This is a genomic window from Bacillus sp. IT-79MI2 (assembly GCF_949768135.1).
GTDB classification, from domain to species: Bacteria; Bacillota; Bacilli; order Bacillales; family Bacillaceae_G; genus Bacillus_A; species Bacillus_A pseudomycoides.
In genome coordinates this window covers 1-115,343 of sequence record NZ_CATKPV010000022.1, presented here as the reverse complement: position 1 = coordinate 115,343, position 115,343 = coordinate 1, and the positions used below count along the sequence as shown (strand labels likewise).

The 115,343-nt window shown below is 34.9% G+C and carries 100 protein-coding genes and 25 pseudogenes (1 of these 125 running past the window's edge); 43 read left to right on the top strand and 82 right to left on the bottom strand.

The genetic code is table 11. The annotated features are described in order from the left end of the window. The 6 genes and pseudogenes from ACM6HU_RS01690 to ACM6HU_RS01665 form a co-directional block, all read right to left on the bottom strand. Positions 1–205: the start of a GNAT family N-acetyltransferase gene (locus ACM6HU_RS01690; protein WP_016115499.1), read on the bottom strand. The gene continues 563 nt to the left of window position 1, outside the view; 205 of the gene's 768 nt are visible here — the first part of the coding sequence; the start codon lies at positions 203–205; the stop codon falls past the left edge of the window. A gap of 30 nt (positions 206–235) precedes the next feature. Then, positions 236–874: an SDR family NAD(P)-dependent oxidoreductase gene (locus ACM6HU_RS01685; RefSeq protein WP_255851587.1), complete on the bottom strand. Its 639-nt coding sequence runs from the start codon at positions 872–874 to the stop codon at positions 236–238. A 479-nt stretch (positions 875–1,353) separates the two neighbouring features. Then, positions 1,354–1,986 (bottom strand): annotated as a pseudogene (locus ACM6HU_RS01680) (class I adenylate-forming enzyme family protein); the annotation flags it as partial. A gap of 523 nt (positions 1,987–2,509) precedes the next feature. Next, the gene (locus ACM6HU_RS01675) at positions 2,510–2,668 is read right to left on the bottom strand and encodes a hypothetical protein (protein ID WP_154214637.1); all 159 of its coding nucleotides are present in this window, start codon (positions 2,666–2,668) and stop codon (positions 2,510–2,512) included. 131 nt (positions 2,669–2,799) lie between these two features. After that, complete coding sequence (locus ACM6HU_RS01670; protein ID WP_016115502.1) at positions 2,800–3,798, bottom strand: DUF3994 domain-containing protein; 999 nt, start codon at positions 3,796–3,798, stop codon at positions 2,800–2,802. A 350-nt stretch (positions 3,799–4,148) separates the two neighbouring features. After that, complete coding sequence (locus ACM6HU_RS01665) at positions 4,149–4,319, bottom strand: hypothetical protein (RefSeq protein WP_154214521.1); 171 nt, start codon at positions 4,317–4,319, stop codon at positions 4,149–4,151. Between the two features lie 615 nt (positions 4,320–4,934). Between ACM6HU_RS01665 and ACM6HU_RS01660 the strand changes: the two genes are divergently transcribed. Beyond that, complete coding sequence (locus ACM6HU_RS01660) at positions 4,935–5,354, top strand: VOC family protein (RefSeq protein WP_016115504.1); 420 nt, start codon at positions 4,935–4,937, stop codon at positions 5,352–5,354. A 426-nt stretch (positions 5,355–5,780) separates the two neighbouring features. Here the strand turns inward: ACM6HU_RS01660 and ACM6HU_RS01655 are convergent, their stop codons facing one another. Next, positions 5,781–6,311, bottom strand: a complete 531-nt coding sequence (locus ACM6HU_RS01655; RefSeq protein ID WP_016115505.1) for an NAD(P)H-dependent oxidoreductase — start codon at positions 6,309–6,311, stop codon at positions 5,781–5,783. A gap of 130 nt (positions 6,312–6,441) precedes the next feature. Here ACM6HU_RS01655 and ACM6HU_RS01650 point away from each other — a divergent pair, with 130 nt between their 5' ends. The 6 genes from ACM6HU_RS01650 (at position 6,442) to ACM6HU_RS01625 (ending at position 12,994) form a co-directional block, all read left to right on the top strand. Next, positions 6,442–6,765 carry a winged helix-turn-helix transcriptional regulator gene (locus ACM6HU_RS01650; protein WP_016115506.1) on the top strand — a complete coding sequence of 108 codons (324 nt, stop codon included), beginning with the start codon at positions 6,442–6,444 and terminating at the stop codon, positions 6,763–6,765. A gap of 288 nt (positions 6,766–7,053) precedes the next feature. Then, positions 7,054–8,232: a tyrosine-type recombinase/integrase gene (locus ACM6HU_RS01645; RefSeq protein WP_113710320.1), complete on the top strand. Its 1,179-nt coding sequence runs from the start codon at positions 7,054–7,056 to the stop codon at positions 8,230–8,232. Positions 8,233–8,261: 29 nt separating this feature from the next. Further along, positions 8,262–10,397 carry a tyrosine-type recombinase/integrase gene (locus tag ACM6HU_RS01640; RefSeq protein ID WP_264540612.1) on the top strand — a complete coding sequence of 712 codons (2,136 nt, stop codon included), beginning with the start codon at positions 8,262–8,264 and terminating at the stop codon, positions 10,395–10,397. Beyond that, entirely contained in the window at positions 10,390–10,785 is a 396-nt protein-coding gene (locus ACM6HU_RS01635) for a DUF6262 family protein (protein WP_113710322.1), read from the top strand. Before ACM6HU_RS01640 ends, ACM6HU_RS01635 begins: the two co-directional genes overlap by 8 nt. A gap of 358 nt (positions 10,786–11,143) precedes the next feature. Continuing rightward, positions 11,144–11,944 (top strand): CPBP family intramembrane glutamic endopeptidase, encoded by an 801-nt coding sequence (locus tag ACM6HU_RS01630; protein WP_113710323.1) that lies wholly within the window; start codon positions 11,144–11,146, stop codon positions 11,942–11,944. Between the two features lie 462 nt (positions 11,945–12,406). Then, positions 12,407–12,994, top strand: coding sequence for a hypothetical protein (locus ACM6HU_RS01625; RefSeq protein ID WP_414847966.1), 588 nt, complete (start codon positions 12,407–12,409; stop codon positions 12,992–12,994). A gap of 371 nt (positions 12,995–13,365) precedes the next feature. On the opposite strand, the pseudogene ACM6HU_RS01620 reads toward ACM6HU_RS01625, so the two are convergent. Together ACM6HU_RS01620 and ACM6HU_RS01615 are read right to left on the bottom strand one after the other, a co-directional pair. After that, positions 13,366–13,569: pseudogene (locus ACM6HU_RS01620) on the bottom strand (TetR/AcrR family transcriptional regulator); the annotation flags it as partial. A 26-nt stretch (positions 13,570–13,595) separates the two neighbouring features. Beyond that, on the bottom strand, positions 13,596–13,727 hold the full coding sequence (locus tag ACM6HU_RS01615; RefSeq protein ID WP_016115508.1) for a hypothetical protein: 132 nt from the start codon (positions 13,725–13,727) through the stop codon (positions 13,596–13,598). Between the two features lie 220 nt (positions 13,728–13,947). On the opposite strand from ACM6HU_RS01615, the gene ACM6HU_RS01610 reads away from it, so the two are divergent. Next, on the top strand, positions 13,948–15,327 hold the full coding sequence (locus tag ACM6HU_RS01610; protein ID WP_016115509.1) for an aldehyde dehydrogenase: 1,380 nt from the start codon (positions 13,948–13,950) through the stop codon (positions 15,325–15,327). 82 nt (positions 15,328–15,409) lie between these two features. Here the strand turns inward: ACM6HU_RS01610 and ACM6HU_RS01605 are convergent, their stop codons facing one another. From ACM6HU_RS01605 to ACM6HU_RS01585, 5 genes and pseudogenes are all read right to left on the bottom strand, one after another. Further along, positions 15,410–15,919 (bottom strand): transposase domain-containing protein, encoded by a 510-nt coding sequence (locus ACM6HU_RS01605; protein WP_016115510.1) that lies wholly within the window; start codon positions 15,917–15,919, stop codon positions 15,410–15,412. 82 nt (positions 15,920–16,001) lie between these two features. Continuing rightward, positions 16,002–16,145 (bottom strand): annotated as a pseudogene (locus ACM6HU_RS01600) (TetR/AcrR family transcriptional regulator); the annotation flags it as partial. A 185-nt stretch (positions 16,146–16,330) separates the two neighbouring features. Beyond that, positions 16,331–16,807: a GyrI-like domain-containing protein gene (locus ACM6HU_RS01595; protein ID WP_016115512.1), complete on the bottom strand. Its 477-nt coding sequence runs from the start codon at positions 16,805–16,807 to the stop codon at positions 16,331–16,333. 31 nt (positions 16,808–16,838) lie between these two features. After that, a complete protein-coding gene (locus ACM6HU_RS01590; RefSeq protein ID WP_033671330.1) occupies positions 16,839–17,087 on the bottom strand; it encodes a MazG nucleotide pyrophosphohydrolase domain-containing protein in 249 nt (82 codons plus the stop codon). Then, positions 17,062–17,850, bottom strand: a pseudogene (locus ACM6HU_RS01585) (MFS transporter); the annotation flags it as partial. The pseudogene ACM6HU_RS01585 and the gene ACM6HU_RS01590, both read right to left, overlap by 26 nt. Between ACM6HU_RS01585 and ACM6HU_RS01580 the strand changes: the two are divergent. From ACM6HU_RS01580 to ACM6HU_RS01565, 4 genes and pseudogenes are all read left to right on the top strand, one after another. After that, positions 17,831–18,397, top strand: a pseudogene (locus ACM6HU_RS01580) (LysR family transcriptional regulator substrate-binding protein); the annotation flags it as partial. The pseudogenes ACM6HU_RS01585 and ACM6HU_RS01580 sit on opposite strands and share 20 nt — an antisense overlap. 22 nt (positions 18,398–18,419) lie before the next feature. Further along, entirely contained in the window at positions 18,420–18,710 is a 291-nt protein-coding gene (locus ACM6HU_RS01575; RefSeq protein WP_016115516.1) for a DUF3784 domain-containing protein, read from the top strand. Positions 18,711–18,742: 32 nt separating this feature from the next. Further along, a pseudogene (locus ACM6HU_RS01570) lies at positions 18,743–18,889 on the top strand (IS1595 family transposase); the annotation flags it as partial. A gap of 143 nt (positions 18,890–19,032) precedes the next feature. After that, positions 19,033–19,410, top strand: coding sequence for a hotdog domain-containing protein (locus ACM6HU_RS01565; protein ID WP_016115517.1), 378 nt, complete (start codon positions 19,033–19,035; stop codon positions 19,408–19,410). Between the two features lie 159 nt (positions 19,411–19,569). Here ACM6HU_RS01565 and ACM6HU_RS01560 read toward each other — a convergent pair whose 3' ends face one another. The 3 genes from ACM6HU_RS01560 to ACM6HU_RS01550 form a co-directional block, all read right to left on the bottom strand. Then, positions 19,570–19,851, bottom strand: coding sequence for a hypothetical protein (locus tag ACM6HU_RS01560; protein WP_016115518.1), 282 nt, complete (start codon positions 19,849–19,851; stop codon positions 19,570–19,572). Between the two features lie 23 nt (positions 19,852–19,874). Continuing rightward, positions 19,875–20,363, bottom strand: a complete 489-nt coding sequence (locus ACM6HU_RS01555; RefSeq protein WP_414847965.1) for a DUF1648 domain-containing protein — start codon at positions 20,361–20,363, stop codon at positions 19,875–19,877. Between the two features lie 394 nt (positions 20,364–20,757). Beyond that, entirely contained in the window at positions 20,758–20,958 is a 201-nt protein-coding gene (locus tag ACM6HU_RS01550; protein WP_016115520.1) for a VOC family protein, read from the bottom strand. A gap of 142 nt (positions 20,959–21,100) precedes the next feature. Here ACM6HU_RS01550 and ACM6HU_RS01545 point away from each other — a divergent pair, with 142 nt between their 5' ends. Then, positions 21,101–22,081, top strand: a complete 981-nt coding sequence (locus ACM6HU_RS01545; protein WP_414847964.1) for a ketoacyl-ACP synthase III — start codon at positions 21,101–21,103, stop codon at positions 22,079–22,081. Between the two features lie 301 nt (positions 22,082–22,382). Here the strand turns inward: ACM6HU_RS01545 and ACM6HU_RS01540 are convergent, their stop codons facing one another. Together ACM6HU_RS01540 and ACM6HU_RS01535 are read right to left on the bottom strand one after the other, a co-directional pair. Further along, the gene (locus tag ACM6HU_RS01540; RefSeq protein ID WP_016115522.1) at positions 22,383–23,381 is read right to left on the bottom strand and encodes an HAAS signaling domain-containing protein; all 999 of its coding nucleotides are present in this window, start codon (positions 23,379–23,381) and stop codon (positions 22,383–22,385) included. Continuing rightward, positions 23,368–23,715: a PadR family transcriptional regulator gene (locus ACM6HU_RS01535; RefSeq protein WP_016115523.1), complete on the bottom strand. Its 348-nt coding sequence runs from the start codon at positions 23,713–23,715 to the stop codon at positions 23,368–23,370. The genes ACM6HU_RS01540 and ACM6HU_RS01535 overlap by 14 nt, the downstream gene beginning before the upstream one ends. 280 nt (positions 23,716–23,995) lie before the next feature. Here ACM6HU_RS01535 and ACM6HU_RS01530 point away from each other — a divergent pair, with 280 nt between their 5' ends. Continuing rightward, complete coding sequence (locus tag ACM6HU_RS01530; RefSeq protein WP_016115524.1) at positions 23,996–25,033, top strand: serine hydrolase domain-containing protein; 1,038 nt, start codon at positions 23,996–23,998, stop codon at positions 25,031–25,033. 523 nt (positions 25,034–25,556) lie between these two features. Beyond that, positions 25,557–25,847, top strand: a pseudogene (locus tag ACM6HU_RS01525) (helix-turn-helix domain-containing protein); the annotation flags it as partial. 223 nt (positions 25,848–26,070) lie between these two features. Here the strand turns inward: ACM6HU_RS01525 and ACM6HU_RS01520 are convergent. The 6 genes and pseudogenes from ACM6HU_RS01520 to ACM6HU_RS01495 all read right to left on the bottom strand — a co-directional run. Beyond that, a pseudogene (locus tag ACM6HU_RS01520) lies at positions 26,071–26,366 on the bottom strand (DUF4180 domain-containing protein); the annotation flags it as partial. A gap of 55 nt (positions 26,367–26,421) precedes the next feature. Then, positions 26,422–26,670: a hypothetical protein gene (locus tag ACM6HU_RS01515; protein WP_016115528.1), complete on the bottom strand. Its 249-nt coding sequence runs from the start codon at positions 26,668–26,670 to the stop codon at positions 26,422–26,424. Positions 26,671–26,996: 326 nt separating this feature from the next. Further along, a complete protein-coding gene (locus tag ACM6HU_RS01510) occupies positions 26,997–28,064 on the bottom strand; it encodes a flavin-containing monooxygenase (protein WP_016115529.1) in 1,068 nt (355 codons plus the stop codon). 309 nt (positions 28,065–28,373) lie between these two features. Then, positions 28,374–29,111: a metallophosphoesterase family protein gene (locus ACM6HU_RS01505; protein WP_016115530.1), complete on the bottom strand. Its 738-nt coding sequence runs from the start codon at positions 29,109–29,111 to the stop codon at positions 28,374–28,376. 73 nt (positions 29,112–29,184) lie between these two features. Continuing rightward, the gene (gene yeiL, locus ACM6HU_RS01500; RefSeq protein WP_016115531.1) at positions 29,185–29,877 is read right to left on the bottom strand and encodes a transcriptional regulator YeiL; all 693 of its coding nucleotides are present in this window, start codon (positions 29,875–29,877) and stop codon (positions 29,185–29,187) included. A 146-nt stretch (positions 29,878–30,023) separates the two neighbouring features. Then, on the bottom strand, positions 30,024–30,539 hold the full coding sequence (locus ACM6HU_RS01495; protein WP_033671331.1) for a hypothetical protein: 516 nt from the start codon (positions 30,537–30,539) through the stop codon (positions 30,024–30,026). Positions 30,540–30,915: 376 nt separating this feature from the next. On the opposite strand from ACM6HU_RS01495, the gene ACM6HU_RS01490 reads away from it, so the two are divergent. Together ACM6HU_RS01490 and ACM6HU_RS01485 are read left to right on the top strand one after the other, a co-directional pair. Then, positions 30,916–31,338: a DMT family transporter gene (locus ACM6HU_RS01490; protein ID WP_016115533.1), complete on the top strand. Its 423-nt coding sequence runs from the start codon at positions 30,916–30,918 to the stop codon at positions 31,336–31,338. Positions 31,339–31,352: 14 nt separating this feature from the next. After that, entirely contained in the window at positions 31,353–31,817 is a 465-nt protein-coding gene (locus ACM6HU_RS01485) for a DMT family transporter (RefSeq protein WP_016115534.1), read from the top strand. A gap of 81 nt (positions 31,818–31,898) precedes the next feature. Here ACM6HU_RS01485 and ACM6HU_RS01480 read toward each other — a convergent pair whose 3' ends face one another. After that, on the bottom strand, positions 31,899–33,131 hold the full coding sequence (locus tag ACM6HU_RS01480; protein ID WP_016115535.1) for an MFS transporter: 1,233 nt from the start codon (positions 33,129–33,131) through the stop codon (positions 31,899–31,901). Positions 33,132–33,168: 37 nt separating this feature from the next. Then, positions 33,169–33,648 (bottom strand): GNAT family N-acetyltransferase, encoded by a 480-nt coding sequence (locus tag ACM6HU_RS01475; RefSeq protein ID WP_016115536.1) that lies wholly within the window; start codon positions 33,646–33,648, stop codon positions 33,169–33,171. Between the two features lie 125 nt (positions 33,649–33,773). Between ACM6HU_RS01475 and ACM6HU_RS01470 the strand changes: the two genes are divergently transcribed. Beyond that, positions 33,774–34,925, top strand: a complete 1,152-nt coding sequence (locus ACM6HU_RS01470) for an ArsR/SmtB family transcription factor (RefSeq protein WP_016115537.1) — start codon at positions 33,774–33,776, stop codon at positions 34,923–34,925. Positions 34,926–34,989: 64 nt separating this feature from the next. Here the strand turns inward: ACM6HU_RS01470 and ACM6HU_RS01465 are convergent, their stop codons facing one another. From ACM6HU_RS01465 to ACM6HU_RS01455, 3 genes are all read right to left on the bottom strand, one after another. Continuing rightward, positions 34,990–35,397 (bottom strand): NUDIX hydrolase, encoded by a 408-nt coding sequence (locus ACM6HU_RS01465; protein ID WP_016115538.1) that lies wholly within the window; start codon positions 35,395–35,397, stop codon positions 34,990–34,992. Positions 35,398–35,784: 387 nt separating this feature from the next. Further along, on the bottom strand, positions 35,785–36,699 hold the full coding sequence (locus ACM6HU_RS01460; RefSeq protein ID WP_414847963.1) for a D-alanine--D-alanine ligase: 915 nt from the start codon (positions 36,697–36,699) through the stop codon (positions 35,785–35,787). Between the two features lie 11 nt (positions 36,700–36,710). Continuing rightward, positions 36,711–38,153: a PLP-dependent aminotransferase family protein gene (locus ACM6HU_RS01455; protein WP_016115540.1), complete on the bottom strand. Its 1,443-nt coding sequence runs from the start codon at positions 38,151–38,153 to the stop codon at positions 36,711–36,713. Positions 38,154–38,500: 347 nt separating this feature from the next. Between ACM6HU_RS01455 and ACM6HU_RS01450 the strand changes: the two genes are divergently transcribed. Further along, positions 38,501–38,659, top strand: a complete 159-nt coding sequence (locus tag ACM6HU_RS01450; RefSeq protein ID WP_016115541.1) for a hypothetical protein — start codon at positions 38,501–38,503, stop codon at positions 38,657–38,659. A gap of 425 nt (positions 38,660–39,084) precedes the next feature. Here ACM6HU_RS01450 and aiiA read toward each other — a convergent pair whose 3' ends face one another. From aiiA to ACM6HU_RS01425, 5 genes and pseudogenes are all read right to left on the bottom strand, one after another. Next, a complete protein-coding gene (aiiA, locus tag ACM6HU_RS01445; protein WP_016115542.1) occupies positions 39,085–39,837 on the bottom strand; it encodes a quorum-quenching N-acyl homoserine lactonase AiiA in 753 nt (250 codons plus the stop codon). Positions 39,838–39,927: 90 nt separating this feature from the next. Continuing rightward, entirely contained in the window at positions 39,928–40,680 is a 753-nt protein-coding gene (locus tag ACM6HU_RS01440) for a hypothetical protein (protein ID WP_016115543.1), read from the bottom strand. Positions 40,681–40,691: 11 nt separating this feature from the next. Further along, positions 40,692–41,789: a DUF58 domain-containing protein gene (locus ACM6HU_RS01435; RefSeq protein ID WP_016115544.1), complete on the bottom strand. Its 1,098-nt coding sequence runs from the start codon at positions 41,787–41,789 to the stop codon at positions 40,692–40,694. After that, positions 41,786–42,715, bottom strand: a complete 930-nt coding sequence (locus ACM6HU_RS01430; RefSeq protein WP_016115545.1) for an AAA family ATPase — start codon at positions 42,713–42,715, stop codon at positions 41,786–41,788. The genes ACM6HU_RS01435 and ACM6HU_RS01430 overlap by 4 nt, the downstream gene beginning before the upstream one ends. A 297-nt stretch (positions 42,716–43,012) precedes the next feature. Then, a pseudogene (locus ACM6HU_RS01425) lies at positions 43,013–43,550 on the bottom strand (hypothetical protein). A gap of 385 nt (positions 43,551–43,935) precedes the next feature. On the opposite strand from ACM6HU_RS01425, the gene ACM6HU_RS01420 reads away from it, so the two are divergent. Beyond that, positions 43,936–44,334 (top strand): DUF2871 family protein, encoded by a 399-nt coding sequence (locus ACM6HU_RS01420; RefSeq protein ID WP_016115547.1) that lies wholly within the window; start codon positions 43,936–43,938, stop codon positions 44,332–44,334. Positions 44,335–44,562: 228 nt separating this feature from the next. Here the strand turns inward: ACM6HU_RS01420 and ACM6HU_RS01415 are convergent, their stop codons facing one another. From ACM6HU_RS01415 to ACM6HU_RS01405, 3 genes are all read right to left on the bottom strand, one after another. Then, positions 44,563–44,823 carry a YuzF family protein gene (locus ACM6HU_RS01415; protein WP_016115548.1) on the bottom strand — a complete coding sequence of 87 codons (261 nt, stop codon included), beginning with the start codon at positions 44,821–44,823 and terminating at the stop codon, positions 44,563–44,565. 135 nt (positions 44,824–44,958) lie between these two features. Then, complete coding sequence (gene bshB2 / locus ACM6HU_RS01410; protein WP_016115549.1) at positions 44,959–45,621, bottom strand: bacillithiol biosynthesis deacetylase BshB2; 663 nt, start codon at positions 45,619–45,621, stop codon at positions 44,959–44,961. Between the two features lie 15 nt (positions 45,622–45,636). Beyond that, positions 45,637–45,987 (bottom strand): YojF family protein, encoded by a 351-nt coding sequence (locus ACM6HU_RS01405; RefSeq protein WP_016115550.1) that lies wholly within the window; start codon positions 45,985–45,987, stop codon positions 45,637–45,639. Positions 45,988–46,236: 249 nt separating this feature from the next. Between ACM6HU_RS01405 and ACM6HU_RS01400 the strand changes: the two genes are divergently transcribed. After that, positions 46,237–47,562, top strand: a complete 1,326-nt coding sequence (locus ACM6HU_RS01400) for an ArsB/NhaD family transporter (protein ID WP_016115551.1) — start codon at positions 46,237–46,239, stop codon at positions 47,560–47,562. A gap of 36 nt (positions 47,563–47,598) precedes the next feature. Here the strand turns inward: ACM6HU_RS01400 and ACM6HU_RS01395 are convergent, their stop codons facing one another. The 6 genes and pseudogenes from ACM6HU_RS01395 to ACM6HU_RS01370 form a co-directional block, all read right to left on the bottom strand. Beyond that, complete coding sequence (locus ACM6HU_RS01395; RefSeq protein WP_275857892.1) at positions 47,599–47,826, bottom strand: hypothetical protein; 228 nt, start codon at positions 47,824–47,826, stop codon at positions 47,599–47,601. A gap of 240 nt (positions 47,827–48,066) precedes the next feature. Then, positions 48,067–49,479 (bottom strand): glycoside hydrolase family 1 protein, encoded by a 1,413-nt coding sequence (locus tag ACM6HU_RS01390; protein WP_275857893.1) that lies wholly within the window; start codon positions 49,477–49,479, stop codon positions 48,067–48,069. A gap of 199 nt (positions 49,480–49,678) precedes the next feature. Continuing rightward, complete coding sequence (locus ACM6HU_RS01385; protein WP_275857894.1) at positions 49,679–51,514, bottom strand: beta-glucoside-specific PTS transporter subunit IIABC; 1,836 nt, start codon at positions 51,512–51,514, stop codon at positions 49,679–49,681. Between the two features lie 441 nt (positions 51,515–51,955). Beyond that, positions 51,956–52,789 (bottom strand): BglG family transcription antiterminator LicT, encoded by an 834-nt coding sequence (gene licT / locus ACM6HU_RS01380; protein ID WP_275857895.1) that lies wholly within the window; start codon positions 52,787–52,789, stop codon positions 51,956–51,958. A 305-nt stretch (positions 52,790–53,094) separates the two neighbouring features. Beyond that, the gene (locus ACM6HU_RS01375; RefSeq protein ID WP_275857896.1) at positions 53,095–53,655 is read right to left on the bottom strand and encodes a GNAT family N-acetyltransferase; all 561 of its coding nucleotides are present in this window, start codon (positions 53,653–53,655) and stop codon (positions 53,095–53,097) included. Positions 53,656–53,936: 281 nt separating this feature from the next. Then, positions 53,937–54,188, bottom strand: a pseudogene (locus ACM6HU_RS01370) (hypothetical protein); the annotation flags it as partial. Between the two features lie 304 nt (positions 54,189–54,492). Here ACM6HU_RS01370 and ACM6HU_RS01365 point away from each other — a divergent pair. Continuing rightward, a complete protein-coding gene (locus ACM6HU_RS01365) occupies positions 54,493–55,272 on the top strand; it encodes a DUF817 domain-containing protein (protein WP_414847962.1) in 780 nt (259 codons plus the stop codon). Between the two features lie 138 nt (positions 55,273–55,410). Here the strand turns inward: ACM6HU_RS01365 and ACM6HU_RS01360 are convergent, their stop codons facing one another. Next, positions 55,411–56,310 carry a LysR family transcriptional regulator gene (locus ACM6HU_RS01360; protein ID WP_016115557.1) on the bottom strand — a complete coding sequence of 300 codons (900 nt, stop codon included), beginning with the start codon at positions 56,308–56,310 and terminating at the stop codon, positions 55,411–55,413. A gap of 137 nt (positions 56,311–56,447) precedes the next feature. On the opposite strand from ACM6HU_RS01360, the gene ACM6HU_RS01355 reads away from it, so the two are divergent. After that, on the top strand, positions 56,448–57,413 hold the full coding sequence (locus tag ACM6HU_RS01355; protein WP_016115558.1) for a quinone oxidoreductase family protein: 966 nt from the start codon (positions 56,448–56,450) through the stop codon (positions 57,411–57,413). Positions 57,414–57,482: 69 nt separating this feature from the next. Here the strand turns inward: ACM6HU_RS01355 and ACM6HU_RS01350 are convergent, their stop codons facing one another. Next, the gene (locus ACM6HU_RS01350) at positions 57,483–58,010 is read right to left on the bottom strand and encodes a GNAT family N-acetyltransferase (RefSeq protein ID WP_016115559.1); all 528 of its coding nucleotides are present in this window, start codon (positions 58,008–58,010) and stop codon (positions 57,483–57,485) included. Between the two features lie 6 nt (positions 58,011–58,016). Beyond that, a complete protein-coding gene (locus ACM6HU_RS01345; RefSeq protein WP_414847961.1) occupies positions 58,017–59,918 on the bottom strand; it encodes an endonuclease MutS2 in 1,902 nt (633 codons plus the stop codon). Between the two features lie 593 nt (positions 59,919–60,511). Here ACM6HU_RS01345 and ACM6HU_RS01340 point away from each other — a divergent pair. After that, complete coding sequence (locus ACM6HU_RS01340; RefSeq protein ID WP_414847960.1) at positions 60,512–61,303, top strand: arylamine N-acetyltransferase family protein; 792 nt, start codon at positions 60,512–60,514, stop codon at positions 61,301–61,303. Positions 61,304–61,362: 59 nt separating this feature from the next. Here ACM6HU_RS01340 and ACM6HU_RS01335 read toward each other — a convergent pair. From ACM6HU_RS01335 to ACM6HU_RS01300, 8 genes and pseudogenes are all read right to left on the bottom strand, one after another. Further along, a pseudogene (locus ACM6HU_RS01335) lies at positions 61,363–61,497 on the bottom strand (N-acetylmuramoyl-L-alanine amidase); the annotation flags it as partial. A 53-nt stretch (positions 61,498–61,550) separates the two neighbouring features. Continuing rightward, positions 61,551–63,170, bottom strand: coding sequence for an amidohydrolase (locus ACM6HU_RS01330; protein WP_414847959.1), 1,620 nt, complete (start codon positions 63,168–63,170; stop codon positions 61,551–61,553). 107 nt (positions 63,171–63,277) lie between these two features. Continuing rightward, on the bottom strand, positions 63,278–64,633 hold the full coding sequence (locus tag ACM6HU_RS01325; protein WP_275857899.1) for an aspartate aminotransferase family protein: 1,356 nt from the start codon (positions 64,631–64,633) through the stop codon (positions 63,278–63,280). A gap of 30 nt (positions 64,634–64,663) precedes the next feature. Further along, positions 64,664–65,707 (bottom strand): aldehyde dehydrogenase family protein, encoded by a 1,044-nt coding sequence (locus tag ACM6HU_RS01320; RefSeq protein ID WP_414847958.1) that lies wholly within the window; start codon positions 65,705–65,707, stop codon positions 64,664–64,666. Positions 65,708–65,961: 254 nt separating this feature from the next. Further along, positions 65,962–66,243 (bottom strand): cupin domain-containing protein, encoded by a 282-nt coding sequence (locus ACM6HU_RS01315; RefSeq protein WP_016115567.1) that lies wholly within the window; start codon positions 66,241–66,243, stop codon positions 65,962–65,964. Positions 66,244–66,288: 45 nt separating this feature from the next. After that, a complete protein-coding gene (locus ACM6HU_RS01310; protein ID WP_275857901.1) occupies positions 66,289–67,707 on the bottom strand; it encodes an MATE family efflux transporter in 1,419 nt (472 codons plus the stop codon). Between the two features lie 45 nt (positions 67,708–67,752). Continuing rightward, positions 67,753–69,225, bottom strand: a complete 1,473-nt coding sequence (locus ACM6HU_RS01305; RefSeq protein ID WP_275857913.1) for an aldehyde dehydrogenase family protein — start codon at positions 69,223–69,225, stop codon at positions 67,753–67,755. A gap of 13 nt (positions 69,226–69,238) precedes the next feature. Then, positions 69,239–70,525: an NAD(P)/FAD-dependent oxidoreductase gene (locus tag ACM6HU_RS01300; protein WP_275857902.1), complete on the bottom strand. Its 1,287-nt coding sequence runs from the start codon at positions 70,523–70,525 to the stop codon at positions 69,239–69,241. A 188-nt stretch (positions 70,526–70,713) separates the two neighbouring features. On the opposite strand from ACM6HU_RS01300, the gene ACM6HU_RS01295 reads away from it, so the two are divergent. The 3 genes and pseudogenes from ACM6HU_RS01295 (at position 70,714) to pepF (ending at position 74,412) form a co-directional block, all read left to right on the top strand. Continuing rightward, a complete protein-coding gene (locus tag ACM6HU_RS01295) occupies positions 70,714–71,946 on the top strand; it encodes a MerR family transcriptional regulator (protein WP_088094257.1) in 1,233 nt (410 codons plus the stop codon). Between the two features lie 161 nt (positions 71,947–72,107). Continuing rightward, positions 72,108–72,359, top strand: a pseudogene (locus tag ACM6HU_RS01290) (DDE-type integrase/transposase/recombinase); the annotation flags it as partial. 265 nt (positions 72,360–72,624) lie between these two features. Further along, positions 72,625–74,412, top strand: a complete 1,788-nt coding sequence (gene pepF, locus ACM6HU_RS01285) for an oligoendopeptidase F (RefSeq protein ID WP_088094258.1) — start codon at positions 72,625–72,627, stop codon at positions 74,410–74,412. 36 nt (positions 74,413–74,448) lie between these two features. Here pepF and ACM6HU_RS01280 read toward each other — a convergent pair whose 3' ends face one another. Further along, complete coding sequence (locus tag ACM6HU_RS01280; protein ID WP_016115574.1) at positions 74,449–75,576, bottom strand: serine hydrolase domain-containing protein; 1,128 nt, start codon at positions 75,574–75,576, stop codon at positions 74,449–74,451. A 428-nt stretch (positions 75,577–76,004) separates the two neighbouring features. Here ACM6HU_RS01280 and ACM6HU_RS01275 point away from each other — a divergent pair. Next, positions 76,005–76,190 (top strand): annotated as a pseudogene (locus tag ACM6HU_RS01275) (hypothetical protein); the annotation flags it as partial. A 101-nt stretch (positions 76,191–76,291) separates the two neighbouring features. On the opposite strand, the gene ACM6HU_RS01270 reads toward ACM6HU_RS01275, so the two are convergent. Next, positions 76,292–77,521, bottom strand: coding sequence for an MFS transporter (locus ACM6HU_RS01270; protein WP_275857904.1), 1,230 nt, complete (start codon positions 77,519–77,521; stop codon positions 76,292–76,294). A 107-nt stretch (positions 77,522–77,628) separates the two neighbouring features. Here ACM6HU_RS01270 and ACM6HU_RS01265 point away from each other — a divergent pair, with 107 nt between their 5' ends. The 3 genes from ACM6HU_RS01265 to ACM6HU_RS01255 all read left to right on the top strand — a co-directional run bounded on the left by ACM6HU_RS01265 (position 77,629) and on the right by ACM6HU_RS01255 (position 82,235). Then, the gene (locus ACM6HU_RS01265) at positions 77,629–78,486 is read left to right on the top strand and encodes a LysR family transcriptional regulator (RefSeq protein WP_414847957.1); all 858 of its coding nucleotides are present in this window, start codon (positions 77,629–77,631) and stop codon (positions 78,484–78,486) included. A gap of 893 nt (positions 78,487–79,379) precedes the next feature. Beyond that, complete coding sequence (locus ACM6HU_RS01260; protein ID WP_016115578.1) at positions 79,380–80,855, top strand: protein adenylyltransferase SelO; 1,476 nt, start codon at positions 79,380–79,382, stop codon at positions 80,853–80,855. A 1,182-nt stretch (positions 80,856–82,037) separates the two neighbouring features. Further along, a complete protein-coding gene (locus ACM6HU_RS01255) occupies positions 82,038–82,235 on the top strand; it encodes an aspartyl-phosphate phosphatase Spo0E family protein (protein ID WP_016115579.1) in 198 nt (65 codons plus the stop codon). A 266-nt stretch (positions 82,236–82,501) separates the two neighbouring features. On the opposite strand, the gene ACM6HU_RS01250 is transcribed toward ACM6HU_RS01255, so the two are convergent. After that, positions 82,502–82,753: a hypothetical protein gene (locus tag ACM6HU_RS01250; RefSeq protein ID WP_016115580.1), complete on the bottom strand. Its 252-nt coding sequence runs from the start codon at positions 82,751–82,753 to the stop codon at positions 82,502–82,504. A 413-nt stretch (positions 82,754–83,166) separates the two neighbouring features. Further along, positions 83,167–83,379: an alpha/beta-type small acid-soluble spore protein gene (locus ACM6HU_RS01245; RefSeq protein WP_016115581.1), complete on the bottom strand. Its 213-nt coding sequence runs from the start codon at positions 83,377–83,379 to the stop codon at positions 83,167–83,169. A 1,182-nt stretch (positions 83,380–84,561) separates the two neighbouring features. Here ACM6HU_RS01245 and ACM6HU_RS01240 point away from each other — a divergent pair. Beyond that, on the top strand, positions 84,562–84,720 hold the full coding sequence (locus tag ACM6HU_RS01240) for a hypothetical protein (RefSeq protein WP_016115582.1): 159 nt from the start codon (positions 84,562–84,564) through the stop codon (positions 84,718–84,720). A gap of 344 nt (positions 84,721–85,064) precedes the next feature. Here the strand turns inward: ACM6HU_RS01240 and ACM6HU_RS01235 are convergent. The 3 genes and pseudogenes from ACM6HU_RS01235 to ACM6HU_RS01225 form a co-directional block, all read right to left on the bottom strand. Next, positions 85,065–85,772 (bottom strand): annotated as a pseudogene (locus ACM6HU_RS01235) (IS6 family transposase). Between the two features lie 97 nt (positions 85,773–85,869). Then, positions 85,870–87,552, bottom strand: coding sequence for a tetratricopeptide repeat protein (locus ACM6HU_RS01230; RefSeq protein ID WP_033671334.1), 1,683 nt, complete (start codon positions 87,550–87,552; stop codon positions 85,870–85,872). A 45-nt stretch (positions 87,553–87,597) separates the two neighbouring features. After that, positions 87,598–87,741 (bottom strand): annotated as a pseudogene (locus tag ACM6HU_RS01225) (ATP-binding protein); the annotation flags it as partial. 769 nt (positions 87,742–88,510) lie between these two features. On the opposite strand from ACM6HU_RS01225, the gene ACM6HU_RS01220 reads away from it, so the two are divergent. After that, positions 88,511–90,826, top strand: coding sequence for a M20/M25/M40 family metallo-hydrolase (locus ACM6HU_RS01220; RefSeq protein ID WP_229161794.1), 2,316 nt, complete (start codon positions 88,511–88,513; stop codon positions 90,824–90,826). A 467-nt stretch (positions 90,827–91,293) separates the two neighbouring features. Here the strand turns inward: ACM6HU_RS01220 and ACM6HU_RS01215 are convergent, their stop codons facing one another. The 3 genes and pseudogenes from ACM6HU_RS01215 to ACM6HU_RS01205 all read right to left on the bottom strand — a co-directional run. Further along, positions 91,294–91,641 (bottom strand): hypothetical protein, encoded by a 348-nt coding sequence (locus ACM6HU_RS01215; RefSeq protein ID WP_016115586.1) that lies wholly within the window; start codon positions 91,639–91,641, stop codon positions 91,294–91,296. Between the two features lie 313 nt (positions 91,642–91,954). Further along, a pseudogene (locus ACM6HU_RS01210) lies at positions 91,955–92,233 on the bottom strand (AbrB/MazE/SpoVT family DNA-binding domain-containing protein). A 524-nt stretch (positions 92,234–92,757) separates the two neighbouring features. After that, positions 92,758–93,096, bottom strand: a pseudogene (locus tag ACM6HU_RS01205) (IS6 family transposase); the annotation flags it as partial. Positions 93,097–93,259: 163 nt separating this feature from the next. Here ACM6HU_RS01205 and ACM6HU_RS01200 point away from each other — a divergent pair. The 3 genes from ACM6HU_RS01200 (at position 93,260) to ACM6HU_RS01190 (ending at position 95,467) form a co-directional block, all read left to right on the top strand. Next, positions 93,260–93,511, top strand: a complete 252-nt coding sequence (locus ACM6HU_RS01200) for a hypothetical protein (RefSeq protein WP_016115589.1) — start codon at positions 93,260–93,262, stop codon at positions 93,509–93,511. A gap of 303 nt (positions 93,512–93,814) precedes the next feature. Then, positions 93,815–94,039 (top strand): hypothetical protein, encoded by a 225-nt coding sequence (locus tag ACM6HU_RS01195; protein WP_016115590.1) that lies wholly within the window; start codon positions 93,815–93,817, stop codon positions 94,037–94,039. Positions 94,040–94,969: 930 nt separating this feature from the next. After that, positions 94,970–95,467, top strand: a complete 498-nt coding sequence (locus ACM6HU_RS01190; RefSeq protein ID WP_016115591.1) for an HXXEE domain-containing protein — start codon at positions 94,970–94,972, stop codon at positions 95,465–95,467. Positions 95,468–95,996: 529 nt separating this feature from the next. Here ACM6HU_RS01190 and ACM6HU_RS01185 read toward each other — a convergent pair. The 8 genes and pseudogenes from ACM6HU_RS01185 to ACM6HU_RS01150 form a co-directional block, all read right to left on the bottom strand. Beyond that, a complete protein-coding gene (locus ACM6HU_RS01185; RefSeq protein WP_016115592.1) occupies positions 95,997–96,446 on the bottom strand; it encodes an AraC family transcriptional regulator in 450 nt (149 codons plus the stop codon). Between the two features lie 230 nt (positions 96,447–96,676). Continuing rightward, positions 96,677–96,937: pseudogene (locus ACM6HU_RS01180) on the bottom strand (Tn3 family transposase); the annotation flags it as partial. Positions 96,938–97,044: 107 nt separating this feature from the next. After that, the gene (locus ACM6HU_RS01175; protein WP_016115594.1) at positions 97,045–98,304 is read right to left on the bottom strand and encodes an ATP-grasp domain-containing protein; all 1,260 of its coding nucleotides are present in this window, start codon (positions 98,302–98,304) and stop codon (positions 97,045–97,047) included. 14 nt (positions 98,305–98,318) lie between these two features. After that, positions 98,319–99,563 (bottom strand): MFS transporter, encoded by a 1,245-nt coding sequence (locus tag ACM6HU_RS01170; protein WP_414847956.1) that lies wholly within the window; start codon positions 99,561–99,563, stop codon positions 98,319–98,321. A 166-nt stretch (positions 99,564–99,729) separates the two neighbouring features. Then, a complete protein-coding gene (locus ACM6HU_RS01165) occupies positions 99,730–100,548 on the bottom strand; it encodes an SPL family radical SAM protein (protein WP_275857819.1) in 819 nt (272 codons plus the stop codon). Positions 100,549–100,647: 99 nt separating this feature from the next. Then, positions 100,648–101,347 (bottom strand): annotated as a pseudogene (locus ACM6HU_RS01160) (2OG-Fe(II) oxygenase). After that, entirely contained in the window at positions 101,340–101,888 is a 549-nt protein-coding gene (locus ACM6HU_RS01155) for a methylated-DNA--[protein]-cysteine S-methyltransferase (protein WP_016115598.1), read from the bottom strand. Before ACM6HU_RS01155 ends, ACM6HU_RS01160 begins: the two are co-directional and overlap by 8 nt. After that, positions 101,878–102,528: a bifunctional transcriptional activator/DNA repair enzyme AdaA gene (locus tag ACM6HU_RS01150; protein ID WP_016115599.1), complete on the bottom strand. Its 651-nt coding sequence runs from the start codon at positions 102,526–102,528 to the stop codon at positions 101,878–101,880. Before ACM6HU_RS01150 ends, ACM6HU_RS01155 begins: the two co-directional genes overlap by 11 nt. A 95-nt stretch (positions 102,529–102,623) precedes the next feature. Between ACM6HU_RS01150 and ACM6HU_RS01145 the strand changes: the two genes are divergently transcribed. Further along, the gene (locus tag ACM6HU_RS01145) at positions 102,624–102,791 is read left to right on the top strand and encodes a hypothetical protein (RefSeq protein ID WP_195743272.1); all 168 of its coding nucleotides are present in this window, start codon (positions 102,624–102,626) and stop codon (positions 102,789–102,791) included. Here the strand turns inward: ACM6HU_RS01145 and ACM6HU_RS01140 are convergent, their stop codons facing one another. The 3 genes and pseudogenes from ACM6HU_RS01140 to ACM6HU_RS01130 all read right to left on the bottom strand — a co-directional run. Continuing rightward, entirely contained in the window at positions 102,792–104,039 is a 1,248-nt protein-coding gene (locus ACM6HU_RS01140) for an ATP-grasp domain-containing protein (protein ID WP_016115600.1), read from the bottom strand. Next, positions 104,033–104,368 carry an alpha/beta hydrolase fold domain-containing protein gene (locus tag ACM6HU_RS01135; protein WP_229161775.1) on the bottom strand — a complete coding sequence of 112 codons (336 nt, stop codon included), beginning with the start codon at positions 104,366–104,368 and terminating at the stop codon, positions 104,033–104,035. Before ACM6HU_RS01135 ends, ACM6HU_RS01140 begins: the two co-directional genes overlap by 7 nt. 61 nt (positions 104,369–104,429) lie before the next feature. Next, positions 104,430–104,741 (bottom strand): annotated as a pseudogene (locus ACM6HU_RS01130) (IS6 family transposase); the annotation flags it as partial. A gap of 174 nt (positions 104,742–104,915) precedes the next feature. Here ACM6HU_RS01130 and ACM6HU_RS01125 point away from each other — a divergent pair. After that, positions 104,916–105,266: an ASCH domain-containing protein gene (locus ACM6HU_RS01125; RefSeq protein ID WP_016115601.1), complete on the top strand. Its 351-nt coding sequence runs from the start codon at positions 104,916–104,918 to the stop codon at positions 105,264–105,266. A gap of 18 nt (positions 105,267–105,284) precedes the next feature. Continuing rightward, on the top strand, positions 105,285–105,725 hold the full coding sequence (locus ACM6HU_RS01120; protein WP_016115602.1) for a DUF2269 family protein: 441 nt from the start codon (positions 105,285–105,287) through the stop codon (positions 105,723–105,725). 280 nt (positions 105,726–106,005) lie between these two features. On the opposite strand, the pseudogene ACM6HU_RS01115 reads toward ACM6HU_RS01120, so the two are convergent. From ACM6HU_RS01115 to ACM6HU_RS01095, 5 genes and pseudogenes are all read right to left on the bottom strand, one after another. Beyond that, a pseudogene (locus ACM6HU_RS01115) lies at positions 106,006–106,392 on the bottom strand (IS4 family transposase); the annotation flags it as partial. Positions 106,393–106,536: 144 nt separating this feature from the next. After that, positions 106,537–106,656, bottom strand: a pseudogene (locus ACM6HU_RS01110) (reverse transcriptase); the annotation flags it as partial. A 536-nt stretch (positions 106,657–107,192) separates the two neighbouring features. Further along, a pseudogene (locus ACM6HU_RS01105) lies at positions 107,193–107,510 on the bottom strand (transposase); the annotation flags it as partial. Between the two features lie 157 nt (positions 107,511–107,667). After that, entirely contained in the window at positions 107,668–108,879 is a 1,212-nt protein-coding gene (locus ACM6HU_RS01100; protein WP_016115604.1) for an IS110 family transposase, read from the bottom strand. 238 nt (positions 108,880–109,117) lie between these two features. After that, positions 109,118–109,846: pseudogene (locus ACM6HU_RS01095) on the bottom strand (IS4 family transposase); the annotation flags it as partial. Between the two features lie 204 nt (positions 109,847–110,050). Here ACM6HU_RS01095 and ACM6HU_RS01090 point away from each other — a divergent pair. The 3 genes and pseudogenes from ACM6HU_RS01090 to ACM6HU_RS01080 form a co-directional block, all read left to right on the top strand. Further along, complete coding sequence (locus ACM6HU_RS01090) at positions 110,051–111,220, top strand: MFS transporter (RefSeq protein ID WP_016115607.1); 1,170 nt, start codon at positions 110,051–110,053, stop codon at positions 111,218–111,220. A gap of 78 nt (positions 111,221–111,298) precedes the next feature. Then, on the top strand, positions 111,299–112,213 hold the full coding sequence (locus ACM6HU_RS01085; protein ID WP_414847955.1) for a phosphotransferase family protein: 915 nt from the start codon (positions 111,299–111,301) through the stop codon (positions 112,211–112,213). Positions 112,214–112,371: 158 nt separating this feature from the next. Continuing rightward, a pseudogene (locus tag ACM6HU_RS01080) lies at positions 112,372–112,698 on the top strand (IS4 family transposase); the annotation flags it as partial. Between the two features lie 196 nt (positions 112,699–112,894). On the opposite strand, the gene ACM6HU_RS01075 reads toward ACM6HU_RS01080, so the two are convergent. Continuing rightward, entirely contained in the window at positions 112,895–114,100 is a 1,206-nt protein-coding gene (locus ACM6HU_RS01075; protein WP_016115610.1) for a serine hydrolase domain-containing protein, read from the bottom strand. A gap of 150 nt (positions 114,101–114,250) precedes the next feature. Between ACM6HU_RS01075 and ACM6HU_RS01070 the strand changes: the two genes are divergently transcribed. Beyond that, complete coding sequence (locus ACM6HU_RS01070; RefSeq protein ID WP_016115611.1) at positions 114,251–114,850, top strand: TetR/AcrR family transcriptional regulator; 600 nt, start codon at positions 114,251–114,253, stop codon at positions 114,848–114,850. The last annotated feature ends 493 nt before the right edge of the window (positions 114,851–115,343 follow it).

Genomic DNA, 115,343 nt, shown 5'->3' with positions numbered 1-115,343 from the left:
TGAAACTTTTGTCTAGTAAAACACTTGCTCTTTTCAATTTCCAACATGAACAAACCTCTACAAATCTTTTTATCTTCTCTTTATAATTTTGATGATCATACAGTAAATCTTCTTCAGTTTCTTCAATTGTTATTGCATTCGGTAAACCATTTAATATTTTTTTCGAGGGACCAAATATGTTTTGTATGGTTGTAAGATTACACATTGTGTTCACCTTTCTATACAAAAATTGAAACTACCAATCTAACTCTCCTAAAGATGGATCAATGAACTTACCCGAAATTTCATCATTTGTACTCATTATCCAATTGTATATGTTGTATGCTCCTTCATCTGGTGTTATATCTGCATCATACGCCCCCATCTCTGTTTTTAACTTTCCTGGATAAATTGCGGTCACTACAATGCCTTTTTCCTCAAATTCTTGTTGTAAACATAAATTCAACATGTTTTGTGCTGCCTTCGCAATACGATATGAATAGGAAAACTGCCCTTGTGGAAATTCTTTAGCTGCCATTTTAGATAAAGAATCTAAACGTGAAGAAATATTAATAATTCTTGGATTTTCAGATTGTATTAGATTAGCATACGCACCTTTAACAGCACGAATTACACCTAAACAATGCATATTGAATAATGCCATTAATTCCTCTGAAGTTGTATGCAAGATCTCCGTTTCTTTTCCCGGTATTCCAGCATTATTAATAATAAGATCAACCACTTCTGTTTGTTGTTTAAGTTGCTCTTTTATGAGGTTGATACTGTCATCAGATGATAAGTCTGCTAATATAGGAAAACATCTAGACGGAAATAAGAAAATTAGATGCTCTTTCGCTTCCTTTTTCCAATACTGATTGTGGATTGAATACCCCATCATCGCCCATTGATAATCTATTCGTAAAATTGTAATAAGCTCAACTTTACCAACATTCGCACCATCTTCTTTACAAAACACTCCTAACACATACATGTCATCCCATTTTGCTGATTCATCAAAGCCACGTATCCATTCGGTAAACCATTCTTTTGTTGAATACGCCATATCTTGATAACCATCATCATACTTATACTGAGATGCCGATCGATTATGGAATCCTTCATATCAGCTTACATAATCCTCTTCTTGAAAAGGACGAAGGATCAGTCGTTCCGTCTCTACTTGTAACAATGACTTTCTCAATGTTTATCTCTCCCTCCATATTCAATGCTATAAATTCTATTTCCGAAGAAATATTATTTATTATTCGAATTTTCTTTATCATTTTAATCGAATCATAAAATTTAGTAAATCAATACGATATCGAAATAAACAAAAGTCCAGTTATGCACAAAACATAACTGGACTTTTTATTTTTATTTTATTAAAACACCACTTTTCAACTCTCTCTTCAATACTTTACCTAACGCATTTTTCGGTAAACTCTCAACAAACACTACTTGCGGTATTTTGTAGCTTGCTAATTTTTGTTTACAGTACTGAATAACCTCTTCTTCTGTTAAAAGTGTGTGAGTATCTTTAACGATATAAGCTCTTGGAATCTCTCCCCAAAAGTCATCTAGAATTCCAACTACAGCAACTTCCAATACACCATTTATTTCATGGATTACTTCTTCTACTTGATCCGGATATACATTATCGCCGCGGTGTACAATGACATCTTTATATCTTCCCATTATATATAAGAAGCCATCTTCGTCTATCATGCCGGCATCTCCCATATAAAACCAACTATCCTTTAAGACTTTTTTTGTGGCCTTTTCATTATTCCAATACCCTTTAAACATATATGGACTTCTTACAAGAATTTCTCCAACTTCCTTTTCAGGTAATTCTTCACCTGTGTCAGGATGAAGAATTTTCACTTCTACATTTTTAATTGGCTTTCCTACAGAAGACATTTTCTCTTTCCCCATGTCTGGTCGCCAAGAACTAACAACCCATCCTTCTGTACTTCCGTATCCTTGGACCATATAAATTCCTTTTTCCCCCTCCAACAAGTGCCTGTACATCAGCTGATTGTTTTGCTCTTTTTTGTGAAAGTTGTTGCATTGTGCTCAAGAAAAACGCCCCTTTTCATTTTTTAGATTTTTATTTTACTACATTAATTATTAATTTACTAAAGATTAAAACTTGATAAATTTTATTTATAATGTATCTTTGAAATACATTCACGATTTTTCAGAACATTGGCGTACATAAAAAAAGACTCGTGAAAAACGAGCTAGAAGTTACGCATAATTGTTAATTCAAAAGTGACTAGAGTTGTATATTTGGAATAAAGTTTGATCAAAGTGGAGTCACTCTTTTTAGCTAAATATGAAATTTTTATAAAAAAGTTTAATCAAAACTCATTTAGAAATTTTTGATTAAAAAGATAACGTATCGCATCTTTATTCAAAAGTTGTCCTAATTGCTTTATATGAACTTATAAGAGGTTCACCACACAAAAAACGCATCTATGTAGATGCGTTTTTTGTGATCCTGTTATTGCTTTAAAAGAAAGTTTGATTAAAGAGTGGCTGCAGACATCGAGTCTATAGTACAAGAACCCCACATATATTTAAGAATTGTTTTACGTCCTTTTGCGATATCTGTGAAATCATTTGTTTTTTGAAAAGTATTCATAGTTGCATTTTCCTCTTTAAGCTTTTTTATTTGATTTAACATGTTGAAAATAATCTTTCTTTCCTCTGTTAGCTTCTTCTGATGTTTCTGCGGCTATTACAAAATACCCGACATTAACCTATGGCGTAGGCATGAATAAAGGACTAGGTCATAAACCTAGTCCTCACTTATTTTTAGCTTTGTTTTACATATCTAGTTGTATTGGATGATTTATCATTAAACAATTGTAAGTTCTTTCTATCAAAGTTTTGGACTTTATAAGCAATGTCTTTGTGAACAACTTCTGCTTCTACCCCATTTGACATTTGCTTCGTAATATGAAGGTTTAATGTTAAAGAATTTTTATCATAATCCCATGTACCTTCTATATGATTGATTTTATTTGGATAATCACCTGCATTGTAAACTTCAAAAGTTTTAGGACTTCCACCTTTTAAAATAAATGATAACTTGAATCCGTCAGTAGTCTGTACTCCCCAGTTACCGATTAGTTCCGTACCGTCTACTACATTACTTTGAACTGCATCGTAGTCAATTCCTTCTTTCTTATCTAGGTCCTTTGTTTCTTTGTTAGATACAGTACCGTCTCCTCCTTTTGTTAGTTCATCTCTCTTCTTAGCTATGTTTGCTGTAGCTTCTTTCCAGTACTTACCGCCTTCTGCTATCATATTTAATGAAGTTTTCATCTTCTCTTCATCCATTTCTTTTACAGACTCTAGTTGAAGAGTATAGGCCTTACTGTATGTATCCATCGCTTTAATTACAGTTTGATGGTCTTCTTTAAATTCATTAGGTGGGTTTACTTCTTTGATACTTTTTGTCGTCGCTTTTAGCCTCTCAACTAATCCTTCAAACTCCTTTATCTTCTCAGCTTCAGTTTTGTTTGAAGTAGCCATTGTTTGTATATCAACACCCGTTTTAATTAATTCAGCAGCTAAAGCCATAATTTTAGAAGGATACTCTTTTACTGTTAGTTGATCCCCTTTTGCCGCTGTTAGTTTATCTTCTTTCTTCTCAGTAGAAGACTTATCTTCCTTTTTACTTGTTGAAGGTTTATCTTCATTTTGTACTGTAGTCGCTGCTTTCTTAGAATCTTTCTCTGATGAGTCTGTTCCACAACCTCCTAATAGCATAAGTGGAAGTGCAAAACATACTAAATTCTTTGCTTTCATACTTTCCCATCCCTTTTATTATTTTATTTGCCGCTTTCTCCCTCTGTTCCCCAGAAAAAATGACATAATATATTAATAAAAGGTGCTTTCGTCAATAGAAAACACCTTTTAGTCACCAACTATTATTTGATAGTCTTAAACCTTTTACAAGATGATCACATGTTCATAAATATTGTTGGCGTTACTAACGCTACTATAAATATTTTTTTATAAAACTTTTAGAAGTATCTTGATTTAAGAAGCCCAAAATCTCGTCACAATTCCAATCTTTCTCTTTTAGAGAATTAAGCAATTCATGGGTTTCTTTATACGGTTCCATGAACGAAGCGGTAAGTACAGCATACATATCTTTAAATTAGTGTAAAACGATTTGATTTCTCTGCTAACTTCTCATGAATCGCTATCTTTTTACCAAGATAGTCTGTTGTATTTCCACTAATTAAATAACAATTTTCTAATTGTTCTTCTTCCTCTAATTTCGCATACGAAAACCAAATGACAGCATCTATACCACTTTCCACATCGTATTCAATATATTCGAAAAATTAAAGATTTAGTTTTATAACCATTTCAATATTACCATATTTATCCCAAAATGTTAAAAGTTCTTCTTTTCTATCTAATAATAACCGGCTAGTCATAATTGCTAACCTCACGTCTTTATTATAACTCCTAACTCACACCAATTTTTTGATATATCCATTTGGTGATAAGGTTTTGATCCTTATTGTTCGTGCTGTTCTTTCTACATGCTTTTCTGTGATAGATCCATCCTCATTTTGAATTTATTCTATCCCCGTCTCTTTACTAACAATTTCTTGTCCCTGTACTATGTGTAGATCATCGTCATTACCAATCATTCCGTTTACAAATCCACATTCTAACCGCTAAAACTTTTCAACTTTTATCGCGATTTATTTTATCAGTATGAATTTGTAGAGAGATAACAATTTAATATTTCTAGTAAAGATCAAAAGGTAAGAATAGAATAATTATGATGTTATGTAGCATATATATAGTCTAGTTGACTTAACTATAACTAAACAGAAAGCCATAACCGTAACATTTAAATACTTGTCTATTCCCTTTCAAATGTTACTAATATAGGGAATCCCTGTTTAAAAGGAGATGAGTGAATGAAGTTAAATCATTTGAATCTATGTGTTGATGATTTATCAGAAGCTAGACATTTCTTTGAGACGTTTTTTGATTTTCAATTTTTAGAACAAAAAGGAAAGGCTCTTGTAGTAATGAGTGATGAGAATGGATTTATTCTTGTGTTAAGTGATCCAAAAGCATTCAAGGGAAACAAGGCTGTTAGATATCCTGAAGCTTTTCATATTGGTTTTTTGGTGGAAACTTCAAGTGAAGTTGATCAAGCATATAATCGTTTAGTAGCTGGAGGCATCGAAATAGATAAGGAACCTTATACGATGAGAGGTAGTAGTTACGGGTTTTATTTTACAGTATTTAATGGTTTATTAATTGAAGTTTCTTGCCTTGACTATAAAGATGGTAAGAAAGTTTCAAAAGCCAATGACACACTCCTTACATAACAACTTTCAACCGAACAAGTCATAACTCATATGAAGTAATTATGAAAAAGGTCCCTCTTCTTTCAGGGACCTTTCATATTGACTAGCGATCAAAAATATAACATATCTTACATACATAAAAACGAGGCTTCTACATAAGTTTTAAGCAACCTTTTTGATAAAGTGAAATGTTCATCCAGACAAAAAGAACCCATTTTGATCAAACTTTATTCCAAACCAATACATTACATAAAATGAAACTTTAATCAGTGGGGGTTTTCTCCATCCCCCACTGATTATTAGTTGAGCCAATCGGGCTTTTACGGACAGTTCATCTCCCACCTAACTCTTTTGCTTTCGCTGAATTTTGAGGTGGGAGTGTTACTGTCCGTTAATGCGGGATAAAAAATACCCCGATACCTATAAAAGGATCGGGATATTTTTAAATTATATATAGAGATTACTTTTATTCATAATATATTTACCATACTCAGTTGCACTTCTCTCGATATCTTCATCCTTTAGTTGATACTCTGCTCCATACAACGTAAATGTTGGTATGGATTTCATCCCCGTATATAGACAAGTCGCCTGGAATGGTTTTGTTAATTCGTTCATTGTAAGTCCATCTTGATACTGTGTTTCTAATCCCCCTATAGAAATCGCCAAACCAAATTCTTTATTACGTACTTTATCCCCTGTAGAACCATATGCAAAACCGTACGTCAGCACATCATCAAACCACTTCTTTAGTAATGGTGGTGAACTATACCAATAGAACGGAAATTGAAATATGTAACGATCGTGTTCTAATAATAGCCTCTGTTCATAATCAACATCGAATTCCCAATTAGGAGCTGCTTTATACAATTCATGTACTGTTATCTCATTAGAATATTTCTCCAATTCTTCTTTCCATCTTTTATTAATTCTTGATTTTTCAATATCTGGATGTGCTACAATTACAAGTGTTTTCATAAATTCTCTTCCCCCTTATAAATAAATGAAATCCTTTAGTATTAGTATGTATTAGTTACATATAATTGAAAAGTACGTACTTTCAGGTGCTATAGGAACCTCAAAGTACCTATGGAGGTGTAATATATAGATGAATCAGAATCATAACTTTCCTATCGCTACCACCCTTGAAGTCATCGGAGGAAAATGGAAGAGTAGTATTTTATGCATTCTCATGAGCGGAAAGAAGCGGACACACGAACTGAAACGTGCAATCCCAGATATTACACAAAAAGTTCTGACGCAACAATTGCGACAACTTGAAGCTGATGGGGTTATCCATCGTACTGTATATAAAGAAGTTCCACCAAGAGTTGAGTATACAATAAGTGAATATGGAAAATCTTTAATTCAAATTATGAATGAAATGTGTGAATGGGGAAAAGATCATCAAGTCAAAAAATCAACAAAATAGAAAAACAAAAAATGAAAAGAACCCTTTTTATTAAATTAAGGTAATAATGTGTAGGATAGTTAGTCCATTATGAGGGCTGATTATCCTTTTTTATTTACATAACGAATGAAATAAATGAAGATTGAATATTCGGTTTAATGAGTATAATATGGATATATAATTAGAAATGTTTGTTTGGTTTTGGGAGGAGGACAGAGCCTCGGTGCGAGGACCTTAAAAACAACAATGACGGTAGGCTCTATGGGTAGAACTACTATTAAAAATAATGATTAACGGGAGAGTATTCTTATGAGAGTGGAAGAGATATCTGTTGACAATACAAAAGCCTACCTTCTACTGGACACAAATGGGTTACCTGTTGAACCTGTTGCAAAGTATATGAAATACCTTCATAACAGGGAGAGTAGCAGCAATACTTTAAAGACTTACTGTACGGCTTTAAAACATTACTTTACATATCTGGAACAAGTAAAGATTGGTTATCAAGAAATCAACTTTCAGAGACTATCTAACTTTGTTGTTTGGCTTAGAAACCCTTACGAAAACAATAATGTTGTACCTCATAAAACAACAAAAGCTAAACGCAGGGAAAGCACAGTAAACAATTACCTTACGGTCGTGACATCCTTTTATGATTACCTATACCGAAATGATTTAGTTGACTCAGATCTTGTGGAAAAGCTTATGAAGAAGATGTTCATTGGCGCTGGTGGAAATGGGTACAAGGGTTTCTTACATCACGTAAATGAAGGGAAACCAATATCTAAAAACGTCCTTAAATTAGATGAACCGAGAGAAAGAGTAAGAGTATTTACAAAAGAACAAATTAATTTAATCTATCAATCTACAACGAACATTAGGGATAAATTTCTGGTGCGGTTGCTTTTTGAAAGTGGATTGCGTATTGGAGAGGTTCTCTCCCTGTTTCTCGAAGACTTTCAATTTGATGTCAAACAAAGAAAACACAAAATCCAACTGATAGATAGAGGGGAACTACCAAACGGAGGTAAATTGAAGACCGGAGAGAGAAGAATAGATATCTCTCAAGGACTCATGGATTTATACGACGATTATTTGTACGAAGTGCTTGATGAATATAATCCAGACCATAACTTTGTGTTTGTGAAAATTTGGGGGAAGAATGCCGGGAAGCCCCTTACCTATTCTGATGTCTATGCGACCTTCAAAGAGGTTGAGAAGAGAACAGGCATACATATTACTCCGCATATGTTCCGACACACTCACGGAACGATTTATTACCTTCAAACGAAAAACATTAAGATGGTGCAAGAGCGCCTAGGTCATGCACAAATACAGACAACAATGAACTTATACGTCCACCCTTCCGAAGATGATATCCGCAAGGATTGGGAGAAGGCTTCTCCTGCCTTTGAGATTGGGCGAAGAAAAGAGAACAAAGAGGAAGACTTTCAATCAGGTATTCCTGATGAAGCAGTTCCTTTTTAAACGAGATTGGCATTTTAGGAGGAAAGTCATTGGATAAAATCATAGCAAATAATTCACTCCCACAAAGCGAATATTGGAACTTAATTACCTCCACCCTCTCCTCTTACGAGGTTAAAGATGTGTCCAGTGATGGCACGGTAAAAAGAAGACTTGTGAAAGATGATTACTTTTTAGTCAATGACGTTTGGAACGTTAACGATATTGGTCAAATTCCTAATTTTGAAGAGCAATTCAATAAATACAAAGGAACAACTAAAAATATAAAGTTCTGTATCGAAAATTATACCATTGGCTTAGAACTTAAATTTGTTTTCTATCATAAGTTGTTTAACGATGAACCGAGTTTTTACAGCCTTGTTTATGGCTACAAAACATCCATAAACAAATTAGTTTTATTTCTTAACGAAAAGCATTCCCACCTCCATTCTCTCCTTGAATTAGATGTTGAAAAGACTGAGAAACAGTGGATTTTGTGGTTGAACAACAAAGGTGTAAAAACAACCCAAACAAAGAAAAGTATCCAATATGGTGAACTCGAAGTTAAAACAACTACAGCGAACTTCTTTCGTTCCCTGTATGGAAAATTATTCAATATAACAGATGATCGTGAAGAATGGGAGAAAGATAGATGGAATGTTAGGGTGTTATATGACAAATATGGGGTGACATATAATGCATCGGTAACGCATTATTTTCTTGACTTCACAAGTATTCAAAACGCTGTTTTTAAACAGTATTTAAAAAAATATATCAAAACTAGATTACTTGGTGGTGGAAAATTTTCGTGGTCATCAGCTCGTGAATATTTAAGAAATGTTCCTAAGTTTTTAAATTTCATTAGTGAGCTAGAGCCTGAATGGAATGATTTAAATGGTCTTACAAGACAGCATATCGAAAAGTATTTGGAGTTTCTTCGTCATTATGCCCGAAATAATTTGAAAAATAAAAATGCTAATCCAAAACAACACATATTTGATAACCTAAAACGTGTTAATACATTTTTGAAAGATACCCAACGTTTTGATTACAGTATAGCACCTGAGAAATCAACTGCAAAATTACTTTACTCTGAGGACTATCCACGTCTTGATAAGAAATCAGATGACGATATTGATTACATTCCTGAACATGTATTGGAGCAGTTATTTGAAAACATTAGCGACCTTCATCCAGACGTACAACCTATCGTGTGGGTTGCTTTTAAAACTGGATTGCGTATCAGCGATACATTAGGATTAACACAGGACTGTTTGGTTCAGCTAAATGGCAAATATTCTATTCAAACCGATATTGAAAAAACATATGTAAAAGGTCATAAAATTCCGATTGACGACCAATTAGCCAATATGATAGCCGTTTTAATACACAACTCCAAGGAACTCAGCAATGAGGATAACAACCCTGATAAATATATTTTTGTTCGGTACAATGGTTCCCGTAAGGGGAAACCATTTTCACAAGGATGGGTGCAAAGCAAACTTAACGAACTAGCAATCGAAAAGAACATTACTGACGAAATAGGCAACGTCTTCCACTTCAAATCACACCAATTTAGACACACTTATGCGGTGAAAATGTTAAATGGTGGAGCTGATATTTTAACTGTGCAGGGGCTATTGGCTCATGCTTCTCCTGAAATGACGATGCGATATGCCCGTTTATTGGATGATACGAAACGCAAGGAGTTCGAGAAGGTTATTAAGCAAGGTGTATTTAGCTTTGACCTAAATGGGGAAATTCATCAGGTCTCAGAAGCTGAAGACATCCCTGAAGACATCATGGATATGATGTGGAAAGACGAAAAGTTAAACGCATTGGACAACCCTTACGGGACTTGTCGCGCCAGAGTGAATGGAAACTGTCCATTATCAGCAGAACCCCCTTGTCTCACAGCAAACGATGGAAAGCCTTGTTTTGATTTAGCTGTAGGTATGACGAGTTTTGATGTTAAAAAGTATGAGCTTCTCATAGAAACGACGACAAAGTGGATTGAAGCCTCAAAAGAATATGGTCGCGAAGATATGGTTAAAGCAAACGAAAAGAACTTGGAGAGATACCAAAACATTTATGAAACAATCAAGGGTGGAAATGTCATTTTTGGACGATTTGACCGGATGAAGAGACAATTAGAACGTAAGAAAAGGGAAGGTGTTAAGCGTGGCTAATTTCGACCGTGAGGAGCAACTGAGGCAGCTACACGAAAAAAGGAAACAGACAACTATAGCCAAGGTTGAGGAAGCGATTAAACGTCTAACCAAGAGCTCTAAGGCAATTAACTTTAATAGCGTGGCAGCAGAAGCTGGGGTGAGCAAAGCAACGCTTTATAACCATAATGAGCTCAAAGAGCGTATCAATTTCTTACGAAATCAACAAGAAAAGACATTTGTAGACTCTCGAATTAAACGAGATGAGAACAATCAAAATGCCGTAATCGCTTCTCTCAAAAGAAGAATTGAAAAGTTAGAAAAAAAAAATAAGCAATTAGAGGAGGAGAATAAACGATTACGCGAAAAAGAAAACAAAAAACTTACGGAATATTTTAAGATGATATAATTCTTCTTCTGTGCAGTGATAATAAAGCTGTTTATAGAACGGATATTTTTATTTAACTATAGGAAGTTTTTGATGTTGTAGAGTGATAATAAAGTAGTTTAATAAGTTGGGAAGTAATGCTTAACTACTTGATAAAGCATGAGCTAATGAAGTACCGGAAAAATAACTGTACCACGAAATAGTGCCATAATTGGGGCTTAGAAACAAGTCGATAAATTAGAATTTGTAATGGAGATTATTTATATTTTGTGCGGAGCGCAACTTTGAATTGGCAGAAAGCAAACATTAGGTGATAAAAGTCAAAGCGTCCATCCGTTAAAATTTAATGTATACATTTAAAATGTGAGGTGAAGAAATCATGACAGACAAAAAAATCACAGTACAATTTACGATGCTGACATTTTGCATAGCCTATCTTGTGTCAGGTGCTTTGATTGCTCTTGGGAAATTCGGATATTCGGTTCACAATTGGGTTCACTCGTTACAGCAATTCGGGATGAATATCCCCTTTGCAATCTATATTTTGTCGCCCGCTATTGCTTCATATATCGTTCTGAAGAAAAATAACAAAATAGCAGGTTTCAAGGAATGGTTGAGAACTGTTTTTTATGCCAAAAATAGCATATCTCTCTATTTGTTCGTTGTTGCAGGACTTGCACTGTATTTTTTGATACATATTGCAGTTTCAGGCCACACGGAAATGGTGCTTCCATTTTATACGTTCTTCCTTTCCCTGCTTGGTAATCTTATTATCGGTGGCTTGGAGGAAGCTGGCTGGATGTACATATTGCAGCCTGAGCTTGACAAAAAATACGGTTTTGTTTTGTCTTCTGTTTTTGTTGGAATCATTTGGATTTTATGGCATATCCCTCTCTTCTTCATTCCGGGGACGAATCACGGAGAGGGACTCATTAACTTTTGGATGTTTGCAGTTCAACTCATTGCGTTTCGGTTTTTCAACGGGGCAATCTACAAAATATCAGGAAAAGGCCGTGTGTTTATGTGCGTATTATTCCACACCATGTTCAATGCGGCATCCCCCATCTTCGGCACCATGACTATGACTTGGGCGGGAACCATTGCCGCAAATGCTGTGATTGTTCTTGTTTCAATTGTAACCGTTGTGATATACGACAAAAAGAACAGGCGAATAGTATAAGCATAATCCGTGTTCGCCAAATTCCAGTTTGTTGAATAGCCGTTTATATAAACGAAACGTCTTTGCAGGAGTGGCGAAGCCACGACTACATGAACAGCCCCCCATTATCTAACAGGGGCGCAAATTAACCTATAATTCCCCTTTCTGAAAGAAATGTGATTAACATCAATGTGTAAGATTGTGAAATGTTGTACTTAAAGTAACAGGTGCTTTAGTTGAAAAAAATTAAACAACTTTATTATCATTTTAAGTAACAATATTCTTTTAGATCAATTCAGTTTTAAACAACTTTTTTAAAGCCTTATTACATTTGATATGTAGTAAGGCTCTTGCTTTATTATAGCGAATTAAACAACTTTATTATCACTCTACAGATGTATTAATATTTGATTTAATTGAGAAAGGATTGGTATACTATTGTCGGTTTTTTGTTTATTCAATTAAAGAAAACGGATCTATAATGTGGGAGGAAATCAAATACATTTATTAAAAATAAAGGAGCTGTTGAAATTGGACACTATTCAATTAATTGAAGATTTCATATTACCTTACTATGCTCAAAAAGATATAATGCACAATGTTGAACATATAAAAAGAATTTTAAATTTATCTCTAGAAATGGCTAAAATATATAAAAATAAAGTAGATGAGGATTTACTTAAATATGGCGCATATTTTCACGGAGTAATATATGAAGAAGAGATAAGAATAAGTATTGAAGAATTTCTTAAGGGTATTGGGTTTAGTGGAGAAAAAATAAAACGAATTCTAGAAGTAGCAGACGGTTCTCAAAAGGATGGAAAACCAGAAAGCCTAGAAGCTAAAATTCTCCACGATGCACATTTACTTGAGGGTGGAGAGACATTTTTAATTGTTAAATCTTTAATCACTGGATCACTCAGGGGACAATCCTTACTGGAAACGATTGAATATCTAGAAACAAATATACTTAATAAACATCATTGTTACTTACCCGAAAATATTGAAAAATACAAGGAAAAGGAAAAGTTCGCTTTTGACTTTCTATACAAACTCAAAACACATATATAATTTTTAATTTGTGAAGTTTTGTACTTAAATTATATGAGGGGTTTTATGGAATATTTGGACTCTGAATAAATAGAAATTTTTAACAATAAAAAATCTTTGTATAAAATGAAATTTAGTCAACAGTCTACATCTTTATTTTATTAAATTTAAAACATAAGAATAGATAAATACAATTAAACCAATGATGTTTAGTCTAAATCATTATTTTAACTAAACAAGGACCACACATATTAGACATGTTTAATATGTGTGGTCCTTTTAATTTCAACTGTTTCACTTACCTAACCTAAATATAATGCGAAGGGTTCTTTTCATTGAACTACCCCCACCTTCACCTCGTTTAGAGGAGTGGGTCTTCTCGGTTAAAATGATAAACGTGCATCCATGAATTTAAATTGTTGTGGAATACAAATTAAGATGCATCTTATTTTTCCAACTGTTTGTAACGTATCATCTTCAGCGATATTTTTTTCCTTTTCTTGAATACTTTCTATTATATTACGAATAATTTCATCTACTATCTCGTCCTTTGAAGAGAAGTGCTCATAGATTGTCCTCTTACTCACAGCTAATTGGAACATGTAAAATCGTATATCTTAATTTACAATATATCTTTTTCTTCTTTTTCTTCCTCTGTATTCCAATCTGTAAAGATGCTAGTAACGACTTCACCTGCAACTTCAACTACGAATTCACATAGGCCAGCTACCACTTCTTCAATCACTTCATGCATATTATCACACTCCTCTTTTAGTAAATTTACCTTTAGTATATAAGCTGGGTATTTTTAAATGCTATTGAAGAAGATGACAGATATCTTACAATTTTGTAAGATTAATAGAAAGAATGATTTGTCTGACTAATACGTACAATAAATGGATTGGGATCAAATCGTTTTTACAATTGATGTACATAGTATTTAAATATTTTCTTGCTATTGGAGGGATTTCCTAATGGTTGATAATATTCAACAACTTATTCAAGAGCATAGACAATTTTTCCATCATGATTATACAAGAAGTCTTCAATTTCGTCTTGAACAGTTAGAAAAATTAAAAAATTCTATTAAGCAATATGAAAATCAAGTGCTGAGCGCATTATATCAAGATTTACACAAAAGCGAGTTTGAAGCATATGCTGCAGAAATTGGTTTCGCATATAACAGTATCAACTTTATAATGAAATACCTAAAACAGTGGATGAAACCTCAAAAAGTAAAAACACCTATTCATTTTGCGCCTTCCAAAAGCTACATAATAAAAGAGCCATATGGTACAGTGCTAATTATTGGACCTTTTAATTATCCATTCCAATCATTAATTGAACCTCTTATTGGGGCAATTGCGGCAGGAAATTGTGTAGTCCTCAAACCTTCAGAAAATGCACCAAATGTTTCAGCTGTAATTAACAAAATAATAAGTGAAACGTTTGATAAGCAATATATTCGTGTAATTGAAGGAGATAGAGAAACAACTTCTTTATTGATTCATGCACCATTTGACCATATCTTTTTTACTGGTAGCGTTCCAGTTGGAAAAATTGTCATGGAAGCTGCGGCGAAAAACCTTGTACCAGTAACATTAGAACTTGGTGGAAAAGGACCAGCTATTGTCGATGAAACAGCTAACCTCGATATAGCAGCCAAACGTATTATCTGGGGAAAATTCATAAATGCTGGGCAATCCTGTATAGCACCTGATTACGTTATTGCACACAAATCTGTCAAGGTAGAACTGATTTCGAAAATGAAAGAGATAATCACAAACTTTTATGGATCAGATGTATCAAAAAGCAATGATTATGGTCGAATTGTCAATGAGAGACAATTCGATAGACTTATTTCTATATTAGAACAAGACCAAATTTATATAGTATTTGGTGGAAATTCATCTAGAAGTCATTTATATATTGAACCAACACTTCTTGAAGTAAAATCATGGGATGATGCAGCTATGAAAGAAGAAATTTTCGGACCGATTTTACCAATTATGGAGTACAATGATTTAGATGAGGTCATTCATATGGTTAACAACAACCCTAAACCATTAGCTTTGTATGTGTTTACTGAAAATAAAAATGTTGAAAAACAGGTATTAGGACGAATTTCTTTTGGAGGAGGATGCGTCAATGATACAATGTCACATATGGCTAATCTCCACTTGCCTTTTGGTGGAGTAGGAAATGCAGGGTTTGGTGCCTATCATGGCAAACATAGTTTTGATACTTTTACACATCGTAAAAGCATTTTAAAGAAAAGCTCAAGGATAGACTTAGGGTTGGTATTTCCACCGTATAGGAACAAAATTAAAATTTTAAGAAAGATTTTTAAGTAATAAGAAAGACACTGTTTGCCATTATTATTTATAAGTAAACGTCAAGTAACTCCAAAATATACAATAAAGGTTGATTTTAGAGTTACTTTTTGTTTGCTTCACTTTTTTTCGGTACGTTGCAACTAGATGGTAAATCCATTGACCACCGCAAGACTTTATCAATTTCCTCTTTATTGTTTAAATCGATATTGGGGAGCGTTTCAAACAAATAACGAAGATAATGATAAGGACTTAAATTGTTCTCTTTTGCGGTTTCAACCGGAATGTTTTGGACAGACTCATCCCTATGACCGTGTTTCTTTTTGCGACGATAGGTGATTGTTTCAACAGCTGGTTCAGGGGTTTCAGAATCACTTTCTTTCTCAGCCTTATTAAACAGTTCTAAAGCAAGTTGATTATTAGGTGTTTTTTCGCTAGACGTACCAAACCGTTTTTGTTGACTGAGACGAAATTGTTTTTCATACCATCTTACTTTTGCCGTGAGTTCCTCTACTTGAGCTTGAAGTGATTCAATTGTGGGTTGATTTGAATGTGAAAGTGTTGTTTTCATAGATAAACAAATTCGGAAAAAACATCCAAATTCCTTTTTCATAAAAAAACCTCCACATGTAGTATGTAAGGAGATTATCTCATGGGTTATTTACAAATTGTAGGTGGGGAATATTTGACGCTTACGCTAATTGTGTTGCTAAGTCACTAATTGTAAATGTAAACCCCTTCGTTTGAATTTGATGAATTGTTTCTGTTAAGATTCTTTGTTTCATAGTCGCCCCCCTGAACTTAAAGTACTCATTTAGTACTTTCGGTACCACTATCATTTCACAGTATTTAACACAAATTAAATAACTAATATTTCGAAATTTCATTTTTTCAAACAAAACCCTTAACAGCGCAATTCACGATTAAAATAGTTTGATAATTAACAAAAAATCTCAGAGCTTTATGCTCTGAGATTTTTTGTTTTTATGCAGGACTTATGCTTTTAAAACATAATAAATTTATATCATTCAATCGTATCTAACAACTCTACATCTATATTCTCAGTATCATTCCAATTATAAAATATTTCTAAATGCCATTTATCTTTCAGCCTTTTGTATTCATTCTCTTCAATCCATTTATGTAAGCGAGTATAGGCATCCATAATCTTGTCATTAGATCCTTGATGTCTTAAAATAGCATATCTTTGAGAGGGAACTGATAAAAATACCATATCGGTTGGAATCTCCTCGTATTCTTTCACTTCAACGCAAATCCAATATCCTTCTTCTTCGTCTAAGGTATTTTCTACAACAAATGCTCCATATTGTAACGAAGGATTGATTACATGCTTGATTTCACTCATACGTTTACATAAACGCATGGATGCTTTCGGTATTTCATTAATATATTGTTCACCAGAACAGAGAACTCGAAATCCCACCAACTTTATTTCATCCAGCTTCTTAACAGTCGGATGTCGTAATATTTGTTTTGACATATACTTATTTCCTCTCTGTTTTTATGGGTCTTTACCATTTTCTATCTCGATTGATTTCCATCTTCTCCTGAAATGCTTTCTCTAAATCGATTTCTAATTTATTCGCTAGGTCACATACATTCCAAATCACATCAAACATCTCTAATCCTATTTCTCTTTTTATATTATCATCATCATTTTGTTTTAATACCGCTTCTGTTAGTTCCCCTAGTTCAGTCATCAAATACATTGTACGCCTCTCAATCGTTGCATCAGCAAACCGCTGTAAGGAATAAAGCAATAATCGGCAATCCTGTTCGAGCTAAACGAAGGTTTCCTGTTTTACGTAAAATACGATCAGATAGCTTCGCCCCTAACGGTAATGTAATACAGGCTCCAAGCCAAGGAACCATGCCAAGATACCAAAGAGAAGATAATTGAAAATGGAATACATCTTGCAGATATTTCGGTGTCCAAGTTAATATTAAGAAATTGATATATTGAAAGCAAAAATACGCTAACGTAACCATGACGAATGTCGGAACTTTAAAAAAAGAATACCACGGCTCTTTTTGGATCCCTTTCTCTACTTTTACTGATTGAAGCACACCTTCAGAGCTACGAATCTCAGCTAGTTCTTCTTTCGTCACTCGCGGATGATCTTCAGGCATACTTGTAAAAGTAAAATACCAAATAACTGCCCATATAATACCAATTGCACCAAGGATAAAAAACATCATTTTCCAACTTGTAAAAGACAGTAGCATAACCGCTACAGGTGCAGTTAATACTGCACCTAACGGAACACCTACAAAGCCAAGGGATGTTAGAAAAGCTCGTTCTTTTGGCGCTGCCCAGTTTGCGGCTGTCTTATTCGAAACGGCGAAAGACGGCCCTTCTGTTAATCCGAACAAAACGCGGAAAAGAGCAAATCCTGCTAAAGCAGAGCCACCAAAAACAGCCATCCCTATTTCTCCTGCAAAAGCGGTCGCAATTTCAAAAATTGACCAGGTAGTTGCAGCTACGATCCATACAAATTTTGGTCCTTTTTTATCTGAAAAAATCCGTTATTTTCAAGAGAACTATCCAAATGTAAACTTAAAAATATGGGAAGGTGGTCCTTTATACTTAATAGAGCAATTAGAAAATCGGAATATTGAACTCGCTGTCTTACGTACCCCTTTTAATACGAAGGCTTTTTCTAGTATTTGTGTATCAAAGGAGCCATTCGTATTAGTCATGCCTGCAAAATGGGGGCTTCATCATTCAAATCTTCCAATCTCCATAACTGAACTAGATCATATCCCCCTCTTACTTTTACATAAAGATAAAGAAGACAGTTACCATCAGCTCGTCATTGATGAATGCAACCGCCATGGTATAAAATTAAATATAGCATGTGAATGTCCCGACTCTTCATTTGTACTTATGCTCATCATGGCTGGGATCGGAGCATCTATTCTACCTAAAAGTGCTGTATCTTATATCCCGCAAGAATTTATCAGAATAGTAGATTTAATAGATTTTCCATTTCAATCTGAATCATCAATAATATGGTTGAAAGATCGGAAACTCTCTAACAGTGCTAGACGATTTGTAGAATGCACATAAGAATGATTTCGGAGGTGTAATCATGGCCCTCTTCGCTTCTCCATCATTATGTATCATCGCTATAATTTCTTTCGCATTATCTTACTTTGTAGGAGTAAAACAGTATACTTGGCTCTTATCTGGATTTAATGAAAGACGTGTACAAGATAAGCAAAAACTAGCAAACATAGTTGGGCTTTATAACTTAGCAGCTGGTGTCATTGCGGCAATTGGTAGCGTCTTCACTACGCCCAACACACAAATTATTGTTCCTATTATTATCGTTGGACATGTTATATTAGCAGCTTACGTGAATACGAGAATGGTTCACTAATCCTTCTAAAAAGAAGGCTCTGTTAAGGGGAAATGGTTAACAAAGCGTTTAATAGCTTATTAAAGCATATGGACAAACTATCTCAAACGAAAAAAGAGCAAGCTTTTCAATGAGAGAAACACTCTGTTGAACCTACATCCTCTGTTGGTGGTCGTCTAATCAATGAAATGAGAAAAACGTATGACGGTTTACGCTTATCAAAATTCAATGTGTAGTCCTTATTGAGCTAACGGTCGGAATAGTTGAACACCGCTCTTAATTGTTACAATATTCAAACTATAACAAACCATAACAGTATTTAAACTTTAGGGAGGAGATTTATATGTCTTTAAAAGTCGGAGATATAATTATGTTTGAACGAACTTTTACAGTAAAAGATGTTGAATTATTTACAGAGGTTTCAGGTGATGAAGGGATTCACCATATAACCCCAGATGAACAGGGAAGACTTGTAACCCAAGGGTTACTAACGGCAACTCTACCAACGAAAATAGGTGGAGATAATAACGTACTGGCTCGTACTATGAATTTTGAGTTTTTAAGACCTGTATTTACAGGGGATACAATAATTTGTGAAGCTAAAATTGAAAAATACGAAAGGCAAGAAAATAATAGAACAGCTATTATTACATCCTTTTTATGTAAAAATCAGAATGAAAAGGTAGTATTAAAAGGCAACTTTTCAGGTGTAATACTGTGAATTCTTTCTACCTTCTTCAATTAACTGGAGCGTTAGAATCTGATTAGCAACATTAAAATTTAACAGAGCGAAAAAGAAAAAAGATAAGCAAATTTGCTTATCTTTTTTCTGCTTTCCATTCAGTATAATCCATATTAAGAGATGGATCTATTTATATTGTTATAAAGAATCCACATATTCTTTCGCTTCCAGCAATGAATACCCAAATGCTTCGCGCGCTTTCTTAACTGCTGTAATTGTTTTTCCAGCTTTCACAAGCTGCCGCAGTTCATTATTAATTTCGGGCTCTACCTCTCTAATTCCCATTTGTTTTGTTATTAATTCTAATCTAGTTTCCATACGCTTTAGTCTAGCATCTGTTCGTTTTTCTATTTGCTTTATCTTTTCTCCAATGTAAATGACACCAAAAGCAACTATTGGTAGTACCACCCAAAACCCCATAGCACTCCTCCTTATAACTTATTTTATACACGACGAAATCGAATGATATAAACTATCAAAGTAACAAATAAAATCACTATAAAACTTGTCAAAAACCAACTACCTAATCCATCCGCTTTCCCTATCGCAGTTTGTACTTCCTTCCATGTAGCAATAAAGAAAAAGAAGCTAATTTCAATATTTAAAGCAATCATCAATCTTCTTCCTTCTGCATATAATTTTGGTGCCTTTTCTTCTGACACATTCATAGAATAATTAAATAGTTGGGAAGCTTTCCCTAACATGTATAATAGAAAAAATAAAAGCAAGCCTACAATTGGCAAGATTAAAATACTTTCTTTTCCACTCCATCCATCTGGTCTCCCCATTCTGTCAAAATGGGAAGGGATCCTTTCTGGTAATTCCGACCACATAAAAAATACATATATAAATATACCGCATAACAAAACAAAGGATAGTACTTCTATACATGTTTCAAATTTTGTTTTTGGAATTTGTATATTCTGTTCCATCTCTATATCACCCCTCTAAATTTTACCATATTATGAATTTAATACATAATGAAGGTTTGAGTTTCAATATATCAAAATCCCCACTATAACTTATAGTTTTTTGCATTGTATTGAACATACTATTCGATATAGTCGGCTGGCTCATTTTCAAAAAGCAAATCGAAAATAAAACAATTATTATTCCGGTCATTATGTCAGGATGGACTTTATACATATTTCGATACAAGATTCTCCCCAAAATACCGCAATACTGCTGCCCTCATCCTTAAACGGATGAGGGCACTTATCTGGACTGCTTTATTTCTTAATGGATATGTTACATTCTCCTTGTCTATTTATCCCGCATTAACGAGCAGTAATACTCCCACCTCAAAATTCGGTGAAAGCAAAGAAGTTAGGTGGGAGATAAACTGCCCGTAAAAACCCGATTGGTATTCGAATTATTTTTACAAAATTCTAACTCACTCTCTCCTACTTGAATGCTAAAACTTGTTTCACCACTATTCTCTAATAAATGAAAACCTAATTTATGTAAATAGAAATCTCTCATTTCTTCTAATGCATTACTGTATAAAGTAACTCTATTTATCAACATCACAAACGCTCCCTTCTATTTCAGTTCTATATTCAGATCATATAATTAATAACTTAATTTTACAAATAATTGAACTAATAAGAAATTTTATTTACAATTAGAACTAGGTATTATAACTTAGTTATAAATAGGAGGTATTTATATGAATTCAAAAGCACGAATTACAGCTGTCGGAACTTATGTACCTGAGAAAGTACTATCGAATGAAGATTTATCAAACCTAGTTGAAACAACAGATGAATGGATTGTGCAACGAACCGGTATGCATGAGCGAAGAATTACTTCCTCTGATGAATTTTCCACAACTTTATGTATCCGAGCTGTCCAAAATTTAATTGATCGATTCCACGTTTCCGTTGATGACGTTGATTTAATTATTGTTGCAACTGCTACACCAGATTACATGTTCCCTAATACCGCAAGTCAAGTTCAGGCTTATTTTGAAATACCTCATACAGGAGCAATTGATTTAAGTGCAGCTTGTGCTGGGTTTGTTTATGGATTAATTGTTGCCAACGGCCTTATTACTTCTGGGACAAACAAAAAGATACTTGTGATTGGCGCTGAAACCCTTTCAAAAATCACAGATTATAGCGACCGTACTACTTGCATACTTTTCGGAGATGGTGCTGGTGCAGCTCTTTTAGAATATGATGAACACAGCCCTAGTTTTTTAGGAACTCATATGGGATCTAAAGGTTCTGGCGGAATCAACTTATACCAAACTGCCTTATCAAAAACAATGAATGGAACCCCATTACAAGACACACCCTACCTCGTTCAAAACGGAAGAGCCGTTTACAAATGGGCTGTAAATACAGTTCCACAAGGTGTACAAGAATTACTACAAAAAAATCATTTAGATATAGCAGAGATTGATTGGTTCATTCCACATAGCGTCAATTTAAGAATGATTGAATCCATTTGTGAGCGAACAGGGATTTCTCTTGATCGTACACTCATGAGCCTACAATATTGCGGAAACACTTCTGCTGCTTCTATTCCGTTAGCACTCGATATTGGGTTAAAAGATGGAAAAATCAATAATGGCGACACTTTACTTTTGTATGGATTTGGTGGAGGTCTTGTACATGCGGGGCTCATTTTAAGATGGAATATATAGTACATAACATAGAGGCTGATGTCTTATCGCATCGGCCTCTATGTTATGTTTCTTCCAAATTTTTGAATACTAATTGTTCCGTCACTCCACCATTCAATGAATTGCTTTAAAGAAGGAGCAACCCAAGTACGACTATCATCTTCGTGATTCCAGACATAACTTATAATCATTAAACATAGAAAAAATCCCTGATTTCAATTAAAAAGCAGGGATTTTTGGTATTTTAATAGACTTAGTGAAATGAATAAACTATTTTTGCTTATTCAAGAAAAACAACTATTAATTGAAAAGAAAATACGGATTAACGAATTTTAGCTTTGCGGAAACCATCAAATGCACTGATTGCTGCAGATATTATAAAGATGAAAATTCCACCGCCAACTATCCACGTTTTAAATTGATTAGTGGTAATAGTAAATACATCCGCCATATACGTAATGAAATCTTTGTTTAGTAAATTGGGATTTAATAATATCACAATAAATACAATAGTTCCAATTAGCTGAAGGACAGTATTGCATATTGCCATTCTTTGCGTCCATTGTCCCTTTATTAATTTATAAAGGGACAACGCTATTTCTAAACCGATCATAATAACAACGATTGGCCAATACCGAAGCAAAACATCTTGACTGAAAGTTGGCGTCACAAATTCAAGTCCGTTTCTACCACTTTCATATACACCTACAAGATGACTCGAATAAAAATAAAGAGTTGCCCAAATCGCAGTCCACATTAAACCTCCAAATACTTCAAACTTCGGAATCACTTTTTTCTTAGGGATATAAGAGATATTTTCCAAATCAGCAGGAGTCCATTTTTTAAGGCGTGCTGTTAATGGCTGCTCATCTCTTCCATTATCTGTTCTTTCTAAAACAGCAAACACAAGTGTTAGCCAAAAGAATACATGGATCCCTACTTCAATGATGCTCCCTATTCCTTTGCCCATAAGACTCAAAACAATATTTATAACCGCTTGTTCTCCACTATATCCAATAAAATTTTCGGCAATCATCGAAATTAACGAAATGACAGCGGCAATCGGTAAAATCATTTTTAATAACGTCATATATACATCAAAATAACGTGGACCAATTAAGTACATTGGCCGATCTCGATAACCACTAGCCAATGTGACTGGACTCCCTAATTTTTCAAGAACCGCCTTTACATCTTCTTCACTGTAATCATCAGGTAGCATATCCTCTATGGTTGACCGTAGCTCAAGTGCAATATCCTCACGATTTTTTTCAGGCAGCCTACGAGTAACTTCTTGGATATAAATCTCAATTAGATTCATCGTCTTCTTCCCCTTTTAATAAGCTATAGAGCTTCTTTGAATTCTCCATCCATTCCCTTTTTAACTGTAAAAAGATATCTAGCCCATGTTCACTTAAAACATAATATTTACGAGGTCTACTTTCAGATGTATCCCAACTACTCGTCACCAACTCCTGTTTCTCTAATCGACGAAGCAATGGATATAAAGTACTTTGATCAATGGTAATACCCGATTCCTCCAATAACTGAACAAGTGAATATCCATACTGTGGTGTTCGTAATTGACTTAAAACGGCTAATGTTAATGTTCCTCTCCTAAGCTCTGTCGTTAGCGAATTCAATAAATTACTCATTCACCCACCTCATTTTTATTACTATATGTCATACAGTATTTAATTTATACTATGCAACATACACTATTGTTGTGACAAAATTATTTAAAATTTAGAAATAAACAATATTAAGTAAAGTACATAACAAGTTGAAATAAAAAGAAACCACAAATTAGACATATCTAATTTGTGGTTTCTTTTTTGGTTTTTTCTTCCACAAGCCTGCACCGCCATATTTCCCTTTATTTAACATTTCATTTATTATATAGTGAATGTAACATTGAAAAAGGAGAATAATCACATGGAACTCAAAACGCTAGATATATATGAAAAAATGAATCAATATCCGGTAGCTGGACTAAGCCTAGCTATTATTCGTAATGGGAAATTAGAATATGCTGAAGGTTTTGCCTCACTTGAGTTTGGTACAGCTAGGAAGGTTAACGTGAATTCTATTTTCAACGCTTGTTCTATAAGTAAATTCCTCACAGCGATGCTCGTATTGAAATTAGCAAATCAAGGGATACTGAACTTAGATGAAGATGTGAATAATAAACTTGTATCTTGGAAAGTTCCTGAGAATAAGTTTACTAGTAGTAAAAAAGTTACCTTACGAAATCTATTAAGTCATCAATCAGGAATTATTGATCCACCTGAAAGCTTTGATATATATCATTCTACAAAAGGAAAACCTACCATTCTTCAAATTCTTCAAGGTCAAACATTTTATTGCCCAGTCCCAATTGAAGTTCAATATGAACCGGAAAGTACCTTTCACTATTCAGATGCAGGATTTTGTATAATAGAACAACTCATAGAAGACGTTACTGGGGAACCTTTTAATCTTTTATTACAAAAATTCATATTTGATCCTTTACATATGAATAACAGTACACTCCTGCACCCTAAGCAAGATACGACAAATAATCCTTTCGCTTGTGGTCACGATAAAAACGGACATGTGGTAGATGGAAAGTATCCATCCTATCCATATTTAGCTGCTGCAGGAGTTTGGTCAACTCCGACAGATTTAGCAGCCTTAATCATAGAAGTCATCCAGTCTTTACAAAGCAAAAGCAAACTCGGTCTCTCCTCCAAAATCGTCAAAGATATGATTTCTCCACAAGGTTGTTCAAAGTGGACCGGATTGGGTATATTTCTTGACACTCCAAACCAAGAAATAGAAATTTCTTCACTTGGTTGGGGCGTTGGGTTTCAATGTTTGATGCTTGCATATCCTTATAGAGGTACTGGCGCTGTCATTATGACAAACTCGGATTTAGGTGTTCATCAAAACGAAGGGATTATTGGAGATATTGTTAACTTATTAAAACTATAGGAAGCTTTAGTAAAAGGGCTATAATAAAAAAGCTACAAAAAAGCTAGCTTTTTTCGTTCTGACAAGCATAGAAAGATCCAATACTACACAAAGTGTAGAGCACTTAAAGCCGATTCTTCATCTGCTAAAAAGAATACTGCCTTCCTTTTAGCATTTCCCGACAGAAAACTCCCACCTCAAGGAATGGGTAGGACATGGTCCAATGAGTAGGTGGGAGATGAATGGCGGTTAGGCAAAAGCTTAACATTTCTCCTTGCGGAAGAGTCAGTATGAGGTATCGGGATCCGTTCGTTCCTATAGAAGGGAGATGATGCAGTAAGAAGCATTTTTACATATAAGGAATTGTTCCATCATAAAAGTCTTTCAATATGTATACATTTTTAAAGGGTGACAGAGGAATTTCGACAAAAAAGAAGAAATGATACGAGAGAAGTATTTTTTTGAATTGATTATGATATCGTTCTCATAAATATCGTGAAAAAAGCATGTAGAAAAACTAAAATAGGAAGTGAGGTGGAAAGTGGTGCTCGTCCATAAAGCGTATAAGTTCCGGATCTACCCTAGCGTAGAACAAAAAATACGTATCGCGAAAACAATGGGTTGTTCTCGTTTTGTATTCAATTACTTTTTAGCAAAATGGAATGATAGATATAAAGAAACAGGAAAAGGATTAACCTATGGCACTTGTTCTTCGCAATTACCTGCCCTCAAAAAAGAATTTGTATGGCTCAAAGAAGTGGACAGCACGGCTCTTCAATCTTCTCTTCACAACCTCGCTGACTCGTATTCACGATTCTTCAACAAACAAAACAAAGACGTGAAAGATCTGAAATTGCGTGAATGGAAGTGTCTTTCTTGTGGTATGCATCATGATAGAGATGTCAACGCAGGACAAAATTCGAGAAAAGAGGCCTTAAGGCTTCTAACCGTAGGGACTACGGGGATTGCCTACTCATAAAGCCGATGGATACTTTGGTGTTCGTAGGAATCCCCCACTTCAAGCAGTTTGTTAGAATGTTAAGTGGGGGTAGTTCAATACATTCATATATAAAATCCGCAAGACTTTTACTATTATATACATTGAGATCTCCGACAATAGCTAATTTTACGCCGTAGTTCATATACTTTTGTAAAATTTCACCCGCTAGGCCAGTTCTTAAGTTAAAAAATCCCTCTGTAATATTTACTTTGTTAATCAATATTTTTTGACAATCATAGAAAAATTGACGGATGCCATCAAGTCTAATGCTCCTTGTACATCCCCTATTATAATTTCAGAACTTTCTATAATGGCAACTTTAGAATTATCTTTTTCATGAATACGTATTTCCACCTGTATCCCCACCTAACATTACATTTTTCATTAAATTATCATTCTTCTTTTTTCTTTATATAATATTTTTAGCTACAATCTTAAGATGCTCAGGGGCGATGATTTCCTTTATACTTTCTTGAAGATCCTCTTGAAGCATTTCTTCAAGAGGATCCAATGATACTTCAAGAGATGTACACTCTAACGTTTCAATGTCTAATAAGGAATAATGTTCTTTTTTCTTTATGACTAAATATTGATTCTCTTCCGTTACAAGTAAAGAACCTAATCTAATTCCGAGTAGACGTTGATCATCAAATTTCATACTATATCCCTCTCTCTATTGATAGATATACTATAGAAATAAAAACAATTTTATATAAATTAATATCCATATTATAACTTTACCAAAATTTATCTCTAAATAACACGAAAATTGGTATTATTATCCTTACAAATGAAACCTACACTACATATTTCACATGCAATATTCTTAATTCTTCATATATTGCAGCACAAAAAACTTTCTCAACATACAAAGATCACTTTTTAGTTTTCTTAATTATCAGAATACATTATAATGAATTTAATAAAAGTTTGACCTCTCCTAATTCATGTACATATAGTTGATCGGTAGGAATTGCTACCGATCTATTTTTTTATTCTTTTATTAAACATTGAATCTTCTTTTTGAATAATTGAAAACAAAAATTCTGCATCCCGGCCCACACCACAAAGAAGTGCTGATCCTCTTTGATGTTGCCAAGGTAAACCAATATAGTATAACCCTTGCACCCCGCTAACACCTCTTGTATGAACTGGTGATCCTGCTTGATTCATTGCACCTTCTACTTCAATCCACTGATAATTTGGTATGAACCCTGTAGACCATACTACATTCTGAACATGGCATGTGCTATCATCTGAAAACACTACTTTATTCTGCAATGCATTTACGACCTTCGGCTTCAATGCTATTGCTCCATTACGAATAAGCTCTCTACATTCATAACCAAATATAGGATCTTTCTGCTTCTGAAACCATTTACCTCCCTTTGTATTGGTTCCAGCGTATAATAATCCTATTTTTTCAAGCCAAGCAAAAATACTTCTCCCCATTATTTTTAGTGGTAAAAAGGAAAGATGATAACTTACAGCAATCGTAACATCACGAGATTTCGCTAGTTCTACTGCAATTTGTGTACCGGAATTCCCTCCTCCTACTACAAGGACTGATCCCTCTGGAATTTGTATTGGTGATTGATATTGTGAAGAATGGATTTGAAAAATATCATTGGAAAGATTTTGAGCGATTGGAGGAATAAAAGGTTGCTGAAAAGCACCTGATGCGATAATAACGCGTTTAGATCGTAGTACTTCTTTAGGAGTATACACCTCAAATTCATCCTCCTTTTTTCTTACTTTAAAAACATTTGTATGTAGCCTCACTGGTAAAGAAAAACGCTGTACATACTCTTCTAAATAATTGGAGATTTCATCTTTAGTAGGAAATTCATTTTGGTTTCCATCTAACCTCATACCCGGCAGTGCACAATAAGCTCTTGGTGTAAACAATTGTAAAGAATCGTATCGCTTTCTCCACGAATCACCAATTCTCTTTTCTTCATCTAATAAAACAAAGTTATAGTTTCCTTGCTGCAAGTAATATCCCATAGCTAATCCTGCTTGACCAGCTCCTATTATAATTACATCTAACATTTTCTTATCCTCCTTTTCATTCCGAAAAACATATGAATAATTGTTCATATATTCATATGTTTTATCCAATCATATAAATTTTCTTTTTACAAATCAAGGAAAACAATTCTTTTTCTACCCAATATGTAAACATAAAAAAGCACCATCTTAGTGATAAGAAACTTTCCCTTACCACTAAGATGGTGCTTTTCAAATTTAAAAAATAAACAATCTATGCTACAACATCCATATACTTTATATTCGCATTACTTCTCACTAGAAATCACTAAAACTACTTCGGATCTTCGGTTTGTTTTAATCTCAAGATTGTTATCCCATCCTTCCAGTTCGTAACGCCACCGCCCAATCATTTCGCCCATTACAACCTGCACTCTCTGCTGCTTTCTCCCAATCGTATGGTAATGAAATTTGTTCGATAATCCACCATTCTGATTCCTTTTCCATAACTACATAATTAGCGTGTGGTGATCCTGATTCCATTTTATGAAGAATCGGTAAGTCATCTTTGTAAGCAGGAAGTCCTACACTCCCTGGATTGATAACCACTTTCCCATCTGGTAAATATACAACTCTAGGAATATGAGTATGTCCACATACAATTATTTTTTGCTCTATGTTTTGAAGATGTTTCATAATTTCATCTGTAGTCTTCAATATCCCGCCATCTTCTGTCATTTTTTCTAGCAAATATATTTCATCCGAATCTGGTGTTCCATGACAGAAAAGAATGTCTTCCATAATATATTGAGAAGGATGTTCCTTTAGCCAATTTAAATGCTTAGTTGTTAATAGCTTTTTCACTTCATTTAGAGTAACTGATGAATCTTGTATCGACTCCCATAGCATTCGATCGCAGTTACCTCTAATATGATTCATCTTGTGCTTCATTAAAATCTTGATTGTTCCTACAGGATCTATGGGACCATACACACTATCCCCTAAATTAAAAATCAAATCAACATTACGACGTGAGATATCTTTTAATACCGCTTCTAACGCAAAACTATTTCCATGAATATCTGAAATAATAGCTACTTTCTGTTTCATAGGAGCACCTGCCATTCCAAAATTCTAATATAATCTTTCAAAAAAACTTCAAACATCTACATTTACAATCAGTTTATTTATAAACATCCGTACCAAGCTCTTTTAAAAAATCTATATCTGTCACTTCAAAGTACCCATTATTCTTTCTTATTACGCTTTTATCACAAAGAATATTTAATGTCCGTAGTAGGTGCCTATAACTTGTTCCTAACAATTCCGATGTCTCAGTTAAATTCCCATTAAATATAATTCTTTGTTCATTATGAATAAGTCTTTCCCCAGTCGCAAGAATGTAACTTGCTAACCTATTCTCAAGAGGATACAGTAAATTAATTGTACTGTTTTTTGACAGTCTATTTAACTTCTGAGACAAAGAACCACAGATACACCTTAAAAAGATTGCATCCTGAAGCAATCGTTCTCTCACCTTTTCTAAAGGGATTCCAATGCAATAAGAGTCTACCATCACTTGTACATTTGAAGCTGTTTTTTGTGAGTGGATTAATTCAACATCTCCCAATATTTGCAAGTCATCATAAAAACATAATAATACAGATTTCCCATTACTTAATGTGTTATAAGCCTTCGCTTTTCCTTCAACAAAGAAATATAAATAGTGAATATCTTCATTCTCCTTACAAATATGTTCATTCTTTTTAAAGAGTAATAGTTCCATATAGGATTTCATGTCATTACTAAAAAATGATTCAATATGATTCTGTCTTACATAATCATCTAACTTATGAGAATTGCTTATTTTCTTCATAGATCCCCCACCTCTGTAACTCTTTTTAATTATAAGGCTTTGTTAAATGATAATGTTGATATCTTGTGAAAAGAAAAAAGGTTCACTCAGCCCTTTTCTGGTTTCCACTTCAACTAACCGATTCTTTAGTTGAAGTAGCCTTTAAATTAATTATCCCATTTTGTAATTGCATAAAAAATTTCTTTTGGATTAGGGTCGTGTTCCAAATATCCTCCATAGCGAAAAACCAGAACACCATAGCTAAAATCTTGACTAATAATCCATATATCATCATTGTTAATACATTGCCATAGAATGCTAAAGTTCTCTATTGCCCATTTTCCGTTAACAAGAAATATTGGACTGTCATCTATGCCCAAAAATAAATAAACTAATTTTTCTTCAATATCTATCCTTTGCACATACTGAATAACCTCTTGTTCCCAACTAAATTCCTTTCTGAAATTACTATAATTAATCACAAAATCCCATTTATGTAATTCAAATTTCCATTTCTCGTGAACCTTATTAAGAATTATTTCTAATTCTGGAGATGTGATTACATCACTTTTTTCTATGACAGTTGACATATCTTCGGTTAGCAACCTCATTAATTTATATCTCTGGCTCTTTTGTTTAGCTATTTTCACCTTTCGTTTTAAACGCATCTTTCGTTCATCCATAAACGCACCCCGTTACTGTTAATCGCATTATAGTTTCATTTAAATAAAAATTTATTAACTTTTTTATTGTATTAAACTACACTGTTAGTTTAACAAAAAATCAACAGCAGTCTTTAACAGAGCCAATTATAAAAAAAATTTCTTCCTTCTACTATGACATATGTCATAGTAACTCACGATTTAATCATGCTACATTGCATGTAAAGTGAAACTTTAATCAGTGGGGGTTTTCTTCATCCCTCACTGATTATTAGTTGAACGAATAGGGCTTTTACGGGCAGTTGATCCCCGCCTAACTTCTTTGCTCTTGCTGAATTTTGAGGTGGGGGTCTTACTGCTCGCGAATAGCGGGATAAATTTGTAAGGGGGAACGTCATTGTATAATTTGCTCTCAATTATTATAGGTGCTTTCATCGCCATTATGATTCCTTTAAATGGTATCTTATCTGAAATGACAGGTAACTATACATCTAGTGTGATGATTCATATCGTTGGATTAGTTGCTATTGTCATTGTTTTACTCGTTAGCAAATCCAAACTTCGCATGCAAAAAGGGATACCGCTTTATCTTTATAGTGCAGGAGCCATCGGTGTTTTTACCGTACTATTTAGTAATATAAGCTTCACAGCACTTGGTGTCTCTATTACAATCGCTTTAAGTTTACTTGGGCAATCTGTTTCATCTATTATTATCGATCATTTCGGCCTATTAGGGATGAAGGTCGTAAAATTTGAAAAGAAAAAAATCTTTGGATTACTGCTAATTTCTTCTGGAATCATTGTTATGACTATATTTTAATGGAGGATGGAACCATGTTATATATTTGTATTGCCATTTTAGCTGGAATTTCCATTGTAGTTGCAAGAATTATTAATGCTAACTTAGCAGCAAAGATCGGGATTTTCCAAGGGACATTTTTTAATTATATTACAGGACTGTTTTTTTCTTTTCTATTTTTAATCTTTAGCAATGAATCTCTTCACGTATCAACTGCAACATTGCAATCTATACCATTTGTAGTGTATTTAGGTGGGTTAGTAGGTGTTATTGTAATCGTGTTATCAAACTATATTACCCCTAAGATATCATCTTTCTATTTAACGTTATTAATTTTTGTAGGGCAATTATTTATGGGAGTAATAATTGATTTCTTTACATCAAACGATGTATCTATCGGTAAAATAATCGGTGGTTTTTTAGTATTACTTGGACTCACTTATAATTTATTGGTCGATAAAACATATGAACCCATAAAAAATAGTAAGGTACAACTCTAACAGCATACCAAAAAATAGAAAAGGAATAAATCCACTCGCTTGCATTGGACTTATTCCTTTTATGTACGAATACCTCCAGGTTCAACACATCAACTTTGTCTCTTCTTTAACAGAGTGCCTTCTAAAGACAAGGAATTTCAATGCAACAGACATAATAATCATTCCGATTCCACAAACGATAAAAATAACATTTATAGATACAAATATAGAAAGAATCCCAAATATGAGAAGCGATGCTGTATCCGCTAAATAAAGCAAAACCGCATTAAAACTAAACCCTCTCCCTAACATATCTTTAGGAACAAGTTTTTGTAATATGTATACCCTTGTTAGTCCCGCTAGTGGCAAGCCAATGCCTACTATGAATACTCCAACAAAATAAAATGGAATGTTGAATGTAAATCCAAGTAGGAAAATCCCAATCCCCCAAATGATCGAAGCAATTGTATAAATAGCTAAATCTAACTCCTTCCATATGAAAGGAATAATCATATTTGTAATGATTACGATACATCCGAAGAAACCTTGAATAACACTATAAACTTCTTTACTGTCTTTCGTGAACTCCCCCAAAGATACGAGTAATCCTACTTTCCAAACCCATGTGTTCATAAAAACCATTGTAAATGTAAGAAGAAATAAAAATGTAATTTGTTTATTAGATTTCATCCAAATCCAAAACTCTCGCAATGAGAGTATTACTTCTTTCACCTGTTTCTTTTTTGCATCCATCACGTCCTCTGTTACATTCATTTTGATAAGAAAAAGTGCGCTTATGAAATATGTAATTGCATCAATCGTAAAAAAGTGAATGACACCTACTGTCTTCATTAACAATATGGAGAGAAACGGGCTGAGTACAGTTATCCCTCTCGTTACGGAATCATATAAACTATTCGTCATATTCCGTTGTTCTATAGGGGTTATAATTGGTAATAGCGCTCGGTGTGCTGGATTAAAAAAACAACCGCAACACTGAATAAAAAAACTTATGATGATCATATACGTGTAGGTTAAAACATCGAAGTAATAGCAGAAGACAGGAGAAAGGATGAGCGGAATACGAATTATATCAATCATAATTAGCAATTTATTTTTCTGCACCCAATCGGCTATAACACCGCCCACTAATCCAAACAAAAGATAAGGAATCGTTGTCGCAATTACCATTCCTGTTGTATATAATTCTGATCCAGTTAAATCATAAGCAAGAAAAACAAAGGCCAATCCAGTTAATATATCGCCTAAGCTAGAGACTCCCCCTCCCAATAAGTAATACATTATATTTTTATTTTTTAAAATCGTTTTATACAACGGCCTCTCCTCTTCCATATTTTATTTCGAAATACATTTATGAAATATCTCTTCTGTAGCGAATTTTCAGATCTACACTACTTTGTTGTACAAAACCTCTTGCCTCGTAAAAAGGAATTCCTTTTTGATTCCCTTTCATTACAGAAACCCATTGTTTTGTTGCACCTTGTTCAATTTGTCTTTCTGTAACTGCGTTTAAAAGCATTGTTCCAATCCCTTCACCTCTTCTACTAGGATTTAAATACAGCACAAAAAGTTCTCCTACTTTTCCACTTATCATCCCACCTCCACCAGCACCAACTACTTCTCCATTCTCTAAAGCAACATACCAGCCATCCCATCCTGGCATGGGCAGAGTAACTTCTTGATAAATTCGTTCAAATTGATAGAACTCTTCAATTACCGCATCGATATATTCTTTTTCTTTTAAATCCACATACGTATCACACCAACCATCTGAGCACACTTTAGAAATCCCTTCCACATGACAAACTGAAGCTTTTTGAATTTGAATCATTTTTTATTCCCCCCTAAATTGATAAACAGCATGAATTGAAATAAATTCTGAATTGCTGTAAAATTATATTAACATTCATATATCGAATATGTAAATATGGAATATTTTATTTTCAGGAGGTTTCTATGAAAAAAGAGTTTCTTACGCCAACATACCCAAAAGCGAATATTAACATTGCAACATCTATGGGAGTAAATATTGCTACGAATATATTGTTAATTGATTACCAAAAAGGCAATCATACTATGACTTCTCCTTGGATAAAGGCGACTGTACCCAAACTTTCACAAACATTCCATGAAAATTTTCTTTCTTTACGATCTGTACTCGCTCATGGTGCAATATTACGGGAATTTATTTTAAAAAAAATAGATTTAGCTGATTCTACACACACAGAATGGGGACCTTTCATTTCTTGGTGGGAAAGTCTATCTAGCGAAGAAATTGAAGAATTAATTACATATGCAATTATTGAAAATATAAATTACTATCACGCTAACTTACCTAATGACAAAAAAATAGATCAACTATTACATGGCATTCAACTTAATGAAGAAAGTTTATCTCATATATCTACACGAAAAATTGCTTTAACTGTGGTTTTAGAAAGCTGGGGAATCGCATCTACTGAAGAAAAAGTGTCCTTTTTTCTAGATGTAAATGAGGTAAAAATAAAAATAATCGCCCTATTAAAAGACTTTTGGAAAGCTGCATTTGAACCTGTATGGCTCAATTATTCAAGTACTTTGCAGCAAGAAACTGTGCAATTACAATCTATTTCTACTCATTCATGTAAAACAAATGATGAAATTGTTTTTTTTATAACTGGATTATATCCTGACAGTTCATGGGTTGAAACGATTCGTTCTTCCAAAAACATTACTTTTATTCCAACATTGCATATGGGCAGTTTCTTATCTATTTTTAAAGTAGATGAAGTCCTCTATATTTTATTTGAACCAAAACTAACACCTAAACAACAAAATGCTGAAGCCGATACTCGGTTGAATATTGATGAAATCATCCCTGCTGTTACTGCTTTAGGTGATCAAGCACGCTTAACTATATTAACGGCACTTGCCAATCATCAAGAATTATTTGCCCAAGAAATTATTAATGAGACTGGATTACATCAAAGTACGGTATCTCGGCACCTAGCTGTACTAGAAAGCGGCGATCTTCTTCATGTGAGAAAAGAAGGTAAAACAAAGTATTATTCTATTAATAAAACCACGGTTGAAAAAACAATTACTTTTTTAAATCATATAAAACGTTAATCAAAAATAGAGAAAGCTGCGCTTTCTCTATTTTTGATTACACTATATTCCCCACTACTATCGATTAAAGCACCACAAAAAAAGGTTGCTCTTTTTCATCTAAACTTTTTACGATTCTCTCTTTGAAATTTGACCACGTAACCATCTTTAAAGCCTCTTCAACAGTAAAGAATCCGACTTCTAAACTCTCACTACTTGTTTCTAACTGACCACCTATAGGTTTTGCTAGCCAACAAGTAGCACAAACACCTAAACTTAGATTTTGATATATACCACAGAACCTCGTCACACGAATATCAATTCCTGTTTCTTCTTTCACTTCCCTAATAGCAGCGTCTTGAATGGATTCCCCTTCTTCAACTTGCCCTCCTGGTTGCTCCCATCCTCTACGCGGACCACGAATTAACAGGATCTTCCCTTCATCGTTTACAACAACGACACCCACTGAAACATAATGTTTTGGATTACTCATATGAACTACCTACCTTTCTACATATCATCATTCATTCGTATTTATGCTAAACCAGAGTATAATATGGACACATTATTAATCTGGTTTAATTTTATTAACCTTGTAATGCTACTTATTTCACAACTTAAATATTCGTGAATGATAGGAGAAAGTGGGATATTTTTTGTTCATACAACTACCATGAGCTTTGTGTATTAATATAGACTTGAATTAACACGGAAATATACGAATGGTTCTTAGAAAGACTATAAGACATAGTGTTCTTCATCTAAAATAATATTTTTACATACTATGAAAAATACGAAACAGAATAAACTAGACACAGAACTCTTTTCACCTGAATTATAAGAATTTCAATTAGATTTCCATACTGCATTTCATGTGCTATTAGAAACCTTCGCTCCTTCTAACCTGTAAGGAAGTTTCAATAATCATATCCAATAGCTTGTTATAGGATATTCCTGCCGCATGGGCACTTTTAGGCAACAAGCTATTTTTTGTCATCCCCGGCAATGTATTCACTTCCATAACATACGGGATTCCATCTTTTATAATCATATCCACTCTAGCATAAACACTGCATTTTAATGCTCTATAGCAGGTCATTGCAGCTTCGGCAACACGTTCATATGTGGTAGCCGGAAGTTCCACAACCTCTTCAATCGTAGCGATATCATCGTATTTCGCATGATAATCAAAAAATTCAGCCGTATGTTGAATCGAAATGATTGGTAAAAGCTTTCCGTCCAAAATAGAACATGTAATTTCTTCACCCTTTATATATTTTTCAATCACTATTTCAGAATCCCATTTGAATACATCCTCAAGAGAAGAAAATAAAGAATCCTTATCGTATACGATCTTTACCCCTACACTGGAACCACCTGAATTTGGTTTTACCACTAACGGATACCCCATTTTATCTATTTCATCAAGCTGAAGCTCTTCCGTATTTGAAAGATGAATCCAATCTGGTGTTTCAATACCTTCATAACGAATCATTTTTTTCGACATATTTTTATCCATACAAATACCGCTTGATAGCATGCCACTTCCGGTATATGGAACGCTGAGAGTTTCCAGTGTACCTTGAATCGTACCGTCCTCCCCATATTCTCCATGAAGTGCTAACAATGCAATATCAAGATTTCTTCCCTTTTCAACAAGCTCTTTTTTATCCTTTAGTTTAATAGGCACTATTTCATACTTACTCTTATCCAAATGTGCAATCATTTCTTCCCCTGTCATGAGGGACACTTGTTTTTCGGAGGACACTCCTCCCATAATAACGCCAACTCTCATTTTCCCAACTCCTAAATTTCATTATTTAAGGTATCACCAATTATTTTAATTCCATTGAGAATATCTTCTTCTTTTAAGCGAGAGAATCCTAATCGAAATGTATTACTTCCCCCTCCATCTGTGTAAAAGACATCTCCAGGAGAAAAAACAACTCCCTTTTGACAACATTTTTTCAAAAGTATACGTGCATTTATTCCTTTTTCTAACTCTATAAAAAGATGAAGTCCGCCATCTCCAGTCATTCTTTTAAATGGAATGTATTGATTACAAGAATGAAGGGCTAGTTCATATTTTTTCTTATAAATTGACTTGGCCTTTTTTAAATATTTTTCGAAATAGCCATCATGTAAATATTGATAAAGTACTGCCTGATCCAATGTGGACGTATGAATATTTCGTGCCCTTTTCATACTTTCCAAGTAGTGGATTAATTTCTTATCCGCTAAAATCCAACCAACACGTAAGCCCGGAAAAAGAACTTTTGAAAAACTGCTAATATAGACAACATTGTTCCCGGGTCCGGAAAAAGTCAATAACGGCGCTAAATGTGAACCTGAATAACGTAATTCCTCATTAAATCCATCCTCTACAATTGGAATTTGATATTTTGAAAAAAGTTTCATAATTTTAGACCTTTTTTCAGAGGAGGTGACAATCCCAGTAGGATTATGGTAGGACGGAATTAGATATGCAAAATCAAAATCTGTTTCGGACAAACTTTTCTCAACTTGACAAATATCGATACCATCATCCTTCATCTCAATCCCGTGGATTTCATATCCATGTAATCGAAAAAGCTTTAATGCAGTATGGTGGGTAGGGTTTTCACAAATAATACGCCCGGATTTTTTAGCTAAGGAAGACAATAAAATATCCAGGCCCTCAGTGAAGCCATTCGTAATGAGAATATCTTTGTTGGAAATGTCTACTCCTTTCATTTCCATATAGTGAAGAAGGTAATGAATTAGGGGTCTATAACCTTTAGCATATCCGTAGTTCAAAATGATATCTCCTTCATTGGATAACCTCGTCAAAAAAGCCCTTTTAAAATTTTCGACATCAAAAAGTTTTTCATCTGGAGCAATGCTATTGAATGAAATCATGCCCTTTTCCCAGCGAACACCGTGCTTCATTAAATCTAATTCATCAGCTTGCAAGGTAACTTCATTAAGCTTTTCTTTCCAGTTTAGTTCGATAGATGGTGTTTTGGATGCATCGACTTTCCCTACAAAATTTCCTTTTCCCTTTATTGCATAGATTAGGCCTTCTTGTTCTAAATCTGCGTAAGTAGTGAGAGCAGTCGTTCTGCTAATCGATAATAATTTGCTTAATTCTCGGGTAGATGGGAGCTTCTGATGCTCCAATAGTTGGCCTTTCATAATCATTTTTTTCAAATGATCCTTTAATTGGATATACACCGGACGATTGTCTACAAACTTAAAATCATTAAACAATTCCTCGCCCTCCTTACTATCATTTTTACATAATTATATCTATCTCAAAAGGTCCACCACATATGTATTTTCTTTAACTAGCGGTATGGTTTAAAACACCATTCATACAGCTTTTTTACAAACATCATGACTTTATTTTACATCTACACCTAGTTTTATTAACTTACAAAATTTAAAGTTATAGATAAAATTGGTTCTGTAATTCATGTTTTGTTTAAAATATTTGTTCTCTAAGAATATAATGCATTTTATTACTTCTAAGAAAAATATGTTACAGAATGTGTACCAGGTTTTATTAACCACTGCGCCTATGTATTCCGAAACGTAAAAAACAAGGAGGAGAACATATGAAATTTTACTACGATGGTTCTGGAAACAAAATCAAATTCCATTTTGAGATGAACAAGCCTAAACCTAAATCAGAAAAAAATACTGGTAAAGAAATTTTCAGTAGCGTTTATTTGATCGTGCAAATACTTTATATGTTGCAGCGTTTCTTTCAGTAATGATTAGCAGCTGGCTATCCTGGTCAACCTTTTTTACAAAAGTAAAAGAAATGTCTTGATTTTCTACTCTACAGACATTGAAAAATGCCACAAAGATATAAAAATAGGTAGAATCAGCGATTCCACCTTCTCAACAACTAAAGTAATTTACCTCTCTATTTATGGGCAGTAAGATTCCCACCCCAAAATTCAGCAAAAGCAAAGAATTTAAGTGGAGGATGCCCTCCACTGATTAAAGTTTCACTTTATTGATGTGCGATCACAACTACTTATTAATGACAAAAAACAGATCATTACACTAAACAGCATTATGATTCCCCTCATACCTTCCACCTTTTTTAGATTGTATTAGAATATCGTATCTCCATAAATCAATATAGAAAAAGGTGTAGTTATATTATTTTTATTTCTGTAAAATGAGTACATTATAAAAATTCAGGAAATGTTTTACACCTTTTCTCTTGTTCCATATCATGTCCAAAGAAAACAATAGGCTTTTCATCCAAAACAATTTCTTTTAATCGTTCGATAGATTGGGAGGCCATTTCTGAATTAAATCCTGCGAATGGGACACCTTGTTCAAAGTTTTCCTGTGTGTAAGCTGCATCAATTGTTAATAAAACAGAACCTGACTTTTCCGTTTTAACGAGGATTGATTGATGACCAGGAGAGTGCCCTGGCGTATAAAGCAATTGAACACCTGGTATTACTTCATAATCTCCCTCAATTATTTGATAGTTCAAATCTGGTAATATGCATTCCTTTAAATATTCTTCTCTATGTAAAGCAGCATCATATTCAGTTCGTTGTACAATAATGGGTGTATGGATGAAGCTCCCATTCCCCCCAGCATGGTCAAAATGCAAATGAGAGCTAATAACACAGAGAAGGTCTCCTGGCGCATAGCCCACTCGTTTTAAAATATTTACAATTCTATCATCCGGCTTCATTTCCGGAAGAATCTGCCCTTCAACGAACGTTCCCTTAAATAGATTTTCATTATCTACTGCGCTTTCTGGCATCCCTGTATCTATTAAAATTGGACCTTCTGTCGTTTCCAAAAGGTAGCACCATACCGGCAAATTCAAAAGTTTACCAGGAGTAAGCGTACTATTAACAGAAGAATGATCTAACATACAGCGGCCGGCTGGTAAAAAATAAAGTTTTTTAACGGTCATTCTCTATCCACCCTCTCATATCATTTTGGATGAAACAATACAGTAATACTTCCGCTAATAACAAACTTTCTCCTTCTATCTCTTTTTTCACTATAAATTTTTCTTTACATTTTCATTTATCCATCTCCGCATCATCTGTAATTCCTCATTTGAAGCAGTTCCTTCCCCATATCTTACTTTCTCATAAATTGGAATAATAGTATCGCTTTTGCGAATACGGGAAAACCATTGTTGAACCGTTTCTTGAAACCTTCTCTTTTCAAACTTCGGTAATGTCAATTCCCATTTGATTAGCATTGCTCTTACTTCTTCTATTGGAAGTATGAAACTATCTTGATCCTCTTGTTCTGCATTCCCCTCAACTTTTCGTATTTCTTTTTGTTTTAAAGATATATTATGAATCTGCTGCTTCTTATTCCGCATACGGCGAAAGATGAAAAATACGATTAACATCACTAAGAAAAGGATGCCAATTTGTATAAATATATTTCCAGTGCTAACTCCTAGAAACTCTTCGCCACCAATTGGCACCTTTCTATCTCGAGGAATTCCTTTGAAATCCCCTTTCTTATAATATCCATCTTTATTAAAATCTGGTGGATCTTCAATTTCATATAATACTCCTGAATCCTCCCCTGGTTCCATCGGCGTTCCTTCTTCTATAATTTTCGATTTTCTTGGTGTTAGCGGTTCACTACCCTCTCCTACCTTTGATTGAGAAGAATCTATTACCTGTTCCTTTGCGAAAAAAGCGCCTTTCGTTATTCCAATCGCTAATATAAAGCAAAGACCAATAGCTAGGAAACAAAATATAATACGTGATCCCCATTTCAATTTATTCACCGTTCCTCCCTTTACTTCACAATTTGTATCCACCCTTTTTGTTTTTCAGGTGGATATCCAATAATTAATGGGATACACCCTGCTTCTTGTCTTCTGAATCCTGTTTGATAAAAGAAATGCGCATTCAGCGGTGTATCTTTTTCCGTTAATGAGGACAACAAATCCATTGCTTTATAGAGTTGTTTTCGGTGCTTTCCTCCTTTTAAATGAATAACACCTTGTTCCCGTACGCCATTTATCCATAGTTCGAACGAGCAGTCTTGTGAGATTAACTCCCGGCATATACCAGCAGCGACTTGAATTAAATATTCCATATCCGTACGAAGCGTATATCCTGTTTTACCTAATAGATTTACATACAGCGCATACCGATCACCTTGTGTATATTCATACTTTTTCGCACTAATTACCCCAGTTTTCGCAGTTGCTCCCCAATGGATCGAGCGAAACGATTCCCCCTCATATTCTTTCACACCTACTATTTTCGTTTCATCATATAAAGGAGAAACAGCCGCTCTTCGAAATCCGTGTTTCCATGTTGTCATTTCTGGTATTGTTACTTTCGACATTTGCGGAAGAATATGAAATTCAGGGAGTTTCTTTTCTTCAATAGACAAGTAATAAGTCAGAAGACCAAATGGATCTGATATCATAAGTTCCGCAGCTTGCCAGCCTTGTTTTCCTCTTTCATTCGCATTTCCCTCTAACGTAATTGTGATCATATCTCTTCCTTCTATTTGGAGAGGAATTTGATAAGAGTGATGTGAACGCTGCATCTTCTGATCCGTTTCCCATTCCACTTGTTCATCAGAGCGAAACTGAAGAGCTGCTTTAAAAATTGGGAAACGTGCCTCATTTATAATTTGCACTACACATTCCCCTCTTTCGTTAATGAAGAGCCTCTTTTGGCTTTGAGAAATATCCCATCTCACTTTCATGATTGCTTTCATATACACATATATAAATCCAACTAGCAACAAGTAAAACAAAAAGGCAGCCACAATTAAAAATTGATTTGTAAATACGACGAGTATAAGACAAAAAACTCCGATTCCCCCTATAAAGAGGGGTTCCAGCAACGGATTTTTCTTTTTTATTATTTCGTTCATACACTTTCCACTGGAACTGCAATTTTTTCTAAAATTCCTTGCAGTACATCTACTTTTGTTGTTTTCATATCGCCTTCAATTGTTAACGTTAACCGGTGGGCACAAACCGGGGATGCCAAAGCTTTCAAATCATCAGGAGTTACATATTCCCGCCCCTTTAATAAAGCCCTTGCCTGAGCAGCTCTCATAAAAGCTAAAGACCCTCGTGGACTAACTCCAATTTCTACTAAATCATGCTTTCGCGTCGCTTCTACAATATCAAGCAAGTACTCCTCCACCTCATCGTGTATATGAATTTTTTTAGATTGCTCCTGCAACTCCAATATGTCAGAAAGAGATACAACGCTTTCCAAGTGGTTATATGGATTGTTTTCTTTAAATCGTTTTAACATTTCTTTTTCATATGTACGATCTGGATATCCTTGCCGAATTGTTAATAGAAATCGATCTAACTGCGCATCTGGAAGTGCAAATGTCCCTGCCGATTCTAACGGATTTTGTGTAGCTAACACAATAAACGGAGCTGGTAATACATGCGTTACTCCCGCAATTGTTACCGTACGTTCCTCCATTACCTCTAACAACGCTGATTGTGTGCGCGGAACAGCTCTGTTAATTTCATCTACTAAAACTAGATTTGCAAAAATAGGACCCTTCCTTGTTTTAAAATCACTCTCTTTCATATCAAAATACTCTAATCCTACTACATCACCAGGCAATGTATCAGACGTAAACTGAATACGTTGAAAGGCTCCATCAATACTTTTAGCAAGTGTTTTAGCTAATGTTGTTTTTCCCGTTCCTGGTACATCTTCTAATAAAACATGCCCGTTTGCGACTAGCGCGATCATCGCTAAGTCAATTACTTCTTCCTTGCCTACAATGACTTTCGAAACATTTTCTTTAATTTTCTCTAATATAGACATATTTCTTATCCACCTTTTATTATTTGATTTTTCTGATATTTTAACACAACAAACATTTTCTATAAACTGGAAAATGTGAGTTTTCTTCAAAATCTCTGCAACATGAACTCTACCGAGTGAATAGTGAGTGTCATGAATATAACCAAAGAAGCAAAGGGCTAAAACTTCTCAATGGTATAAAAATACTACATCTATTTACAACACGATAACTTGCTATCATATAAAATTATACAAATTAGAAATAAATAGTATAGACAACTCACTAAACAAGAAAAGATGTCTAAATTAGACATCTTTTCATTTAGATACTAGATTATCAAGTTTCCAATGGATATCTCCAAATGGATCAAGCTTACTATCCATATATAGATACATATTATTGAAATCTTTTGGTGAATTTTCCGTCTTAAATGAAGCGTCAAAAGTTAAAGAGTAGCCAGCTGGAACACTTTTGAATTTCTCTTCGTACATAGGCATAACTTGACCTTCATATTTTTTTCCCGTCTTTTCATCTTTAACAAAATACTGTATTTCTGAAAGATCAATTGCCTTTTCATCGGCCCGAGCGTTATTGATTGTAACACGAGCTACAATGCGCCCTATTCCATCTACTTTTTCATATTTTGCATTTTCAACTGTTGCTCTGTAGTATCCACCTTTTGCAATTTCTCCATATAGTAGTGCACTCTGTTCCTTTCTTTTTTCTTCAGACATTTCTTCTGATTTCTTTGATTGAGTAGTCACTTCTTGCTTTGTTGTAGTTTCCTCACTACAAAGCTGCCATTAAGCTTGTAAGCAAAAATGCTGTACATGTTACTTTTATTAAAGATTTCATAGAATTATCCTTCCCTATCCAAAAAATTAAAGCACAGGAATAATTTTACTCCAAAAGACAGATAGAAAGGAAGACTTTCTAGGAAGTTTGTTTTTATTCTTAGAATTATTATGTTATATCAACTTCATATGAATAGAATGTTCATTGTTATTCCTTCAATTAACCCATTAAATCTGATTCTTACACTCCCTCTTTGTTCACACAAATTTCAATTATTTCATATAATCGAATACCCTATAATTATGATAAAATAATTTTAAACCTGTTATATCATGACTCCTGGAAAACTAGGAATCTTTGTTATGTAACTACCATGATTTGAAAATACAATAGGAATTTACGAATCAAAAACCAACATTACAGATTCTACATCAGGAGGTATAAGATGAAAAAATTATATTATGCATCGTTCACATATTTAGTTATCGGTTTATTATCAGGTATATTCGCTAGAGAATATGCAAAATCAAAGGGGATTCTAGGGTCTACTCTGCTAAATCTTTTACATACGCATACACTCGTACTTGGATTTTTATTCTTTTTAATTGCCTTAGCGCTAGCAAAAGCATTTTCATTCCATAAAATGAAGGGTTTTAATATGTGGTTCATCGTCCATAATATTGGATTAATTTTAACACTTTCTTCACTGGCAACTCGAGGACTTCTGCAACTAAATGGAGCTGATTTCAAAGGATTAACCTATATCATCGGAATCTCTCACTCTATCATTGGTCTTAGCCTTGTTTGGTTTATGATTCTATTAAAAAAATCATTCAAAATGTAGGGTGTAACAAACATCAACAACAGCAACAATTCGAAACAAAATGTTGTTATTCTACTCCCTATTGTTAAAAAAATGATGGCTATGTTTTAAAACTTCCTCTTCATTGAAATTTAGGCTTTCTCAATTACTCTTGATTTGTATTTCTCTCCCCATTTTGTATATAAAAAACCTACTAATTAGCATAGTAGGTTCTTAGCTTCACTCTCGTAATTCATCTACAAACCACTTTTATTTTTCAGGTGCAAACCACACAATTTGCTGCACTCGAACAAACATAGGTATTTCTGTTTCCTCTAATACAATATGATCTGGTTTTACACTTCGCAATGTACCACTTACACTCCCTCGAATTGTTTCAACCACAATTCTTTTTCCAACTATAGATTGCAATGTTTGTACAACGTATGGATCGACTAATGCAACCACTTCACCACTTATCTCATAACCATCTCGAAAATAACCGAACACATCTTCATATGAATAGTACATATAGGCCTCCTCTTTTCAAGATTTGCTGTAGTGTATGTGCTATTCAAGTAAGAAGTGCCTATCTAACAGAAAAAGCGATGCCACAATGTGACATCGCTTTTGTATGTAAGGAAGACTAGAAGAAAATCTTCTAACCTACTCCCATTTATAAGTCCAAAATTGTTCAAGTTGTAACCATTTTAATGTTGCAGCATCTTTGTTTTGCAACTTCACTTCTGTTTCTTCAAGCATTGCTTCCGTTTGAGAACGATGCGCACGTAAAGCTGCTAACTTTTGATCAAACGCTTCACTAATGTTATTCACCACATCTGGTTCCCCTAATACTTCTTCACGATTTTTTGTAATCGCAACTGCATGAATGACCGGGCGTGTTTCTTTTGGCATACGTGATACTGCACGAACTGTAGCACGACCAAATGCATCATGGTCTGGATGAACTCCGTGTTCTGGATAGAATGTAATAATTCGTGATGGCTGTACATCGCGAATCACTGTTTCAATTTTATCTGCTACAAAATCTACATCTTCAAATTCTAATGTTTTATCGTGGAAACCAAGCATTCTTAAATCTTCAATGCCCATTGCTTCGCACGCATCTTTTAATTCCTTTTCACGGATATTTGGAATCGTTTCGCGATTAGCAAAAACGTTCTTACCCATATTGCGTCCCATTTGTCCAAGCGTTCCGCACGCATAAGTTACAGGTACTCCTTGCTTTCTTAATAAACTAATTGTTCCTCCCGCCGCAAATGATTCATCATCTGGATGCGGGAATACAACAAGCACATGTCTTTCCATACTTTCCCCTCCTTTTTATTTAAATGGTGTTAAGCTTAACTCAAGTGCTACAGCTAAGCGCCCTTTATTATCATGTCCCGCTAGTAACAGACGATTTTGCTCGTCTACTTCCCAATGCGTAATACCTTCAGCATATACCCAGCCGTGATCCATTTTGAGACCAACTCGGTATGGATTTGTTCCTGTTATTTTCCCACGTTCAAAACGAATAATCGCATTTCGAATGAACGCTCCGACTGTCATCATTTTTTCATTAAAATGTGAAGCGTATGCTCCATTTGTCGTTTCTAAATGAATATATACATCTTTATTTACAAAACGTTCGATTTCATGTTGAATAACAGCACTATCTTTTACTATTTCCATCGGATTTCACCTCTTTAAACCATTTTACGCAAAAATAATGTAAATTGCTATCTCTATATTAGAGGACAAAGTTCACTTTGCATAATAATTTGCATTTTGTTTTTTTATTTTTAGCATTGTATATGAAATTTTACTATTCCCTCACTATCCGTAAATAGTTTTCTTTCTTTTTTGAATTTGCTACAATAGAGTTTATGCGGAGGGATATATTTCGACAATTTAATACATATTTTTAAAGAAGGTGACATGTTGGAACATTCAGCACATGAAGTAGCAAATTGGCAATATTATTTTGCAATCGCCGTATTTTTAGTGACATACGGATTTATTATTTCCGAGAAATTGAACCGTGCTGTGATTGCACTGTTCGGTGCTGCCATTATGATTATTTTTGGTATTGTAGACTTACATACTGCCTTTACATCGCATATCCAATGGGAAACCATTACCCTTTTAATTGGAATGATGATTCTCGTACATATTACGAGTCAATCTGGTGTATTTGAATATGTAGCCATTAAAGCAGCAAAAGCAGCCGGCGGAAAGCCCATTCGAATTTTATTATTTTTATCCCTATTAACCGCAGTCGGCTCTGCATTTTTAGATAATGTAACAACCGTATTATTAATCGTTCCTGTTACACTATCGATCACGCGTATTTTAAAGGTGCAACCTGTTCCTTATTTGATTTCTGAAGTATTATTTTCAAATATTGGTGGTACCGCAACACTAATTGGTGATCCTCCAAACATAATGATCGGATCCGCCAATAAGCACTTAGACTTTAATGCCTTTTTACTCAATTTAACACCCATTGTACTTATTATTTCCATTGTTACATTAGGCATTATTTATCTGATGTACCGGAAAAAATTAAAAACAACATCTGAACAAATTGCTAAGCTTATGGCACTAAATGAAAAAGACTATATTCGTGATCGAAGCTTACTCCTAAAATCCCTTTCCATTTTAGGTTTGACAATTCTCGGCTTTGTTCTTCACTCAATTATTCATGTAGATGCGGCAGTTATCGCGATGACCGGTGCAACACTCCTCATGCTAATTGGCGTGAAACAACATGAATTAGAAGATGTCTTTGCTCATGTAGAATGGGTAACGATTTTCTTCTTCGCTGGATTGTTTATTCTTGTTGGCGGATTAATTGATATCGGTCTGATTTCATCACTTGCTAAAGAAGTTCTCGATGTAACAAATGGTGATATCGGTTTTGCAGCGATTCTTATCTTATGGGTATCAGGCGTGGCATCAGCTACTATTGATAATATTCCATTTGTCGCAACGATGATTCCGCTTATTCAAGATTTAGCTTCAGGACTTGGGCTTTCTGTTGATTCTCCTCAAATTGAAGTACTATGGTGGGCATTATCACTTGGTGCTTGCTTAGGAGGAAACGGAACGTTAATCGGAGCATCAGCAAACGTAGTTGTTGCGGGTATTGCTAACCGCGAAGGACACGGATTTTCTTACCTTGATTTCTTAAAAATTGGCTTGCCCTTAACAATCATTGCATTATTATTATCACATGTTTATATATATTTACGTTATTTAATGTAAATAGGTTTGCAGCAATATGCTGCAAACCTTTTTTTACTAAAAAAATATTCCAATAATCGCAAGTGCCCCCAAAATAATGCCACCAATTTGTCCAACGATTGTTGGTGACAATTGAACCCCTTTTTTAACTTCAACAATTGGTCTTTCATGTCTAAGCTGTTGGACTTCACTTTGTAATTGATGTACACTACCATGTAATTCTTTTACAAGTTCTTTTAATTCGGCTATCTCGTCATTTACTGGTTTTGGTTTTTCTAAATTCATCTGCCACGGCTCCTTATTCCAATCCATATGTTGTAAAATTTCGCCAGCACATATTCTTTTTCCTGCAAACCATATGCAGGAAAAAGAATATGTTTTATAGTAAAGTTTTCATTACTAGTAATCCACTGTATTTCAGTACTTTATGAACTCAAAATAATAGTTTGTTAAACATTTAATTCTCTTCTTTAAAAAAGATCTAGTAGATTAAAATCTACTAGATCTCCTCTTTCACTTTCTATGTCAGCCTAACGTTTCACCATTAGACGTTATTATATTTTTATACCAATAAAAACTTTGTTTACGGATACGACGTAAATCTTTCAAATCAAATTCATCACGATTTACATAGATAAATCCATAACGTTTACTAGACCCTTGATGTGTACTAACAAGGTCAATAGCTGACCAAGGACAAAAACCAAATACCTCTACCCCATCAGTAATCGCTAATTGGAGCTGTTCAATGTGTTTTTTCAAGAAATCAATACGATACGAATCATTGATTATATCGCCTTCCTCTAGCTTATCAAAAGCACCTAATCCGTTTTCAGTAACAATTAACGGTAAATGATAGCGATCATAAATTTCGCGTAATGTTGTTCTAAATCCTATTGGGTCAATTTCCCAACCAAACTCATTTTTCTTCAAATATTGATTCGTATGTCCTTTATATACACCTGGTTCTCCTGTAGTAATGTGCTGGTCACCGGTATGATTCACATCCGTTTCATCGCCCATACTTTGAGCGATCGTTTGAGAAGTATAATAGTTAAATGCAATAAAGTCTGGATTCGCCCCTGCTAAAATATCCATATCCCCTTCTTCGATTACTGGTGTATATCCTTTTTCCTCTAGGTAACCCCATGCAATATTGTTATATCGTCCATATACTGCCATATCTAAATACAACCAGTTTCGGATTGCAGCATAATTACCCGCTGCAAGAATATCTTCTGGTTTAGAGCTTGCTGGATAAATCGTTACAATGTTTGGTGCTGGTCCAATCTTTGCTTCTGGCAAAATTTCATGACATAGTTTCATTGCTTTCGCTTGGGCTAATAACATATGGTGATTTTGTTGATATAATTCTTTTTCAGGATTTTCTAAATTAGGATCCACTGTACCTATTGCCGAACCATGGAGAATCATCATATTTTGTTCATTGATTGTTAGCCAATATTTTACACGATCTCCAAAAGTCTTAAACAACGTTTTTGCATACTGTTCAAACGCATCGATTGTTTCACGGCTAGACCAACCACCTTTTTCTTGCAGGGCATATGGTAAATCAAAATGATACATAGTCACAATTGGTTCGATGTTCTTTTTTATTAACTCATCAATCAAGTTATTGTAAAACTCAACCCCTTTTGGATTTATTTCCCCTGATCCATTTGGAAAAATACGTGTCCATGCAATTGAGAATCGATACGCTTTAAATCCCATCTCAGCTAATAATGCAATATCTTCTTGATAACGATGGTAATGATCACTTGCTACTTTAAAGTCCGTCACACCTTCTACATGATTTGCCATATCAATTACTGATGGCCCTTTACCATCTTCATTCCAAGCCCCTTCAATTTGATAAGCTGATGTTGATCCTCCCCAGAAAAAATTCTCAGGAAACTGTTTTAAATTTTCATATTTCATGCCCTTTTTCCTCCGATTCGTTTTTATATAAGACTCTTATTCCTTACTTTCCTTCTAAACAAATTGTAGATGTTTTCCACTCCTTTTATACGTTTCAATATTTCACAAATATGATGTTCACTATGATAAGCATTACCTTCTCGAACATTTCAATGTCCTAAACCATGTCTACCTAACAAATATAGAAAGTAAGGTAAGCCTAAATAATAAGCGTCAATATTTCTTCTTTTTCTTTAACTATACCTTTCTTCATTTCTACAATGCTTAAATAATTACTTGTATTTGTAATAATAATAGGCGTTGTAACCTGGTAACCAGCTTCTTTAATTTTTTCAATCTCAAAATCAACCAATAGATCGCCTTGTTTCACTTGATCCCCTTGTTTTATACGTGATGAAAAATATTTCCCTTCAAGCTGAACCGTATCAATTCCTATATGGATTAATATTTCCGCACCTTCATTTGATATAATCCCAATTGCATGTCCTGTTGGAAATACAGTTGACACTACACCGCTAACAGGTGAAACAACTTGTCCAATTGTTGGCTCAATTGCAATACCTTTTCCCATTGCTTCTGATGAAAATACTTGATCATTTACTTCTGATAATGGCTTAATTTCTCCTACTAGCGGGCTCACAAGGATCTCTTTTTTTACAAGTGATTTATCTTTTTCCTCTTTATGACCTGATACTGCATTTTGCTTTTTGTCTTCAAATCCAAACATCATTGTAAGAAGTGCCGCAATCCCAAATGCCACCGCTATCACTATTACATAAAGTAGCATTGGTGAGAATGCTGGAGTCGTTAACAAACTCGGGAATCCAAAAGATTTTTGTTGTACTCCTAAGAAACCACTTATTGCTCCCCCAATAGCTCCAGCAGCGATGACGTAAGGAATGGTACGTTTATAACGCATTAACAATCCGTAAATAATTGGTTCTGTCACACCTGCCAATAAACCTGGTAGTAAAGTAGATCCAGCAAATGTCTTCACTTTCTTATCTTTTACTCTCAAGAAAATACCAAGTGCTACTCCCATTTGAGCAAACGGTGCAGCAGCCGCCATAGCAATAATTGGGTCACCACCTGCAGCAAGGTTTGCCATTATAATAGGTACAATTCCCCAGTGAAGACCTAAAATTGTTAGGAACGTCCAAGCAGCTCCCATCACAGCTCCTGTTATTATGCCACTCTTTGTGCTCAAGAAGCCAATTACAGCACCAATCCCATCTCCTACATATACACCAAAAGGTCCGAAAGCGATTACAGTTAATGGAACGATAATTACTAAAGATAACATTGGCACTAAGAACATTTGTAAATCTTTATGAATGATCTTCTTCAATAACTTTTCTAAAACAGCATAAATGCTAACAGCTATGAAGACTGGAAACACTGTAGATGAATAATTCATGAGTACAACCGGAATACCTAAAAAGTCAGAAACATCTCCAGCCTGCTTTAATAACCCTGTAAAGTTTGGCTCAAGCAACGCAGCACCAATCGTACCACCTACATAAGGGTTAGCACCTAACTTTGTTGCAAGCGTGATCCCAAGAAAAATAGGTAGAAAATAAAATACTGCATTCCCAGCTGCTGATAAAATGTGATACGTTCCACTCTTTTCTGATAGCCATCCTAACATAACAAGTACGGTTAACACTGCTTTTAGCATACCTGCTCCAGCAAGTGCCCCTAATAGTGGGGTAAAGCTACGTGAAATCACATCAAAAATTCTCGTTGCAATCGTTCCCTTTTCTTCCTCTGATGACTGAGAAGATGTTCCTAAATCTCCTAGTTTGACAATGTCTTTGTAAACATCAGCAACTTCACTTCCAATTACCACCTGGAATTGTCCACCAGTTTCAACAACACTCAATACCCCATCCAAATTTTCAATCGCTGATTTATCAGCCTGTTTACTATCCTTTAGTTTAAATCGTAATCTCGTTGCACAATGCACAAGGTTCGAGACATTTTTTTCTCCGCCAACTAGTCTAAGTACATCTTTTGCCAAATTGTTATTACTCATGATTTTTCACTCCCTCTGTTCCTTAAAATTTCCTAATTACTTTGTCACCTTAGGACACTACTAAAAAGCGCGTGTAAAATCGCAGTAAAAAGAAAAAACCTGAATTAATGCTTTGAAATGGAACATAAAATTCCAATCACAAAGTATTAATCCAGGTTTTGCCTGCTTAGCCAGTAACAATCCTGCAACATTACTTTTATATTCATTTTTTGACTCACTATCCTACATCACACTTTTTTTGCATAAAAAAACCTAAATCACTATAGCACAAGATGATATTCATCCTATCCTTTAGCAATTTAGGTTTTGCCTGCTTAATCAGTAACAATCCTAAGTACATTATTTAATTTATGCTTAAAAATTAACATAGATTCGATTCAATGTCAACGCTTTCTTTTTATCTCAAATACTATTTACGAATATAAAAATAGTACCTCTCCGTTATTTCCTGTTCACTACCCGTTGAATATGAATCGTTAAGTAAAGCATTTCTTCACTAGTTAATTCACGTGTATATTGTTTCTTTATATACTCATTTATTTTTTCTGTACATTCGTATGCCTCTATATGCTTATTCTTAACAGCCTCAAATAAAAAATCATCTTTGCTTTCCACATATGTGTCGCTAAACAACCTTTGTGCAAAAAACTTTAAATGAGTTACAAAACGATAATAATTTAAAGACTCTTCATCAAAACTTATTTTAAAGTGATATTTAACGATATTCAGTATATCTTGCATTACCTTCGTTATATTAACGATGTTTGGCATTTCTTCATTTAATTCTGCATTCACAATGTGCATGGCTATAAATCCAGCCTCATCTTCAGGTAGGATGATTCCAAGCTTATTTTCCATTTTATTCAAAGCTTCTTTACCAATTGAAAATTCATCTTTATAAAGTCTTTTGATTTCCCAAAGTAACGCATTTTTTATATCTAGACCCTTCTTATTTCTTTCAATTGCGAAATGAATATGATCTGTAAGAGAAACATATATACTATCATTTAACTCTCTTCCAAATTTTGTTTTCGCATAACTAATTATCTCTTCCGAAACTTCCATATATTCTATCGGAATTTCATATAAGAGTGTTTTAAATTTGTCTGAGACATCCTTATTTTTCAGTTCAAACACTTTCTCAATTCTTTCCTCATCAACTTCATCACCTGGTCTTTTCTGAAAAGCAATGCCCCTTCCCATTATAACTAATTCTACACTTTGATCGTTGAAAACACTTACAACATTGTTATTTATTACTTTAGCTATTTTCATATTGATCACCTTTAACTGATTTAGTATTCAAAATGAATGGTGTATGGTTTTGCCCGAATTACCAGTAACAATCCTGTCCATACATTATATCCAGTTAAATGTTAACATTCAAAAAAATAGATAGCAACCGCTTTCTTAAAATGGTTTTCGTATAAAAGCAAACTGTCCACAAATAGTCACATAAAATGAAACTTTAATCCCACCTCAGCAATCGGGTTTTACGAGCAGTTCACCTCCAAACTAACTCCTTTGCTTTCGCCGAACTTTGAGGCGGAAGTGTTACTGCCCGCAAATAGAGGGATAAATTAACTTAACATAGCTATCCATTCATTTCGCAATATCCCCATTATGATGCGATCAAAGCTCTTCCCATCTCGCTGAACAGCTTCTCTCATACATCCCTCCACCTTAAATCCAACCTTTTTATATACTTCAATTGCCGATTTATTATATGAAATAACATCGAGACCTACACGATGTAAGTTTAATTCGTAAAAAGCATATTTCAGAATAAGGCGTAATCCTTCCGTACCATATCCCTTACCTCTATAATTTTTATCACCTATACCAATTGCTAGCAAGCCAGCTCTATTATTCCACTCTATGCTATGAAGTGCCACAAAGCCAATTAAACTATCACCTTGAATCGTTCTTAGCATAAAAGAAACACTATTTGACTTTCTCCCTATTAATAGCTCATTTTCCTTTATTTCATGTGAAGATTGTAGAATCGCTATATCCGTATCTACATTTCTTAAATATTCACTGTCCTCTTGCCAAATGGCCATTTGTTCAACATCTTCAGCTCTAATTGCTGATAACTTAATATTTTCGCCTAAAAAAAGATTATTCAATTTCGTGTTCATTTCAAAAATCCCCCTTTTCAATTATGGGGATAGCTCTGTAGTTTATCAGGACTATCTATCCCCTTGTTCCATAGTCTTCAGTAATGATGGGATATTTACAATAAGCGATAACATTGGCACAGCTCCTTTTTATATGATTACATTCATTATAGAATCTTCTATTTATTCAAACAATATTTATTTTAAATACCTTTTTATACTACTAATAAGAAAAGACTCTCCAAATTGAAGAGTCTTTTCTTATATACCTACATCTATAGGAACACTTTTCTTAAAATTCGTTATTTCGTAAACATTTTTTCCGCTTCATCCATTGCCATTTTATTTCCTAAAGCAGAATAATCAAGCCACGGTTGGTCATGAATAATATATACATGCTTCCCTTTAACTGCTTTTAAATCTTTCCAAATTGATGTGTCTTGTAATTGTTTAAAAGCTTCTTTCGCTTTATCATCTCTATTTACAACAACGAAGATTGCATCTGCATCAAAATCAGGTAATACTTCTTGTGAAATGATTTCGAAAGGACGATTTTTAACAGCATGTACTGAAGAACTATGTAACATGTTTCATTTCATCCTCTATATTCAATTGTTTTTTAGAATCACTTCTAATTTATAATTATAATTGATAATAATTATCATTTTCATTTAGTATTATAGCTTTACTTTTTTTGAAATGGCAATCTAATTTTTTCAGGATGAAACTTAAAAGTGAGCACATATATTTATCTGAATCTACAACATTATAAGAGTTTTCCTTTTTACGAAAATTATAGTATAGTGATTTATTATCAAAATTCCATATAAAACATGCCGTCATGCGAAAGGAGAAACTATGTTTTATCTCAAGCAACTTCTCTTCTTTACTTACCAACAAGCTTTATCTTGTATTTTCCCTGTCGTTATTTTTATAACACTCGCTCTTTCAAAAATCATAACGATTCCAGGACTTTATCGTTATGATTTTATCCTTATCGTATGCCTTCTTATGCAATACATCATGTACAAAACAGGTATGGAAACAAAAGATGAACTGAAAGTAATTGCTGTTTTTCATCTTATCGGACTCCTACTAGAAATCTATAAAGTTCATTTTGGTTCATGGAGCTATCCTGAAGAAGCATATTCAAAAATTTTTGATGTCCCGCTTTATAGTGGGTTTATGTATGCAAGTGTGGCTAGTTATATATGCCAAGCATGGAGAAGATTGCATTTACAAATGCATAGATGGCCTAAGGAAATATGGACTATACCACTAGGAGCCATGATTTATTTTAATTTTTTTACACACCATTTTCTATATGACTTTCGCTGGGCTTTAACTGCTCTTTTATTTATTGTCTTCTTTCGTACGTTTGTTCAATTTTCTTTGCAAGAAGTTACATATAAAATGCCGCTCATACTCTCGTTTTTCCTCATCGGATTTTTCATTTGGATTGCTGAAAACATCGCTACTTTCTTTGGAGCGTGGCAATATCCAAATCAGCGAGAAACATGGAGCCTTGTTCATATCGGAAAAATTAGTTCATGGTTTTTACTCGTTGTAATAAGTATTATGATTGTGGCACAACTTAAAATTTTTAAAGATAACAAAAACAAGCCAACTTCCATATAAAAAGTTGGCTTGTTACGTTTTACTTTCCTATAGAAAAATGCTAATTATTCATACCAAAGCGTCTCAGCATAATTACAGGCTTATATCGTGTCCTTTTATTCCACAGTCTTCAGCAAATATTTCTCCATTCAATAAACTTTACTTACCTACTCGAACAAATGACGCTTTTGTTACATCTATAAATTGCTGTAATGGTGCTGTAATCCACTTATCTTTATGCCAAGCAATCTGTGTAAAGATAGGATCAATCGTATTCTCCATAGTCAACTCTCCGATTGTTCCTTCTTGTATCTCTTTTTCTACTACCATCGCTGGTAAAATCGCTATACCCAGTCCTGCAATGACACATTGTTTAATTGCTTCCACACTAACAAACTCGATTTTATTTATAGGATATACACCTTCTGCACGAAATAACTCTTCAAATATAGTTCGATATGAACAGCCAAGTTCTGTTAATAAAAGCGTTTCACTTTCTAAATCCTTTGTAGAAATTATAGGATTCTTAAGTAAAGGATGGTTAGGACAAACAACTATTTTTAATTCTTCTTGAATCAAGGACTCTACATGTAAAACATCTTCTATTTTACACGTATCTAAAATAAAGGCTAAATCTAACTTCCCTTCCATCAGTTGCTCTTTTACAGCTTCATTTGAATGAGCAGGTTTGAATATAAGTCTTATTTGCGGGAATTTTGTCTTAAATTCCTTTAAAATTGAAGGAAGCCTATATGTACATTGACTTTCTTGCGCGCCAATCACTAGTGTACCAGATGATTTTTCCTGATCTTGTACAACCATTTTCGCTTCATAACTTAACGCTATCATCTTATTCGCATATAGTTGAAACTTCCGTCCTGCTTCAGTCAAAAAAAGGCGTTTTCCTAATCGTTCGAACAATGCTGTTCCTAGCTCCGCTTCCAATGCTTTTATTTGCGCCGTCACACTTGATTGAGCAAAATTCAATATTTTCGCAGTCTGCGTAAAATTCAAATTTTCCGCTGCTGTTTTAAATGTGATTAATTGTTTTATCTCCAAGACACTTCCCTCCCTCTAATCGATATTTTCGATTGATTCTATCTGAATAATCCCCTTTTCCTATTGATATATGTATTGTATGATAAGAACCATTAACAAACAATATTGACACATGCTACAAATTGGAGGTATTTCATATGAAAGCACTTTGTTTCGACGAATTCGGAAATGCTGATGTATTAAAATATCGAGAAGTTTCAGACCCAACTATAAAACCGAATGAGATTCTTGTCCGCACAAAAGCGATTGGCTTAAATTTTGCTGATATATATAGACGAAGAGGTGACTATCATCTTGCCGGTAAACCACCTTATATACTAGGATATGAAGGTTCAGGAATTGTAGAGCAAATTGGTGCTGAAGTTACCGATGTTACTATCGGAGACCGCATTGCATTTGCTGATGTACCATTCGCAAATGCAGAGTTAGTAGCTGTTCCAAAAGAAAAAGCGATTCCACTCCCAAACTCTATTTCCTTTGAGACAGCGTCTTCCGTTTTATTACAAGGGTTAACAGCGCATTACTTAACACAAGACAGCTATAAAGTAAAAGCTGGTGATTTTGTTTTAGTTCACGCGGCTGCTGGAGGAGTTGGTCAACTTCTCATTCAAATGATAAAAATGAGAGATGCGCAAGTAATTGGCCTTACTTCATCTAAAGAAAAAGCAGAAGCAGCCTATTCAGCTGGAGCGGACCGTGTATTTTTATATTCAGAATCATGGCATGAAGAAATACTACAAATCACAAAAGGACATGGTGTAGATGTTGTATACGAATCAATAGGTTCTACATTAGAAGAAAGCTTTAAAGCCACAAAAATCGGTGGTACCGTCGTATTTTACGGAATGGCCGGTGGTGATCCTGCTCCTGTTGATCCGCGAATGCTGATGGATACTTCAAAAACTTTAACTGGCGGAGATCTTTGGAACGTACTCACAACGTATGAAGAACGCAAAAACCGTTCAAGCCAACTATTTGATTGGATTACTGCTGGAAAATTAAACATCCAAACTCCAACAACTTTCTCTTTAGAAAACGGTGCTGAAGCACATCGATTATTGGAGAGTCGAAAAAGTACTGGAAAAATTTTATTGATACCATGATAATTCCCACTTAAAAATCAGAATAAAAAAGATAGCTAGAAGGTTTCTTCTAACTATCTTTTTTCCGTTCTATTCAGAAAAAGCTTCCGAATATTGCACTATTCCTTGTATATTTTGAAGAGCATTCTCCGTTAATTCCATTGCCATAAACACCTCGTCTGGCACCTCAAATGGCGCACATATATTCCATATGCTAGCTGGTTTAAAACCGAATTTCGGATAATAATCTTTATGCCCCAGCACAATTACAGAATGATACCCAAGCTCTTTTGCTTTTCTTAATACATTAGAAATCAACAGACTTCCAATTCCCTTTTTCTGATAGTCTGGTGCAGCAGATACTGGAGCAAGAGCTAACGACTCTACAGATGTATCACCATCTACTATTTTAACTTTAGATAATAGAACGTGACCAACAACTTCCTTATCTACCGCCACTAATGATAACTCTGGAATAAACGCATCACATTTTCTGATACGATTTACAAGTTCGTGCTCTTTCTGATCGCTAAATGCTTCATTTAAAAATGCTTGTTTTACAACCTCTTCTGCCCCGTTATAATCTTTCTCAAGTTCTTGTCTAATCTTTATATTCACAGCATCTTATCCTCTATTCTTTCTTATTTCTTTTTGAATTTTTCGCAGCGCTTTTTTCGATCCCCGCTCTATGTCATGCTGCATTTTCCGTTCTTTATAATCCACAAACAATGTGTCTAAATCATACCCTTCTGGATATAATTCCTTTGCCTGTACTTCTAAAGAAATTCGCTTAACGTTTACTTCAATGAATTGGGCATTATAAAACACAACGATATTGAAAAAATTGTCTTTTTCTTTATATACAATTCCAAAGTCATCATAGTCTAATAATTTCACACGGTCCCCTTTTTTATATTCATCCTTCTCTTCTGCTTTCTCTTTGACAATCTTAGGCTTTCTCAGTCTACTTTCATTCACTCGCTCTAAGCGGTACTCTTTATTTTCCATATAGCCTTTCGCTCTTTGCAGTACGTTTTCTCGCACGTTCATTTTTCTAGAAATCCATAGCGCATTACTCTCTCCTGATTTCCCTATCATTAACTTATACATTGGTTCCAATGTTTCACTATTAAATTGCATCGCCGCATTCATAAAGTCACTGTGCATTTCGGAAAAGCGTTTAATTTCACCATAATGAGTAGTTGCAACAGTCGTACAACCCATATAATAAAATTCTTCTAAAATAGAAATTGCAATTGCCGCTCCTTCATTCGGTTCCGTACCGCTGCCTATTTCATCAAATAGTAGAAGCGTATTATTATTTGATACTCTCATGATTTCTGAAAGGTTTTTCATATGAGATGAAAATGTACTTAGCGCATTTTCTATACTTTGATTATCGCCAATGTCTACAAAGATATTTTCAAAAACAGCAATTTCCGTTTCCTTGTCTCCAGCGATGTGCAATCCTGACATTGTCGCCAATGTTAATAATCCAATTGTTTTCAAAACAATCGTTTTCCCTCCAGCATTTGGCCCTGTAATAATTAAGCTTCGGTAATTTCGGCCAATTTCAAAGTGAAGTGGTACAACTTCACCTGCTAATAATGGGTGTTTGCAATGAACTAACTTTACATACCCATAATCATTTAATTTCGGCTCTATCCCGCCAATATGTTTACTAAATTTCGCTTTTGCAAACACCATATCATATTGACTAATCAGCTCCATATTAATCTTAATGTTATAAATGTCCTCTAAGATCATTCCAGATAAAGTGGCTAATATTTGATATTCTTCCATCGCTTCTTCAGCTTTTAAACTTGCTAGTTCCACGTTTAATTTTGTAACTGTATTTGGCTCTATAAAAACAGTAGAGCCTTTAGAAGAAACTTCAACAATTGTTCCAGCAACTTGATTTTTATAGGAAGCTTTCACTGGAATCGTATATCGATCGTCTTTTTTACTAATGAAGAACTCTTGAATATATTTCTTATTTGCACTACTATTTAAAAATTTGCTTAAACGTTCCTTAATTTTCCCCTCTAAAGAGTCGATATTATTTCGTATTCGTTTTAATTCTTTGCTTGCAGCAGAATCAATACTATTTCCTTTAATTGAAAAATCAATTTCTTCTTCCACACTTTTGAATTCAGACATTGAATTCGCATATGATGCTAGTACTGGTGCAAAAAATTCTTTATCCAGCATAAACTTTTTAACCTTTCGACACCCTCGTAAAAAGTCTGATACACTAACTAGCTCGGTTGGATCTAAAATCATTCCCTTTTCCAATTTTTGAATGGTACTATCGATATTAGAAATTCCGAAAAAAGGAACATGCCCTTCTGCATCCAATATCGCTCGTGCTTCCGTTGTTTCATTCAAACGATTTTTCACTACTTTTATACTTGTACTTGGCTCCAATTTATTTAACAACTGTTTTCCTAATCCACTTACGCAATATGATTTAACTATTTCCTTTAACTCATTATATTGCAACTTTTCAAAAGTCATTTTATTCAATTTCTATTCTCCTCACTATGGTTTACTCACATCATAAATGAAGATACCTACCTATTAGATTTCAATGAGATTTAAATAAATATGATTTTCATGTGATAAAAATAAACACAAAAAAGCTGCGGAGATACCGCAGCTTTTTACATTTACAAGGCCTGTGCAATATATAAGGAAATAAAACCATCTCAAAAAAACATATGGCTATTCCATAATCATTACACGCTTTATAAAGTATTGTAGGTATCTTCATAGGTTATTTGAAATAAATCCATGACAAAGTTAGGGGTTAGAAGTATATAAAAATCCCCTGTTCTCATTAGATTTATTTCATTCAATTTTTTCCTATTTAGAACCTACCGCACTCACAAAAAGCACCTCTCATTAATTTACAATTATGTTCATTGAAATCTAATTTATTGAAATTATCATACTATATGTTACGACAGAAGTAAAGGTCCCATACTTTACAATATTCTTCTTATTATACTTTAGTCGTAAGTATATATATGGATTGTTTATTCAACGTATTAGGGATGTTTTCTTATTCAACATTCAATACAATTATATATAAGTAAAATGGATAAGGAGCGATTTACATGACAGAACTACAAAAGCAATTCTTTTCCAGATTAAATATACAAGAAAGAGAGTCCATTTCATTTGAAGATTTAAACGAAATCCTTCATGCAATGGCTCAAGCAGTTCCATTTGAAAATTTGGATATTATTCAAGGAACAGTGAAAGAAATATCAAAAGAACATCTCCAAGAAAAAATCTTAGTTCATAATCGCGGTGGTCTTTGCTATGAATTGAATCCAACGATGTATTACTTCCTTAAAGATTGCGGTTTCGCTGTTCATTTAGTATCAGGGACGGTTTATAATGCCGCTTCTGCTACTTGGGCTGTTGATTCAGGACATGTGGCAACCGTTTTAAAACATAATGATGAACTTTATTTAATTGAAGTCGGTTTCGGTTCATACCTGCCCCTTTCACCCGTTCCTTTCTCAGGGGCAGCTGTTCACTCTGTTACCGGAGACTATCGCATCCGAAAAGAAACAACTGCAAAAGGAAACTATATTTTAGAGATGAAAAAGAATAATGAATTTCTAGATGTTGCTTCATCTGAAGAATGGACATTAGGCTATGCATTTTATATTGAAGAAGTTGATGAAAGAAAATTAAATGACGCTCAAAAGATAATTGTAGAACATAAAGACTCTCCTTTTAATAAAGTTCCTCTTATTGTAAAACTAACTTCTGACGGGCATGCTTCTTTAACAAAAGATAGTTTTACAGTAACAAAGCAAGGGAAAAAGAGTAAAGAAGAGATTACAAAACAACAATATTCAGACCTATTGCACGCAACATTTGGTATAAAATTATAGTTTACAAATTGAAAAGCCTTGTCGTTTTTGGCAAGGCTTTTGATCGTACAACAGAGATTCTTTGCATATACATGTGCTTCGTTTGCAGTTACATAATACGTTGCACCTTTGCTGTTGCGTACTTTGTATTGCGGTGAACCATCCATCATAATCTTCGCATCGATTGTAAATCCTAATCCTGCATCTACAGTTCCAACAAACACCACGTAACATTACAAGGGTTACGTGGTATGCAAACTATAATATATTAAATTTTTACTGATTGTTCTTCTTGATAGATAATTTCACCATCAATAATAGTTGTTTCTACTTTTAAATCTTTAATTTGGTTTGGGTTGACACTTAAAATACTGTCATTTAGTATAACTAAATCCGCCAACTTTCCGACCTCTATGCTTCCTTTTATCTCTTCTTCAAAACTCGCATAAGCGCCATTCCAGGTGTATAGTTTAATAGCTTCCATTACGCTTATAGATTGATTAGCACCAAACTCCATTCCAGACTGGCTTTTTCTATTGACAGCAACATGAATTCCTAATAAAGGATTATAGTCAGTAACTGGCGCGTCCGATCCACCTGCTGCCATGATGCCACGATCAATAAAATCACGAACAGCGTACATGTGATTAACACGATCACCATAGTGTTGGACATATATCTCTCCGAATTCATATGGAAATGGAGGATTTGGAATAGGAATCACCTCGAGTTTTTTCATTCTCTCTTGTAAATCTGGTGAAGAAATTCCCGCGTGCTCAATCCGATGACGGTGGTTTTTTCTTGGTGATTCCTCCAACGCCTTTTCTACACAATTTAAATACATTTCAATGGCTTTATCACCTTGTGCATGTACAGTGATTTGATAGCCTTTTTTATGTGCTTCACCTAGAACTTGGTAGATTTCTTCCTCACTATAATAAAGAATACCATAATTGTTAGAGTCACTGGAGTACGACTCACGGGTTGCAATTGTAGGCCCGGTGCTACTTCCATCTGTAAACAATTTAGCTGGTCCAACTTTGAATCTCTCATCTCCGGTACCAGTTACCACACCAGCTTCGACCATTTTATTAACAAATTCATGGGAGTTATTTAACTGACATATCATTGCATATATTCGGACACGAATATCCTTACTCTTCACAGCTTGTTGCAGTAAACGGTAACTCTCAGGGCCATGTCCACCTGCCTCATGTATACTTGTTATGCCCGCTGCAACGAAATGATCTGATGCAATTTTCACAGCCTTCATCAGTTCACTTTCTGTATAACTTGCAACCTCGCTCATCTCCATATTTGCTGCTTCAATTAACTTTCCTGTAAGCCTTCCTGCCTGATTCTTTTCAATAACTCCCCCATTAGAATCCGGTGTGTTCTCGTTAATTTGCGCAATTTCTAAAGCTTTGCTATTCACCACGCTTATATGGCTGCAAGTGCGGGATACAATAATGGGGTGTTCAACTGAAATTTCATCCAGCTCAGCGATTGTTGGATAACGCTTTTCCTTCACAGCGGTTTCATTAAAGCCCCAGGCACGTATCCATTCACCTTTAGGAGTTTCTAAGGCTTTCTTTTTCAGGTCATCTAACAAAGCCTCGATAGAATCGATATGTTCAGCTTTACAACTTACCGCCAACTGATTCAGCCCATGAGAAATGAGGTGAATATGAGAATCAATGAATCCAGGAAGAAGCGTTTTTCCTTGCAGGTCAATTACATCCGTTTTTTCTCCTATAAAACTCTTAACCTCCTGATTTGAACCAACAACTGCAATACGATTATCTTTTATTGCTACAGCTTCGACTACTGTATTCTTTTGGTCTACTGTAATAACTTCTCCATTTATCAATACAACATCAGCTTTCATAAACTCAGCCCTTTCGGAATTACTCTTTTAGAGTGATTCGTTTAGTATTTAAAGCTATATCTCTCAATATGCTATTCTGCTTTTTAACAAGATTTATTTATAATTAGTTAAAGTTGAGATAAACATTCTTTTATTGTTTTAACAATAAAAGTAAAGTCTTCTTCTGTGATGCTTAATGGAGGAGCAAGCTGCAAAATATTATTGTAACCTGCAACAGTGTCACCATTTTTACCAATAATTAGACCTTTTTCTTTACAAGCATTGATGACTTTGTTCACCTTTTCAATGGCAGCCGGTTCTTTCATTTGCTTATCTTCCACTAGTTCAATACCTAAAAGAAGGCCTTTTCCGCGAATATCTCCTACGTTTGGATGCTCTTTTACATCCTCTAGTTCATATAACAGTCGTTCACCCAATTCTTGAGAACGTTCAATGAGTTTCTCATTCTCCATAATTTCTAAATTCTTCAAAGCCAAGGCACAAGCAGCAGGATTTCCTCCGAACGTATTCACATGGCGGAAGCGATCATAATCTTCACTGCCTATGTATGCCTCATAAATCTCTCGTCTGACTGCTGTTGCTGACAAAGGAAGATACGCACTTGTAATACCTTTTGCCATTGTAATGATATCTGGTTTGACGCCATAGTTCATAAACCCAAACGGCTTCCCTGTCCGGCCAAATCCACATATAACTTCATCACAAATGAGCAACGCACCGTGCTTCTCGCAAATTTCTTTTACTTTTGCCATATATCCATCAGGAGGCATTAAAATTCCGCCCCCTGTAATAATCGGCTCCATAATCACGCCGGCTACTGTTTGGCTTAACTCCCATGTCATGACACGATCGATTTCATCAGCACTTGCCAGTGTATGAACATCATCTGGATTGCGATACGTATCAGGCGGTGCTACATGCAGAAATCCTTGCCCCAATGGTTCATATTTGTACTTTCGTTGCGCTTGACCTGTTGCTGCAAGAGCCCCCATTGAATTACCGTGGTAAGCGCGATAGCGTGAAATAAACTTATAGCGTCCATGATCACCTTTTTGCTGATGATATTGACGAGCAATTTTAAACGCTGTTTCATTCGCTTCCGATCCACTGTTAGAAAAGAAAATGACGTATTCGTCACCAAGCCATTCATTCAATTTTTCTGCTAATTTAATGGCAGGAACATGACTTTGTGTCAGAGGGAAGTACGGCATTTCTTCAAGCTGTTCAAAAGCCGCTCTTGCAAGCTCTTTTCGACCATACCCAACATTCACGCACCAAAGACCGGACATACCGTCTAAATAACGGTTTCCATCAATATCCGTCACCCATGCCCCTTCTGCTTTTGTGATAATTAAATTCGTTGGACTAGGGGCTGCTCCTCTCATTGCATGCCAAAGGTACTTTTCATCTGCTTTTTGCAAATTTTGTGTTTGTTCTGTCGTTTGCACAATCACCAACTCCATTCTATCCTTTTATGATTTTACATCGCTCTTTCAATAACGAGCCGTAAGCATTTTCTTGCGAGTATAGAATTCTACGCCATCTTTTCCATTTGCATGGAGATCACCATAGAAGGATTTCTTATAACCTGAGAATGGGAAGAATGCCATTGGAGCAGGAACTCCAAGATTGACTCCAAGCATACCTGCATCAATTTCTTCACGGAATTCACGAATGGCTTTAGCGCTATTGGTGTACAGGCATGCACCATTTGCGAATGGCGATGCATTAGCAACATTAATCGCTTCCGTCAAGTCTTTTACGCGTACAACAGAAAGAACCGGTGCGAAGATTTCATCCTGCCAGATTTTCATTTCCTGTGTCACATTGTCAAAAATCGTTGGGCCAACAAAATAACCTTGGCCGTTTGCTGCATCGTCTTCACGTCCTTCACGAATAAGTGTCGCTCCCTGCTCTACACCGGATTGAATGTAGACGAGTGTCCGCTCTTTATGTCCTTCACGAATAACGGGACCAAGGAAAACACCTTCTTCCAGGCCATTGCCAATAGTAATAACATTAGCCTCTTGAAGCAGTCTATTAACGAGCTCATCTGCAACGTCTTCTTCCACGACAACAACAGCCGCTGCCATGCATCGTTCACCGGCTGAACCGAAGGCAGCATTTGTAATTTCCTTCGCTGCAGAACTAAGGTCCGCATCTTTTAATACGATCGAATGATTTTTTGCCCCTGCAAGAGCTTGTACACGTTTGCCGTTAGCTGCTGCTGTTATATATATATACTCAGCCACAGGTTGAGAACCAACGAAAGATACAGCCTTCACATCCTCATTGTCAAGAATGCCATTAACGACGTCATGTGCACCATGCACAACATTTAGTACTCCATCTGGAAGACCTGCTTCTTTAGCAGTTGCTACAGCTCTATCTAAATCTTCTTTAGTCGAAAGCGGTACACGAGCAATGATCTCTCCTGTTGCTGGATTTGGTACATCTTCAATCTGTTTACTTGTGGATTCGATCCATTGTCCGCCAATATAATTTTTCAACGTTTGTACATTTTTCGTTACTATCATAGTGAAACCTCCTATTTTAAGATAACCGTCCTATATATTTATTGCACCCGGAAAAGAAAGCGTATTCATATGACGGTATGTAAACTTATTTGCATAAATTTCACTACATTTCGTCAACATTACTTGAGAGAACAATGTCGGCTTTTTGGTTCATTAGGCTTTATCTCCATTCCGCTTTACTATTCTGAATTTCTTAGCCATTAAATACGCAGGAGCAGTCATCTGCTTAGCATTTGCCCACTTCCCATTTCACATTATTTCAGATTGATCTCATGGTTCATTTTATAATTCTTTTTCAAAAATACTGGACAATCCCATTCACAGACAAGGTCCTTAGCCAAGGAAACGACCCAATCCTTTGTAATATGATATTTTTCTCTATCAACAGTAATAAACACTTCACCGTCTGTCACATAGAAAACTTCCTGCTCTTCTACATGCCACGTTCCTTTATTCGGTTCACCTACCCACGCTTCCCAAGTATCAACACCTAATTGCTGTGCTTCTTCTGCTGTAAGTTTTTTCGCAAAAAACATGATAATCATCTCTCTTTCTTACAGGTAATTTTAAAGAAATAGGTTCTATAAGCGTACTGTCTTAACATTCGGATCTTTTAAACGTTTGAACTCTTTTTTCATAAAGTACATAGCAATGAGAACGCCTGGAATTTCTGCAGCAGGAGTTGCGTACCATATACCTTCTACCCCCCAGAATTTCGGGAAAATAAATAGAAACGGGAACGAGAACAACAGCATTTTGCTAACATTAATAAACGTTGCGGTCCAGTTTCTCTCTTGAGATTCGAAATAACCGGAGATAAGCAAGCTGACTGCATTAAGCGTAAACAAAGAATTGAATACAACTGTTGTCCAAATACCCAGTTTCTGCAATTCAGGATTACCACCGGAAAAAAATGACACAATTGGATCTGCAAAAATGATTAGCATAGCTGTCACAATCACAAAGAAGGCAACCGTAAAAATGAGTCCCACCTTAATTGCTTGTTTAACACGATCAAGGTTGCCCGCACCGTAATTATAACTAATGATCGGTTGAAGTCCTGTCATCCCACCGAGCGCTGCTAAGGCAAGCAGATTTGTAATGTAACCGTTTTGAATCGTGAAAGCGGCAACGTGCACCCCACCACCGTAGCTTAGCAGTAAGTTGTTGAAGAAAATAATTGCAATAAACATCATGAACTGACTCGAGAAAGATGCAAAGCCCGTCCACACCACTTCACCGATCGTCTTGAGATTAATCATCATATCTTTCATTTTTGGCTTAAGTTTTGTTTTACCAAACCAGAAATAAAAGATTAGGAGAACAGGGATCGATTGCGAAATCGTATTGGCCCATGAGGAACCCATCATCCCCATGTCATACTTCGTTACCATAATCCATTCTGTAATCCCCGCAACAACTGCTGCGACTAACCAACTGTTCATTGATAATACAGGTTTTTCATCGATATTGGTTAAAATACTTAATACAACGGCCAATATCGTTAATGGCAATGAAACCCATAGCAAACGGCTATATTGTACCGCGTACGGAAGCGCTTCATCACTTGCTCCGAATAAGGTCATAATATTATTTTCAAAGACCACTCCAAGTACAGCTAACAAAATGGAGAGGAAAAGAGTAAACCATAAAGTTTGTCCCATAATACCTCTAGCTTCTTCGGTCTTTCCTTTTCCAAGTCGAAGTGAAATGACCGCTCCGGCTCCCACACCCAAAAGAACGCCAAGCATACGGGTAATAACCATGACCGTAAATCCAATTCCGATCCCTTCGACTTCCAGCTCCTGAAAGCCACTGACGAAATACCCATCGACAACCGCTACAATTCCTAGAATCACGTTAGCCATAATTCCTGCCAAAGCAAACCGTAAATATAGTAACGGAATACTTTTGGTTCCCAGCACTGAATCATGCGCCGGCTTATTCATTACTTCTAGTTGCTCTATCTTTGATGACGGACGGTTGTCTACTATTTTCATGAGCATGTCCCCTTATAAATAATTTATATAGCAAGTTAAGCTCAATTAATTCGCATACCAACCTACAGGCTGGGCATGCTGGTGGATATTGATTTGCTTCGTTTCCATAAAGTGCTCCAGCCCAACAGCACCTAACGCTCTGCCGATTCCACTTTGCTTATATCCTCCCCAAGGACCTTCAACATAAGCGAGATGATAACTATTAATCCAAGTAATTCCCGCACGCAATTTACTAATGACACGTTTTGCTCGATCCATATCTTCAGTAAATACAGCACCTGCCAATCCATAAATGGAATCATTCGCTTTTTGGATGGCATCTTCCTCATCTTTAAATTTCTGTACAACAAGGACTGGACCAAAAATCTCTTCCTTAACAATACGCATATTCGCATTTACATCAGCAAAGATCGTTGGCGCAATAAAAAATCCTCGATCAAGCCCATTTTCTGTTAAGCGCTTACCACCACAAACTAATTTTGCACCTTCTTCGATTCCGCTCTTGATGTAATGTAAAACTTCATTCATATGAAGCTCGTTTGTGAGGGCTCCCATTTCAATGTTCTCGCTTTCCCCGTTGCCAACTACAATTTTGCTTGCACACTCGGCCAATCTTTCAACAAACTTATCGTAAATGGTCTCTTGTACAAGCAAACGAGATGCAGCTGAACAAACTTGCCCAGCATTGTGGAAAATACCAAACATCGCATTCTCGACTGCAGTTTCAAAATCCACATCGTCGAACACAATAAGTGGAGATTTACCACCCAGTTCAAGTGTGATTTTTTTCATATTGCCCGCAGCTGCGCGCATAATGCTTTGACCTGTTTTTGTTCCACCGGTAAAGGCAATTTTGTCAACATCATGGCTCTCGGCAAGCTCATTCCCAACCTTTGAGCCAGGTCCCAATACCAAGTTTGCCACTCCGTCCGGAAGTCCAACCTCTTCGATAATTTCAAATAATTTGAATACGCTTACAGGAGTGACATCAGCAGGCTTAATTACAATTGTATTCCCTGCGGCGAGTGCAGGAGCAATTTGCCAAACAGCTAACATAAGCGGGAAGTTCCAAGGTACAATCAGTCCACAAACACCAATCGGTTCATGAATAATAATTGTTTCCGAAGAATCAGCACGAGTGTAAGATTCCTTTTTCATACCTTTGATCAAGTCAGCATAATAGCGGAAGCATTGAATCGATACCGGAATATCCACATAAGTGGTTGCACGAATAACCTTACCGTTATTTGCAGTTTCCAAACGTGCAATTTCAGCTGCCTTCTCTTCAAGACGGTCTGCAATTTTATAGAGATAGTCAGCTCTTTCATCAGCCGATAAATCCGACCAGATCCCGCTGTCAAACGCTTTACGAGCCGCCTTGATTGCTATCTTCGCATCGTCTGCTGATCCATAAGCAGACGTTGCGATCACCTCTCCGGTTGCAGGATTGATAATGTTTCGTCTAGCACCGGATAACGCTTCTACCCATTTCCCGTCAATGAACATGTTAATTTTCATAAACAACTCTCCTTTATGCAATAATATCTAACAGTTTGAAACCAATATGTGCTAGATTGACCAGCATCGTTTTCTGATTATAGAACGGGAATGATTTGAGGCGTTCCTTTTCAAATCGATATCCACCTGCACTTCCCGTAACGATCCATTGTGCCAATAACTTACCAAACAATGTCGAGAGAGACGCACCGTGGCCCGTATAACCCGTTGCGAAGTATGCGCCTTCTTTGGATCTGCCGATAACCGGGAACGTATCAATTGTAACCCCGATAAATCCACCCCAACGGAAATCAATCTTGCTTCCTGCTAGTTTTGGCATTATTTTAACCATGGCATCGTAAACACTTTGATAAACAGTATCGCCTAAGTTTGGACGAACATCGCCACCGCCAAATACGATCCGATTATCTGATGTACGTCGGAAATAGTAAAGGAAACTGCTTGTATCAAAAACCATACGATCCTTAGGAATGACGGTACTCACCAGTGATTCTGGAAGCTGTTCAGTAGCAATAATACGTGCCGAAATTGGCAGTACGCCTTTGTTCAGTTCATTCATGATTTTTCCAGAGTAACCATCTGTAGCCACAATAATGTCTTTCGCAGTAACAGCACCTTTTTCTGTTACAACTTTCACACTGTTTCGACCGTACTCAATAGATAGTGCTTTCGAATGCTCAAAGATTTTTGCACCGATCGATTTAGCTGCTTCTCCCAAACCAATTGCATAGTTCAGTGGCTGGAACGAGTAACTCGAGTTGTCGACTAAGCAGCCATAATAATGTGGAGAATCGATCTCTTGATGCAACTGACTTCGATCAAGCACGCTTGATTCGTACCCGAAATTTTTGTTTAAGTATTCGCTTTCATGTTTCAATCCTTCAAAATGCTTGGCTTTGTAAGCCGCCACAATGTGACCTGTCTTTCTAAAGTTACAGTTGATTTGATGCTCGTCGATGATGTTTTTAACCAGTTCAACACTAAACAGGGAGAGATCGTTAAGCTGTCTCGCCTCGTCGGCACTATACTTTTTGGCAAGCTCCTGCATCGTTGGCTTATAGCCTGGCAATACCATCCCGCCGTTACGACCACTTGCACCATATCCGATTGTTTCTTGCTCAAGGACAATGACACTCTTCCCTAATTTTTGCAAATGATATGCAGAAGAAAGACCTGTGAAACCTGCGCCAATAATGACAACATCCGCCTCTTCATTTCCTTCAAGAAGTTTTCCTTTTTCATAGCTGTTTGCAGTCGCTGTCCACAGTGAGAGAGTATCCATTCGATCCATCTTATCCATAGCTAATTCTTCTCCTTTTATGACATGTATGTTACAATACAGTCAAAAATTATTCATAATATTCACACTTCTTAGATCCATCATATGACTTGGAGTTTCCTCCAAGTCAATAGCCATTTGAGAGTTTTTTGAATTCATTTTTGTGAAAAAAGTGGAGTAACTCCACTTTTTTCATTGGGAGGGCATCTATGAAAATTGGTACATTTGCAAAGCTTTTTCATGTTACGACTGATACCGTTCGTTATTACATTGAACTGGGATTATTAATACCAGACAAAAAAAACACCCAGTATCAAATGAACCAATTGTGTCTCGACGACATGGCTTTTATTACTGAGCTGAAAAAATTTCATTTTTCACTGCTAGAAATTCAACAAATTTTATCGTATCAGCGTGTCACAAACTTCTCGGACCATGAAGATATCGACTACTACAACAACTTACTCATTGATAAAAAGAACCAGCTGACCAAGAAAAAAGAAGACATATCAAAAGCTATCCAATTGATTGAAAAAGCGGTTCAAACCAGCTCGCCTTCATCCAAAGAAGAGAATCTTACAGGGATCCCGCTTTCCTTTGTAAATCTGCTCTATTGTCCGAAGTGCCACATTCCACTTGAAATGAAAGATGTAACGATTAAAAAAGTCTACATTCAAACGGGGAGTTTAACTTGTACTTGTGGATACGAGGCAGCTATCGAGGAAGGTATTATCATTACCGCGAACTTGTACGAGACGTCTCCTTATCCATCTTATTTTTACGATAAAGAAACGATTAAAGAGATCAATCCCAAAATGATTAACTTATTTGAAAAAAGTAATTTTTGGTTTCAAAAAGTTCTACAAAATGTAGATTTGAAAAACAAATTAATCGTGGAAACAAACGTTGACGCTTTTGTGTCACTACCCAAATATATCGATGTTCTTGAAACGACCGCATCCTATGTATTCAGTGGCTATTCGCTCGCGATGCTCAAGAAGGTTAGAAAAAGAATTGAGCGTATGAATCCGAAGCCAAACGTCCTTTATATTTTGAATTCTGATTTAAATCTGCCATTGAAACCGCTTAGCATCGATATTTTTGTGGATAGTTTTACAGCAACTGATTTTTCACTGCTCAATCCGCAGTTCCCAATTCATGTTTTAAAAAACTATTTCCATAGCAGTTCAACAATTGTCGGCGGGTACTCCTATTATGATAGCTCGGCCAAATCCTTGAAAAATATTTCAGCCTTATATCCAAATTCCCACGAACATATTTTATATCCAAAATACTTAGAAGAAAATTTATCAGTCAACGGATTTCAAATCACGCAAAGTGAAAATATCGGTTACTGTACAGATCCAGGACCTTATTTTGATTATCATGTAATAGACGAAAAATTTCACATGCTAATGTATTTGGCTAGTACGAAAAAATAGCACACAAAAAGAGGCTGTCCGAAAAGTAGGCTAGTTCACGGATGAGACAGCTCCCTTGTAGCTAAAATCATGGTTAATCCGAAAAATGGTAGCGCAAGCATAAGCACCCGCGCTACCATTTTCGATTTGATCTATTTGCTATTACTTAAGCAAATTATGAGCAAGTGAAATATTTCAATAACATAGTGGAACAAGATCATCGGTTTATTAAAAAGCGAGTTCATTCGATGTTAGGATTGAAATCCTTTCGCACAGCTACATCCATTATTTCTGGAATAGAAGCTATGCATATGGTGAAAAAAGGACAACTTGTTTTACTGGACAAGTCTGTCCAAAATCAAGTTGAAGAATGCAGCGGAATGAAGAATTTAAAAAATATTGATTTACCAGATCAAATTTCATTTATTATTTAAATTTGATAAAGATAGATTGCGAGTACAACAGAATAAAAAAGCCACCTCTTTTTTGAACTACACCCTCTTATTCACACAATAACTTGCCTATACCGAAAGCATAACTTTTTAATAAAGTTATAAAGAAAAGACGCTTTTGGGACACCCCCTCAGTTTGTCGTTTCCGACAAGACTTTTCATCATGCAGCAGGGATTTTTTGCAATTTGTTGTATTTCATAGTTATATAGAGAATATACAAAATATAGATCTAGGAAGGAAATGATTATGACAGAATTTAAAAATAGAATGGATGTATCCGATCAAGAAAAGTGGGATTTAACGGATATTTATAAAACGATTGAAAACTGGGAACTCGATTATCAAAAAATCGAAGGATTAACAGAGGATTTAAAAAAATTTAATGGGACTATCCATGATGGTCAAAGCCTACTTGCTTATCTTACGAAAAGTGAAGAAATATCAAGTTTGTTTAATTTAGTTTATGCTTATGCAAGACTTCAATCCGACCTTGATACGCGCGATACAGAAGCACAGTCCTTTGTAGATAAAGCATCGCAGTTACATGTTAAAATAAGTGCTGCTCGTTCCTTTTTTTCCCCGTTCTTACTTAGTGTCGACGAGAAAACATTACATTCTTACATGGAAGAAAACGAAGGCTTACAATATTATAAAGAAGACTTATTTGAATTATATCGATATAAGAAACATGTTTTAAATAAGGATAAAGAAGAAATCTTATCTCAAATGGGTGAGGCCCTCTCTTCTCCTCAACGTACATACGGAATGCTCAATAACGCAGATATTACATTTGGAGAAGTTACAACTGATAACGGGGATAAAGTGAACTTAACTCGTGGGATGTACTCAAAATTAATAAAAGATGAAAATAGAGATACGAGGAAAGAAGCTTATAAAGCCTACTATCAGCCTTATGTTCAGCTAAAAAACTCTATCGCTTCTACTTTAACAGCAGCTATAAAAAACAATGTTACGATTTCAAAAATTAGAAACTACCCATCCGCATTAGAAAAGTCTCTATTTGGCGATATGGTTTCAAAGGAAGTATACAATAATTTAATTGATACAACTAAAAGAAATATTAAATCCCTACATGCGTATAATCATTTACGAAAAGAAAAATTGCAGCTAGATGAATTAAGACAATATGACTTACATGTTGATTTAGTAAAAGGTGTAAAACAAGATATTCCATATGATGAAGCATTTGAAATCATGCTTACTTCCCTTTCTCCACTTGGTGAAGAATATCTTCAAACGCTTCGAGGTTTTAAAGATCAACGCTATATAGATGTAAGAGAATTACCTGGTAAACGTTCTGGTGCCTATAATTTCGGCGTATATGGTGTTCACCCTTTTATTCTGTTAAATCATAATGATGACTTAAATAGTCTCTTTACACTTACTCATGAATGTGGTCATGGTATGCATACATATTATTCACATAAGTTTCAGCCGAGAATCTCTGCTCATTATTCAATCTTTGTAGCAGAAGTCGCTTCTACAGTGAATGAGATACTCTTAATTCACTATCTATTAAAAGAAGCAAAAGATATAGACGTACGCAAATATTTAATCAATCACTTTATTGATCAATTTAAAGGAACTTTCTTTACACAAGTTATGTTTGCTGAATTTGAAAAGATTACGCATGCAATGGCACATCAAGGTAAACCATTAAATGTTCAAACATTTAATGATGTATATGAAAACTTGTTTAGAGAATACAATGGGGATACGCTCGTATTCGATGAAGAAGTAAAATATGGATGGGCTAGAATCCCTCATTTTTACCGACCATTTTATGTTTATAAATACGCTACCGGATTTGCTTCCGCAATTCAAATTGCAGAACAACTGTTAAACGGCGATCCTATCGCTCAGCAAAATTATATCGAATTCTTAAAAGGTGGAAGTTCCGATTATCCGCTCAATCTTTTAAAGAAAACTGGTGTAGATTTAACAACACCAAAACCAATCGAAAGTGCACTAGATCGTTTCAGTAAACTAGTCGAAGAATTTTCGTCACTGTAATAAAAAAAGCCTCTCACGCTAGAGGCTTTTTCAAATTCATTTTCCTTCTAATAAATCTTTTGCCATCTTCCGAAATTCCTGATTAAATTCATCGGTCATACCGTTTTGAACATTAGAGAAAAGAATAACAAAAATTCGTTTATCCCAATTGAAATTATTAAATGTATTCCATCCAGCTAATACACCATGATTATGGTAATAATCTGGATAAATGTAAAAACTAAATCCATATTTCCTTGCAGGTGATACAGTAAACATATCTGATAAACTTTGTTTGGAAAGAAGTTTGCCCGTCATAATCGCCTCATCTAATCTCTTCATATCTTCTACAGTTGTATACATTTCACCACAACCGTATAGCCAATTCATTCTTAGCCGAGGAGTAGATATGAATTCATTATCTTTCTTTGTATAACCTTCTGCGAAAAATATATCTCCAGGGAATTTTGCCCCCATACCAGATTCATACATTCCAACTGGAGTGAAAATATGTTCTTTTACATATTCAGCTAATGGTTGTTTAGAGATTTTTTCTACAACATAGGCAAGTACCATATAATTATAATCCGTATATCTCCAACCTGTTCCCGCAGGGAATTCAAGATTTTGTGAACCAATCCATGTCACTAATTTTAAACGTGATGCCGCATCAACTTTCCCTTTCCCTTGTTCAGGTAATCCAGATGTATGTGTCAATAAATGTCTTAAAGTAATATTTTTATCCGCTGGGAATGAAGGAATATACTTATTTACATTATCTTCTATATTCAATTCCCCTTTTTCCTGCAACTGCAATATAGACACTGCCACTACTGTCTTAGTGATAGAACCAATACGATATTTTGTTCTTGGCGTTGTTAAGACTTTATCCTGCATATTTGCATAGCCATACCCTTTTCGCAAAATCACATTATTTTGATCCGTCACAAGTACCGTTCCATTAAACCCCTTTTCTTTTAAATATCGGTCTAATTTTTGTGTTGCCCCAGCATAACGATTTCGCTGATTTCTATCTACTTTCGGTGTATCTGTTTCTAGTTTACTAGTAGAATCTGAAAATGCCTTTAAATTCTGCGTTTTACCTTTATTTGTTTGCATGAACATATATACACTTAAGCAAAAAATTGCGATAATAAAGCAAACGATTAAACATCTCTTAAACATACAGGAGCCCTCTTTTTATTCAATTTATACTTGTTACTCTTTTCATTGTTTTATTCTATCTCTATTCATTTAAAAGAAGACTTTAATTTTTGCTTAAATTTATTGAAGAACTATATTCGAGAAATAAACTACATATTACTATTTCATCCTCAATTCTACTACTATAAATTAGCATGTCTCTTGATTATCTATATCTTCCTAAAAAATTTGTATTATTGGAAAGTTATTCAAGAGAAGCTTTCCATACTCAAATTTTTGATCACTTACTATTCTATTTCTTTCTTATAAAATTTCCACCCAACAATCCGATTCATCTCACTAAAATTTTGTTTTTTTATGTAACATTCCTTGCAAACAACATATACAATAATGCCAAAAAAGGTAATCTATTAGCATTCATCGATAAGCAAAATTAACTAGATAATAAAATGTTCAGTTATCGAACAAACAAAAATAACATGGTATTTATCGAGTATTACGGAAAATAAATTATGATTGTCAAAAGAAAAGATGCAGAAAAATTTTCAAGTAAAATAAATCATGCAAACAATAAAAAAGAGAGGAAGCTCATTACGGCCAAAATAACAGGGAATTTCAAAAGAGGAAATGAACGAAAAGAAAATATTAATAAGAATCAAATTCATTTATATGTCATAATATCACCATTTAAAAATTCATATCAAAATTGATTATACATCATATTGCAAAAAAAATGTCATTCGCATGACTTTTTTTTGCAATTTTTCAATAAACTTATTGCTGAAACAAACAGCAATATAGCCATACACATCCACGCCCACGTATACCCTTTGATATCCACTATGAAGCCAAAAACAGGCGGAGCTAAAATAATAGCAATTTGATTTAGCGTAAGTGCAAAGCTAACCGTAATTCCTACTGAATCCTGCCGCGATGTTTCAACAACTTCAACCATAAAAAGACTAAACCACCCAATGCCGAAGAACCCTAATAAGCCGCTAAATAAAAACAAACCCCATACCGAAAAATTATGTATGTTCAGTATCAAAATGAAGATTAAAATAAATGCAGCGACTACAGAAATAAATAATGGTTTCTGACGGTTACCTTTATAGAAAAAATCACTAACTACCGCTAACACAATTCGTCCTAGCATTCCAAAAAACAAAGTAATCGAAAATATTTGCCCTGCCAAAATTGGAGATATGGATTTAGCAGTAATCAAAAATTTTATAAAGTGCCCAATCAATACCATTTGTAATGAGATCATACAAATTCCTGTGAAGAAAATTGGATATAATGCCTTGTTATTCATAACTCCTTTTAACTGTTGTGAAAAAGGCATTACTTTGTTATTTAACACAGGCTCTTTATGAGTAAAAGGTTCCCTATAAAAAACTAAAAATAATGCTCCTCCGGTAATACATATACTCGAAAGGATATATATCGTATATGACAAATTAAATTTTAGAGAGAGAATAGGAACAATAGCTCCTGCCACTGCGCCACCTATAGGAATACCTGCTTGTCTAATCCCCGTAGCCAACCCGCGATTTTCTTTCGGAAACCATTTCAAAATCACTTTACTCCCCCCTGGTTGTGCGGTACTATAAAAAACTCCAACCACCGTAAGAACAAATAACAATCCAGTAAAACCTCTTACTATTTGAATAAGTAAAATAGATCCACCAAGTAATATTGAACTAATCCCAATAAGTAATCTTTCATTATATTGATCAAGCAATCTCCCTATAAAAAGCATGCAAAAAAGAGGACCAATATTAACAGCAGTTAACAACATTCCCATCTGCATATCAGTAAGATGATATATCTCCTTCCAAAAAAATGCTAAAGGTCCGACTCCATATGTTATTAATGTGGCAGTTGCCTGCGTTACTGTTGCTAGCATTAGTACAATCCATTTATACGAACTGCTACACTTCATATTTTTTTCTTGGCTTAACAATTTCATCCCCCCTATATCATTCATTGTAAAAAGGTTCAGATATCATATAAAATGAGTATTAATGATAAAAGATATCAAAATTTTTGATATCTTTAGGAGGAAATCGGATGGATATAAAAGATCTAACTGTTTTTCATGAAGTAGCTAAAGAAGGAAATATCTCTCGCGCGGCTCAAAACTTAAATTATGTACAATCTAACGTGACAATGCGGATTAAACAATTAGAAATCGAACTAGGGGCACCACTATTTTACCGAAATGGGAAAGGTGTTTCTCTAACTTCAAATGGGGAAATTTTATTAACTTATGCAAAGCAAATCATATACTTAATGGAAGCATCTATTAAAGCTGTCCAAAATAACAGATCACATCCAAAAGGAACATTAAAAATTGGATCTACGGAATCTACAACTGCAGTCCGCCTTCCTTCTATTTTGACATCGTATTATGATGCGTATCCTGAAGTTGAACTCATTTTAGAAACTCATTCAACAGAAAATTTAGTTCAACTCGTTTTAGAAAGGAAGCTTGAAGGCGCATTTATTGCTGGCAATATTTATCACCCTGACCTCAATTCAATCTTGTTTCACGGGGAAGAATTAGTACTCATTAGTAAACTACCTCTATCTTCTTTCGATGATTTAGGAAAAATGAATTTATTAGCTTTTAGCCAAGGCTGTTACTATCGTAGCTTATTAGAAAAATGGCTTCATGAAGAAGGAATTTATCCAAAACGAGTATTAGAGTTTGGAACAATTGAAGCTATACTTGCTTGTGTAAAATCAGGTATGGGTACTGCTATCATCATAAAATCTATTATACAAGATCATCAGCATTCTTTAGCGCTAACTCCTTTACCCGAGAGTTTTTCAAGGGTGTCCACTACTTTTATCGTTCGAAAAGATACTTTTCATTCAGGAGCTTTACGTAAGTTTATTGATAGGATTACAGATTCATCATCATGATTATTTAGGTTAGATGCAACTACATATAACAAATCTCCTAGACCAAAAAACCTAAGTCATTTTAATTCGACTTAGGTTTTTAGAAAATCATAATTCGTTTACTTTCAAGTTAACCCTTATTTTTCTTTTAGAACACTATGTAATACATGACTAATATGCTTTATCTTCTTATTAATTGGTTCTGTTAAAGATTTATGTTGATATTTAGCAGAACCAATTCGCTCCTTTCATGTCTTTTCAAACTTACTCATCGTTATAATACATATCCTGTTAATCCCCGGATTTATTCACCAAAAATCTCCATACCTTTAGTATCAGCTTAAAAACCCAATAAAACACAAAAAAGTTAATGATAAACCCTAATAGATTAAATCTCACTATCTCTCCATCGTTATAGAGGGAATTTTCTGCAGGTATACCATGGGAAAGAAACTCCCCATTATTTAGTCCTGTTGTAGGAATTAAGGCAAAGACAATAGCGAAAATCAGACTTATAAAGTACAACTTATTTTTGGTTGAATCCATTCTTTTTTTGTCTCTTAACAAGCAATAAGTTATTAAGAACACGATCCTTTAAAAAAAGTATTCCTTCCATTTGACACCCCCCACTTTTTTAGAGTGTTAAAAAACAGTTATACAATGTTAAAAGTGTTACTATATATCAGAACTATTCGAATAAAATATTATAGTTTATAAAAAACAAGTACTAATACGTTTTTTTCATTGATTAAGGATATAATGTACATAACTACAAGTGAATTATAAAAACAATGCGCACCAATTAATCAATATTAAATTCCAATCTTCTATATTCTCAATAAAATGGAGAATATCATTGAATATTTATATCTATGCTTTATATAACAGAAAAAAACGTAAAAGAAGGAGATACAATGAAAAATAAAAAAGAAACAAAAGAAACCGGATGGAACTTAGACAATAGTTATGCCCGTCTACCGGAATCATTTTTTTCCACCCTTAGCCCAACCCCTGTAGGCTTACCAAAGTTAATCATTCTCAATCATCCTGTGGCAACATCCCTAGGGCTAAACATTGAGGAACTACAAAGCGAAGATGGAGTAGCGGTTCTTGCTGGAAACCGAATTCCCGAAGGTTCTATCCCTCTTGCTCAAGCTTATGCAGGGCATCAATTCAGGCATTTCAACATGCTAGGAGACGGCCGTGCGCTGCTAATCGGTGAACAGATTACTCCTTCAGGTGAACGATTTGATATTCAATTAAAAGGCTCTGGTAGAACACCATACTCCCGCCGAGGGGATGGCCGCGCCGCACTTGGACCAATGCTACGCGAGTATATTATCAGTGAAGCAATGCACGCGCTTGGTATTCCTACTACCCGTAGTCTAGCTATAGTATCAACAGGTGAGTCAATCATACGCGAAACTGCTTTACCAGGTGCAATTTTGACACGTGTAGCTAGCAGTCATATACGCGTTGGCACATTTCAATACGCAGCAGCAAGCGGTTCAGTTGAGGAGCTAAAAATTTTGGCTGACTATACGATTAAGCGTCATTTTCCAGCTATTCAATCACAGGAAAATCCATACCTAGCGTTACTTCAAGAAGTGATGAAGCAACAGGCCAGCTTAATTGCAAATTGGCAACTCGTTGGCTTTATTCACGGGGTAATGAATACCGATAACATAACCATTAGCGGAGAAACCATCGATTATGGTCCTTGCGCCTTCATGGATGAATATGACCCAGCAACGGTATTTAGTTCCATTGACACGCAAGGCCGATACGCCTATGGTAACCAGCCGTATATTGGTGTGTGGAATCTCGCGCGATTTGCAGAATCTCTATTGCCACTTCTACATACAGACCTAGAACAAGCTGCCCAAATAGCCCAAAATACGATTTCAGATTTCGGCACACTGTATGAAAAACATTGGCTCGCTGGGATGCGGACCAAACTAGGTATATTTAACGAAGAAGCAGAAGATAAAGCCCTCATTGATGAGCTCCTTAAAATTATGGAGAAATATCGCGCAGACTATACTAATACCTTCCTTGCTTTAACTTTTGGTACACATAAAGATACCGATTTGTTTAAAAGTCAAGAGTTTACGAAGTGGAATGAAAAATGGCAGGCAAGAGTAAGCAGACAGGAGGAATCGAAATCTTCTTCACATCAGCTGATGCGAGACACCAATCCTGCGATAATTCCACGAAATCACCGCGTGGAAGAAGCATTAGATGCCGCAGTCAAACAAGGGGACTACAGCGTAATGGAACAACTGCTTGTTGTTCTTTCAAATCCTTATGCTCACTCTCCTGAACAGTCTGAGTACTGCACACCACCGGCGCCATCATCCCGCCCTTATCGAACTTTTTGTGGTACATGAGAAAGAATTAAGTTAACACCTTCTCATGATTTACTATTTTTACAACATAATGCTACTCCTTTACCTAATGGAGTAGCATTTTTTCGGTTCTAGTGCAAAATCATTTAATATAGATATAGAGCCTACACAGTTTGTTCAACTACTCTTTTCTCAGCGCTAAATACAATTGATTGTTTTTTCATGATATCTAGTGGTAAATCTAGATATCTATTTTATTAGATAAAGAGAGGCCAGAAGGAATAATAAGATTGTACCAATAACTTTCATTCTAAAATATTTTCAAAATGAAACATCACATAATAACTAAAGCGTTTTGATGTTTCATCATATATGTGTTCGTTCCAGTATATAGTTTCGCTCAATATCAGCAAATAACGATAAGATTGTAACCTTTACTTTAGTAGTCATGTCATCTTTCTTACGGGTATCAATATTATCATTAATAACAATGACTCCAATATCATTTTTAAAAGTTAATTTGCAACGTAATATATGCAACGTTGTGACGCTGTAAATATCAAGTCATAGGGAAGCGTTGCATAAATGCTAATTTTTGCAACGCTTTTCTTAGGCTCATATTACTCGTTAAATGTAAGTAACTTATTTAAATAGTTTTATGCTTAGCGTATAGCGTGCAGAGAAACAGTTAAATTGTATCTAAATGTACGTTTTTTTAGATATATATTCACCTATATATCTAGATAATCTCCACTCCATCTCCATATCAACTACAGATTGTCTCTATATAGTATAGATAGGATCAGTTACCAGCGCTCTTGTAATCAGCGATAAAGAATTCATTTTGTAACATTTACAAAAGAAATTTGAAAGGCATTTAAATAAAGATGTTTCATTAGGTATTTACATAAATTCCATCACAGATTTCGCGATACGGAAAAGCCCATGCAGGACTTTAGTCCGCCTTTAGGCATGAGACATTCTGTTTTTCCTCTTGCTTGGTAGCCATTTGGTGAAACTTTTTTACAAATAATTCAACTATGTTTCAAACCAACAATATTTTCTCTTTTTACAAATTATAGTTAAGAAGTTAGGCTTCAAACTCTTTCCTTTAAAAGTTCATAAAAATGTTTTAATATGTTTAATTATACTGTTTCCTTATTCAAGAAATTAGTCTATAATTTTCTAAGGAATATTATGGGATAGAGGAGTTTATGCAAGAATATGGAGATGAGAAAGTTACATTATTTAATTGAAAAAAGAAAAGAAGAATTAATTGAGCTTGTTAAACACTATGGTTTTTGTCATCCTAGGGTGCTAAAATTTAGCCAAGACCTAGATAAATTAATTATTCGTATGATGAAGCAAAGTGAAATACGTGACATTATTACAAAAGCAAACAGTAATACATGTAAAAAATAAAAACTCTATAATTTCACCTCTTATATTTATATATCAATCTATAAAGAACTTATTTCGTGAAATATTTATAAAATAAATATATTTCTAGATCCTTTTAACTGGTTCGGTTGGGATGTAGGTGTAGGTACAAGCATTAAATAAGAACTGAATTCGTTAAAAATTAACAAAGAAAATTAACATCACTAATAGCAAAAAAGAAGCGGAAACCGCTCTTTTTTGTTCATTCTCTAAGCGTTAGCATAGCAGGTGAGTAGTTCACGAGATGCTCACAATCTAATTTTATTTGAAAGTGAAATCTTATTAATTGTAAATAATGCATAATCTAAAGTTGTAGTTCTAATTAATATACAATCTGATTCACTACTTTGTGTTCCTATCTTTACTAACCTTTTCTTTTCAGGAACATGGTCATTATCTTCAATAATCTCAACAATGTCCTCTAACAGAATATTAATTTCTGCAGTTTGCCATTCAATTGTTAATTGTTCATGTGTCTTTGTTACCTTAATATCTTGCATATAACTCTATTACCTACCTAGTAAATTTAAATTTCATTATAAATCAATGTAACGAAATTATATCAAAAAATTATAAAAACAGCTACATTTTTTTATTCTTAAACAAAGCACCAAATACACGTATCAAAATTCAATTTTTGCACTTTAATCAAACTTTTGTTTAACACATGTGGACGAGACATAAATAGGATAAAGTACTATTCTTTCAGTATGAACACTCTAAAAGAAGAAGTAAAAAGAAGCTACGTCCATATTTTGTTTCTCTCACTGTTTATTATGTAATCTTTTATCTAATAAAAAAAGCACCCTATTGGGATGCTTATAGTGTAAATGTCTAAACATATTCATAAACTAAATACAGACAAAAAATATATATTACTACTTACTGTCATCTGTTATTTCTTCGTATAAAATTAATGAGTGAATCCACCACCAAGTTGTTGTTCAGCCATGGCTACTAAACGTTTTGTAATTTCACCACCAACAGAACCGTTTGCACGAGATGTTGTATCTGGACCAAGCTGTACGCCAAATTCTTGTGCAATCTCATACTTCATTTGATCAATTGCATTCTCAGCACCTTGAATCAATACATTGTTATTATTTCTGTTATTTTTATTTGCCATATGTATCACCTCCTACGTTTTTAATATGCTACGAATCATGGAAAAATATTTATTCCTTTTTATGGTAAAAATATATTTAAAAGTTTCCGTTTATGCTGAATTGGAAAAACAAAAAGAGCTTGTAGGAATCACTACAAGTTCTTTTTAAGGTAAGCTGACAAAAAGGGTAACACAAACTATCTTAACAGGCATATTAGAAAAACATAGGGATGATACTTGATAGATTTATTATATAACAAATATTAACATTTGAAGATTATAATTCTGAAAATTATGCGAATTAAGAAAGCAGATCACTTTATTGCGTTTGCATTCTTTCAACACCCTCTTGTTCATGTAATATAAAATATTTGTTTATAAATCTCTTTATTCGAATGTATAATTACATAAAATTTATACACATTTCGAATAGAGGTGACCATCATGAAAAGTTTTGGCATGTTAGTAAGCTCTACTATCTTTTCAGCGCTCCTGTTATTTTTTAATATCCATTCCTTCTATACTAAATTCACAACAGACAATACATATTATTGGATAAATGGTTTCCTAGCTATGGTATTCCTAATATCCTTTATTTTCAACATGCGAGATATCATCAACAAAAACTACGAAACTTCAGAATCACACTAAGGAGCATGCGGTTCCTTTTTCTATGCAAAGAAAGCAGCGGGTTTACTATCTAGTTTAAATGAACTCGTATTCGTATACACCATCACAAAAGAAACGAATTCAATCATTCCTGTAATGATTGGACATATTTTATATAACCTTTATACATTTATTTAACGAATGATAGTAAATTTCCCTAGAGGATAATATATCTTTGTTAAAGAATAGACCAATAACATTACTTCACGATAAATATAATGGATTATTCCCTTCTCGACTTGCACCTTCACGGAATATTAAAAACAGAATGACCCAAAATTTCACGACCATCATCAAAATTCTTATAAGCCTTTACTGAAAGGAAAAATAAACTTCTTCTCACTGACTTGCCATGTGTGTTACTGCGTATTTGTTTACTTTTGGCAAATGAAGGATTTTCATTCTGTTTAAAGACCCACTATAGTTAAGTGGCTTTTCAATATATCTCTTGTATATTAATTGATCTTAAGTTGTAAAATATCCATTAATAATTACATTGTATGTAAATTTAAACTAGAGAAGGAGCTATATATCATGGATAAAAAAGATCTACGAAATCATCAAATCAACAACATGCCTTTAGATGCATTGAATACTCCGAGTAAGGATCAAGAACAAATGCAAGAATCAGATCAACGGCTAGCTAACGGAAATGAAAATAGACTCATCAAGAGACAAAACAACAAGCTTTAGTTAAGGACGAATAGGGAATTTTTTTGCATAAATAACTAACTGTATAGAAATGAAATTTTCATTTAGGGGGCACTTCAAAATATTTACTTGATGGACATGTATGGTGCCCCCCTAATAGAATAAAATTATCATAATACCTTTTTCTAAAAAAAGATATATAGGTATCGCTGATTCACAGATCTTCTAATCTGCACAATCCTACCAACCGGCACTCGCGCATCATGTATAACTGTCGATGATTTAGAAAAATGCTGGCTGAATTCCCATCTATACCATATTTCGGTTCTGGTGCAAATATATGAAGAAGAACGCGGATAGTAGTAGCTTCCTAGTGAAATCGTATTTTATGCTATAAGTCCAAACACTTGGTGGATGAACTCTTTTTGATTTTGGACAGACTGATTCCGTAAATCAATCTGTCCCCTTTTTATCATATGCATGGCTTCAACACCACTCAATATAGCAGTTGCAGTTTTAAATGACTTAAACCCCAACATAGAACGCACACGTTTCTTAATAAAACGATGATCTTGTTCCACTATATTATTGAGATACCTAACTTGCCTTATCTTTATGCCTTCGGGCATATGTTTCTCCTCTTTCAACGCTTGAATCGCTACAGGATAGGCAGGGTTTTTATCTACTGTTATCACACCAGGTTTAGAAATGTACGAAAAAGCCAAGGCTTTCTTGAAAAAGCGCTTGGCTGCTTGTTTATCTCTTGATTTACTTAGATAAAAATCAATGATATTCCCATCTGAATCAACGGCACGATATAAATACATCCATTGCCCTTTCACTTTAATATAAGTTTCATCGACTCTCCATGAATCATTTGTTGTTTTAAGATGATGTCGTACTTTCTCTTCTAATTGAGGTCCATATTGATGAACCTATCGCATAATCGTTGTGTGAGCTATGGATAAGCCTCGTTCCTCCATCATTTCCACCAGGTTACGGAAGCTCAAATTGTACCGTAGGTACCACCTTACTGTTAATAAGATGAGTTCAGGCTGATAATGCTTCCATTTGAACAAATTTTCCTTTTCCATATCGATCACACACCTTTTTCTAGAGTAATACTATCAGTATGTCCAAGTTTAGGAGATTCTTTGCACCAAAACCCGTATTAACATGTCAAGTCAAATTTCACTCTTTCTGTACACCTTCCATTTTAAACTTATCAAGTAATTCATGATATGTATTTATTTCGTGCTCACTTTTATTCCAATTCTCACCGTAAATATGATTAATTTTTTCCTCTGACATTTCTATGATTGAAGTACTATCATCACTTTTCGTTAATACGTATACCTTTGTTCCTTCTTTATATATTCTTGCAAGATATTCACTTCTTAATTTCTGTATACTTTGTTGTCCCGCCTTTTCCATAACAATAGGCACATAACTATCCGTTATAAATTGACGAAGCGAGTTCTCACTAAAGTCACTTGTTTCTAATGAACCTAGTGCTGACGAAATCATATAAATTAGATCTAGCTCCTCTTGTTTCTGTATTTTATCCTTAGATATAATTAAACTACTCCGTTTTTCTTCATGAATATTCGGCACCGCATTTTCATCCTGATAAGGCTTATAACTCTTCAGCTGTTCTTCGCTAATATTCGGCACATTATTTTTATGTTCTTTATGATAAGGGTTATAGAATTTCCCGACACGCAAAATGAGTAAAAGAGACAATATAATTAACAAACAAATATACCACGTGTTATATCGTGGATATTCAATATTTGAATACGATTGGATTTCCATATGCTCTTCTGGTGATAACTTATTTGTTGAGCCTGTCGTAGGTTTTACTTTATCAACCTTACGCTCCATTTTAGAAATTTCTTGTTCTTTTGTATTTTGATTACTACGTAGATTATCTTTCGCATCGAACGGTGTTCCTAAACCAACTTCTTTGTAAATCTTCTCTTGAATTTTAGAAGAAATGAAATACATTCCAAAAAGTATAATATAAATGCTACTTGCATACCAACCTATTAAATATATAGGCAGCATCCCAAAAACAAATGAACTCAAAAAGTATAAAGAATAATATAAGTTTTTATTCTTGAAATATACAAACGTAAATAACGAACAGAATTTTGAGATAGGTAGCCCTAAAACATGTGCAAACCTTACGGAAAAATCACAAAACCCATTTTTTGTCCCAATCGTCTTCTTATAAATCAAATATGCGTCCTTATTATATGGATCTAGCCGCATCGCTACTTCCGCTAACATCCTTGCTTTTTTAAAATTCCCTTGGTACGTTGCTGCAGTTGCGAACAAAACAAGGTTGATTGTATTTTCCGGATTTAAATTCAAAGCGCGCTGTTCTGCCTTTAATGCCTCCTCTTGCCTTTTAGGGAAAGAAGTAAAAAGAATATACGCATACTTTCCTACATAAATTTCATTTTCAGGTTCCAGCGCTATCGCTTTCTCGAAATACACCAGTGAATTCTTAATGGGTTCAAAACATCTAACAGCTTCACCCATGTAGAAATTAAACTTTCCATTTTCAGGATAGTTTTTTAGTCCAATCTCTGCGAGTTCCCTTACTCTTTTATATTTGTTTTGAGCACAGAAAATATCTAATCCTACCGAGAGCACTTGTTCATTTAAATACTCCAATTTAAGTGCCTTTTCTATATACTTACTCGCATTATCATTATCGTTAAATCCATAAAAATAAACATAACTTAAACAAAGATACGCGGAAGCATCCTCTGCTGCTCCCTTTATTAGCATTTCCGCTTCTTTCATTGCCTGGTCAGCATTGCCAACCTTAAGCAAATGTTGAATTTTTCTAAGATTATCTTCCATCACTAGACTCATCCCTACCCTAATTTTCTATTTCAATCTATTCCTTTACATAAAATCGAGCACCTTATAAAAATCCTTATTTACATTGCTAAATGTTGTATAATTTTTCACTGTTGAAAGCCACCCTAAAGTAGTTAGCTAACGTTTCTTCATCGCTTCTAACAAATCCTCATTTATTATTCCTTCTAGTAAATTCAGCTTTCATAATTCCATATTTATCCGATTATACAAAATTAATATAACAAATAAGGCTTTACCAATTCGTCGTATTTTGTCGACAAAATCACTTATTGTTTGAATTAATGTAATCATCTTAAAGCTTTTTTATTAGACTTCCATTTTCTACATCCGGTTTCCAAAACAAATTAAATTACAGCAGATAAATAAAACCATTTTTGAAAAAAATTGATCAAAACACATTTAAAATTCTTTGCTTGAAGAGATAAATGTAGCTTTGAAATAAAGTTTGATTAAAAATACCTCACAAACCCATATTTTACGATAAAGAAAAAGAATCCATTTTTGAGATTGACTATTTATCTTTCATAAAAAAGTATGATCATTTTTGTGATCTTTCCTCCATTAAAGCGCCCTATACCAAAAGGAAAGGCACAATTCATATTAGAGAATTGCCCCCGATTGCTTAAATAAGATACTTAACTAGGTATATTTTATTTCATCATCCCATTATAAATATAGAGACTATATAACGCAGGTATCAACAAACCAAGAGCAAGGCAAAGAACAGAACAAACCACCACGCTTATTCCAAAAGAACAAAATTCAATCTTATACTACCAAGAATAATAACGGAAATACGGCAGTCATGAAAAAAGGAAGCTGCCAAAACTTGAATTTACTTGCTTTATCTAAAATCGTCCCTGGTTGATTGTTTACACTTTATACTTCGCTAGAAAAAAATTTTCTCAACTTTAAGGAGGAAATTTAATTGGAACCAGTGCCATCTACCCAAACGAAGCTACAAGCTCGTGAAGACACGAAAAAAAATGCACTTATTTTCATTGCTGTTGTGGCTATTCTTATTGGAACTATTTTTGTGAGTTTATTACAACTTCAGCCACCAAAGGTTGTACCAGCTACTGGTTCAGCAAATGAGTTTTCTGCAGAGAGAGCACTCTCCCATTTAAAAGAGTTTGCTGTAAAACCACATCCTCTTGGATCGGTAGAACATGACAGAGTTCGAGACTATCTTGTTCACAGTTTAGAAGAGTTAGGATTAAATCCTGAAATCCAAAAAGCCAATTCTTTAAATAGTATTGGCAGATGGATAGTAGGCGGCACAGTGGAAAACATTGTTGCCAAAATAGAAGGAACGAACTCTACAAAAGCGATTATGCTTGTTGCACATTATGATTCTGAACCAGGATCACCAGGTGCAGCCGATGATGGCGCGGGAGTGGCTGCCATCTTAGAAACAGTAAGGGCCTTAAAGGAAATGGCACCTCTTCAAAACGATGTCATTATACTCTTAACAGACGGAGAAGAAAATGGATTACTTGGAGCAAAAGCATTTGTAGAGGGACATCCTTGGGTAAATGATGTCGGATTAGTGTTAAACTTTGAGGCACGGGGAAACGAAGGTCCCTCTTTTATGTTTGAAACAAGTGATAACAATAGTTGGCTAGTTAAGGAGTTCGTTCAAGGTACTTACACACCTGTCACTCATTCCTTCCTTTATAGTTTATATAAGCAAATGCCAAATGATACTGATTTCAGCGTGTTTAAAGAAGCCGGTCTTAAAGGATTAAATTTTGCCTTTGGTGATGGGGTTAGCCATTATCATACAACCAGCGATAACTTTCAAGAGCTAAGTTTAGAAAGTCTCCAGCATCACGGCGAATATATGTTACATCTTGTTACCCATTTTGGAAACGTCGATCTCACTCAAACTCATGAAGGGAATCAAGTTTTCTTTAACATTTTGGGTTCCAACATGATTACCTACTCAGACAAACTTGTCATTCCGATTATGCTGTTGGCGGTTATTCTTTTTGCCGTTACGGCCGTACATGGATATTGGCTTAAGAAACTATCCCTTCTTGGAACATTTGCAGGTTTTCTTGTTTTCATTATTGGCATCATCGGGTCTTTTGCCATCGGATCAGGATTATGGTCCGTACTCACCTTTATTTTTACGGATCAAGAATGGTTAATGGGAACCGATAAGACGGTTGGTACCCTTTACTTCATCAGTTTTTCCATTATTATCTTTGCTTTCTTGACTATCCTTTATGGGTTGGCTCATAAAAAAATCAAAACAGGCAGCTTAATGATGGGTGCCTTATTTCTTTGGTTAACCCTTTTAGCTGCCTCGAGTTTTCTGCTCCAAGCAGGCAGTTATGTGTTTGCGTGGCCACTATTATTTGCTCTAATCTGCGTCAATATTTTGATTCGTTTAGATGAGCATTCATGGAAGAGTTATCTTGTTACAGCTGGTTTTGCCATCCCGGCATTTCTTATTCTATCACCAGTTATTTATCTCTTTGAAGGACTCATATCCATGCATATGGCTGGTGTGCTCATGGTCCTTGTTTCTCTTTTAGGTGCCATGCTGGTATCTATTTTCACCACCTTAAAAATAAAATTCAATTGGGTGATACCATCCATCTTCTTAGTTACAGGATTATTGGTCATGATCACTAACAGTATCAGCCTAAATAACATGCCGACAGCAGAACATCCACAAGCAAGCGATATTGCTTATTTTATGGATGCAGATTCAAACAAAGCATATTGGGCAGCCCGTCAGCCATTAGATGAATATACATCGAATTATATTAATGAAAATGTGAAGAAAGGCCATACGTCAGAATTTTTTCCTATTTTAAACTGGGATGCAAGTTATACCCAGGCTGATTTATATAGCATGGAAGCACCTAGTGTGACGGTATTATCTGATAAGGTTGAAGGTGCCAAGCGGACAATAGAATACCAATTGAAAACGAATCGCAATGCTGAAGAATTGTTAATGGAGTCTTTTTCAACGATGAATGTATCTCAACTGATCATCAATGGAAAAGAAGTGGAGTTGAAGCAAAAAGAATTCACAAAGGAATCGCCATTTGAATTCAATTACGTTCTAGGTCAAGCCGAAGAGTTACATGTAAAGGTAACCGTAAATGCTAAGGATTCTATAGAGTGGATGATAGCCGATCGTTCTTACCGCATTCCAGAATCAAAAGGGGAACGGTCGCCAAAATACAGTACCTATGGGGATAATTCATACATCATGAAAACGATTAAACATTACTGACCATTAAATAAAGGCCGACATATACAATGTTTGATTCTCCAAACTAGTATATGTCGGCCTTTTAATACGATTGACTGCTTGTAAAACATCGGGAGGTATTTGAATGGAAATTAAATAATGAATGCCATTTAAATGGTAAAACTTGAACAATAAAACTCAATTACTTATGATACGGTTCACCACCATTAAGCTTAAACTAATTTACCTTCTGTAAAATCGGCAACTCTCCCTCAACAATCTGGCCCGATTATGGAACAAGAAAAATCCTGCATTTTAAACAGGGTTTTTGATTAAACTTTTTTACAAACAGTTGTGTAGAGATAATAAAATTGTTTAATTTTGTTCTTAGAAATACAATAACCATCTATCAATCACTTTGACAGATGGTTATTAAAGATGTTTAAAAAACACAGTTTTTCTTCAATTCTATGATGTTTAGGAATAATAAAGTTGTTTAATTTCAGAAATTAAATTCCAAAGTGAATCATATATTTATCCTCTTCTTTTGCTTGAATAATTTTTTTAGCTAATTCGTTAAGATTAACAGATTGCCTCATATCTTTGTAAGATATAACCACATCTAAGAATTGAGATAATGATTCAGGTGGAATAACCGTAATACCGGAATACGCTAAACCGTATTCGGGACGTTTTAACGAATAAAAATACGTTTTCATTGTCGATAAGGGTTTAAGTAAATTTTCGATAATATGATCATCTACAGAAATACAGTCATGTACATCTGGAGTGTAACTCTCGTAAGTTTTTTGATTATTGATGTCATTAATTACGCCAAATTCGTGATTTAAAGCCATAAATTCAACTCCCCTTTTGATAATTTTCCTATCCTTTTCTTAACTAACCGAATATCGAAATATTCTTACTTTTATTATACCGAGAATCATTAAAAGATGACGTGGGTTCTGATTATTATCCCATTTTTTTAAACAACATTATTTGTTTTTAATCGACTTTATTGTAAACTAAACAACTTTATTATCACTAAATAACAGTACATCTTTTTTATAAACGGTACGACTTTCTTATAACTAGTACAACTTTATTTCAAACCGACACATAAGAGATGATAAAAGAACCCGCTAGTATGTAGCGGGTTCTTTTTATCTTTTATTTTACTAGGAATTGTTGTAATTCCTTTATTAACAGGTCAGCACCTTCAGGACTCTGTAGCATTTTACCTTCAGCTAATTTGAAGTTTTTTTCAGAAACTTAACCAGTAATCACACAAGCTCCCGAAAGTTTATACTTTTGTAATACAATTTTTTCATCATCCACAAATATTTCTATTGGATCCTTTTCTACGATGCCTAAGGTTTGTCTGAGTTCCATAGGGATTACTATACGACCAAGCTCATCAACTTTTCTTATAACACCTGTCGATTTCATCCAACCTCTCCCCTTTACATTCTATTTTCTATGTACCCTTCCATAATTTTATCATTATATAATTACAAATCGCGAACAATAAGGTTTAATATCCCTGTAAAAATCTAACATACGTTAAACTACTTATAGGAAGTATACTAGGGAGATAGAATAGATAAAAATCTAAACAAACGATTGAAACAATCTGGGATATCTGCAGAACATTTGGAAGATATGAAAGTAAGTATACTCTTCACAAAGAAAAAAGACCTTGCAAATTATTAGGCCACTGAAAAAGTCCACTTCATAAGAAAAAGGAGTTCATCACCTACTATATACAGGTAATGGACTCCTTTTTCTTTTCAACATATTGATAAAATTCGTGTTATTTTTTCAAAGCAAACACTTTTTCAGTGCCTTCCAAATTATAACAAAGTCTTTTCTCTAAAGTATTTAACCTTTATATCAGTGTTTCCATGTGAGTAACTTTGAGACCAATGATCAGCATGAGTATAAACAGGAGATCCACCATGATCTCCTATCGAAGCTGCTTGTGTATTTCGTTTCTTACGAAGGAGAACATCAAGCGTTTGCCCTTCTTTGTCAATGGCACGATATAAATAACACCACTTTCCTTTAACCTTGATATAGGTTTCATCCAAACGCCAAGATAACAGTACTTTTTTGTTTTTCTTTTTTCAAATTTGATACATAAGATTTCCATATTCATGTACCCAACGCATGATAGTTGTAGGGTGGACAGAAATACCACGCTCCTTCAGAATTTCAGACACATTGCGATAACTTAAAGAAAAACGACAATAGTAGCCAACGGCTACCAAAATAATATCTTTTTTGAATTGTTTCCCTTTAAAATATCTCATCTGTCATTCTCCTTGGTTTTTTTCAGAGTTTAGCGTAGTTTAGAAAACTTTGCAACAGAACCCTCTTTAGAGCTGTCACTTCGGTGATGGCTTTTTGTTCATTTGAATAAAAGGATAATTATGGTTTTTGTTGAATGAATAGATTGGGAAAGGTGGAGAAATTATGCAATATGGAGAAATGTTGAAAGAATTAGCGGTAGGGGGAGTATATATCGAAAAACAAATTTCTAATTTGTTATGCAGTAATAGAAAAGAATTAACTATTTTATGCGATTCTGTAACAAAGTTCGGTGATTCTGAAACAGAAAGATTTCAAGTGATAGGTAAATATGAAATATATGTTCATAAAAATCAAGGTTACTCTTATCATGCACCATCAAAAAAGACAATGGTTTATGTTATAGAAAAGATTTAAAAGCATCCAAAACGGGTGTTTTTTTCTTTGTTATATAGAAATTACACATTAAACTAGTTAAACATTGAATGAGACAAGCATATATTAAAATTACGAATCATTCTTTATAATCGTATTGGACGAGCACATTGTAGTGCTCTTTTTTTATTGAACCAAATGGACATTTGAAGAGATAGTACTTCCACTTCCTTTTCTTAAAATATCCTTAAATGTATCTAGATTTCAGGATATAAAAAATGAGAATGGTATAATTTTCTAAAACGGACTAAATAAAGTTGATTTTAGAAAGGGGGTAGAGGGAAAATGTTTCAGAAATTTAAATTTTATTTAATCAGCATTGTGGTCAGCTCGATATTAGGGGGCATTATCATAGGTGCTAATTTCTTGTTCCAAAACATATACGGATTAATTGCAGGTAAAGGATTTTATTTTAATATATGGCCTTCTGTTATTATATTTTGCATAGTGTTTATTTCTAGTTTTGCATATATGTTGAGGCAGGGGCCAGATATACTTATTAATGATTAATTCTATAGTTACTTCGTTAGACGCTACCGTGATCGGTTTAGCGTCTTATTTATTGTTAAGGGATAATAAAGGGTAACAAAACAAACGAACACAACGAACGAAAATAGAGATAGTTAACAAATGTCTGTTTTTATAGTTTATAGGTGGGCATAAATATACTTTCATTTTGTATGTATAAATTACTATTGAATATAAATATATGTTTTTCTGTAAGAATACCCTATTCTTCTCTATTTACCTTTATCTATATTTTTACTAATTTATTATGATATCGACGCTGATTTAAAGTGTTTTATACGAAATAAACAGATGGATTTTTTTAGGAATATAATCACGATGAACTGTTTTGTTTTCAAATTAACAAAATTTTCAAAAATAAAATCTTAAAATGTTAATATTTGTTATATAATGAACTTGTCAAACCATTATCCTAGTAGTTTCCCTATGGTGTCTGTTAAAATAGTTTGTTTTACCCTTACTGTCATTATCGCAAAAAGAACTTGTAGTGATTGCTACAAGTTCTTTTTGTTTTTCTGATTGAAAAGGAAAAGTAAAAGCTAAAAAGATAGGGAAAACTTGGATCATCTTAAAATCCCAACAACGCCCGTAATATCATTGTTTTATGTGATTGCAATGTTAATGCAAAGAGTAGGAATACAATTTACACAACATCCTTCATTAATATCATATCCCATTATTGAGTTTATAAGTTACATTTCAATGCTCTTGGTGTTTAATTTTTTAATATAGGTATTTTTTCTGATAAAATATTAGTTAATAATTATTATGAGGTGAACTATTTGTAATTATCAGAGATTCAAGTAAACGTATCATACACGATATGCCAAGAGAACATTGGAAATAAAGAGAATTACAGAGAACTCGCAGTACATGTCCAACAAAGATACTATATGAAAGGAAAGATACCGTATGAAATATAAAACAGTTTACAAACTTTTTTGGTTACTTCCCATTATTTTCACATTGCATAATACAGAGGAATATTTATTCCTATCCCAAATGAACGAATTTTTAAGCAATAGAATAGGAAAAGGATTCCACGAGCCACATATTTTTCTTATTGCCATTGTATTATTAACGCTCTTTGTAACGATAATTACAATTTCTTATTATATGAATAAAACTGCACTACTAGAACGATTGATGATATTAATCTTAACGATTATATTTGCAAATGGAATTATGCATACTGTATCGAGTATTATATTTTCCAAATATGTGCCGGGTGTCATAACGTCCGTTCTATTCATACTACCATATTCAATTTGGATTATTTACTTATTAAAAAATAAAGAAGGCATTCCATTAAAGAAAATGTTTCTAGTTTTCTTACTTAGTTGGCTTCTTATGCCGCCGCTCATTGTCTTTTTCTTGTTACTAGCTAAAGGAATTTATTTCTTAGTATAGTTATAAATCACTATCATTAAGTTTAGATACTAATAATACTCATGCTATGTCTCTACCGTAGATTAATGGTGAAAACAATTAATCAAGAGCGAACGAAAAGGACTTCAGATGTGAAGTCCTTTTCGGGTACAGCCGAGATACGTGTAAAAACAGGTCATAGACTTACTTTTATTTCCAATCTGGTTTAAAATCGGATTTTTTGTTTTTTTATAAAACTCCTTCATCGGGTACCGTCAGGAAAATGCGCATTTTCCTGACGGTAGGACCATTTTCAAGACAATTTCCCCGTTTTTAACAACGCTATTGTTTAGTAATAATAAAGATGTTTAATTTCAATATAAACGACAATAGCCTTACTACATATTGAATGTGGTAAGGCTATGTAAAGTTGTTTAAAAAAGTATTAATTCCCACAAACTTATTTATAAAAAAGATAATAAAGTTCTTTAATTTTATTCCTCTAAAGCCCCCTGTTAGTTTAAGTACATTTATTTACAAACTCATCTAAGGGGTAGTGTCAGAAAATCTGTTACTGTATAGGAACTAATATTTCACACAAATGATTATCAATCATTTGTGAAGTATATCTTTCTACAATTGGTTGTTTTCTTATTGATAGATTATTTTTTTCTATTTCAGAAAAAATATTCCCCCAAAATTCATTGATCGCCTCTTTTGTATGATCAAGCAAGAAAATAGCGTATTTTCCACCAGAAAATTTACCAACTTGAGCCGGTTCTGCCACATTAAAATCTTTATTTATAATAACGCAAATATCATAACGACATTCCTTTTTAGGAGTAACCTCAGGGTTATCCTGTGGTATACCTAAAATTGTAGAATTATCAAATACACCATTCAACTGTGCCCACCTTTTAAACGACTCCATTAATTCTTTATTTTGCTTTTCACCATACTCCCCAATATTTCGAAAATAAGCAATCTTTGATTCAGGTAATTCTTCAATAGTTATTTTCATATTTTAGTCCCCCTTTCTTAGATAAGGTAATTCTATTTAAAATGTTTTTCAAGAACTTTTTTAAAAGGATATTTTTGAGTTATGTGGACTTTTTTGTTCAATGACCTGTCCCATAGTGATATAAAGATTTTTAATCAACTTTATTGTTTTTTAAACGGGGTACCGCCAGCATTTCGGAAAAAAACCACGCTAAGCACATTTTAATACAAAAAAAGCCGAGTTTTACCCCGCTAAGAGTAAACCGGCTCGTTAATATTTAAAGGACGTAATGTTTGTAAATTGGTTGAATACAATTCTTCAAACTTATATTCTCCTAAGAAATTGATATGTTCCCAACCTAAAGGCCATATATACGGCATTAAATCTTCTTGGAATTCACCCTTTTTCTTCAGTTCTTCTACTGCTTTTTCCATGTAAACTGTATTCCATACGTTTATAGCATTAATTATTATGTTAAGTGCACTGGCTCGTTGTAATTGATCTTGAAAAGCTATGAACTTATTCACGAGACTAGTCTTCCAATTTTTTGGTTAATAGACACACGTGGTTTAAATTATCCTGTTTCTTGACATAGACCAGTCATGTGCCACATTCCTTTTTAAATATTTTTTTTAAAAGAAGGTTTCCATTCTGACAAATCCTGATAAACAAACGTTATATTGTCACATATTTTATCTGCAACTTCATACATATGTTCTATATCATTAGCCGCAAATAATATACTTCCTTTGCGTTGAGTACTGTCTACAATAGTTGGTATGGTGTCGCCCTCTTTTACTAATAGATCAATTAATATGACCTCGGATATGTTAGCTAACCCTTTATACTTGATTTCTTTTAAGCAACCTGGTTTTGGAATCAAGCTTAAAGACATAGCTTGACATTTTGAAGGTATACATCTAAATTCATCTATAGTCTCAGTAGCTAACGCATCATAATAGTATCCAAATTGAGATATGCCGGTTGTTAGTTCTACCATTTTCCAGATGTTACCACCACCTATCCTAACTTGAGACTCTATGATTATTGGCTTATTTTGTTTGTCTATCTTTACTTCTGTATGAGTAATGCCGTCTTCCATTTGCATGTCGTCCAAAAATAGCATTACTTTCTCAATAATTAATTTTTTTTGAGATTCATCTATAGGTGCCGGCATAATAGTATAGTTTATTATAAACGTATCTTCTTTAAATATTTCAGCTGATATAGCTAGTATAGAGTGTTTTTTGTTATAAGAAACGGTTTCGACCGTATAAACTACGTCACCTTCAACGTAATCTTCCACTAAAACAGGTAGTTGAATACCATTATCTTTAATAAATACCTCTACGTCATCTCCCGTGTCTAGCTTAGACACTCCTTTACCACCTGCGCCAATCGGGGGCTTTATTATAATACTATCTTTTTTGTTCAAAAATTCATCAATGTCTTTAATGTTATTGCAAACTGTCGAATCTATCGAAAAGTCTTTGCCTGCTAGAATTTCACGCATCATGTCTTTATTGCGGGTTATCATATTAGCATTGTAAGAAGGTCCTTTAACATTAAAAATCTTTGCAATTATGCAAGCCGTATCTAAGGCTGTTTCGTTGAAAGATACAACCACATCAAATGGTTTCTCTTTGTATAATTCTTCAGCATAGTATACAGACAAGGGTATGTTTGTTGTGTCTATTTCTTTTTTATAGAAACACTTTTCTAAGATAGTTCCATCAAAATATATGTGTTTAGTGTAAGACCCTATATACGAAACAGTATACCCACTGTCTAAAGCATCTTGTATAGGTTTTGTCCATCCCCCTATAAATAAAATGTGTGGTGTATTTTCTATGTCAGTTCCTTTTGATACCTTATACATCATAATCATCTCCTCTAAAATGAACTCGTATATTCAATGTCGGTTCCTTTTGATACGCCTCGCCTTAACAACACCATTAAACACAATGTTGTTCCGAAGCCCCCTATAAATAACGTAGTTTGAAGCCCAGATATAGAAACTAAAAATGCACTAGCAAAACTTCCCAATGCCCAAGCTCCCCAATTAAGCGTACGCTGTACAGCATTTACTCTGCCTAGCATGTGACTTGGTGAAGCAAGTTGTCGTATGGTTGCAGCGTAAGGGCCAAATACACCTTCTCCCATACCATGTATGATACTTGCAGCTACTATACCGTAAACGGTTCCCAAATATCCCATTATCGGTATAAAGGCCAGACCGATAACTGATACAGTAGCGCTATAAATAAGCATTTTTGTATTATTAATTTGTCGACTTTTTTTCATGAGTATCGTATTGCCTATTAAAAATCCCACCGCTGCTGAACCTACAACAAAGCCTATTTCAAGTTCAGATAGACCCATTACCTTATAAAGGAATATTACTAAAATGCTATTTAGTATGTATTTAAAAAAACCGTAAACAGCGCCACAGCTTACAATTGGTTCCAATACAGGGTGTTTTTTAAAATATATCAAACCTTCATATATGTCTTTGTATACGGATTTTATATTTACGTTTTTTAAAGAGCCCTCTGTATGCGGTTTAAACTTTGAAATAAATAATACAAACACAAAACAAACAAAATACGTTACTGCGTCAACAGTGAAAGAGCCTGTTAATCCAACTAGAGTAATAACGATTCCTGCTAGCATAGGACCAATTACTATAGAAAGAGACTCTGAAAGTGCTAGTTGTGCATTTCCTTTTTTTAAGTTATCTTTATCTGTTAATATTTCCGGTAAGAAAGAAGGAATTGCAATGTTGTAAAACGTGGTAAATATTCCATTTAAAAACATGAGAAACACCAATAAAGGGAACGTTATTATATTTGTTACAGTCAGTATGAATACTGATAAAAATAAAACGCCTTGACATATACTACAAATTAGCAAAACATTTTTTCTATGAAGGATGTCTATCAAAGCACCGGCTACTAATCCGAAAATTAGGTAGGGTATGAATATAATCCCACGAAGCATGGCAGCATTTGCCTCACTTGTTTGTAGCACCTCTAATGCAAAAAGAGGCAAAGCTACTATTGTAAACTGGGTACCTAACAAACTTATAGACTGTCCTAGCCAAAGCTTGTGAAAATTAAAATGTTTGCTATTTTTCATAATAACCCCCCACTAATTCATATTTATAAATTACCAAGTTTACGATATAAGTAAGATCAGGCGAAACTTATCTTTCATCTAATGTCTGTACCACATAAAAATTCGAAACCTGTTATAAAAGCGATTTTAGTTCCAAAATGAAAACTTGATGTTTACTATTATAACGTTAGGGCTCGAAACCCTTCTGGCTAATGAAAAGTTCATCTTCCGGAAAATACTGCCGCATTCGTTTATAAACCAATTGATAGACGGATGGCTGATACCATTCTTCCATTTCTAGATTTCTATATAACGCTTGTAAGTCCATCCTGTGTGTTCGTTTACCACCGCTGCCGTCCCCCATAAAATAATCGTCAATACCTACTCGGTTAACCAAGGGACGCAATATTTCAGCAAATCCCTCGCTACTTGGTAATACGGGTGCGATGGCAACCTGTGCAGGAATACCGAATTCAGCAAGCAGTTGGAGTGTTTTAAGTCTTGCTGGAATAGGGGGAGCATAGGGGGTAAAATGCTTGCGAATATCTTCCCTATCGGTCTCTACTGTCATACTTACCCGAACCTTGGTTCCCAACTGTTGCAGCATCTTCATGTCCCTGCGGACAAGCGGACTTCGTGTTTGAACAAGCAAGAAGTCCGGGGGATTGTCCACCATAATTTCCAGTAAAGACTGCGTAATTTTCTCCTTATGTTCGATTGGTTGATACGGGTCCGTACTGGATGACATGAAGATGGTGACCGGGCCTTTGGCCTTAGCTCTAAGCAATTCTTTTTGGAATGTGAGTGCAGCATCTTTTTTAATATCTACCCAAGTCCCCCATTCCGAGTTACGAAAGGCGGAGACAGGCATTTGCCGCACATAGCAATACGAGCAGGCGAACGCACATCCCGTATAGGGATTCAACGAATGGCTATAGCCCGACAAAAAAACAGTTCCCTTATTCAGCAGTGTTTTGGGCGTTTTATATAAATACTCGATTGTCATACCCAATCACCTACTAAATCATATCTGGCGTACGGATTGGAGAAGAAGCAGCAATTCTGAATTGTTACATACTTATAAGGATGTAATTTGAGTTTGGGTTCACTTCGCATCATGAAATATAACCCCCAGACTATACCGCATTCCCGAGTTGACGGTACCAACGCCATGTCGCAGAGCCACGCGTACCCAATACCGGTCGATATTGAGTTGGAAAAATGAGACCTCCACCTCGATTAAGCGTAATGACATGACCTCTGCTCTGTGCCCGTGGTCGCTGTTCGATGAGTAAAAATTCACCGCCTGTATAGTCTTTGTTCCGTTGGTTCAGAGTAAACACGACTTGAAAAGGGAAGAAGATATCCCCGTACAAATCCTGATGGAGACAATTGTAGCCCCCTGCTTCGTATTTCAAAATCAGCGGAGTAGGGCGATTCTGCCCCGCCTGGTGACATTGATCAAGAAACATCTCCAGGGTTTCTGGGTACTCGGGTGATCTATTCAACTGTTCCAGCCAGCGATTGGCCGCTTTGGCTAGCTCTGGATACAAGTTATCACGGATTTGTTGTAACCGATCAGGAAGAGGCGTATGATAATATTTGTACTCCCCGATTCCAAAACGATATCGTGTCATGTCGATGGTCTTGCGATATAGGGAATCGTCTTCATAGCCTTTGATTAGACACGCACATGAGTCCGCATTTAGAAGAGGCGGCAGTTTGGCGTAGCCCTGTTTATCAAGCATTTGATGTAGCTCGGCCCAGTTGAGTTCGGCTAAAGATGCTATATGCTGATCAGACATGTTGTAACTCCTTCCCATTGTTTGTGAAGCCTCGTTCAAGTTCCAGCAGTTGCGTTTTCATTTCCATTCCGCCGCCATAGCCCGTCAGCGATCCATTTTTGCCGATAACACGATGGCATGGAACAGTAATAAGGATCGGATTTGCTCCAATGGCCCTCCCAATTGCCCGAACCGCTGTCGGTTTTAGAATTTGTTGAGCAATATCCGAATAGGATTGAGTTTGACCGTACGGAATATCACATAGTGCCTTCCATACGGCTTCCTGAAAAGGTGTGCCGTGATAAAAGATTGGAATGGTGAACCGATTGAGCTTACCTTGAAAATAACGAACAAGCTCATCTGCAAAGGGTTGCAATTTTTCGTCATCTCGAATCAGGTCGTTTCCAGGCAAGTAATGATTTGCCCATTTCACCAATTCTTTGAATGGCTGATTTTGCGATCCGACAAAACATAAGCCATTTTTTGTTGCGGCAATGTACATCTTCCAGTTTTCATAAGAAAACAAGGACCAATAGAGAGAACTGCTTTTTTTAGGTGCCATTTGAAAACGCCTCCTTCAAGTGTTGTTTTTGCTGTCTACGGTAAGCTTCCGGCGTTTGTCCCGTTTTCCTCTTAAACAGCGTGATAAAATATGGTGTATTGGAAAGTCCGACAGACTCACCAACTTCAGAAACTGGGTCATCAAAAGTAGTCAATAACATTTTCGCCTTTTCTATTCGAACATGCTGGATGTAGTCCACCGGGGTCATGCCTTTGATTTTTTTAAAGGTTCTATGCAAGTGATAAGGGGTTCCATGACTCAGAAGCGCAAGGACTTCAAGCGTCAACTTTTCATCGCAGTGGCTATCCACATATTCAGTTATGAAAGCAATCCACTCCTCATCGGGCAATCTTTGCCCGGTTGGCTTGCACCGTTTGCAAGGACGAAAATGTGCGGCTAGTGCTTGATCAGCATTTTCAAAAAAGCCAATGTTTTCTCTTTTGGGTACTCTTGATTTGCAAGAAGGGCGACAAAAAATCCCTGTTGTTTTCACTGCATAAAAAAATTGTCCGTCATAAGAAGCATTATTATTGACAACAGCCTGCCATTGTTCATCAGAAACAGGGACGGATAGAATTGGCTTGTCAGAGTCTGGTTGCTGATTAGTTCGGTTCGGATTCGTTTTCCAATCGTATGTCATTTTGAATCACCTCTAGCTTCAGTATAAACCTGGAAACCCTGAAAGCAAGTTATTGTAAGCATTTTGAAATGTAACAGCAAGATAACGAAATTACAATGACGAGTTGTTATGTAATCATACGTAGTCTGATTCATATGATTGGAGAAGATGAAAAATCTGTGAAGCCAGGTATCAGGTTTGAATTCAACTCGTCACAAATATACACTTGGAGTGGATCATTTGTTGTATCATTAAAACCACCCGCTCATGACGGGTGGTTTTGATTAATTTAAGGCTTTGTCTACAGCGTTCACTATACTTATATAGTCTGATTCAATTTGATCCTTGTTTTTGTGACACAGCGCAACAAACCCTATAGAGAAGCTATCAAATAAGTCTTTTGTTTGCTCTATATATTGCCCTTCTTGTATATTTATAGAAGAAAAGTGATAACTAGGTAGTTTTTTAATATCGTCTAACACCGAGATATCTTTAACAAATCCAGATTTCTTACATATTAAAAACACAATGGTTACATTTGTGTTTAACGTATAGTCTTTTGATACCTCTTTATAGCAACCTGCCGGATATCGCACTGTTTTGTCTAGTGGACTATCACCCGTTGCTATTTTACAAAAATTAGGATGACCTCCCCCATGTAGCCTTGCTCCTACCTCAATCAATCTCGGTCCGTCTTCAGTTAACATAAGTTCAAGGTGTGATGGTCCAAAATTTATACCAATTGCGTCTAGAACTTGTTTAGCGTATTCTACTATATTTTCATAGTCTATATCTTCTGCAGAAACCCACTCCATATAGTCATATATAGCCATTAAACTGCCATTATCGCTCTTTTTATATCTGCATATATCGCAAACTACATGATTGCCTTCATAACTAAAAAAATCAACCACGTATTCGACGCCTACTACGTATTCTTGTACTACTAATTCTTCATTTACTATATTTAATTTATTCATTTTTCCAAGAAGCTCATTAAAGACTTTTTTCCAGTCATCTCCGTTTTTAACCCTCGTTACTCCATCTGTACCAGCGCTTTTAGGAGGCTTTATTACGATATCTTTATTTTTGACTGTTTCTAGCCAATTCTCAACCTCAACGATGTCATTTGTACATATCTGATTTATGGTCGGTAAATTGTTAGACACTAAAGCCTTGTGCATGTTACCTTTATGCCTTCTTACATCTGTTAAGTACTTATCATTGGAAAATGATGGAGTTATTATACCTGCTAAGGTTTCTGCCAGTTCAACACCAGGATCAGAGCCTGCAATTATACACTTTGGATTTAATTTTTTAATAGTATCTACTAGCTTGCTTATGTCACCATCATTTACAATAACATCAAAAAATTCATGTAGTTTTAAAGATGATTTATAGTTCTCTAATGGTTCTGTTGTAGACATCAATGCAATAGGACACAGGTCAAAAGATTTTAGCGCTTCTGCGTACAAGGCTCCTGATGAATAGGGATCGACAACTATAATTACATCTTTATTTACGGTTAACATGTTAAATCATAGGCTTTTTTACAAAACCTTACCCATGAGTCATGGACGTTAGGCGATACTCCTCTAGCCCTTAGCGCTGCGTGCGTTAGTCCTTTTTCAATAACAAGCTCGGATTGTATGTTATTTTCTTGTAGTCTGTTATGGTATTCGACGCTGTCTATTAATAATGAGTCAACTTCAGCTCCCATGATATAGGCAGGCGGTAGGTTATCAAATTTTCCATTTATTAAAGGTGAAACGAATATGTTAATCAGTTCATCCTGGTTTGCGTAACATGACGTATAGAATTCCATTTCTCCACCTGTAAGTAAAGGTGCATCCTTTTTCAAAACAGTTAATCTTTTTTCAAAACGGTTAAACTTTGTTATAAACGATTAAACTTTATTTCAAATCCACAGTATTCCCTTCTGAATCAACGGCACGATATAAATACATCCATTGCCCTTTCACTTTAATATAAGCTTCATCGACTCTCCATGAATCATTTGTTGTTTTAAGATGATGTCGTATTTTCTCTTCTAATTGAGGTCCATATTGATGAACTCATCGCATAATCGTTGTGTGAGCTATGGATAAGCCTCGTTCCTCCATCATTTCCACCAGGTTACGGAAGCTCAAATTGTACCGTAGGTACCACCTTACTGTTAATAAGATTAGCTCCGGCTGATAATGCTTCCATTTGAACAAATTTTCCTTTTCCATATCGATCACACACCTTTTTCTAGAGTAATACTATCAGTATGTCCAAGTTTAGGAGATTCTTTGCACCAAAACCAAAGTTTGTTATCCCTATTAAGTAGAAACTTGCTATATAGAATAATTTTTTTATATGATAAAGTGGGCTTATGCTTAAATGAAAAAAGGAGAGTGACCCAGATGACAAACCAAAATGAAACGAACGCTTTACCGCCAAAAACATGTACGATTGAACGTCTCATCACGATTCAGGAGGACATTGAAAAAGTGCTTGCAGGACAGAAAACGGCTACTCGCCGCAACGGGAGATATGCGGATGTCGGGGAAGTGATGGAGCTTCAAGGTCACCGGTATGTTGTGGAGAAGGTCTATTCGCAGTCACTTGGCGAATTGACTGATGAGCATGCCCGTCAAGAAGGCTATGCGAATGTGGAGGAATATAAGCAATCTATCCTGTCTCTTCACCCTGGCATGCCGTGGCTGCCAAATATGAGAGTTTGGGTTCATGAGTTCCGTCCCATCGAAGGTTAATGTGATATAAGGATGGACATGTTGTATCGACTGCTTCTGTATGTACATATTTTCAGTGTAATCTTATCCATCGGCCCGTTTTTTGTATTGCTTCCGCTCATCAAAAAACTGCGGGCTTCAGAGGCCCGAACACAGCAGGCTTATCTGGATGTATTCCGATTTTCGGTCAGGCTGGCCAAGCATGCCGGGCATGTGCTGGTTGCATCCGGGGTTCTGCTTGTACTGGCGGGCCCTTGGACTTGGAAGACCCCTTGGATAGTGATGACCCTTATTCTCATGGCGAGTTCATTATTTTTCCTGGCCCGCGCCTTTTCGCCGACCATTCGGAAATTCAGCGAAACGGGCCAAGACAAGGACGCCTTGATTCAATTGTTGCAGCGTTCTGTTTGGATTTACATTGTTCTTTTAATGGCGATGTTATGGTTCATGGTGACAAAGCCTGCGTTGTGGCAGGGGTGATAGATCTAGGGCGAATAGCGGCTTTGTGTGATTGCCGTTTGAATTCGCCGGGCGGCATGGAACAAGGACAAGCCAAAACTGGCTTGTCCTTATTGTAGTTACGCTTTGAAGAGGTGATGGAATAGCCTTTTACGATCTGGGCCTATTACCCCATGCCCATCAAGCTAAGCCTATACAAGTTTAATGTAACGTGAGATTCTTTCTTTTTTCTAAAGATCTAGTGTAAGTTCTTTAAAAATTTGCATACCAAATAAACCTTATCGGGTCTCAATTTTTTCGATTACGCTACATGATTATGAGACATAGAAAAGCTGTAGACGACACCTAAGATATCAAATACTGTTTTCTTCTCATACCTATGGGATTTTCGTCCGTTTTTCTGTAAGAGATTGAACAGACGAAACAATATTTTTGTTAATTCCTGGGTGTCTTTTTGTAAAGATTGATAAATAAGTAGAAAATAATCTTTTATAATATAAATCGTTTTATATTCGCTTAATTCTCGTTTCTTCTTGATGAAGAGTAATTGGCGCATTTGAAACATGGTGGAGGAGCAAAGAAGAATACTTATTAATTGTCCATATAAATGACACTCTAGTCGTTCTAATTTTACAGAATTACAGTGATGAATACGAAAAAATGATTTCCATGTTTTAAAGATAAGTTGTCGGGTAAAGAATTGGCGCGGTATCGGTTATGACCCGTTTCCAGCTCCTCCCCATAAGAACTGCTCGTGAGGTTTTCCCCTCAAGCAGCTCACCCCGTAAACTTCATCAAAAGGGTTATGAGACCTATCAAATCGCAGACACTTTCATCGGTATCCCTCTGCGCTTTTAAGGGAATGGACTTTCCAGTCCCAGTAGAGCCCCAGTACAACATAGAGATATTCATTACTCCATCTCTGCCATCCGATACTACGCTTTCGTCGCCTTAGTTCCTGCAAAGTAATAGGTGTTTTTGTCATGGCACCCTTGCCTCCTTTGGTCGTACGAAATATTTACAGGTTCGGACCCTTCCCTCCCCGCGCGTTTTGCTGCACGCAGATCTCTCCGCCACCCTGACACCTACCGTTCTCACTTCCCGATCGCGGTTATAGAGACGGTCTCCTCGATGAGGTTTCTTCATCGGGTGTCGAGGGCTTCTCCAGTTTCCACATTATCTTTCTCTCCATGTCGCCGCTGATATCCCGCCGGTGAGAACTGCCGTTCCAGACTCGTTTCGATCAGTTCTTGCTGCTTTCGCACGTTATCGACCGTCTCAGCCACCGGAATTGCGTGTAACGAGGCTACGTCTACGTTCACTGTACGTTACAACCTGGAGATTTGCCCACATGCCTTTTGCATGTGATGTCAGAGGGCTTCGCCATGTCGCTTTCACTTCATGGTGCCTCTCAGGCTACGGGAGTGGAGTCTATTCTCCCGATTGGACTTTCACCAACTAGATAATGTGTCCTTATCTGGACACGCCAATTTGCCATCGTAAGGAGTAAAAATTGTATACTTGTTCCTTTGGTAGGTATTCCGAAGGGATATTCGTAATATAAAAGTTAATTGCGCTAAGCCGCTTACTGCGTTCTGTATAGGTAATTTGCTTCTTATGTTCTTTAGATGCTAAATCCTTTTGCCTACGTTTCATTTGTGTTTCAGTTAATTTATACAGGATAAGTCTTGCAGGAAGTTTTTGATACATTGCAATATAAATCTCAGGAATTTCATATGTTTCCCCTGACTGTAATTGGTCAATGAATTGCTCCATATCTAGTTGGATATACTCAGAGTGCTTTTCTTACGATTAGTCAACCTGTATTTATAGATTTTTGATGGATTGAGTATCAAAAATCCATATCACACATGTATCCACGTATAACGCATACTAAATACCCCTAATATGGATTCGTTTTTTTACTAGGGGGAGATATGATATGATGAATGAAACTATGATGTTAGGCCGTTAACCGATAATCATAGTGTATATCGTGTGTAATAAGATGAAAGAGAAGCTTCAGTAACTTATTTACACACGCAATGGACGCAACTTTATGACATTTGTTATATGGTTGCGTTTTTAATTTATCGTAGTACTCTATAATGTGATTTCGCCCGTAACGTCGTTGTTTAATCATGTTTTGGATAATCAGGAAAAGTAGTTTTCGTAAATGTTTATTTCCACGTTTATTAATTTTATCTTTATAAAAAGTTTTACCTGATTGAAAGCGACGTATATCAATACCGGCATACGCATTCAATTGCTTGTTATTCGCAAAACGAATAATATCTCCTATTTCAGCCATTAAGCGTACAGCCGTATTTGGCCCAATTCCAGGAAGGCTCAAAATGATACTATATTCTGCACGTTGTTCGGCTAGATGTACCATATTGTTAATGCAACGTTCCTTTTGATGAAGAAGTTCTTGATAACGTCTTGCGTATACTTTGAGTTGGTCACACAGGACATCATTTTGAGAAACGGCTGGATAGGAATTTTTCGCTATTTCAAGTATTTGAATTGCCTTTTTCTCTGCCATAATAGTTGATATTTTTTTATTGGTATTGGCACGAATACGATTTTTTATGATTGTTTTAGAAAGACTTAAAACACAATCTGGATGGGGAAATAGTTGAACAAAATTTAAAAATAAATCCGATTTACTAGTGAACATTTTTTCTAATTCAGGAAATGTTAATTGAATTACTTTGTGTATACGACTACGAATCATCGATAATTCTCCATCCAGTTCGCTATAAAATCTCGAAAGAGATTTTAACTGATGGAATAAGTGGTTCGTTCCATGAGATACCCTTCGGGTAACTGTAAAATGAGTAATGGCTAGTCGATGTGCATCACTTCGGTCCGTTTTATGAATCCGTAAGGAATCACATTGTAATTTTGCTTCTAAGGGGTTTAATAGACAATATGTATATTGGTTATCTTGCATAAATCTTTCTAGCTGTCTAGAATAAATACCCGTTGCTTCGAACACAATTTCAGGTGATTTTCCAGTTTCATTGGTAAGCTCATGTATCTTTTTTTGTAGCTCTTCAAATTCAGACTTTGAATGTTTGATTTCTTTTTCAAAGATACATTGTTTTTGTGCATTATAAATTACCATATAACTTTTACCCATACTAATATCAAATGCAATTACGTGTCTCATAAAGTTCCTCCTGACGTAAAGTTGAAGTCTTCATCTTACACTTATCGATTCCCATTTCTTATACACGATCTCGAGGACCAACATACTAAAAACTGATTCAAATAAGGTAAGTGAAGAAGGTCAGTTTTTTTTACGGATTCAGAATCCCAAAGCACCCACGACCCTTTCTTCACTTGTACTATATAAAAAATAGTAGTGCGAACCAATGCCTTGGTCTGCACTACTAATCTTAGTATGTTTTTATTGTTCCATTTTGAAAGTATTCAGGCTCTTTATTCTTCTGATATATACGTGTATTGAGCTTTAATCTTGAAATAAAATAAGCATTACACTCTTCTATAGTATGTAAGTCTTTTAAGTCGAAGTATCCTAAATCACGTATACATACATCGTTCGGTTGAAGGGACGTTAAACAAGTAGAACCATACGTTTTATCATTGTGCTTTCCTGATCCTACATCAACATGTAGAAACTGACCACTTAGTAAATCATACTCTAATTGAATTTTCACGCCAGCATTTTGACCACTTCCACCTGAGCCTTGATATTTGGAAGTGAATTTATCCGGAATCTGAAAATGTGTAGAATCCAATACACGAATACGCCGAAAATAATTTCTATACAAAGTTGGGATCTTGCTAGAAGAACAAAATTGTTGGTGAAGTAAATGTGCTAAAAGTTGTTGTAAAAACTGAACAGCCTGAGAATTAAAGCGTTGATTGAGTCCTTCTGGACTCATAGAAATGCTTGTGTTAGCTTCTAATCGACTACATAATTGTGTCAATGAAGTATGAGCTATGTTTTGACTTAACCAAATACATAGGGCCACTAAATCTTGTGCGCGGTATTTACTTTTTCGTTTCACAAATCCTGCATTTCTAGCTAATTGCTCTAAAGCATCAGGTGACATATATCGTTGCAGCTCTTTAGAAAACAATTCTAACTCATCAAAAATCGATAAATTCATAACAAATACGCCATCCTTTCTGTATATTTCTACAAAAAGAATAGCGTTTTTTTCGTTTTATGGATACAAATTTATATTATCTTGATAGTGATGTATGGTGACCCCTATAAGAATAAATTATAAATAAAGATAATTAAGTTGTAATTTACTCTGTTGAAGTGATGCACCTAAAATGAAAGTAACTATTATATAAGGGGTAATTTTATGAGTAATAAATTGAAATATTTATTAGGGGTTAGCATTACCGGATTTGGGGATGGAATTCAGCAAATTGCTTTGCTATGGTATATTTTTCATTTAACAGGACAATCAACTTCTATCGGATTAATGATCGCTATTTATTATATACCAAGTGTCATTTTAACACCTTTTGTGTCTGTTTATGTAGATCATCATGATTCTAAAAATATTGTTGTTCTAACAGATAGTATTCGATTTGTACTTGTTTTAATCATGGCAATTCTTATTTTCATAAAATTTGAATCAGTATTTGTTTTTTACATTATGCAATTCTTATTAGCAGTTTGCTACACCGTTTATAAACCTGCATCTTCTGCATTTATCAAGGAAGCATTCTGTAACCATGATATACCATTTGTCATATCAAAAGCATCTTCATTAAGTGAAGCAGCATTAATAGTGGGAACTGGTATATCTGGGTTATTTCTAGTTAAATTTTCTTTAGCTACCAGTTTCTTTATTAATTCTGTAACATTTTTAGTTGCGGCTATTTTCTTTTCTTCCATAAAAAGAATGAGCCCTAAAAAATTTAAAACTACAAGAATATCCTATCTTGCAGAATTAATATCGGGATGGCATTTTATTAATCAAACAGAAGGTATGAAATACTTACTGTTTTTATCCATTTTAAATAGCATCAGTATACAAATGACAACAACCTTATTATTACCTCTTGCAGAACAGTTTGAAGGAGGTAGCGGACTCTACTCAATATTTGAGATAGCATTTTCAGTAGGAGGAATTATAGCAGGATTGATTGCTATCTATTTTTTAAAAAAGTTTAAACATAAAGTTATTTTTATTACGATGATGGGTATGGCAACCTCTTCTTTTTTATTATATTTGAATGATTATAAAACAACGGCCGTTATTTGTATATTTATAATGGGGCTATTTACCATGTCGCACTTAATTATTGTGCAAACGTTAATACAGTTGAATACTACAATAGAATATATTGGCAGGGTAATAGGCTTAAGAACAATTCTAGCATCATTTGTTAAGATATCATCTGCTCTATTGACTGGTATTTTAATAACTCATATGGGAGTGAATAATATTCTACTTTTATTTTCTATCTTAATATTTGCTAGCTTTATTACGATTGGAAATATGAAAAAACAAATGTATTAAAATGAAGGAAAATACATCTGGAAGACTAGTCAGAGATGCTATTACAGGTTGTAAATAACTTGCGAATCGGGGGATAAAATGGTTAATATACGTTCGAAAACAGAAGAATTAAGAGCGAAATTAAAAACTATATTGAATCGAGAATATAAAGAATTGGCTGTTCAGGAGTTAAAAGTAGTAGGAAATGGAGTACAAAACATTGTGTTCCGAGGGAATTCGGAAAAAGGACCTTTAGCATTTCGAGTACCTTGGGAACGTGAAGTGAAAAATATAAATGAAGAGTTGTTTAATAGTCGAATTTCGTTACAAAAGGAAGCGGAGCTTTCTAAGTTTTGTAATTCTAAAGACATTCCAGTACCAGAGATTCACGGATTGCATCTTTCTACGGAACTCGATTTTTTAATTTCAGATTACCTGGCTACTGATCATATTCCAATTTCTGCGTACAAAATAGGAGAAGTAGTTAACAAGCTCCACAGTATGCCAATTGAAGATTTAAATTACCAACATAGGACTAGAAAATCATCTAGCAAGTATATAGCTGAACGTCTCGTAAAAAGAGTAGAAGGATTTAATAAAATTACACATTGCGATATTAAAATTCCTGATATATTGATAATCGAACAGATTCTTAAACAAGCAGATCATGCAAGGAAATTATTACATATGGACATTCGAACAGCAAATCTAATTGGATATAATGGAGAAGTTAAGGCGTTGGTTGATTGGGATAATGCTCTAATTGGTCACCCGCTGTTAGAACTTATGAGGATAGCTGAAACTAATGAAATTGATTGGTATGAATTTAAAGATGGATATAAGAATAAAGATACCTTTGAATCTATTCCTCGTATTGTCAGCTTATTTTATCAGCTTGATGCAGCGGTAATGCTTGCAAATCTGTTTATAGCGCAACTGAAAATAGAGGATAAAGGCATATTCTATAAAGAGCGTGTGAAAACACTTCATAATGAAATACATAGATATTTATAAGAATAAATAAAAGATGCTTTCACATAGGAGGACCGCCACATCGCTATCAAGCTAAAAGAACGAGTTATCCCAAAACAATAAATACGAGCAAAATGCACAAAATTTTCGTTCTGGGGGTGGTATGAGATTTTAACTTTATGGGCATGTATGGTGACCCCTATTATATCTCACGTATCAAATCAAATACACGTATTTATCAAAAAAATCCTAACCCTGATTATTTTCAAGATGGCAGAATCAAGAAAGGTACAGAGTATATCCAGATAGATATGGAGGTTTTAATGAACTCTCTTCAACCAGGACAAACATGTGAAATATCCAACGCTTATGTAGGAATGACTGATAAAGTCCCAACTCGTGTGTTTGTTCATCGACTAACAAAAGAACAACAACAAAAACGATTACAAGATCAAACTGTAAGAGAAAAAAAGAAAGGAATGAAGTATTCTGCTCGTAGTAAACGACTTAGCGGTATCAATGTATATAGGCGTACCGCCCACATTTTAACGAAAATATACGCTAAGCGAATTTCGGCATAAAGCGAGGCATCTTTTTTCTTAAAATAAAAAGATGCCTCGCTCTATTTAAACTGTTGAATACTTAATATTTATTCCACTATTCATAGCCAACAACCGTACAAAATGAAAATATCCCTAACTATTTTCACGTATTTTTATTTTTTCAGAGGCAACTGTATAAGGATTTTCTTAGTGCAAGTTCTCTTGGTTCATTGGCCATGCCAAATCCATGTTTGTTCATCGCATAAGCATAACCTAACTTTTCATCTGGATCGGCAAAACAGAATGATCCTCCTGCGCCTGGGTGACCAAAAGAGCTTTCACTTCGCCCGAATTTCATATCTGAAAAGTGTTTCCAAAATCCCAAAGAATAGGCTATGTTTATACAATTCACATAATCATAATACCCTGATGTCGGAGGGATAGCTCTTTTCCTTAATTCATTTATTGTTTCTTCCCTTAATCCGAGAGTTTTTGCACCACTAGCAAAAGCACCATAAATTTTTGCCATTGCTCTTACTTGCCCCACACCATTTCCTGAAGGGAATTCTATAGATAAAATAGGACGATGATTAAAATTATCATTTGCTACGAATTTTTTTGGATCTACTAAACTTCTAGCTACTAATGACTTTGTATTAAGAAAACCAAGTAACATTTTTATAGGTAGCTTTGTCATCCCCTTAAGTAACTGAATGGGGTGATTTATTCCTTCAATAGTTGTTATTTTCTCTTCAGAAATATCTTTAGGAAGACCAATATAAAACTCTGCTTTTAGTGGTTCTGCTATTTCTTCTTGAAAGAAATCTTTTAGGGTCCGATGTTTAGGATCTGTTCTTTTAATCAGTTCTCCAATTAAGGTTCCAATTGTCCAGGCATGATAGCCTTGAATTTTCCCAACCTCCCAAGCAGGTTTGCTTGCAGCAAGGGAATTTGATAGACGAGGGGTATCTAAATCTTCTAACATATCAATTTTAAGTTCATTGAGAGGTGACAATCCAGCTTGATGTGCTAGAAGCTGTCTAACGGTTATTTTGTCTTTTCCATTCTGAGCAAACTCAGGCCAATATGAACACACTTTTTCATCATAGTTAATGTAGCCTCTAGAATGCGCTAAACTTAAAGCCAATGCAGCAAAACCTTTTGTAGCTGAAAACACTTGAACAAGTGTATCTTTTTCCCATTCCGCACGAGTTTGTCGATCTCGATATCCACCCCATAAATCAACGACTGCTTCATTATTAATGTATACAGAAAAGGCCGCTCCAACTTCCCCTCTCTCACTAAAGTTTCTAATGAACTCATCCTTTACCAGTTCAAATCCCGGTGCAACAAATCCATGAATTAATATATTATTTTTTGTTGCCATGTCTTTTCCCCTTTATTTAGTATAATCTGACCTTTTATCACAGCTAACATTTATGTATTTACAAAATGCAAATAATTCAATAAAATAAACCTATCAGATATTTGACTAAATGTCTATAAATAGTCAAATAAAAACAGGCGGGGATACATTATGGCAAGAATTTCATCTGAGCAGAGAAAACAGATACATGAGAATCTTCTCTTTAAGAGTAAAGAACTGTTTATTCAATATGGATTCTCTAAAACTAGTATTGATGACATAGTAAATGCATGTGGAATCGCAAAGGGTTCTTTTTATTCATATTATTCATCAAAAGAAGAGTTGTTTTACGCAGTATTGCGAAAAGAGGAAGAAGTAAAAAATACAATTATTTCAGAAATTATGTGTGAGTCTCTACCTCCAAAAGAACTTTTAATTCGTTTCTTTGAATTATCTTTTAAAACTATAGAACAAAACCCATTTTTACAAAGTCTTTATCAAAGAGGTGAATATGATCGAATTGTGAAAAGACTTCCTAAGGAACTTCTAGATAAACATGCAAAGGAAGATTTAAATAGTTCTTTGGAATTTGTGAAATTTTTACAGAAAAAAGGTGTTACGGAAGATGATCCCGAAGTACTTATTGGCCTTTTTCGAACAACCATACTTATTCCATTACATCGACAAGAGATTGGAGAACCGACTTTTTCGAAGATGATGAAAAAGATGATCGAATGTTTATCAGAAGGTCTAACAAAACATAAAGAGTAAATTTTATTTATTATAAAGTTACTACTTTAGGGCTTCCGTTTTCACTTCCATAAAAATTATGATTCAGGGATGTATGCTTTCATACCGAAAGCTTAGTACCCTATTTTATAATCTAAAACATTGTTTATGGAACAGCAGATAATAAATAAAAAAGTCTCAGAAACCTCGGTATTTGAGACAAATGAAATTGAACCTAGAATATGCTAAAAATAACTTTAAATATGTCTCAAAACCCATCTCTAAATCAAAGTCTCAATTGAAATAGGCAATATTGAGTTTTGAGAATCCCTTAGCGTATAAAAAGGTTAAAATGTGCGTGCTACCCCAATATAAAAGTAAACCGCCTTTTTGGGCGTTTTTTCTTTACTTAAAATAGCATGTTGACTCTCCAATTAGATGAGTATGATATATTTAAAAAAACGCCGATATACTTGCGACCAAGTAAAAAAGCGCCCTGTAAACAGGGCGCTTCGGACATATATTAGGCTTTAAT

Excerpts from the sequence above, each read along its gene's own strand:
- ACM6HU_RS01685 (WP_255851587.1), bottom strand. The coding sequence starts at position 874 with ATGGGGTATTCAATCCACAATCAGTATTGGAAAAAGGAAGCGAAAGAG.
- ACM6HU_RS01675 (WP_154214637.1), bottom strand. The coding sequence starts at position 2,668 with ATGTTAAATCAAATAAAAAAGCTTAAAGAGGAAAATGCAACTATGAAT.
- ACM6HU_RS01670 (WP_016115502.1), bottom strand. The coding sequence starts at position 3,798 with ATGAAAGCAAAGAATTTAGTATGTTTTGCACTTCCACTTATGCTATTA.
- ACM6HU_RS01660 (WP_016115504.1), top strand. The coding sequence starts at position 4,935 with ATGAAGTTAAATCATTTGAATCTATGTGTTGATGATTTATCAGAAGCT.
- ACM6HU_RS01655 (WP_016115505.1), bottom strand. The coding sequence starts at position 6,311 with ATGAAAACACTTGTAATTGTAGCACATCCAGATATTGAAAAATCAAGA.
- ACM6HU_RS01650 (WP_016115506.1), top strand. The coding sequence starts at position 6,442 with ATGAATCAGAATCATAACTTTCCTATCGCTACCACCCTTGAAGTCATC.
- ACM6HU_RS01645 (WP_113710320.1), top strand. The coding sequence starts at position 7,054 with ATGAGAGTGGAAGAGATATCTGTTGACAATACAAAAGCCTACCTTCTA.
- ACM6HU_RS01630 (WP_113710323.1), top strand. The coding sequence starts at position 11,144 with ATGACAGACAAAAAAATCACAGTACAATTTACGATGCTGACATTTTGC.
- ACM6HU_RS01615 (WP_016115508.1), bottom strand. The coding sequence starts at position 13,727 with ATGCATGAAGTGATTGAAGAAGTGGTAGCTGGCCTATGTGAATTCGTA.
- ACM6HU_RS01610 (WP_016115509.1), top strand. The coding sequence starts at position 13,948 with ATGGTTGATAATATTCAACAACTTATTCAAGAGCATAGACAATTTTTC.
- ACM6HU_RS01605 (WP_016115510.1), bottom strand. The coding sequence starts at position 15,919 with ATGAAAAAGGAATTTGGATGTTTTTTCCGAATTTGTTTATCTATGAAA.
- ACM6HU_RS01595 (WP_016115512.1), bottom strand. The coding sequence starts at position 16,807 with ATGTCAAAACAAATATTACGACATCCGACTGTTAAGAAGCTGGATGAA.
- ACM6HU_RS01575 (WP_016115516.1), top strand. The coding sequence starts at position 18,420 with ATGGCCCTCTTCGCTTCTCCATCATTATGTATCATCGCTATAATTTCT.
- ACM6HU_RS01565 (WP_016115517.1), top strand. The coding sequence starts at position 19,033 with ATGTCTTTAAAAGTCGGAGATATAATTATGTTTGAACGAACTTTTACA.
- ACM6HU_RS01560 (WP_016115518.1), bottom strand. The coding sequence starts at position 19,851 with ATGGGGTTTTGGGTGGTACTACCAATAGTTGCTTTTGGTGTCATTTAC.
- ACM6HU_RS01555 (WP_414847965.1), bottom strand. The coding sequence starts at position 20,363 with ATGGAACAGAATATACAAATTCCAAAAACAAAATTTGAAACATGTATA.
- ACM6HU_RS01550 (WP_016115520.1), bottom strand. The coding sequence starts at position 20,958 with ATGTTGATAAATAGAGTTACTTTATACAGTAATGCATTAGAAGAAATG.
- ACM6HU_RS01545 (WP_414847964.1), top strand. The coding sequence starts at position 21,101 with ATGAATTCAAAAGCACGAATTACAGCTGTCGGAACTTATGTACCTGAG.
- ACM6HU_RS01540 (WP_016115522.1), bottom strand. The coding sequence starts at position 23,381 with ATGAATCTAATTGAGATTTATATCCAAGAAGTTACTCGTAGGCTGCCT.
- ACM6HU_RS01535 (WP_016115523.1), bottom strand. The coding sequence starts at position 23,715 with ATGAGTAATTTATTGAATTCGCTAACGACAGAGCTTAGGAGAGGAACA.
- ACM6HU_RS01530 (WP_016115524.1), top strand. The coding sequence starts at position 23,996 with ATGGAACTCAAAACGCTAGATATATATGAAAAAATGAATCAATATCCG.
- ACM6HU_RS01515 (WP_016115528.1), bottom strand. The coding sequence starts at position 26,670 with ATGAAATTTGATGATCAACGTCTACTCGGAATTAGATTAGGTTCTTTA.
- ACM6HU_RS01510 (WP_016115529.1), bottom strand. The coding sequence starts at position 28,064 with ATGTTAGATGTAATTATAATAGGAGCTGGTCAAGCAGGATTAGCTATG.
- ACM6HU_RS01505 (WP_016115530.1), bottom strand. The coding sequence starts at position 29,111 with ATGAAACAGAAAGTAGCTATTATTTCAGATATTCATGGAAATAGTTTT.
- yeiL (WP_016115531.1), bottom strand. The coding sequence starts at position 29,877 with ATGAAGAAAATAAGCAATTCTCATAAGTTAGATGATTATGTAAGACAG.
- ACM6HU_RS01495 (WP_033671331.1), bottom strand. The coding sequence starts at position 30,539 with ATGGATGAACGAAAGATGCGTTTAAAACGAAAGGTGAAAATAGCTAAA.
- ACM6HU_RS01485 (WP_016115534.1), top strand. The coding sequence starts at position 31,353 with ATGTTATATATTTGTATTGCCATTTTAGCTGGAATTTCCATTGTAGTT.
- ACM6HU_RS01475 (WP_016115536.1), bottom strand. The coding sequence starts at position 33,648 with ATGATTCAAATTCAAAAAGCTTCAGTTTGTCATGTGGAAGGGATTTCT.
- ACM6HU_RS01470 (WP_016115537.1), top strand. The coding sequence starts at position 33,774 with ATGAAAAAAGAGTTTCTTACGCCAACATACCCAAAAGCGAATATTAAC.
- ACM6HU_RS01465 (WP_016115538.1), bottom strand. The coding sequence starts at position 35,397 with ATGAGTAATCCAAAACATTATGTTTCAGTGGGTGTCGTTGTTGTAAAC.
- ACM6HU_RS01460 (WP_414847963.1), bottom strand. The coding sequence starts at position 36,699 with ATGAGAGTTGGCGTTATTATGGGAGGAGTGTCCTCCGAAAAACAAGTG.
- ACM6HU_RS01450 (WP_016115541.1), top strand. The coding sequence starts at position 38,501 with ATGAAATTTTACTACGATGGTTCTGGAAACAAAATCAAATTCCATTTT.
- aiiA (WP_016115542.1), bottom strand. The coding sequence starts at position 39,837 with ATGACCGTTAAAAAACTTTATTTTTTACCAGCCGGCCGCTGTATGTTA.
- ACM6HU_RS01435 (WP_016115544.1), bottom strand. The coding sequence starts at position 41,789 with ATGAACGAAATAATAAAAAAGAAAAATCCGTTGCTGGAACCCCTCTTT.
- ACM6HU_RS01430 (WP_016115545.1), bottom strand. The coding sequence starts at position 42,715 with ATGTCTATATTAGAGAAAATTAAAGAAAATGTTTCGAAAGTCATTGTA.
- ACM6HU_RS01420 (WP_016115547.1), top strand. The coding sequence starts at position 43,936 with ATGAAAAAATTATATTATGCATCGTTCACATATTTAGTTATCGGTTTA.
- ACM6HU_RS01415 (WP_016115548.1), bottom strand. The coding sequence starts at position 44,823 with ATGTACTATTCATATGAAGATGTGTTCGGTTATTTTCGAGATGGTTAT.
- bshB2 (WP_016115549.1), bottom strand. The coding sequence starts at position 45,621 with ATGGAAAGACATGTGCTTGTTGTATTCCCGCATCCAGATGATGAATCA.
- ACM6HU_RS01405 (WP_016115550.1), bottom strand. The coding sequence starts at position 45,987 with ATGGAAATAGTAAAAGATAGTGCTGTTATTCAACATGAAATCGAACGT.
- ACM6HU_RS01395 (WP_275857892.1), bottom strand. The coding sequence starts at position 47,826 with ATGAATTTAGAAAAACCAAAACCAGTAAATGACGAGATAGCCGAATTA.
- ACM6HU_RS01390 (WP_275857893.1), bottom strand. The coding sequence starts at position 49,479 with ATGAAATATGAAAATTTAAAACAGTTTCCTGAGAATTTTTTCTGGGGA.
- ACM6HU_RS01385 (WP_275857894.1), bottom strand. The coding sequence starts at position 51,514 with ATGAGTAATAACAATTTGGCAAAAGATGTACTTAGACTAGTTGGCGGA.
- licT (WP_275857895.1), bottom strand. The coding sequence starts at position 52,789 with ATGAAAATAGCTAAAGTAATAAATAACAATGTTGTAAGTGTTTTCAAC.
- ACM6HU_RS01375 (WP_275857896.1), bottom strand. The coding sequence starts at position 53,655 with ATGAACACGAAATTGAATAATCTTTTTTTAGGCGAAAATATTAAGTTA.
- ACM6HU_RS01365 (WP_414847962.1), top strand. The coding sequence starts at position 54,493 with ATGTTTTATCTCAAGCAACTTCTCTTCTTTACTTACCAACAAGCTTTA.
- ACM6HU_RS01355 (WP_016115558.1), top strand. The coding sequence starts at position 56,448 with ATGAAAGCACTTTGTTTCGACGAATTCGGAAATGCTGATGTATTAAAA.
- ACM6HU_RS01340 (WP_414847960.1), top strand. The coding sequence starts at position 60,512 with ATGACAGAACTACAAAAGCAATTCTTTTCCAGATTAAATATACAAGAA.
- ACM6HU_RS01330 (WP_414847959.1), bottom strand. The coding sequence starts at position 63,170 with ATGAAAGCTGATGTTGTATTGATAAATGGAGAAGTTATTACAGTAGAC.
- ACM6HU_RS01325 (WP_275857899.1), bottom strand. The coding sequence starts at position 64,633 with ATGGAGTTGGTGATTGTGCAAACGACAGAACAAACACAAAATTTGCAA.
- ACM6HU_RS01320 (WP_414847958.1), bottom strand. The coding sequence starts at position 65,707 with ATGATAGTAACGAAAAATGTACAAACGTTGAAAAATTATATTGGCGGA.
- ACM6HU_RS01315 (WP_016115567.1), bottom strand. The coding sequence starts at position 66,243 with ATGTTTTTTGCGAAAAAACTTACAGCAGAAGAAGCACAGCAATTAGGT.
- ACM6HU_RS01310 (WP_275857901.1), bottom strand. The coding sequence starts at position 67,707 with ATGAAAATAGTAGACAACCGTCCGTCATCAAAGATAGAGCAACTAGAA.
- ACM6HU_RS01305 (WP_275857913.1), bottom strand. The coding sequence starts at position 69,225 with ATGAAAATTAACATGTTCATTGACGGGAAATGGGTAGAAGCGTTATCC.
- ACM6HU_RS01300 (WP_275857902.1), bottom strand. The coding sequence starts at position 70,525 with ATGGATAAGATGGATCGAATGGATACTCTCTCACTGTGGACAGCGACT.
- ACM6HU_RS01295 (WP_088094257.1), top strand. The coding sequence starts at position 70,714 with ATGAAAATTGGTACATTTGCAAAGCTTTTTCATGTTACGACTGATACC.
- pepF (WP_088094258.1), top strand. The coding sequence starts at position 72,625 with ATGACAGAATTTAAAAATAGAATGGATGTATCCGATCAAGAAAAGTGG.
- ACM6HU_RS01280 (WP_016115574.1), bottom strand. The coding sequence starts at position 75,576 with ATGTTTAAGAGATGTTTAATCGTTTGCTTTATTATCGCAATTTTTTGC.
- ACM6HU_RS01265 (WP_414847957.1), top strand. The coding sequence starts at position 77,629 with ATGGATATAAAAGATCTAACTGTTTTTCATGAAGTAGCTAAAGAAGGA.
- ACM6HU_RS01260 (WP_016115578.1), top strand. The coding sequence starts at position 79,380 with ATGAAAAATAAAAAAGAAACAAAAGAAACCGGATGGAACTTAGACAAT.
- ACM6HU_RS01255 (WP_016115579.1), top strand. The coding sequence starts at position 82,038 with ATGGAGATGAGAAAGTTACATTATTTAATTGAAAAAAGAAAAGAAGAA.
- ACM6HU_RS01250 (WP_016115580.1), bottom strand. The coding sequence starts at position 82,753 with ATGCAAGATATTAAGGTAACAAAGACACATGAACAATTAACAATTGAA.
- ACM6HU_RS01245 (WP_016115581.1), bottom strand. The coding sequence starts at position 83,379 with ATGGCAAATAAAAATAACAGAAATAATAACAATGTATTGATTCAAGGT.
- ACM6HU_RS01240 (WP_016115582.1), top strand. The coding sequence starts at position 84,562 with ATGGATAAAAAAGATCTACGAAATCATCAAATCAACAACATGCCTTTA.
- ACM6HU_RS01230 (WP_033671334.1), bottom strand. The coding sequence starts at position 87,552 with ATGGAAGATAATCTTAGAAAAATTCAACATTTGCTTAAGGTTGGCAAT.
- ACM6HU_RS01215 (WP_016115586.1), bottom strand. The coding sequence starts at position 91,641 with ATGGCTTTAAATCACGAATTTGGCGTAATTAATGACATCAATAATCAA.
- ACM6HU_RS01200 (WP_016115589.1), top strand. The coding sequence starts at position 93,260 with ATGCAATATGGAGAAATGTTGAAAGAATTAGCGGTAGGGGGAGTATAT.
- ACM6HU_RS01195 (WP_016115590.1), top strand. The coding sequence starts at position 93,815 with ATGTTTCAGAAATTTAAATTTTATTTAATCAGCATTGTGGTCAGCTCG.
- ACM6HU_RS01190 (WP_016115591.1), top strand. The coding sequence starts at position 94,970 with ATGAAATATAAAACAGTTTACAAACTTTTTTGGTTACTTCCCATTATT.
- ACM6HU_RS01185 (WP_016115592.1), bottom strand. The coding sequence starts at position 96,446 with ATGAAAATAACTATTGAAGAATTACCTGAATCAAAGATTGCTTATTTT.
- ACM6HU_RS01175 (WP_016115594.1), bottom strand. The coding sequence starts at position 98,304 with ATGTATAAGGTATCAAAAGGAACTGACATAGAAAATACACCACACATT.
- ACM6HU_RS01170 (WP_414847956.1), bottom strand. The coding sequence starts at position 99,563 with ATGAAAAATAGCAAACATTTTAATTTTCACAAGCTTTGGCTAGGACAG.
- ACM6HU_RS01165 (WP_275857819.1), bottom strand. The coding sequence starts at position 100,548 with ATGACAATCGAGTATTTATATAAAACGCCCAAAACACTGCTGAATAAG.
- ACM6HU_RS01155 (WP_016115598.1), bottom strand. The coding sequence starts at position 101,888 with ATGGCACCTAAAAAAAGCAGTTCTCTCTATTGGTCCTTGTTTTCTTAT.
- ACM6HU_RS01150 (WP_016115599.1), bottom strand. The coding sequence starts at position 102,528 with ATGACATACGATTGGAAAACGAATCCGAACCGAACTAATCAGCAACCA.
- ACM6HU_RS01145 (WP_195743272.1), top strand. The coding sequence starts at position 102,624 with ATGACGAGTTGTTATGTAATCATACGTAGTCTGATTCATATGATTGGA.
- ACM6HU_RS01140 (WP_016115600.1), bottom strand. The coding sequence starts at position 104,039 with ATGTTAACCGTAAATAAAGATGTAATTATAGTTGTCGATCCCTATTCA.
- ACM6HU_RS01125 (WP_016115601.1), top strand. The coding sequence starts at position 104,916 with ATGACAAACCAAAATGAAACGAACGCTTTACCGCCAAAAACATGTACG.
- ACM6HU_RS01120 (WP_016115602.1), top strand. The coding sequence starts at position 105,285 with ATGTTGTATCGACTGCTTCTGTATGTACATATTTTCAGTGTAATCTTA.
- ACM6HU_RS01100 (WP_016115604.1), bottom strand. The coding sequence starts at position 108,879 with ATGAGACACGTAATTGCATTTGATATTAGTATGGGTAAAAGTTATATG.
- ACM6HU_RS01090 (WP_016115607.1), top strand. The coding sequence starts at position 110,051 with ATGAGTAATAAATTGAAATATTTATTAGGGGTTAGCATTACCGGATTT.
- ACM6HU_RS01085 (WP_414847955.1), top strand. The coding sequence starts at position 111,299 with ATGGTTAATATACGTTCGAAAACAGAAGAATTAAGAGCGAAATTAAAA.
- ACM6HU_RS01075 (WP_016115610.1), bottom strand. The coding sequence starts at position 114,100 with ATGGCAACAAAAAATAATATATTAATTCATGGATTTGTTGCACCGGGA.
- ACM6HU_RS01070 (WP_016115611.1), top strand. The coding sequence starts at position 114,251 with ATGGCAAGAATTTCATCTGAGCAGAGAAAACAGATACATGAGAATCTT.